General features: G+C 68.2%; 108 protein-coding genes and 1 tRNA gene (2 of these 109 only partly in view). 39 read left to right on the top strand and 70 right to left on the bottom strand.

Annotated features, from left to right (window positions below; all coding sequences use genetic code 11):
• Nucleotides 1–370, bottom strand: partial view of a CGNR zinc finger domain-containing protein gene (locus tag AB0L70_RS06255; RefSeq protein ID WP_363680606.1) — the 5' portion only. It extends 266 nt beyond the left edge of the window; only the first 370 of its 636 coding nucleotides appear in the window; its start codon is at nucleotides 368–370; the stop codon falls past the left edge of the window.
• A 74-nt stretch (nucleotides 371–444) separates the two neighbouring features.
• Here AB0L70_RS06255 and AB0L70_RS06260 point away from each other — a divergent pair, with 74 nt between their 5' ends.
• From AB0L70_RS06260 to AB0L70_RS06270, 3 genes are read left to right on the top strand one after another with little or no spacing between them, the layout of a single operon-like run.
• Nucleotides 445–1,662, top strand: a complete 1,218-nt coding sequence (locus tag AB0L70_RS06260; protein WP_363680608.1) for an MFS transporter — start codon at nucleotides 445–447, stop codon at nucleotides 1,660–1,662.
• Nucleotides 1,622–2,395, top strand: a complete 774-nt coding sequence (locus AB0L70_RS06265) for a fructosamine kinase family protein (RefSeq protein WP_363680610.1) — start codon at nucleotides 1,622–1,624, stop codon at nucleotides 2,393–2,395. Before AB0L70_RS06260 ends, AB0L70_RS06265 begins: the two co-directional genes overlap by 41 nt.
• Entirely contained in the window at nucleotides 2,388–3,896 is a 1,509-nt protein-coding gene (locus AB0L70_RS06270) for a beta-N-acetylhexosaminidase (RefSeq protein ID WP_363680612.1), read from the top strand. Before AB0L70_RS06265 ends, AB0L70_RS06270 begins: the two co-directional genes overlap by 8 nt.
• On the opposite strand, the gene AB0L70_RS06275 is transcribed toward AB0L70_RS06270, so the two are convergent.
• Complete coding sequence (locus AB0L70_RS06275) at nucleotides 3,893–4,168, bottom strand: protealysin inhibitor emfourin (RefSeq protein ID WP_363680614.1); 276 nt, start codon at nucleotides 4,166–4,168, stop codon at nucleotides 3,893–3,895. The genes AB0L70_RS06270 and AB0L70_RS06275 overlap by 4 nt on opposite strands.
• Nucleotides 4,169–4,606: 438 nt before the next feature.
• On the opposite strand from AB0L70_RS06275, the gene AB0L70_RS06280 reads away from it, so the two are divergent.
• A complete protein-coding gene (locus tag AB0L70_RS06280) occupies nucleotides 4,607–4,810 on the top strand; it encodes a cold-shock protein (RefSeq protein WP_012921273.1) in 204 nt (67 codons plus the stop codon).
• Nucleotides 4,811–4,883: 73 nt separating this feature from the next.
• On the opposite strand, the gene AB0L70_RS06285 is transcribed toward AB0L70_RS06280, so the two are convergent.
• The gene (locus AB0L70_RS06285) at nucleotides 4,884–5,738 is read right to left on the bottom strand and encodes an LLM class flavin-dependent oxidoreductase (protein WP_363680616.1); all 855 of its coding nucleotides are present in this window, start codon (nucleotides 5,736–5,738) and stop codon (nucleotides 4,884–4,886) included.
• Between the two features lie 126 nt (nucleotides 5,739–5,864).
• On the opposite strand from AB0L70_RS06285, the gene AB0L70_RS06290 reads away from it, so the two are divergent.
• The gene (locus AB0L70_RS06290; RefSeq protein WP_363680618.1) at nucleotides 5,865–7,589 is read left to right on the top strand and encodes a BCCT family transporter; all 1,725 of its coding nucleotides are present in this window, start codon (nucleotides 5,865–5,867) and stop codon (nucleotides 7,587–7,589) included.
• On the opposite strand, the gene AB0L70_RS06295 is transcribed toward AB0L70_RS06290, so the two are convergent.
• The 8 genes from AB0L70_RS06295 to whiA form a co-directional block, all read right to left on the bottom strand.
• Nucleotides 7,570–8,559 (bottom strand): SMP-30/gluconolactonase/LRE family protein, encoded by a 990-nt coding sequence (locus AB0L70_RS06295; RefSeq protein WP_363680620.1) that lies wholly within the window; start codon nucleotides 8,557–8,559, stop codon nucleotides 7,570–7,572. The genes AB0L70_RS06290 and AB0L70_RS06295 overlap by 20 nt on opposite strands.
• A gap of 91 nt (nucleotides 8,560–8,650) precedes the next feature.
• Complete coding sequence (locus tag AB0L70_RS06300; RefSeq protein WP_131356954.1) at nucleotides 8,651–9,010, bottom strand: RNA polymerase-binding protein RbpA; 360 nt, start codon at nucleotides 9,008–9,010, stop codon at nucleotides 8,651–8,653.
• Nucleotides 9,011–9,025: 15 nt separating this feature from the next.
• Entirely contained in the window at nucleotides 9,026–9,259 is a 234-nt protein-coding gene (gene secG / locus AB0L70_RS06305; protein WP_363680623.1) for a preprotein translocase subunit SecG, read from the bottom strand.
• Entirely contained in the window at nucleotides 9,256–10,068 is an 813-nt protein-coding gene (gene tpiA / locus AB0L70_RS06310; protein WP_363680625.1) for a triose-phosphate isomerase, read from the bottom strand. Before tpiA ends, secG begins: the two co-directional genes overlap by 4 nt.
• A gap of 2 nt (nucleotides 10,069–10,070) precedes the next feature.
• Nucleotides 10,071–11,273: a phosphoglycerate kinase gene (locus AB0L70_RS06315; protein WP_363680627.1), complete on the bottom strand. Its 1,203-nt coding sequence runs from the start codon at nucleotides 11,271–11,273 to the stop codon at nucleotides 10,071–10,073.
• Between the two features lie 88 nt (nucleotides 11,274–11,361).
• Nucleotides 11,362–12,369 (bottom strand): type I glyceraldehyde-3-phosphate dehydrogenase, encoded by a 1,008-nt coding sequence (gene gap, locus AB0L70_RS06320; RefSeq protein WP_363680629.1) that lies wholly within the window; start codon nucleotides 12,367–12,369, stop codon nucleotides 11,362–11,364.
• 204 nt (nucleotides 12,370–12,573) lie between these two features.
• Complete coding sequence (locus AB0L70_RS06325) at nucleotides 12,574–12,954, bottom strand: hypothetical protein (RefSeq protein ID WP_363680631.1); 381 nt, start codon at nucleotides 12,952–12,954, stop codon at nucleotides 12,574–12,576.
• Nucleotides 12,955–13,046: 92 nt separating this feature from the next.
• The gene (gene whiA / locus AB0L70_RS06330) at nucleotides 13,047–14,030 is read right to left on the bottom strand and encodes a DNA-binding protein WhiA (RefSeq protein WP_132403991.1); all 984 of its coding nucleotides are present in this window, start codon (nucleotides 14,028–14,030) and stop codon (nucleotides 13,047–13,049) included.
• Nucleotides 14,031–14,179: 149 nt separating this feature from the next.
• Here whiA and AB0L70_RS06335 point away from each other — a divergent pair, with 149 nt between their 5' ends.
• Complete coding sequence (locus AB0L70_RS06335; RefSeq protein WP_363680634.1) at nucleotides 14,180–14,686, top strand: SigE family RNA polymerase sigma factor; 507 nt, start codon at nucleotides 14,180–14,182, stop codon at nucleotides 14,684–14,686.
• Nucleotides 14,683–16,134 (top strand): hypothetical protein, encoded by a 1,452-nt coding sequence (locus AB0L70_RS06340; RefSeq protein ID WP_363680636.1) that lies wholly within the window; start codon nucleotides 14,683–14,685, stop codon nucleotides 16,132–16,134. Before AB0L70_RS06335 ends, AB0L70_RS06340 begins: the two co-directional genes overlap by 4 nt.
• Before the next feature lie 3 nt (nucleotides 16,135–16,137).
• On the opposite strand, the gene yvcK is transcribed toward AB0L70_RS06340, so the two are convergent.
• The 3 genes from yvcK to uvrC are packed head-to-tail and all read right to left on the bottom strand — an operon-like array spanning nucleotide 16,138 to nucleotide 19,972.
• Nucleotides 16,138–17,079 carry a uridine diphosphate-N-acetylglucosamine-binding protein YvcK gene (gene yvcK / locus AB0L70_RS06345; RefSeq protein WP_363680638.1) on the bottom strand — a complete coding sequence of 314 codons (942 nt, stop codon included), beginning with the start codon at nucleotides 17,077–17,079 and terminating at the stop codon, nucleotides 16,138–16,140.
• The gene (gene rapZ / locus AB0L70_RS06350) at nucleotides 17,076–17,942 is read right to left on the bottom strand and encodes an RNase adapter RapZ (RefSeq protein WP_363680640.1); all 867 of its coding nucleotides are present in this window, start codon (nucleotides 17,940–17,942) and stop codon (nucleotides 17,076–17,078) included. Before rapZ ends, yvcK begins: the two co-directional genes overlap by 4 nt.
• Complete coding sequence (gene uvrC, locus AB0L70_RS06355; RefSeq protein ID WP_363680642.1) at nucleotides 17,942–19,972, bottom strand: excinuclease ABC subunit UvrC; 2,031 nt, start codon at nucleotides 19,970–19,972, stop codon at nucleotides 17,942–17,944. The genes rapZ and uvrC overlap by 1 nt, the downstream gene beginning before the upstream one ends.
• Nucleotides 19,973–20,054: 82 nt before the next feature.
• Here uvrC and AB0L70_RS06360 point away from each other — a divergent pair, with 82 nt between their 5' ends.
• Nucleotides 20,055–20,510: a DUF6194 family protein gene (locus tag AB0L70_RS06360; protein WP_363680643.1), complete on the top strand. Its 456-nt coding sequence runs from the start codon at nucleotides 20,055–20,057 to the stop codon at nucleotides 20,508–20,510.
• A gap of 149 nt (nucleotides 20,511–20,659) precedes the next feature.
• Nucleotides 20,660–21,880: a S8 family peptidase gene (locus AB0L70_RS06365; protein WP_363680645.1), complete on the top strand. Its 1,221-nt coding sequence runs from the start codon at nucleotides 20,660–20,662 to the stop codon at nucleotides 21,878–21,880.
• Between the two features lie 48 nt (nucleotides 21,881–21,928).
• On the opposite strand, the gene AB0L70_RS06370 is transcribed toward AB0L70_RS06365, so the two are convergent.
• From AB0L70_RS06370 to eccCa, 6 genes are all read right to left on the bottom strand, one after another.
• Nucleotides 21,929–22,492 carry a Rieske (2Fe-2S) protein gene (locus AB0L70_RS06370; RefSeq protein WP_363680647.1) on the bottom strand — a complete coding sequence of 188 codons (564 nt, stop codon included), beginning with the start codon at nucleotides 22,490–22,492 and terminating at the stop codon, nucleotides 21,929–21,931.
• A 161-nt stretch (nucleotides 22,493–22,653) separates the two neighbouring features.
• Nucleotides 22,654–23,922 carry a hypothetical protein gene (locus tag AB0L70_RS06375; RefSeq protein WP_363680649.1) on the bottom strand — a complete coding sequence of 423 codons (1,269 nt, stop codon included), beginning with the start codon at nucleotides 23,920–23,922 and terminating at the stop codon, nucleotides 22,654–22,656.
• A gap of 9 nt (nucleotides 23,923–23,931) precedes the next feature.
• The gene (locus tag AB0L70_RS06380; protein ID WP_363680651.1) at nucleotides 23,932–25,254 is read right to left on the bottom strand and encodes an EsaB/YukD family protein; all 1,323 of its coding nucleotides are present in this window, start codon (nucleotides 25,252–25,254) and stop codon (nucleotides 23,932–23,934) included.
• Nucleotides 25,251–26,324, bottom strand: coding sequence for a DUF6177 family protein (locus AB0L70_RS06385; RefSeq protein WP_363680653.1), 1,074 nt, complete (start codon nucleotides 26,322–26,324; stop codon nucleotides 25,251–25,253). Before AB0L70_RS06385 ends, AB0L70_RS06380 begins: the two co-directional genes overlap by 4 nt.
• Entirely contained in the window at nucleotides 26,324–26,710 is a 387-nt protein-coding gene (locus tag AB0L70_RS06390) for a hypothetical protein (RefSeq protein WP_363680655.1), read from the bottom strand. Before AB0L70_RS06390 ends, AB0L70_RS06385 begins: the two co-directional genes overlap by 1 nt.
• Nucleotides 26,707–30,738, bottom strand: a complete 4,032-nt coding sequence (eccCa, locus tag AB0L70_RS06395) for a type VII secretion protein EccCa (protein WP_363680657.1) — start codon at nucleotides 30,736–30,738, stop codon at nucleotides 26,707–26,709. Before eccCa ends, AB0L70_RS06390 begins: the two co-directional genes overlap by 4 nt.
• A 94-nt stretch (nucleotides 30,739–30,832) precedes the next feature.
• Here eccCa and AB0L70_RS06400 point away from each other — a divergent pair, with 94 nt between their 5' ends.
• The gene (locus AB0L70_RS06400) at nucleotides 30,833–31,729 is read left to right on the top strand and encodes a hypothetical protein (protein WP_363680659.1); all 897 of its coding nucleotides are present in this window, start codon (nucleotides 30,833–30,835) and stop codon (nucleotides 31,727–31,729) included.
• Here the strand turns inward: AB0L70_RS06400 and AB0L70_RS06405 are convergent, their stop codons facing one another.
• The 8 genes from AB0L70_RS06405 to uvrA form a co-directional block, all read right to left on the bottom strand.
• Nucleotides 31,730–32,038 carry a hypothetical protein gene (locus tag AB0L70_RS06405; protein WP_363680661.1) on the bottom strand — a complete coding sequence of 103 codons (309 nt, stop codon included), beginning with the start codon at nucleotides 32,036–32,038 and terminating at the stop codon, nucleotides 31,730–31,732. It lies immediately after the preceding gene.
• Nucleotides 32,039–32,062: 24 nt separating this feature from the next.
• Complete coding sequence (locus AB0L70_RS06410; RefSeq protein WP_363680663.1) at nucleotides 32,063–32,536, bottom strand: hypothetical protein; 474 nt, start codon at nucleotides 32,534–32,536, stop codon at nucleotides 32,063–32,065.
• Nucleotides 32,536–39,654: a hypothetical protein gene (locus AB0L70_RS06415; RefSeq protein WP_363680665.1), complete on the bottom strand. Its 7,119-nt coding sequence runs from the start codon at nucleotides 39,652–39,654 to the stop codon at nucleotides 32,536–32,538. Before AB0L70_RS06415 ends, AB0L70_RS06410 begins: the two co-directional genes overlap by 1 nt.
• An 81-nt stretch (nucleotides 39,655–39,735) precedes the next feature.
• On the bottom strand, nucleotides 39,736–40,035 hold the full coding sequence (locus tag AB0L70_RS06420) for a hypothetical protein (protein ID WP_363680667.1): 300 nt from the start codon (nucleotides 40,033–40,035) through the stop codon (nucleotides 39,736–39,738).
• The gene (locus AB0L70_RS06425; RefSeq protein ID WP_363680669.1) at nucleotides 40,032–40,418 is read right to left on the bottom strand and encodes a DUF6507 family protein; all 387 of its coding nucleotides are present in this window, start codon (nucleotides 40,416–40,418) and stop codon (nucleotides 40,032–40,034) included. The genes AB0L70_RS06420 and AB0L70_RS06425 overlap by 4 nt, the downstream gene beginning before the upstream one ends.
• Nucleotide 40,419: 1 nt before the next feature.
• Entirely contained in the window at nucleotides 40,420–40,725 is a 306-nt protein-coding gene (locus tag AB0L70_RS06430) for a hypothetical protein (protein ID WP_363680671.1), read from the bottom strand.
• A 16-nt stretch (nucleotides 40,726–40,741) separates the two neighbouring features.
• Nucleotides 40,742–41,080, bottom strand: coding sequence for a hypothetical protein (locus AB0L70_RS06435; RefSeq protein ID WP_363680673.1), 339 nt, complete (start codon nucleotides 41,078–41,080; stop codon nucleotides 40,742–40,744).
• Nucleotides 41,081–41,333: 253 nt separating this feature from the next.
• Nucleotides 41,334–44,375, bottom strand: a complete 3,042-nt coding sequence (gene uvrA, locus AB0L70_RS06440) for an excinuclease ABC subunit UvrA (RefSeq protein WP_363680675.1) — start codon at nucleotides 44,373–44,375, stop codon at nucleotides 41,334–41,336.
• Between the two features lie 210 nt (nucleotides 44,376–44,585).
• Here uvrA and AB0L70_RS06445 point away from each other — a divergent pair, with 210 nt between their 5' ends.
• Nucleotides 44,586–45,245, top strand: coding sequence for an MBL fold metallo-hydrolase (locus tag AB0L70_RS06445; protein ID WP_363680677.1), 660 nt, complete (start codon nucleotides 44,586–44,588; stop codon nucleotides 45,243–45,245).
• A 4-nt stretch (nucleotides 45,246–45,249) separates the two neighbouring features.
• Here AB0L70_RS06445 and AB0L70_RS06450 read toward each other — a convergent pair whose 3' ends face one another.
• On the bottom strand, nucleotides 45,250–45,876 hold the full coding sequence (locus tag AB0L70_RS06450; RefSeq protein ID WP_363680679.1) for a tetratricopeptide repeat protein: 627 nt from the start codon (nucleotides 45,874–45,876) through the stop codon (nucleotides 45,250–45,252).
• A gap of 23 nt (nucleotides 45,877–45,899) precedes the next feature.
• Between AB0L70_RS06450 and AB0L70_RS06455 the strand changes: the two genes are divergently transcribed.
• A complete protein-coding gene (locus AB0L70_RS06455; protein ID WP_363680681.1) occupies nucleotides 45,900–46,436 on the top strand; it encodes a GNAT family N-acetyltransferase in 537 nt (178 codons plus the stop codon).
• Here AB0L70_RS06455 and AB0L70_RS06460 read toward each other — a convergent pair.
• Complete coding sequence (locus AB0L70_RS06460) at nucleotides 46,433–47,377, bottom strand: trypsin-like peptidase domain-containing protein (RefSeq protein WP_363680683.1); 945 nt, start codon at nucleotides 47,375–47,377, stop codon at nucleotides 46,433–46,435. The two genes, AB0L70_RS06455 and AB0L70_RS06460, sit on opposite strands and share 4 nt — an antisense overlap.
• A 117-nt stretch (nucleotides 47,378–47,494) precedes the next feature.
• Here AB0L70_RS06460 and AB0L70_RS06465 point away from each other — a divergent pair, with 117 nt between their 5' ends.
• Together AB0L70_RS06465 and AB0L70_RS06470 are read left to right on the top strand one after the other, a co-directional pair.
• Nucleotides 47,495–48,043, top strand: coding sequence for a helix-turn-helix domain-containing protein (locus AB0L70_RS06465; protein WP_363680685.1), 549 nt, complete (start codon nucleotides 47,495–47,497; stop codon nucleotides 48,041–48,043).
• Nucleotides 48,044–48,130: 87 nt separating this feature from the next.
• Complete coding sequence (locus AB0L70_RS06470; protein WP_363680687.1) at nucleotides 48,131–50,305, top strand: MMPL family transporter; 2,175 nt, start codon at nucleotides 48,131–48,133, stop codon at nucleotides 50,303–50,305.
• Nucleotides 50,306–50,344: 39 nt separating this feature from the next.
• Here the strand turns inward: AB0L70_RS06470 and AB0L70_RS06475 are convergent.
• The 7 genes from AB0L70_RS06475 to AB0L70_RS06505 all read right to left on the bottom strand — a co-directional run bounded on the left by AB0L70_RS06475 (nucleotide 50,345) and on the right by AB0L70_RS06505 (nucleotide 55,754).
• Nucleotides 50,345–50,421: transfer RNA gene (locus AB0L70_RS06475), tRNA-Pro, on the bottom strand.
• Between the two features lie 80 nt (nucleotides 50,422–50,501).
• Entirely contained in the window at nucleotides 50,502–51,881 is a 1,380-nt protein-coding gene (der, locus tag AB0L70_RS06480) for a ribosome biogenesis GTPase Der (RefSeq protein ID WP_363680689.1), read from the bottom strand.
• Nucleotides 51,874–52,602 (bottom strand): lysophospholipid acyltransferase family protein, encoded by a 729-nt coding sequence (locus AB0L70_RS06485; protein ID WP_363680691.1) that lies wholly within the window; start codon nucleotides 52,600–52,602, stop codon nucleotides 51,874–51,876. The genes der and AB0L70_RS06485 overlap by 8 nt, the downstream gene beginning before the upstream one ends.
• Nucleotides 52,599–53,285, bottom strand: coding sequence for a (d)CMP kinase (gene cmk / locus AB0L70_RS06490; RefSeq protein WP_363680693.1), 687 nt, complete (start codon nucleotides 53,283–53,285; stop codon nucleotides 52,599–52,601). Before cmk ends, AB0L70_RS06485 begins: the two co-directional genes overlap by 4 nt.
• Nucleotides 53,286–53,323: 38 nt before the next feature.
• Nucleotides 53,324–54,388 carry a prephenate dehydrogenase gene (locus AB0L70_RS06495; RefSeq protein WP_363680695.1) on the bottom strand — a complete coding sequence of 355 codons (1,065 nt, stop codon included), beginning with the start codon at nucleotides 54,386–54,388 and terminating at the stop codon, nucleotides 53,324–53,326.
• Nucleotides 54,389–54,417: 29 nt separating this feature from the next.
• Complete coding sequence (aroH, locus tag AB0L70_RS06500; RefSeq protein WP_363680697.1) at nucleotides 54,418–54,786, bottom strand: chorismate mutase; 369 nt, start codon at nucleotides 54,784–54,786, stop codon at nucleotides 54,418–54,420.
• A gap of 32 nt (nucleotides 54,787–54,818) precedes the next feature.
• Nucleotides 54,819–55,754, bottom strand: a complete 936-nt coding sequence (locus tag AB0L70_RS06505; RefSeq protein ID WP_363680699.1) for a helix-turn-helix domain-containing protein — start codon at nucleotides 55,752–55,754, stop codon at nucleotides 54,819–54,821.
• Between the two features lie 65 nt (nucleotides 55,755–55,819).
• Between AB0L70_RS06505 and AB0L70_RS06510 the strand changes: the two genes are divergently transcribed.
• Nucleotides 55,820–56,644, top strand: coding sequence for a phytanoyl-CoA dioxygenase family protein (locus AB0L70_RS06510; RefSeq protein WP_363680701.1), 825 nt, complete (start codon nucleotides 55,820–55,822; stop codon nucleotides 56,642–56,644).
• A 1-nt stretch (nucleotide 56,645) separates the two neighbouring features.
• Here the strand turns inward: AB0L70_RS06510 and AB0L70_RS06515 are convergent, their stop codons facing one another.
• From AB0L70_RS06515 to dop, 7 genes are all read right to left on the bottom strand, one after another.
• A complete protein-coding gene (locus AB0L70_RS06515) occupies nucleotides 56,646–57,491 on the bottom strand; it encodes a bifunctional 5,10-methylenetetrahydrofolate dehydrogenase/5,10-methenyltetrahydrofolate cyclohydrolase (protein ID WP_363680703.1) in 846 nt (281 codons plus the stop codon).
• Nucleotides 57,488–59,215 (bottom strand): beta-N-acetylglucosaminidase domain-containing protein, encoded by a 1,728-nt coding sequence (locus AB0L70_RS06520; RefSeq protein WP_363680705.1) that lies wholly within the window; start codon nucleotides 59,213–59,215, stop codon nucleotides 57,488–57,490. Before AB0L70_RS06520 ends, AB0L70_RS06515 begins: the two co-directional genes overlap by 4 nt.
• Nucleotides 59,216–59,227: 12 nt before the next feature.
• Entirely contained in the window at nucleotides 59,228–59,800 is a 573-nt protein-coding gene (locus AB0L70_RS06525) for an NUDIX hydrolase (RefSeq protein WP_363680707.1), read from the bottom strand.
• Nucleotides 59,797–60,657, bottom strand: a complete 861-nt coding sequence (prcA, locus tag AB0L70_RS06530) for a proteasome subunit alpha (RefSeq protein WP_363680709.1) — start codon at nucleotides 60,655–60,657, stop codon at nucleotides 59,797–59,799. The genes AB0L70_RS06525 and prcA overlap by 4 nt, the downstream gene beginning before the upstream one ends.
• Nucleotides 60,658–60,694: 37 nt before the next feature.
• Complete coding sequence (gene prcB / locus AB0L70_RS06535) at nucleotides 60,695–61,537, bottom strand: proteasome subunit beta (protein WP_363680711.1); 843 nt, start codon at nucleotides 61,535–61,537, stop codon at nucleotides 60,695–60,697.
• An 8-nt stretch (nucleotides 61,538–61,545) separates the two neighbouring features.
• Nucleotides 61,546–61,755 carry a ubiquitin-like protein Pup gene (locus tag AB0L70_RS06540; protein ID WP_130448384.1) on the bottom strand — a complete coding sequence of 70 codons (210 nt, stop codon included), beginning with the start codon at nucleotides 61,753–61,755 and terminating at the stop codon, nucleotides 61,546–61,548.
• Between the two features lie 76 nt (nucleotides 61,756–61,831).
• On the bottom strand, nucleotides 61,832–63,352 hold the full coding sequence (dop, locus tag AB0L70_RS06545) for a depupylase/deamidase Dop (RefSeq protein WP_363680713.1): 1,521 nt from the start codon (nucleotides 63,350–63,352) through the stop codon (nucleotides 61,832–61,834).
• A 73-nt stretch (nucleotides 63,353–63,425) separates the two neighbouring features.
• Between dop and AB0L70_RS06550 the strand changes: the two genes are divergently transcribed.
• The 3 genes from AB0L70_RS06550 to AB0L70_RS06560 all read left to right on the top strand — a co-directional run bounded on the left by AB0L70_RS06550 (nucleotide 63,426) and on the right by AB0L70_RS06560 (nucleotide 66,121).
• Complete coding sequence (locus AB0L70_RS06550; protein ID WP_363680715.1) at nucleotides 63,426–64,652, top strand: phosphotransferase; 1,227 nt, start codon at nucleotides 63,426–63,428, stop codon at nucleotides 64,650–64,652.
• A 72-nt stretch (nucleotides 64,653–64,724) separates the two neighbouring features.
• The gene (locus AB0L70_RS06555; RefSeq protein WP_363680717.1) at nucleotides 64,725–65,336 is read left to right on the top strand and encodes an RNA polymerase sigma factor; all 612 of its coding nucleotides are present in this window, start codon (nucleotides 64,725–64,727) and stop codon (nucleotides 65,334–65,336) included.
• Complete coding sequence (locus AB0L70_RS06560; protein WP_363680719.1) at nucleotides 65,333–66,121, top strand: hypothetical protein; 789 nt, start codon at nucleotides 65,333–65,335, stop codon at nucleotides 66,119–66,121. The genes AB0L70_RS06555 and AB0L70_RS06560 overlap by 4 nt, the downstream gene beginning before the upstream one ends.
• A gap of 6 nt (nucleotides 66,122–66,127) precedes the next feature.
• Here the strand turns inward: AB0L70_RS06560 and AB0L70_RS06565 are convergent, their stop codons facing one another.
• From AB0L70_RS06565 to AB0L70_RS06585, 5 genes are all read right to left on the bottom strand, one after another.
• Nucleotides 66,128–66,466: a hypothetical protein gene (locus AB0L70_RS06565; RefSeq protein WP_363680721.1), complete on the bottom strand. Its 339-nt coding sequence runs from the start codon at nucleotides 66,464–66,466 to the stop codon at nucleotides 66,128–66,130.
• Between the two features lie 139 nt (nucleotides 66,467–66,605).
• Nucleotides 66,606–68,351, bottom strand: a complete 1,746-nt coding sequence (arc, locus tag AB0L70_RS06570) for a proteasome ATPase (RefSeq protein WP_363680723.1) — start codon at nucleotides 68,349–68,351, stop codon at nucleotides 66,606–66,608.
• A 69-nt stretch (nucleotides 68,352–68,420) separates the two neighbouring features.
• Nucleotides 68,421–69,389, bottom strand: coding sequence for a tRNA (adenine-N1)-methyltransferase (locus AB0L70_RS06575; protein WP_363680725.1), 969 nt, complete (start codon nucleotides 69,387–69,389; stop codon nucleotides 68,421–68,423).
• Between the two features lie 41 nt (nucleotides 69,390–69,430).
• Nucleotides 69,431–70,585, bottom strand: coding sequence for a site-2 protease family protein (locus tag AB0L70_RS06580; RefSeq protein ID WP_363680727.1), 1,155 nt, complete (start codon nucleotides 70,583–70,585; stop codon nucleotides 69,431–69,433).
• 35 nt (nucleotides 70,586–70,620) lie between these two features.
• Nucleotides 70,621–71,445 (bottom strand): intradiol ring-cleavage dioxygenase, encoded by an 825-nt coding sequence (locus AB0L70_RS06585; protein WP_363680729.1) that lies wholly within the window; start codon nucleotides 71,443–71,445, stop codon nucleotides 70,621–70,623.
• A 128-nt stretch (nucleotides 71,446–71,573) separates the two neighbouring features.
• Between AB0L70_RS06585 and AB0L70_RS06590 the strand changes: the two genes are divergently transcribed.
• From AB0L70_RS06590 to AB0L70_RS06615, 6 genes are all read left to right on the top strand, one after another.
• Nucleotides 71,574–72,461: a PD-(D/E)XK nuclease family protein gene (locus tag AB0L70_RS06590; RefSeq protein ID WP_363680731.1), complete on the top strand. Its 888-nt coding sequence runs from the start codon at nucleotides 71,574–71,576 to the stop codon at nucleotides 72,459–72,461.
• Nucleotides 72,462–72,518: 57 nt separating this feature from the next.
• Nucleotides 72,519–73,268 (top strand): ABC transporter ATP-binding protein, encoded by a 750-nt coding sequence (locus tag AB0L70_RS06595; RefSeq protein ID WP_363680733.1) that lies wholly within the window; start codon nucleotides 72,519–72,521, stop codon nucleotides 73,266–73,268.
• Complete coding sequence (locus tag AB0L70_RS06600) at nucleotides 73,268–75,787, top strand: FtsX-like permease family protein (protein WP_363680735.1); 2,520 nt, start codon at nucleotides 73,268–73,270, stop codon at nucleotides 75,785–75,787. The genes AB0L70_RS06595 and AB0L70_RS06600 overlap by 1 nt, the downstream gene beginning before the upstream one ends.
• Nucleotides 75,788–75,832: 45 nt before the next feature.
• A complete protein-coding gene (locus AB0L70_RS06605; protein WP_363680737.1) occupies nucleotides 75,833–76,591 on the top strand; it encodes an IclR family transcriptional regulator in 759 nt (252 codons plus the stop codon).
• Nucleotides 76,592–76,612: 21 nt separating this feature from the next.
• Entirely contained in the window at nucleotides 76,613–78,130 is a 1,518-nt protein-coding gene (gene glpK, locus AB0L70_RS06610) for a glycerol kinase GlpK (protein ID WP_363680739.1), read from the top strand.
• Between the two features lie 118 nt (nucleotides 78,131–78,248).
• Nucleotides 78,249–78,617 (top strand): hypothetical protein, encoded by a 369-nt coding sequence (locus tag AB0L70_RS06615; RefSeq protein ID WP_363680741.1) that lies wholly within the window; start codon nucleotides 78,249–78,251, stop codon nucleotides 78,615–78,617.
• Between the two features lie 50 nt (nucleotides 78,618–78,667).
• On the opposite strand, the gene AB0L70_RS06620 is transcribed toward AB0L70_RS06615, so the two are convergent.
• The 3 genes from AB0L70_RS06620 to AB0L70_RS06630 are packed head-to-tail and all read right to left on the bottom strand — an operon-like array spanning nucleotide 78,668 to nucleotide 82,798.
• Nucleotides 78,668–80,380, bottom strand: a complete 1,713-nt coding sequence (locus tag AB0L70_RS06620; RefSeq protein ID WP_363680743.1) for a glycerol-3-phosphate dehydrogenase/oxidase — start codon at nucleotides 80,378–80,380, stop codon at nucleotides 78,668–78,670.
• A 36-nt stretch (nucleotides 80,381–80,416) separates the two neighbouring features.
• The gene (gene glpK, locus AB0L70_RS06625; RefSeq protein ID WP_363680745.1) at nucleotides 80,417–81,934 is read right to left on the bottom strand and encodes a glycerol kinase GlpK; all 1,518 of its coding nucleotides are present in this window, start codon (nucleotides 81,932–81,934) and stop codon (nucleotides 80,417–80,419) included.
• Nucleotides 81,935–81,964: 30 nt separating this feature from the next.
• Nucleotides 81,965–82,798 (bottom strand): MIP/aquaporin family protein, encoded by an 834-nt coding sequence (locus AB0L70_RS06630; protein WP_363680747.1) that lies wholly within the window; start codon nucleotides 82,796–82,798, stop codon nucleotides 81,965–81,967.
• Nucleotides 82,799–83,046: 248 nt separating this feature from the next.
• On the opposite strand from AB0L70_RS06630, the gene AB0L70_RS06635 reads away from it, so the two are divergent.
• A complete protein-coding gene (locus AB0L70_RS06635) occupies nucleotides 83,047–83,556 on the top strand; it encodes a SigE family RNA polymerase sigma factor (RefSeq protein ID WP_363680749.1) in 510 nt (169 codons plus the stop codon).
• Nucleotides 83,553–84,728, top strand: coding sequence for a hypothetical protein (locus AB0L70_RS06640; protein ID WP_363680751.1), 1,176 nt, complete (start codon nucleotides 83,553–83,555; stop codon nucleotides 84,726–84,728). Before AB0L70_RS06635 ends, AB0L70_RS06640 begins: the two co-directional genes overlap by 4 nt.
• Here the strand turns inward: AB0L70_RS06640 and AB0L70_RS06645 are convergent.
• The 7 genes from AB0L70_RS06645 to AB0L70_RS06675 all read right to left on the bottom strand — a co-directional run bounded on the left by AB0L70_RS06645 (nucleotide 84,721) and on the right by AB0L70_RS06675 (nucleotide 93,391).
• Nucleotides 84,721–85,734, bottom strand: a complete 1,014-nt coding sequence (locus AB0L70_RS06645) for a dipeptide ABC transporter ATP-binding protein (RefSeq protein WP_363680914.1) — start codon at nucleotides 85,732–85,734, stop codon at nucleotides 84,721–84,723. The genes AB0L70_RS06640 and AB0L70_RS06645 overlap by 8 nt on opposite strands.
• A gap of 68 nt (nucleotides 85,735–85,802) precedes the next feature.
• The gene (locus AB0L70_RS06650; RefSeq protein ID WP_363680916.1) at nucleotides 85,803–86,840 is read right to left on the bottom strand and encodes an ABC transporter ATP-binding protein; all 1,038 of its coding nucleotides are present in this window, start codon (nucleotides 86,838–86,840) and stop codon (nucleotides 85,803–85,805) included.
• A gap of 80 nt (nucleotides 86,841–86,920) precedes the next feature.
• Entirely contained in the window at nucleotides 86,921–87,934 is a 1,014-nt protein-coding gene (locus tag AB0L70_RS06655) for an ABC transporter permease (RefSeq protein ID WP_363680753.1), read from the bottom strand.
• Between the two features lie 94 nt (nucleotides 87,935–88,028).
• Nucleotides 88,029–89,807 (bottom strand): ABC transporter substrate-binding protein, encoded by a 1,779-nt coding sequence (locus AB0L70_RS06660; RefSeq protein WP_363680755.1) that lies wholly within the window; start codon nucleotides 89,805–89,807, stop codon nucleotides 88,029–88,031.
• Between the two features lie 53 nt (nucleotides 89,808–89,860).
• Nucleotides 89,861–90,853, bottom strand: a complete 993-nt coding sequence (locus AB0L70_RS06665; RefSeq protein WP_363680757.1) for an ABC transporter permease — start codon at nucleotides 90,851–90,853, stop codon at nucleotides 89,861–89,863.
• Between the two features lie 248 nt (nucleotides 90,854–91,101).
• On the bottom strand, nucleotides 91,102–92,670 hold the full coding sequence (locus tag AB0L70_RS06670; RefSeq protein ID WP_363680759.1) for an ABC transporter substrate-binding protein: 1,569 nt from the start codon (nucleotides 92,668–92,670) through the stop codon (nucleotides 91,102–91,104).
• Between the two features lie 67 nt (nucleotides 92,671–92,737).
• Nucleotides 92,738–93,391, bottom strand: a complete 654-nt coding sequence (locus tag AB0L70_RS06675; RefSeq protein ID WP_363680761.1) for an HAD family phosphatase — start codon at nucleotides 93,389–93,391, stop codon at nucleotides 92,738–92,740.
• A gap of 207 nt (nucleotides 93,392–93,598) precedes the next feature.
• Here AB0L70_RS06675 and AB0L70_RS06680 point away from each other — a divergent pair, with 207 nt between their 5' ends.
• On the top strand, nucleotides 93,599–94,447 hold the full coding sequence (locus AB0L70_RS06680; protein ID WP_363680763.1) for a PAC2 family protein: 849 nt from the start codon (nucleotides 93,599–93,601) through the stop codon (nucleotides 94,445–94,447).
• 59 nt (nucleotides 94,448–94,506) lie between these two features.
• Here the strand turns inward: AB0L70_RS06680 and AB0L70_RS06685 are convergent, their stop codons facing one another.
• Entirely contained in the window at nucleotides 94,507–94,869 is a 363-nt protein-coding gene (locus AB0L70_RS06685) for a MerR family transcriptional regulator (RefSeq protein ID WP_363680765.1), read from the bottom strand.
• Between the two features lie 56 nt (nucleotides 94,870–94,925).
• On the opposite strand from AB0L70_RS06685, the gene AB0L70_RS06690 reads away from it, so the two are divergent.
• The 3 genes from AB0L70_RS06690 to AB0L70_RS06700 all read left to right on the top strand — a co-directional run bounded on the left by AB0L70_RS06690 (nucleotide 94,926) and on the right by AB0L70_RS06700 (nucleotide 97,520).
• A complete protein-coding gene (locus AB0L70_RS06690; protein ID WP_363680767.1) occupies nucleotides 94,926–95,765 on the top strand; it encodes a polysaccharide deacetylase family protein in 840 nt (279 codons plus the stop codon).
• A gap of 72 nt (nucleotides 95,766–95,837) precedes the next feature.
• Nucleotides 95,838–96,608 (top strand): L,D-transpeptidase, encoded by a 771-nt coding sequence (locus tag AB0L70_RS06695; RefSeq protein ID WP_363680769.1) that lies wholly within the window; start codon nucleotides 95,838–95,840, stop codon nucleotides 96,606–96,608.
• Between the two features lie 18 nt (nucleotides 96,609–96,626).
• Nucleotides 96,627–97,520: a hypothetical protein gene (locus tag AB0L70_RS06700; RefSeq protein WP_363680771.1), complete on the top strand. Its 894-nt coding sequence runs from the start codon at nucleotides 96,627–96,629 to the stop codon at nucleotides 97,518–97,520.
• Here AB0L70_RS06700 and mshC read toward each other — a convergent pair whose 3' ends face one another.
• Complete coding sequence (gene mshC, locus AB0L70_RS06705) at nucleotides 97,521–98,741, bottom strand: cysteine--1-D-myo-inosityl 2-amino-2-deoxy-alpha-D-glucopyranoside ligase (RefSeq protein WP_363680773.1); 1,221 nt, start codon at nucleotides 98,739–98,741, stop codon at nucleotides 97,521–97,523.
• Nucleotides 98,742–98,842: 101 nt separating this feature from the next.
• On the opposite strand from mshC, the gene AB0L70_RS06710 reads away from it, so the two are divergent.
• Nucleotides 98,843–99,544: a DUF6882 domain-containing protein gene (locus tag AB0L70_RS06710; protein ID WP_363680775.1), complete on the top strand. Its 702-nt coding sequence runs from the start codon at nucleotides 98,843–98,845 to the stop codon at nucleotides 99,542–99,544.
• On the opposite strand, the gene AB0L70_RS06715 is transcribed toward AB0L70_RS06710, so the two are convergent.
• The 3 genes from AB0L70_RS06715 to AB0L70_RS06725 all read right to left on the bottom strand — a co-directional run bounded on the left by AB0L70_RS06715 (nucleotide 99,541) and on the right by AB0L70_RS06725 (nucleotide 101,778).
• Entirely contained in the window at nucleotides 99,541–100,332 is a 792-nt protein-coding gene (locus tag AB0L70_RS06715; RefSeq protein WP_363680777.1) for an SCO1664 family protein, read from the bottom strand. The genes AB0L70_RS06710 and AB0L70_RS06715 overlap by 4 nt on opposite strands.
• Nucleotides 100,329–100,904 carry a DUF3090 family protein gene (locus AB0L70_RS06720; protein WP_363680779.1) on the bottom strand — a complete coding sequence of 192 codons (576 nt, stop codon included), beginning with the start codon at nucleotides 100,902–100,904 and terminating at the stop codon, nucleotides 100,329–100,331. The genes AB0L70_RS06715 and AB0L70_RS06720 overlap by 4 nt, the downstream gene beginning before the upstream one ends.
• 178 nt (nucleotides 100,905–101,082) lie before the next feature.
• Entirely contained in the window at nucleotides 101,083–101,778 is a 696-nt protein-coding gene (locus tag AB0L70_RS06725; RefSeq protein WP_363680781.1) for a histidine phosphatase family protein, read from the bottom strand.
• Between the two features lie 59 nt (nucleotides 101,779–101,837).
• Between AB0L70_RS06725 and AB0L70_RS06730 the strand changes: the two genes are divergently transcribed.
• Complete coding sequence (locus tag AB0L70_RS06730; protein WP_363680783.1) at nucleotides 101,838–102,809, top strand: magnesium and cobalt transport protein CorA; 972 nt, start codon at nucleotides 101,838–101,840, stop codon at nucleotides 102,807–102,809.
• Here the strand turns inward: AB0L70_RS06730 and AB0L70_RS06735 are convergent.
• The gene (locus AB0L70_RS06735) at nucleotides 102,806–103,633 is read right to left on the bottom strand and encodes an undecaprenyl-diphosphate phosphatase (RefSeq protein WP_363680785.1); all 828 of its coding nucleotides are present in this window, start codon (nucleotides 103,631–103,633) and stop codon (nucleotides 102,806–102,808) included. The two genes, AB0L70_RS06730 and AB0L70_RS06735, sit on opposite strands and share 4 nt — an antisense overlap.
• Nucleotides 103,633–104,697 carry an LLM class F420-dependent oxidoreductase gene (locus AB0L70_RS06740; protein WP_363680787.1) on the bottom strand — a complete coding sequence of 355 codons (1,065 nt, stop codon included), beginning with the start codon at nucleotides 104,695–104,697 and terminating at the stop codon, nucleotides 103,633–103,635. Before AB0L70_RS06740 ends, AB0L70_RS06735 begins: the two co-directional genes overlap by 1 nt.
• A gap of 51 nt (nucleotides 104,698–104,748) precedes the next feature.
• Here AB0L70_RS06740 and AB0L70_RS06745 point away from each other — a divergent pair, with 51 nt between their 5' ends.
• The 5 genes from AB0L70_RS06745 (at nucleotide 104,749) to AB0L70_RS06765 (ending at nucleotide 108,043) form a co-directional block, all read left to right on the top strand.
• A complete protein-coding gene (locus AB0L70_RS06745; RefSeq protein WP_363680789.1) occupies nucleotides 104,749–105,690 on the top strand; it encodes an aldo/keto reductase in 942 nt (313 codons plus the stop codon).
• Between the two features lie 33 nt (nucleotides 105,691–105,723).
• On the top strand, nucleotides 105,724–105,909 hold the full coding sequence (locus tag AB0L70_RS06750) for a DUF5703 family protein (RefSeq protein WP_130448421.1): 186 nt from the start codon (nucleotides 105,724–105,726) through the stop codon (nucleotides 105,907–105,909).
• Between the two features lie 73 nt (nucleotides 105,910–105,982).
• Nucleotides 105,983–106,459, top strand: a complete 477-nt coding sequence (locus tag AB0L70_RS06755) for a MarR family transcriptional regulator (RefSeq protein ID WP_363680792.1) — start codon at nucleotides 105,983–105,985, stop codon at nucleotides 106,457–106,459.
• A complete protein-coding gene (locus AB0L70_RS06760) occupies nucleotides 106,456–107,265 on the top strand; it encodes an ATP-binding cassette domain-containing protein (protein WP_363680794.1) in 810 nt (269 codons plus the stop codon). Before AB0L70_RS06755 ends, AB0L70_RS06760 begins: the two co-directional genes overlap by 4 nt.
• Nucleotides 107,225–108,043 (top strand): ABC transporter permease, encoded by an 819-nt coding sequence (locus tag AB0L70_RS06765; RefSeq protein WP_363680796.1) that lies wholly within the window; start codon nucleotides 107,225–107,227, stop codon nucleotides 108,041–108,043. The genes AB0L70_RS06760 and AB0L70_RS06765 overlap by 41 nt, the downstream gene beginning before the upstream one ends.
• Here the strand turns inward: AB0L70_RS06765 and AB0L70_RS06770 are convergent.
• Together AB0L70_RS06770 and AB0L70_RS06775 are read right to left on the bottom strand one after the other, a co-directional pair.
• Nucleotides 108,040–108,780: an N-acetyltransferase gene (locus tag AB0L70_RS06770; protein ID WP_363680798.1), complete on the bottom strand. Its 741-nt coding sequence runs from the start codon at nucleotides 108,778–108,780 to the stop codon at nucleotides 108,040–108,042. The two genes, AB0L70_RS06765 and AB0L70_RS06770, sit on opposite strands and share 4 nt — an antisense overlap.
• A complete protein-coding gene (locus AB0L70_RS06775; RefSeq protein WP_363680800.1) occupies nucleotides 108,740–109,945 on the bottom strand; it encodes an MFS transporter in 1,206 nt (401 codons plus the stop codon). The genes AB0L70_RS06770 and AB0L70_RS06775 overlap by 41 nt, the downstream gene beginning before the upstream one ends.
• A 73-nt stretch (nucleotides 109,946–110,018) precedes the next feature.
• Between AB0L70_RS06775 and AB0L70_RS06780 the strand changes: the two genes are divergently transcribed.
• Together AB0L70_RS06780 and AB0L70_RS06785 are read left to right on the top strand one after the other, a co-directional pair.
• Complete coding sequence (locus tag AB0L70_RS06780; RefSeq protein ID WP_363680802.1) at nucleotides 110,019–110,879, top strand: LysR family transcriptional regulator; 861 nt, start codon at nucleotides 110,019–110,021, stop codon at nucleotides 110,877–110,879.
• Between the two features lie 41 nt (nucleotides 110,880–110,920).
• Nucleotides 110,921–111,577, top strand: a complete 657-nt coding sequence (locus AB0L70_RS06785) for a lysoplasmalogenase family protein (protein ID WP_363680804.1) — start codon at nucleotides 110,921–110,923, stop codon at nucleotides 111,575–111,577.
• On the opposite strand, the gene AB0L70_RS06790 is transcribed toward AB0L70_RS06785, so the two are convergent.
• Together AB0L70_RS06790 and AB0L70_RS06795 are read right to left on the bottom strand one after the other, a co-directional pair.
• On the bottom strand, nucleotides 111,519–112,835 hold the full coding sequence (locus AB0L70_RS06790) for a M20/M25/M40 family metallo-hydrolase (RefSeq protein ID WP_363680806.1): 1,317 nt from the start codon (nucleotides 112,833–112,835) through the stop codon (nucleotides 111,519–111,521). The two genes, AB0L70_RS06785 and AB0L70_RS06790, sit on opposite strands and share 59 nt — an antisense overlap.
• A 32-nt stretch (nucleotides 112,836–112,867) precedes the next feature.
• On the bottom strand, nucleotides 112,868–112,965 hold the 3' portion of the coding sequence (locus AB0L70_RS06795; RefSeq protein ID WP_363680808.1) for a Rieske (2Fe-2S) protein. The gene runs 301 nt beyond the window's last position; only the last 98 of its 399 coding nucleotides appear in the window; its start codon lies off the right edge, out of view; it ends in the stop codon at nucleotides 112,868–112,870.

Consider the following 112,965-nt stretch of genomic DNA (forward strand, 5'->3'; position numbering starts at 1 on the left):
GACCGTCGCCCTTCGCGACCAGCATCGACCGGGCCGCAGCAGCTGCCCAACGCAGCATCAGCCGTTCGTACGTTGACTCCTGCGCACCCTCACCGGCCAGTACGGCGTACGCCGCCGCCCGGATCTCGTCGGTCGCCCGCAGCGCCTTCTCGGCCAGATCCGGAGCGCCCTGCCAGACCGCCTCGATCGCCGCGCTCTCGGCCGCGTCGACGAGCTCGATCCGGCGGCTCCAGGCGAGCAGCTCGGCGGGCTGTCTCAGATAGTCGTAAACGTCGGGACGGCCGGGAATCCGGGGCGTTACGGTGTTCACAAGATCCAGGGCGGGATGCCCACCGACAATCCTGAGCTCGTCGCGAAAACTATCGGTCATGGGTGAGACGCTACCACCATACAGTCCTTTACTGGAATCCTTTGCTGGAACCACCGACTGACACAGGTGAGGTCATGCCCATCACGTCCCGCCGGGCCAACGCGGCCCTGCTCATGCTCGCGCTCAGCACGTTCTCCTATGTGACGATCGAGGTCCTCCCGATCGGTCTGCTCACCGTCGTCGCCGCGGACCTCGGCCGGACCCGCTCCGAGGTCGGCCTCCTGGTCACAGGGTACGCCGCGGTCGTCGTGCTCGCGTCGATCCCGCTGGCCCGGCTCACGCTCCGACTTCCCCGCCGACTTGTCCTCGGCAGCACGCTCGGCGTCCTGACCGTGTCCACGGCCCTGTCCGCCCTCGCACCGACGTACGAGCTGCTCTTTGCTGCCCGGCTGCTGACTGCGCTGTCACAGTCGCTCTTCTGGGCGATCGCGCCGCCGATCGCGACCAGTCTGTTCGCGCCGGAGGTGCGCGGACGGGTTGTGGCCCGACTCGCGATCGGAACGGCGCTTGCACCCGTTCTCGGCATCCCGCTGGGCACCTGGCTCGGCGAGCAGGCCGGCTGGCGGGTCCCCCTCGGTGTGATGGCCGGACTCGGCGCAGTGGCCTGTGCCGGCGCCCTGTGGCTGCTTCCAACCGTCGAGGTGCGTAACGGCGCCTCGAGTCGCGGCAGCGCGCCAGACGTCCGGCGGTACGTCGTTGTCCTTGCCAGCTCGGCGATCGGGGTGACTGGCTTCCTGACGTTCAACACCTATGTCACGCCGTTCCTGCTCGACATCACCGGCTTCTCCCGGGACGCGCTCGGCCCGATGCTGCTTGCGAGCGGACTGGGCGGCCTGACCGGCACGCTGGTCGTCGGGCGGCTTCTCGACCGGTACCCCTGGGGAGCAGTCGTTGTGTCGTATTCCGTCCTCAGCCTGGCCCTTGCGGGCCTCTACGCCTTCGGAAGCTACAAGGTCGCGACCGTCGCGCTGATCGCAGTGGTCGGCCTGGCCTTCAGCGGCATGGCGGTCGCCGTACAGAACCGGACGCTGCACGTCGCGCCGGGCAGCACCGACCTCGCCTCGGCCGGCACCAGCTCCGCCTTCAACGTGGGCATCGCAGCGGGTGCGTTCGTCGGTGGTGCGCTGATCGACAACACCGGTGTGCGCAGCGTGGCCATCGTCGGGTCCCTGCTCGCCGCTGCGGCCGTGCTGACACTCCTCAGCGAGCCGATGCTGGCTCGCCGTCGGGTCCGGGTGGCAGAGTGCGAACATGACCGACCTGGGCAACCGGTTCGTGAAGAGGCGGCCTGACGCGCCAACGGGGTTCTTCGAGGTTGAAGCGGCTGGGCTGCGCTGGCTCGCCGTCCCCGGTGGAGTGTCCGTCGCCGAGCCGCTCGACGTCTCCCCCGGCCGGCTGAGCACGGTCAAGCTGGAGATCGTGCCGCCGACCGGTGCGGCCGCGGACGAGTTCGGCCGGCGGTTGGCCGTGACGCATGACGCCGGCGCCCGGCATTACGGCGTACCGCCGGACGGGTGGGACGGCGACGGCTACATCGGCACGATCGGGCTGCCGCACGCGCAGGAGCCACTCAAGTCGTGGGGCGAGTTCTACGCGAACCTTCGACTCCGGCCGTACTTGCGGGCCGCCTACGACCAGTCCGCCATCGACGGGCACCAACTGCAGGTGTTCGAGCACGTGTGCACTCGGCTGGAGGACGGTGCGTACGACGACCCTTCGGACGAGCCGAGCCGGATCCACGGCGACCTGTGGTCGGGGAACGTGGTCTGGGCCTGGGACGGCGTACACCTGATCGACCCGGCCGCCCACGGCGGTCACCGGGAGACGGACCTCGCCATGCTCGGCCTCTTCGGCCTACCCCAGCTCGAACGGGTGCTCCGTGCGTACGACGAGGCGTATCCGCTCGCGGACGGGTGGCGGGACCGGGTCGGGCTGCACCGCCTGCACCCGCTGCTGACCCACGTGGTGATGTTCGGCGGGAGTTATGTGCCCCAGGCGATCGCCATGGCGCACAAGTATGGATGAGACTCTTCTTAAACAACTCACGCACCCACCGGAGCCCACCCTGATCCCGCAGCCTGTCACCCAAAGCGCCCTGCCCGACCAAACCTTCACCCTGCAGTCGTCGGCCACTGTCGGTGTCGTCACCCCGTCCGAAGCCCTTGACCGGATCGCGGACCAGCTCGTAACCCAGCTCCGTCGCTCCACCGGCTTCGCACTGCCAGTGGAACCGGGAACCGGCACGATCACGCTGTCCGCCGACGGACCGGACTCCCTCGGCGCGGAGGGCTACGAGCTCCGCGTGGAGAGCTCGACCGTCACTGTCACCGCGGCCACGGCCGAAGGGCTCTTCCGCGGCGTGACGACGCTGCGCCAGCTACTCCCCGCCAAGGCCGAGGCGGACACCGACCAGGCGGGTCCGTGGGAGATCGCCGGCACCGAGATCTCCGACGCGCCCCGCTACTCGTACCGCGGCGTCATGCTCGACGTGTCCCGGCACTTCTTCTCGGTCGCCGACGTCAAGCGGTTCATCGAGCTCGCGTCGCTGTACAAGCTGAACCGCCTGCACCTGCACCTGTCCGACGACCAGGGCTGGCGGATCCAGGTGGACTCCTGGCAGGAGCTCACCAAGCACGGCGGCAGCTCCGAGGTCGGCGGTGGACCGGCCGGGCACTACACGAAGGCGGACTACGCCGAGATCGTCATGTACGCCGCCGACCACTTCATGACCGTGGTCCCGGAGATCGACACCCCTGGTCACACCAACGCCGCGTTGTCGTCGTACGCCGAGCTCAACGCCGACGGCGAGGCTCCGCCGCTCTACACCGGCACCGAGGTCGGGTTCAGCTCGCTCACCGTGGCCAAGGACCTCACGTACGAGTTCCTGGACGACGTGTTCCGGGAGGTGGCCGAGCAGACCCCTGGGGACGTCATCCACCTCGGCGGGGACGAGGCACACGTGACGCCGCACTCGGACTACCTCACGTTCGTGCCGAAGGCAGCCGAGCTGGTGGTGAAGCACGGTAAGCGGGTGATGGGCTGGCACGAGATCGCCGATGCCGAGTTGCCGGCCGGGAGCATCGTCCAGTACTGGGGAAACGATCAGGCCAAGGACGAAGAACTGGCCCGCAAGGGGGTCCGCCAAGGGGCCGAACTGGTGATGTCACCGGCCAACCGCGCGTACCTGGACATGAAGTACGACGAGGACTCGCCGTACGGTCTCGCCTGGGCCGGGCTGATCAGCGTCGAGAAGGCCTACAGCTGGGATCCCGCGACGCTGATCCCGGACGTGCCCGAGAGCGCCGTGATCGGCGTGGAGGCGCCACTGTGGACGGAGACCCTCGACGATCTGGCGAAGGTCGAGTTCATGACCTTCCCCCGGCTGCCGGGGATCGCCGAGTTGGGTTGGTCGCCGGCGTCGGCGCTGGATTGGGAGACGTACAAGGACCGGCTCGCCGCGCAGGGGTCTCGTTGGGAGGCGCTCGGCGTGAACTTCTACCGGGCGCCGGAGATCCCCTGGCGCTAACGCTTCAGGATCCGGTCCAGTAGCCAGGCGGTCGTCTCGTTGACGTCCTGCTCGGCAACGGTGTGGTGGGTGGCGTCCGCGTCCGGGGCGTCACGCACCTCCACCTTGTAGACGTACCGGTCCGGCTGTGGACGGCCGGAGCCGAGGTCGGTGGCGTCGAGGGCCTGCACCGCGGCCTCGAGCTGTTCGGCGTCAGGTTCGGCGCTGGTGTCGAGCTCACCGTGCGCCATCAGGCCGGCGAAACCGCCGCTGCGCGTTACTTTGACGATCAATCAGGTCTCCTTTTCTTCACCATTGCGTCTCTTGCAACCAATGTCCACCGCCGCGCGACACGCCGAGAAAATCGATCCGAACCAGACGCCCATCACCCGGCGTACCGGTGCATTGTCCTTCGTTGCCATCCCGCCGGACCACGCTGCGAGCGCGAACCAGCAGGTCGGCGCGGGTTTTCCGGGTTCGGGCAGGCCCGGCCAGGCCCGAATTCGCTCTGTTACAGACTGTGGCGGGCGGCGACAATCAGCGACACGTGTTCTCGATCACCTCTTCCACGCGGCCGCAGATCGGCTACAGTTATCGCGTTGCACTTTTGGACTCCCACTGACTTTCGCTGTGCTGCATGGCCGGTTCTGTCTTCTGGGGCCTTTCGGCGACACGTGGCCCATGAGGTGTGGGTCGCGGTTTGTTACAAGCCATCAAGGAGATAGACACAAATGGCTGTCGGTACTGTCAAGTGGTTCAACGCTGACAAGGGCTTCGGCTTCATCACCCCGGATGACGGTGGCGCGGACGTGTTCGCGCACTACTCGGCCATCCAGACCTCGGGCTTCCGCTCGCTGGACGAGAACCAGCGCGTCGAGTTCGAGATCACCCAGGGCCAGAAGGGCCTGCAGGCGGAGAACATCCGCCCGATCTGATCTTTGGATCACCCTTCTCGAAACTGAAAACGAAGGGGCCGCACACCACCAGGTGTGCGGCCCTTTCGCTGCCCTATCGCAAGCGGGGAATGACGTCGGTGGCGATCTGCTCGAGGACGGCTTCGCTGCCGGCGTAGACGCCTTCCGCGCGGGGCCAGTGGCTGATCACGTCGGTGAAGCCCAAGGCCGCGGCGCGGCTGACAACGTCTTCGAAGGCGTCAGGGCTGGACAGCGAGTACCGGGCGGAGTCGAGCGCCAAGTAGCGATCGAAGGGCCGACCCTCCAGTACGTCGTCCAGCCGGTGGCTGAGGTCCGTGACGGCGGCGAACCAGGTCTCGAAGTCCGGGGACTTCGGACCGGTCGTGACCCAGCCGGCGCCGTACTGAACGGCAAGGCGGAGTGAACGCGGTCCGTTGGCGGCCATGATGAACGGCACCCGCGGCTGCTGCACACAACCGGGCAGCGTCCGGCCGTTGCGGGTCTCGAAGTACTCACCCTTGAAGTCGACGCCGTCGGTGGTCAGCAGCTTGTCGAGCAGTTCGACGAACTCCGCGAACCGATCCACCTTCTGCCGCGGGGTGAGATCCGGGCCGCCCTGGATCGTCGCGTCGAGGCTGCCGCCGGAGCCGATGCCGCAGAGGAACCGGCCGTCGGAGACGTCGTCGATCGCGAGGATGTCCCGGGTCAGCGCCAGCGGATGCCGGAAGTTCGGCGACGTCACGAACGTGCCGAGCTTGATCGTGGACGTGACCATCGCGGCCGCCGTCAACGTTGGCGTCGTACCGAACCAGGGCGAGTCCTGCAGACCGCTCCAGGTCAGATGGTCGTACGTCCACGCGTGGACGAAGCCGAGCTCCTCCGCCCGCCGCCACAACGGCGCCGCGTCCTTCCACCGGTACTCCGGCAGGATCGTGATCCCGAATCGCATGCCCGCCAGCGTAGTCCCGGGTCTCGATGTGGCCGAAACCACGATAGTTGCATTTTGCCACGATATTCGACACGGTCGTTAGGCAGTCCCCCAACTGAACAGAACGGAGGCGCGCCGAAGCGAGGCGTGACATCACCTGTGGCCATCGAACTCGAGAACGACCTCGACAGCCAGGCAGAGACCACCGACCACGCAGCACATCCCGCGATCGCACCACCCCCACCGCCCGGCAGCCGAAGTCGCGGTTCCGGGCTCGACCGCATCACCTTCGGTGTCACCGCGGTCATCGCCCTGGCCTTCGTTGCCTGGGGCATCGCCAGCGCATCCAGCCTCGGTACGGCGTCCACCTCGGCGCTCGGCTGGGTCGAGCAGAACACCGGCTGGCTGTTCGTCCTGCTGGCGTCGGGTTTCGTCGTGTACGTGATCTGGCTGGCCGCCGGCCGGTACGGGCGGATCCCGCTCGGCGCCGACGACGAGCAGCCGGAGTTCAAGACCGTGTCCTGGGTGGCGATGATGTTCAGCGCAGGCATGGGCATCGGCCTGATGTTCTTCGGCGTGAGCGAACCGCTCTCCCACTTCACCAGTCCCCCACCCGGCACGGTCGACGGCGGTACGTCGGAGGCGCTGCAGACGGCGATGGCGACGACGCTGTTCCACTGGACCCTGCACCCGTGGGCGATCTACGCGGTCGTCGGCCTGGCCATTGCCTACGGCACCTTTCGGCGGGGGCGGTCGCAGCTGATCAGCTCCGCGTTCGCCCCGTTGCTCGGCCGGCGGACCGAAGGCCCGGTCGGCAAGGTGATCGACGGGCTGGCGATCTTCGCGACGCTGTTCGGGTCCGCCGCGTCACTCGGGCTGGGCACGCTCCAGATCGGTTCCGGCGTACGGATCCTGGGCTGGCTGGACCAGACCGGCAACGGGGTGCTCGTCGGCATCATCGCCGTACTCACGGCCGCGTTCGTCGCGTCCGCGGTGTCCGGGGTGGCGAAGGGCATCCAGTGGCTGTCCAACATCAACATGGTGCTGGCCGTCGCGCTGGCCGTGTTCGTGTTCGTCGTCGGTCCGACCGTGCTCATCCTCAACCTGGTCCCGACCGCGATCGGCGACTACTTCCGCGACCTGGCCGCGATGGCCGCGCGGACCGAGGCGAGTGGCGGCGACGCGATGGCGAAGTGGCTGTCCGGCTGGACGGTCTTCTACTGGGCCTGGTGGATCTCGTGGACGCCGTTCGTCGGGATGTTCATCGCCCGGATCAGCCGCGGCCGGACGATCCGCCAGTTCGTCACCGGTGTACTGCTGGTGCCGTCCCTGGTCAGCCTGCTGTGGTTCTGCATCTTCGGCGGTACGGCGATCGACATCCAGCGCGGTGGTACGGACATCGCTGGTGAGTCGACCACCGAGGGGCAGCTGTTCGGCATGCTCGACCACCTCCCGCTGACGTCGGTCACCACGATCCTGGTCGTCGTACTGGTCGCGATCTTCTTCGTGTCCGGCGCGGACGCGGCGTCGATCGTGATGGGCACGCTGTCCGAACGCGGTGCGATCGAGCCGAAGAAGTCGCTCGTCGTGTTCTGGGGTGTGCTGACCGGCGCTGTGGCCGCGGTGATGCTGTTGGCCGGTGGCGGTGGTGCGGATGCCTTGCAGGGCCTGCAGAACCTCACGATTGTGGCGGCGTTGCCGTTCGCGGTGGTGATGGTCGGACTGGCGGTCGCGCTGGCCAAGGACCTGCGCACGGATCCCTTGATGTTGCGCAGCACGATCGGCTCGGAGGCGGTCGAGGCAGCGGTGATCGAGGGCGTGAGCAATCACGGCGAGGACTTCTCGCTGGTGGTCAAACCCCAGCAGGAGTAGGGGTCGGGAACGTGGCTAGGGAGCTGGTGCCGATGCTGCCTAGCCACACCTTCCCGTCCCGTTCGCGAACGCCGGTCGGCATGTGGAAGTTCGGGTGCTTGGCCCGGACGTCGTGGATCAGCCGGCCGGCTTCGTCGTACGCCTGGATCTCGATGATGTCGGCGGCCTTCGGCTTCAAGGCCTCGGGCAGAGCCCAGACCGCCTTGCGGAGGGCGGGATGCTTGGGCAGCAGGAGGTCGAGCAGGGCGTTGCGTGGTGAGCCGACGGCGACCCAGATCAAGCCATCGGAGCCGCGGGCGATGTTGTCCGGCAGTCCCGGGATCTCCGCCACGTGTACGGGCTCGGCGTTCTCGTCGGTCAGGTCGAGCTTGAAGAGGCCGTACGTCGCCGTCTCGGCCCAGAAGAGGGTACGACGATCCGCACTGAGCGCGACGCCGTTCGGGAAGGCCCGGCCGGTCGTCAATCGGGTGAGCTCGCCGTCCGGGGTCAGCCGGTACACGCTGCCGGTCGCGGAGTGCTCCAGCAGATCGGCCATCCACTCGTCGATGCCGAAGCGGGTGGACGAGTCGGTGAAGTAGATCGTGCCGTCCTCGGTCACGTCCGCGTTGTTGCAGAAGCGCATCGGCCGGCCCTCGACCTCGGACAGCAGCGTCGCGATCCGGCCGTCCTGGTCGAGGGTGAGCAGGCCTCGGTTCGCGTCGCAGACCAGGACCTTGCCGTCGGGCAGCCACTCCAGTCCGAGCGGCCGGCCGCCGGTGTCGGCCAAGGTGGAGATCGTCTTGCCGTCGGCACTCACGCGCAGGATGCGTCCGTCGTACAAGCCGGTGAGGACGCTGCCGTCGGTGTCGATCAACGTGTCCTCGGGCCCTGCGCCCGGCAACGCGACAACGTCCACGTCGATCGGCGACGGGTTTCGCGCCGGCGGCGTGGGCGGCGGAGTCCAGCGAACGGGCGCGATCGACGACTTCATGCCGTGACCTTAGCGCGGTGAAGCCAGGCGATCACAAAATGCCACAGCCCGGAGCGATCCGTGGATCGGTCCGGGCTGCGAACGTTCTGCTCTAGAAGATGACCTCGCCGCGGGCACGCCGGGCGCGGAGCTTCTCCAGGGCCTCCTCGAGGATCTCGGCCGCCTCCTGCTCGGAGCGCCGTTCCTTCACGTAGGCCAGGTGGGTCTTGTAGGGCTCGATCTTCGGCGGCGGAGGCGGGTTGTTCACATCGGTGCTGGTCGGCAGACCGCACCGTGGACAGTCCCACGCCTCCGGGATGGCCGCCTCGACCGCGAAGACCGTCGCGGTCTCGTGCCCGTTCGCACAGAAGAACACGATGCGCTGCCGGGGCGCGCTGTCGCCACGCTCCGCCTCGCCCATCGGTCCGGCACCGACCCGGCTGCCACGAATCGCACTGCCACCACCAGCCACGGGAACCTACTCCCCTCAGCCGAGCTTGTAGAGCAGGCCGAGCGCGACGATGGCTGCGAACCAGACCAGACCGATACCGATCGTGATCCGGTCCAGGTTTCGCTCGGCGACCGAGGAGCCGCCCAGGCTGGACGACACACCGCCACCGAACAGGTCCGACAGGCCGCCACCGCGGCCTTTGTGCAGCAGCACCAGCAGCGTGAGCATGAGGCTGCAGATGATCACGATGATCGAGAAAGCGAGAATCACGAGGAGTAGCCTAACTGAAGGTCCAGGTAACGGCAGATCCCGGCGAACTCGTCGGCCTGGAGGCTCGCGCCCCCGACCAAGCAGCCGTCGACATCTGGTTGGGCCATGATGCCACCTGCACTGGCCATCTTCACCGATCCGCCGTAAAGAATCCGTACCGAGTCGGCCACCGAGGGTGAGATCGTCTCTTCCAGTCTGGACCGGATCGCCGCGATGACCTCCTGCGCGTCCTCCGGGGTCGCCACCTCGCCGGTGCCGATCGCCCAGACCGGCTCGTACGCGATCACGAGCTTGCGCACGTCGTCCGGCTTCAGCCCGGCCAGCGAACCGTCGATCTGCTGCACGCAGTGGTCGACGTGGCCTTCGGCCTTGCGGACCTCGAGACCCTCGCCGACGCACACGATCGGAGTCAGACCGGCCTCGATCGCCTTGGCCGCCTTCGCGTTCACCACGGCGTCGTCCTCGTTGTGGTACTGACGCCGCTCGGAGTGCCCGACCAGCACGTAGGTGCAGCCGAGCTTGCTCAGCATGGCCGCCGAGATCTCGCCGGTGTAGGCGCCGGAGTCGTGCGTCGACAGGTCCTGCGCGCCGTACTTGATCTTCATCCGGTCACCGTCGACCAGCGTCTGCACGCTGCGCAGATCCGTGAACGGCGGCAGCACCGCCACCTCGACCCGCTCGTAGTCGTGCTTCTTGTCCTGCAGCGTCCACGAAAGCTTCTGCAGCAGGTGCACCGCCTCGACGTGGTTGAGGTTCATCTTCCAGTTGCCCGCCATCAACGGCGTACGGGCAGCTGTGCTGTCCACCATCGTCAGTCCTCTTCCAGTACAGCGAGACCCGGGAGCTCCTTGCCCTCCAGGTATTCGAGCGACGCCCCACCACCGGTGGAGATGTGCCCGAACGCGTCGTCCGCGAAGCCTAGCTGGCGTACGGCGGCCGCGGAGTCACCGCCACCGACCACACTCAGCCCGTCCACCTCCGTCAACGCCTGCGCGACGGCCTTCGTTCCGCCGGCGAACGCCGCCATCTCGAAGACACCCATCGGACCGTTCCAGAACACCGTCTTCGCGTCGGCGATCTCGGCCGCGAACGCCTTGCCGGAATCCGGGCCGATGTCCAGGCCGAGCTGGTCGGCCGGGATCGCGTCCGCGGCCACCACGGTGGCCGGCGAATCGGCCTTGAACTCGGGCGCGACAACGATGTCGGTCGGCAGCACGATCTCGACGCCCTTGGCCTTCGCGCTGTCCAGGTAGCCCTTGACCGTGTCCAGCTGGTCGTCCTCGAGCAGACTCTTGCCGACCTCGTGGCCCTGCGCCTTCAGGAACGTGAAGACCATGCCGCCACCGATCAGCAGCTTGTCGGCCTTGGCCAGCAGGTTGTCGATCACCGCGAGCTTGTCCGACACCTTGGCGCCACCGAGTACGACGACGTACGGACGGGCCGGCTCCTCGGTCAGCTTCTTCAGTACGTCGACCTCCGCGAGCACCAGCCCACCGGCGGCGTGCGGGAGCTTGCGGGCGACGTCGTACACGCTGGCCTGCTTGCGGTGCACGACACCGAAACCGTCGCTGACGAACACGTCGGCCAGCGCTGCGAGTTCTTCGGCCAGCGACTCACGCTGCGCCTCGTCCTTGCTCTCCTCGCGGGCGTCGTACCGCACGTTCTCGAGCAGCAGGACCTCACCCTCGTCCAGATCCTGTACGGCGGACTGCGCGCTGTCACCGGTGACATCGGCGGCGAAGTGCACCGTGATGCCCTCGGGCTGCAGCAGCTCGCCGAGCCGCTCGGCCACCGGGGCCAGCGTGAACTCCGGGTTCGGCTGCCCCTTCGGGCGGCCGAGGTGCGCGGTGACGATCACCTTCGCGCCGGCCTTGGCCAACTTCACCAGCGTCGGCACGGAGGCGCGGATGCGGCCGTCGTCGCCGATCACGTCGTTCTTGATCGGCACGTTCAGGTCGGAGCGGACCAGCACCCGCAGGCCGGCCAGGTCCCCGAGGTCTTCGATGGTCTTCACAGTTCAGCTTTCCTTCGCAACAACCGTTAACGTCCGGAGAACCGGCGGTCGAGGACCACGGTTCTCCGGACGCAACGTGAACGGAACGTCAGAGCGAGGCGCCGACGTGGTTGACCAGGTCGACGAGGCGGTTCGAGTAACCCCACTCGTTGTCGTACCAGCCGACGACCTTGACCTGGTTGCCGATCACCTTGGTCAGGCCCGCGTCGAAGATGCAGGAGGCCGGGTCGGTGACGATGTCGCTCGAGACGATCTCGTCCTCGGTGTAGGTCAGGTACCCCTTCAGGGTGCCCTCGGCGGCGGCCGCCTGATAGGCGTCCTTGACCTCGTCCACGGTGACCTCGCGGCCGACGGTGACGGTGAGGTCGGTGGCCGAGCCGGTCGGGACCGGAACGCGCAGCGCGTAGCCGTCCAGCTTGCCCTTGAGCTCCGGCAGCACCAGGCCGATCGCCTTCGCGGCACCGGTCGAGGTCGGCACGATGTTCAGCGCGGCGGCGCGGGCGCGGCGCAGGTCCTTGTGCGGACCGTCCTGCAGGTTCTGGTCCTGGGTGTACGCGTGGATCGTGGTCATCAGGCCACGCTCGATCGTGAACGCGTCGTGCAGGACCTTCGCCAGCGGGGCGATGCAGTTCGTGGTGCAGGACGCGTTCGAGATCACGGTGTGCTTCTCGGCGTCGTACAGCTCGTGGTTCACGCCCATCACCACGGTCAGGTCCTCGTTCTTCGCCGGGGCGGAGATGATGACCTTCTTGGCGCCGTTGTCGGCGTGGGTCTTGGCCTTGGTGGCGTCGGTGAAGAAGCCGGTCGACTCGATCACGACGTCGGCGCCGACGTCGGACCACTTCAGGTTCGCGGGGTCGCGCTCGGCGAACGCCTTGAAGCTGTGGCCGCTGACGGTGATGTCGTCGTCGGTGGCGGAGACCTCACCCGGGAAGCGGCCCAGGATCGAGTCGTACTTCAGCAGGTGAGCGAGGGTCTGGTTGTCGGTCAAGTCATTGACGGCGACGACCTCGATGTCGGCACCGGACGCCTGCACGGCGCGGAAGAAGTTACGGCCGATCCGGCCGAAGCCGTTGATACCTACGCGTACGGTCACGGGACTACGTCTCCTCAGATCTGGCGTTCGAGCACTGCCCTACAGCCCGAACATTAGCCCAACCGCCCACTCGACCAACTGGTAGCGTCCACCTGAGACCACCTTCACTGACCGGTAGTGTTCAGAGCAGACCACCCAGACGCACGACTGCCCCGGAAATCTTCCGGGGCAGTCTTTTGAATACCAGTTGTCCAGCTGGTGACGTCAGTACCCGAGCGCGGCACTCGTAGTACGTCCGCCGGTCACGCCACCGGTCTGCTCCTTGGCACCGTCGCCGCTGTGCTCCGGCACGGTGCTCCCGGCCGGTGCGTGCGCGCTGTTCAGCAGCTTGGCCGCCAGCGCCGCATCACCGGGTGCCCCGATCCCTAGCGCCGCCTTCACGCCGTCCAGCCGCCCGGGCGTCTCCTGGACACCATCGGCCGGCCAGCTGGCCACGGACGGATCGTCGGCAACCATCTTGTTCTGGTTCTGCTGCTCCTGGAGCTTCCGGAGCTCCTCCTGGCGCTGCATCTCCTTGATGGCGTTCTCGGTCCGGACACGCTCGAGCTCGGCCAGTGCCTTCGCTTCTTCTTCCTGGGTACCCATCAGTCCTCATCTGTTGGTCGGCTGGAAACCCCGTAGGGCAATCCAACCGACGCGACAAGGACGGGTGCAGGGGGTTGTTGATAACGATCCGGTCAGGCCGGGTCGAGCATCTCCGGGGTGAGGTTGGCCTCGGTGTTCGGGATGTTGAGGTCGGAGGCGCGCTTGTCGGCCATCGCGAGCAGGCGGCGGATCCGGCCGGCCACCGCGTCCTTGGTCAGCGCCGGCTCGTGCAGCTGCCCGAGCTCCTCGAGGCTGGCCTGCTTGTGCTCGAGCCGCAGCTTGCCCGCCACCTGCAGGTGATCGGGTACGTCGTCACCGAGAATCTCCAGCGCCCGTTCGACCCGCGCACCCGCCGCGACGGCGGCGCGCGCGGAGCGGCGCAGGTTGGCGTCGTCGAAGTTGGCCAGCCGGTTCGCGGTCGCGCGAACCTCGCGGCGCATCCGTCGCTCTTCCCAGGCCAGCACGGACTCGTGCGCACCGAGACGGGTCAGCAGGGCACCGATCGCGTCACCGTCGCGGATCACCACGCGGTCGACGTTGCGGACCTCGCGAGCCTTCGAGCCGATGCCGAGCCGGCGGGCCGCGCCGACCAGAGCAAGCGCCGCCTCCGGACCGGGGCAGGTGACTTCGAGCGACGACGACCGCCCCGGCTCGGTCAGCGAACCGTGGGCCAGGAACGCACCGCGCCAGGCCGCCACCGCATCACACGACGCACCCGAGACGACCGCCGGCGGAAGCCCACGGACAGGCCGGCCGCGGTTGTCGACGAGGCCGGTCTGGCGCGCCAGCGCATCGCCGTCGCGGACCACGCGTACGACGTACTTGGTCTGCTTCCGGATTCCGGACGGGGAGATCACGACGACGTCCGAGGGGTGGCCGAAGATCTCGGCGATGTCCTTGCGCAGGCGGCGGGCCGCGGCCCCGCTGTCGAGTTCGGCCTCCACGACGATCCGGCCGGACACCAAATGCAGACCGCCCGCGAACCGCAGCACGGAGGACACCTCGGCCTTGCGGCAACAGGGTTTCGTGACCTGAATACTGGTCAATTCGGACTTCACCTGTGCTGTCATCGCCATGAGTGCATCCTCCCACCGGTGTCAAAGACCCTCGCCCCCGGAACCACTGAAGCGACAGAGGGTCAACTGCTGTTCCAAGGATCTGTTACGGGCGGTGCAACCTTCCGCGACGCTGGCCGCGTTCCTTCGGCGACCTCGAGAGGAGGGGTATGAGAGCGCAGGACGAAACGGAGTTCACCGAGTTCGCGGCGATCACGATCCGCCGGCTGCGGCGTACGGCGTACCTGATGTGCGGGGACTGGCATCGCGCCGAGGACGCGGCGCAGGACGCATTGGTGAAGGTCTACCGGCGCTGGAACCGCATCCAGCGCGGCGAAGGGCTGAACAGCTACGCGCAACGCTGCGTGGTCACCGCTGTCTTCGACCAGTCCAGGAAACCATGGCGACGCGAGCACCTGGACGACACCGAGGAAGCACTCGTCATCACGCCTGATGCCGTCCGGCCGGTCGACGACCGGCTGCTGGTGACCGAAGCGCTCGCAGCGCTGGCACCCAGCCAACGGGCTTGTGTCGTCCTCCGGCACTACGCCGACCTCAGTGTCGAACAGACCGCCGACATCTTGCGCATCTCCCCCGGCGGCGTGAAGAGCCAGACCTCCCGCGGTCTGACCCGGCTCCGCGAACTACTCGACCACACCGAAAGGAGCGCCCCGTGAGCAACGACATCGAACGACTCCTGGCCGACGCCGCCGACGACTCCGACCAGCCGATGCACACCACCGTCGACGACCTCCTGATTCGCGCCCGGCGCTCCGTCCGCCACCGCCGGATCGCCACCGCCGCCACCGCCGCCCTGACCACCGCCGCCGTCATCGGCGGCATGGCCACCTGGTCCGCGACGCGATCGGAGAGCGAAGGGCCCGCCGGTACGCCGTCCGGCCAGACGATCACGATCGACGCCAAGACCGGCCGGATCGTCGACAACGAGACCGGCAAGACAGTCACTCCGGCGCCGCCGGTCAGCCCGTTGTCCGACGCCGAGGCGCTCGCGCGCTGCCGGCAGTACGACCGCGAGAACGTCGACTTCCTCCGCGAACACAAGGCGAACGTCTGGGACAAGGCCGGCCCGATCGACGCGCGCTGGAAGGTCGTCGTCAAGAGCGGCAACCAGAACGAACTGATCGCGATGTTCCTCGCGCCGGACAAGTCCCTGGTCGCGACGTGTGACATGGATGCTCCGAAGAAGCCACGCACCAACGGGCGCATCAGCACCGAGGTGGTCAAGCAACTCGACCCGGACAAGCCACAGGCCGTGGCGAACGGCCTCCGGGTCCCGGTCCCCGGTGTCGCCCGTGTACTCGTCGACCTGGAAGGCCAGAACAGCCCGCACGAGGCACTCGTCGGCACTGACGGGTTCTTCACGATCGGGTACCGCGGCGACGAGGACATGCGGCTGGTGCTGCGCCGGATCAGGGCGTACGACGCGAACGGCAAGAAGGTGTGGGAGCAGGTCACCCCACCGGTGACCTTCCCGTCGAGCACCGTGAAGCCGGTCGACCCGGCGGTGACCGTCAAGACCGCCGAGCCGATTCAGCCTGACGTCGTACTGACGAAGGACCCGGCGACCAGGAAGGCCCTCGCTCCCCCGCCGCCGGTCAGTCCGCTCACCGACGAGCAGATCACGACCCGGTGCCGCGGCGTCGACGACATCTACTTCAAGGACGCCGGCCGGGCACCCGGGAATCCGAACGACTCGGTGATCAAGGCCGCCGGCCCGGTCACCAAGGACTGGAAGGTCGCACTCAAGACCGGCACCGGTGACAAGCTCACCGCCATCCTGATCTCGCCGGACAAGCGGGTCTTCGCGTGGTGTCACATGCTCGGGACGACCGCCAAGGGCCCGTACGACTACACCCGGGGCGCCGTGCAGGCCGATGGCAAGTTCGCGGACCACTTCGAGTGGGCCATGGTTCCGGACGGCGTCGCCCAGATCGTCGTCGACCTGCCGAAGGGCCCGACCCGCGCCCTGGTGTCGAACGGCTTCTACATCTGGGGTCTCACCGGTGGGAACTCGGGCCTCAAGCAGGTGCGCGTCCGCGGCTTCGACGCGAAGGGCAAGCAGGTGTACGACGCGAAGAAGCAACTCGACGTCGACTTCGACTGAGTGTCAGGCGAAGATCTCGCGGTAGACCTTGGCGAGTTTGTCGGGGGCGTGGTGGAGGTGGCGGTCGTCGTCGGCGATGTCGGCGATGACCACCTCCGCTCCGAGCGATTCCGCCGTACGGCGCAGTGATTTCGGATCGGGCACGTGGTCGACGTCGGCGAGGACGACGTCGATGCGGAGATCGGGCGCGTGGGCGGCGAGCACCTCGAGGTGGGTCTCGGGTGAGAAGCCGTCGGTCTCGCCCTTCTGCTCCCCCAGGTTGAGCGTCAGCAACCGACGGGCGCTCGTCTGCTCGAGGGCGCGGGACAGCGCCGGCACGAGCAGGTTGGGAATCACCGAGGTGAACCACGAGCCCGGACCGACCACCACCCAGTCGGCCTCCGCGATGGCCACGAGCGCCTCGGGACAGGCCGGCGGGTCGACCGGATCGAGCGCGACGTCCACCACCTGGCCCTCGGTCGACGCGACCTCGGACTGCCCGCGGATCTCGGTGATCACCTCCGGATGCTCAGGATCCAACCCGAGCACCCGCGCCGTGATGTCCAGCGGTACGGCGGACATCGGTAGTACTCGTCCTTGCGCGCCAAGCAGCCGCCCGACCCAGTCGAGCCCGTCGACGGCCTCGCCGAGCAGCTCCCACAGGGCGACGATCAGCAGGTTCCCGACCGCGTGATCATGCAGCTCACCGTTGCTGCGGAAGCGATGCTGCAGTACGTCGGCCCACGTCCGGCCCCACTCGTCATCGCGGCAGAGGGCGGCCAACGCCATCCGCAGGTCACCCGGCGGCAGGACGCCGAGCTCCTTGCGCAAGCGTCCGGACGAACCGCCGTTGTCGGCGACCGTGACGACAGCGGTCAGCTGGTCGGTGACGTGACGAAGTGCGGAGAGGGAGGCGGCCAAGCCGTGTCCTCCACCCAGGGCTACGACCCGGGGTGCCCTCGTCACTCCCGCCCCAGATCCCGGTGTACGACCAACGTCGGTGAACCTTTCTCGCGCAGCCTCCGGGCGATCTCCTCGGCCATTGCGACGCTCCGGTGCTTTCCCCCAGTACACCCGATCGCGACGGTGACGAAGCGCTTGCCCTCGTTCAGGTAGCCGGTCCGCAGGGTGTCCAGCACGTCCACGTAGTTCTGCAGGAACTGCTGGGCCAGCGGATGGCTGAGCACGAAGTCTGACACAGGCTTGTCCTGCCCGGTCATCGGACGCAGATCGGGCTGCCAGTACGGGTTCGGGATGAACCGCATGTCGGCGACCACGTCCGCGTCCACCGGGATGCCGTACTTGAACCCGAACGACACCACGGTCGCGCGCAGCTCGGCGTTCTCCTCGTCGCCGAACGCGTTCACGATCTTCGCGGCGAGCTGGTGGATGTTCATGTTCGAGGTGTCGATGACCAGGTCGGCGCCGGCCCGGATGTCGCCGAGCAGCTCGCGTTCGCGCTGGATACCGGTCAGCAGCCGGCCGTCGCCCTGCAACGGGTGCGGCCGGCGAACGCTCTCCTGCCGGCGCACGATCACGTCGTCGGAGGCCTCGAGGAACAGCGTCAGCGGCTTGTACCCCTTCAGCCGCAGGTCGTGGATCGCCGAGCTCAGCTCGTCGAAGAACAACCCGGTCCGGACGTCGACGACGATCGCGAGCCGCGGTGACGCACCCGTGCCGACGACCTGCTCGACGATCGTGGTCAGGAACATCGGGGGCAGGTTGTCGACGACGAACCAGCCCAGGTCTTCCAGTACGTCGGCAACGGAGCTTCGTCCCGCGCCGGACATCCCGGACACGATGATGAGGTTGCCGCCCGTGTCGTCCATCAGCTCTCAGTTCTCCCTGGGTCCCCGTCGGCCGCCCCGGCCGGCGCCGGGACGTCGTCGCCCAGTATCTCGCCCGTGGCGGTATTCACCGATGGCGCGCGCCCGGTTTCCGCCTTCGTTGCGGCAGCGTTAACCGCCAGTACGACGGACTCGGCCAGCCGGCGCCCGAATCCGGGCAGGTCGGCCACCTCGTCGATGGTGGCCCCACGCAACTTCTTCAGCGACCCGAAGTGCCGCAGCAGCGTCTTCCGCCGGACCTCACCGAGCCCCGGAACCTCGTCGAGCACGCTCTCCACCATCGACTTCGACCGCCGGCTGCGGTGATGGGTGATGGCGAACCGGTGGGCCTCGTCGCGCAGCCGCTGGAGCAGATACAGCCCTTCGGACGTCCGGGAGAAGATGACCGGGTCCTCCTCGTCCGGCAGCCAGACCTCCTCGAGCCGCTTGGCCAGACCGCAGACCGGGATGTCGCCGAGGCCGAGCTCGTCCATCGCCTGCCGGGCGGCCGCGACCTGCGGCGGACCACCGTCGACGACGACCAGCCCCGGCGCGTACGAGAACTTGCGCGCGCGGCCGGTCTCCGGATCGATCAGCGAACCCGACGGGTCCTCGTCCTCCTTCAGCGTGGCCCGCTCGTCGAGCAGCCGCCGGAAGCGTCGGGTCAGCACCTCGGCGATCGAGGCGACGTCGTTCTGTCCGTCGACGCCCTTGATCACGAACCGGCGGTACTCGCTCTTGCGCGGCAGGCCGTCCTCGAAGACGACCATCGAGGCGACCACCTCCGTGCCCTGCAGGTTCGAGACGTCGTAGCACTCCAGCCGTAGCGGCGCCTCGGGCAGGTCGAGTGCGGCCTGGATCTCCTCGAGGGCCAGGTTGCGGGTGGTCAGATCGCTGGCCCGCTTGGTCTTGTGCATGGTGAGCGTCTGCAGCGCATTGCGCTCGACCGTCTCCATCAGGGCCTTCTTGTCACCGCGCTGCGGGACCCGGATCGACACCCGCGCGCCGCGGATCCGCTCGAGCCACTCGGTCAGCGCGTCGGCGTCGTCCGGCATCGTCGGGACCAGGATCTCCCGCGGGATCGCGTCGACCGAGTCATCGGCGTACATCTGCTGGATGAAGCGGGAGACGAGGTCGCCGGTGGTCGCCGTACCGTCGGCCTTGTCGGCGATCCAGCCGCGCTCACCGCGGATCCGGCCGCCGCGGACGTAGAAGATCTGGACGGCGACCTCGAGCGGGTCCTCGCTCAGCGCGATCACGTCGGTGTCGGTGCCGTCGCCGAGGACGACTGCGTTCTTGGCCAGCGCCTTCTCCAGGGCGGCCAGGTCGTCGCGGATCTTCGCGGCCCGCTCGTACTCGAGCTCGGCCGCGGCGGCGCGCATCTCCTTCTCCAGCCGGCGCACGTACGTCGCGGTCTGGCCGGAGAGGAACGCGGCGAAGTCGTCGACGATCTGGCGGTGCTCCTCCTGGCTGACCTGACCGGTGCAGGGGGCGGCGCACTTGCCGATGTAGCCGAGCAGGCAGGGCCGGCCGATCTGGCGGTGCCGGTTGAACACGCCCTTGCTGCAGGACCGCATCGGGAACACCCGCAGCAGCAGGTCGACGGTCTCCCGGATCGCCCAGGCGTGACTGTACGGACCGAAGTACTTGATGCCCTTCTTCTTCTGGCCCCGGCCGACCATCACCCGCGGGTAGTCCTCGTTGAGGGTGATGGCAAGCCACGGGTACGACTTGTCGTCGCGGTACTTCACGTTGAAGCGCGGGTCGTACTCCTTGATCCAGGAGTACTCCAGCTGCAGCGATTCGACCTCGCTGGCGACCACGGTCCACTCGACCTTCGAGGCCGTCGTCACCATCGCCTGGGTGCGCGGGTGCAGGTTGACCAGATCCTGGAAGTACGACGACAACCGGGCCCGCAGGTTCTTCGCCTTGCCGACGTAGATCACCCGCCCGGCGGAGTCGCTGAAGCGGTAGACACCAGGAGAGTCAGGAATCGACCCCGGCGCGGGACGATAGGAGGACGGATCAGCCACCCAACCACCCTAGTTCGGGACGCCGACAAATCCGGAATTCCGCCAAAGTTTCCACTGCGACTTCAATGACAGACTTGAAGGCATGACTGTTGAGGAGATGGATCGACTGATCCGCGCTTACGACGGACTCCGGGTACTCGAAGCCCAAGAGGATCTGTTCTACCTGTACGACCCGGCCGCCGACCTGCCGCCGGAGCGGCAGCAGCCGTTCGCCACCATCGTCACCGGCGACCACTACGAGCAGGTATCCCGGCTGGACGAGCCCGATGCCTGGCGGCTCAACATCGGGCTGACCAAGCCGACGTACGCGTCGTTGTTCGGGTCGGTGCCGACCGAGCGCGACGCAGACTGGGTGCTGGATTCCGGCCATGACTACTCCGAACGCGACAAGCTGATGCCACATCCGTTCTACGCCGCCCAGCACTGGGTGTGCATCATCTCCCCCACCGAGTTGGCGCCGCTCCAGCCGCTGCTCGACGAGGCGTACGAGTTCGCCGCCCGCAAGTATGCGAACCACCAGGCCCGGCAAACGTTGTGAACGTTGCGGTCGTGTTGCGGGTTCGCACATAAGGCAGGTCTGACCCCCGGTTGGGATGAGCGCGGAACCTAGCCTGTCACGCAGGGTAGATCGGCAGGACCATTGCGTGAGGCAACCGGGCCTTGCGCTGACTCGAGGGAGTTCCGCCCATGTCCCCGAAGATTCGTAGACCACGTGCCGTGCTGGGAGCGGTCGCCGCTTCGGCGCTCGCCGTCACCGGCATCGTCGCCACCGCGGCCGGCAGCGATGCGTCTGAGCCGGCCACCGTGTCGATCCGCGGCGCCGGCAGTTCGAACGCGATCCCCGGCAGCTACATCGTCGTACTCAGCGGCACCCGTTCGCAGGCCCAGACCCGGGCCACCAACGCGACCCTGGCGAGCAGCTACGACGTCAAGGTGCGCGATCAGTACGACGCCTCGATCAAGGGCTTCTCCGCGTCCATGAACGAGGACCAGGCCAAGAAGCTGGCCGGTGACAGCCGGGTCGCGTACGTCCAGCAGAACCAGAAGATCACCGTCGCCCAGGACGACCCGCCGTGGGGCCTGGACCGGGCCGACCAGCGTGACCTGCCGCTGGACAAGAAGTACGAGGCCGCCAGCACCGCCGAGAACGTGAACGTCTACGTGATCGACACCGGTATCTACGCCGCGCACAAGGACTTCGGCGACCGCGCCTCGGTCGGCACCGACACGGTCGGCGACGGCCAGAACGGTGTGGACTGCATGGGCCACGGGAGCCATGTGGCCGGCACGATCGCAGGCTCGACGTACGGTCTGGCCAAGGGCGCCAAGGTGTTCGGCGTCCGCGTGCTCGACTGCAAGGGTTCGGGTTCGACCGAGTCAGTGGTGGCCGGCATCGAGTGGGTGACCAAGAACGCGAAGAAGCCCGCGGTGGCGAACATGAGCCTGGGCGGCGGCGCGGACGACGCGCTGGACGCGGCCGTGAAGGCGTCGGTCGGCTCCGGTGTCACCTACGCCGTTGCTGCTGGCAACGAAAGCGCGGATGCCTGCCAGGGTTCGCCGGCCAAGGAGCCGTCGGCGATCACCGTCGGCGCGACCGACGACGCGGACCAGAAGGCGTCGTTCTCCAACTGGGGCAAGTGCGTCGACCTGTTCGCACCGGGCGTCGACATCACCTCGGTCGGCATCACCGACCCGGACGCGACCGCCAAGATGAGCGGTACCTCGATGGCGACTCCGCACGTCGCCGGTGGGGTCGCGCTGTACCTGGCCGACCACCCGGACGCGACGCCGGCCGATGTCGCGACCGCGCTCGTCGGCGCCTCGACACCGGGCAAGGTGGGCGAGCCCGGCGACGGTTCCCCCAACAAGCTGCTGTTCGTCGGCAAGGTCGACCCGGCGCAGAACTGAGCTGAAAGCTGAAGGGCCCGGCCAGTGTGCCGGGCCCTTCGGTTGTGTTCAGGCAGACTGCACGATGTTGCTGCCTTCGACCGCGACGCTGACCGCGGGCAGCGGTGCGGTCGCCGGGCCGTTGGCAACGCTGCCGTCGGCGATCTTGAAGCGGCTGCCGTGGAACGGGCAGACGATCTGGCCGTTCTCGACCGACCCGACCGGGTTGCCCTGGTGGGTGCAGATCGCGGAGAAGCCCTTGTACTGACCCGCGGTCGGCTGGGTCACGACGACCTTCGCGTCCGCGAACACCTTCCCGCCACCGACCGGTACGTCGGACACGGGACCGAGGACCGTGCCTCCGCCGGCCGGCGCGCTCGAGGACGGGGCGCTGGACGACGGCGCCGTACTGGTCGGGGCCGAGCTCGAGCCGGTCGCGGACGGCGCCGAGCTGGAGCCGGTGCTCCCGCCCGCGTCGTCGCTACCACCACAGGCAGCGAGGATCGGGGCGCTGGCACCCGCGAGGGCGGCGATCGCCGCGCAGCGGAGCACCGACCGCCGGTCACGCAGATTGTCGGGCGCCGGTTGCGGCGTCTGCTGCGGAGTGGTTGGTGCCATCGTGTCATCGCTCATGAATCTGGACCTCCAGGAGCCTGCGGGGGCAAGTAGTTGAACGCTCTGCAATCTTTGTAGCCGACCCCTCCAAAGCGGGCCGGTACCGGGTCAAACGACCGGATGACCGGTTCGGTTCAACGGTCGCCGGATTCAACCGCTGTTTGAGAGTTTGCTGGCAGTCAGCTGACAGCGCGGGTGACCGTCTCGACCACCCGGGCGGCCAGGTCCAGGACCGCGCGCCGCGTCTCGGCCTGCAACTGCTCGGAGTACAGCGGCCAGGACTGGGCGATGTGGGCGTCGTACGGCAGCAGCACCGGCTCGAGACCGCGCTGGCGGAACGCACTCGCCAGCCAGCCGACCGATCTCGGGTCGACGTTCTGGACCAGGCTGATCACGACCACGCCTCGGGACAGCAGGACGTCCTGACCGGCCTGAGTGAGCTGGTCGAGCTGTTGGAGGCAGTAGTTCGCGACATGGTCGACCGACGGGATCACGATCACCGCGCAATGCCCGGAGGACGCCATCGCACTGCTGATCGGATCGAACATCGTGTCCGGGCAGTCCACGACGGCAAGGCCGACGTTCCGGGTGCCCTCGAGCTGGGCCTGGGCGAGCGTGGACCGCAGCGAGTCGGGGTCGGGGTCGCTGCGGACCAGGCGGACGCCTTCGACCGGGCCTGACCCGACGGTCTGCTCGAGGCGGCGGGACAGCTCGGCACCATTCGGATCCACGTCGACGGCGACCACACCGTCGGAGCGCTGGGCGGCGAGCATGGTCGAGAGCAGTGCGGTGACTGTCGACGTACCGGCGTTGAGGACCGGGCTGAGGACGCCGATGCGGCGCATGATCGCGATCGGGCGGCGGATGGTGGCGATGTCGTCGACGTCGCGCTGCATCCGGCCGGACGCACCGACCAGGTACGCCGCCTCGGACGCGATCTTGCGGAACCGGCGGAAGACGGACTCGCCTTCTTGCTCGGGTGGGAGCGGCGTACCGATCTGGTCCGACTGTGGGGTCGGCGGCGGTCCCCAGGCGGCGTCGGGAGCCGGTGGATACTGCTGCTCGTACGGCGGGTACTGCTCGTACGGAGGCGGATATTGCTCGTACGGCGGAGGGGGTGGCGGCGGCGCGTACTGCTGGTCGTAGGGACCGGGCTGGTACGGAGGCGGCTGCTGCTGGTAGCCCTGCGGCGGGTAGTACTCCTGCGGCGGATACTCCTGCGGCGGGTACTGGTTCGGTGGGTACTGCTGCGGCGGTGGCTGCTGCTGATACGGCTGCTGCTCGTACTGCTGCGGCGGCGGAGGCTGCTGGGGCGGAGGCTGCTGGGGTGCCGGCTCAGCCTGCGGCTGGGCAGGTTGAGGTGATTCGGCGGGGTCGGGTTCTCCAGCGGGTGGTTGTTGCGCCTGCATCCGGCGCAACATGTCACCCTGCCAGTCAGATTCAGTCATTCCATCCGGTCAGAACTTGTGCAGCAGGTTGGTGTAGACGCCGAACACTCCCAGCGCCAGCGGCACCGTCACGATGATCGCGCCGACCTCAAGATAGTCCAGCAGTTGCGTCAGCCGCGCGCGGACATGCTCCGCCGGTGCGAAACCGAGACCGAACGCGCAGAACATCGCCACCAGCACGAGCAGGCCGAGCGCGATGAACGCACCGCCCTGACCGTTGATCGCCGCGATCAGCACGCAGCCCGACACGATCGTGAACGCGGCCGCGAACAGTACGGCAACCTCGCTCACCAACGGGTACAACCGCGACCGCGACGCCAGCAGGAACGCCAGCACCAGCGCCAGCGCGACCGCCCAGCCGCCACCGCCGCGCAGCAGCATGATCCCCGCCACCGCCGACGACACCGCGATCGGCACGGTCGCCAACGCCAGCCCCAGGTGTGCCGCGTTCAGCGCACTCTGTACGTCGCCACGCAAGATCTCCTGCCCCGCGGCACGCTTGTCGTCGAGGCCCGACAATCCCGACAACGCCAGCGCCATCCGCGGCAGCAACCCCAGCAACAACACCGCCAGCAGGGCAGCGAGCGCTCCCACCCGGTCGTCCGCCAGCCCTGTGCCGACGCCGACCATCCACACCGCGACGAACAGGATCGCCGTCGCCCCCGCGACCACCCCGCCGCCGGCGACCCCGGCCGCGGCATACAACAACGGCCCGAACGCCAGGCACAACGCCCCGACCGTGATCACCAGCCCGACATCCCACCCCCCGTCCAGCGCCCAGAATCCGATCGCCAGTGCCAGCAGCACCGTCGCGACGGTGACCAGCGGGATCGAGACCACCTTGTTGCCCGCCCGGCCGAGCGCGATCCCCACGAAGGAACAGATCGCGGCCACCACGAGCAGGATCGCCGCGGTCACCCCGTTCGGCGCGGCGACCAGCAGCGACACCGCGCCGGCAATGATCGAGAACACCAGGCCCGCTCCGGCGAGGACACGGCGATGTTGCGGCTTGAACGCCGTACCCCGGCGCTTGAGGTCCTCGACAGCTTCTTCCGTCACGTCGTACACGGTCGGTGGCGGCGGGAGCTCGCCTTCGGAGGCCAGCCGCAGGACCGTGCCGTCGATGATCTGCGCGGACGCAAGGGTGCCGTCGGGCGGGACCAGTACGCCGGTCGCGGTGGTGAGGAACCGCCGCTGCGGCGTCTGCTGCAACGGCTCGTCGAGCATCTTCAGCAGGTCGGGCAGCAGCGTGCCGAGCGGCTGATCGGTCGGCAGGACCGCGTCCAGGCGGCGACGTTGACCGACGACCGTCACCCGGCTGTAACCGCTCATTGCTCAGTGCCCCTGTTCGCGACGTGCTGCGGGTTCGATGCTTCGGACGGAACGAGTTTGTCCATCACCATTCGGTATTTCTCCCAGTCGTCGGGCTGATGCCCGTCGCCGAGCGGGTACCACAGTGCCGACGCCTGGGCCGGGCCGATGGCCAAAGCCTTCGGAACACCCTCGATCGTGAGCACGTCGGAGAGGTCGCGCCCGCGCCAGGCCTCATGACCCGCGGCGACGCCGATCGGAGCCGGCACTCCGACGAAACGCGGCGTGTACGTGCCGTCGGCAGCGCCGTAGGCTCCGATGGCCATCGCCGAGATCAACGTGAAGTCGTCGGCGACCGAGTCGATCAGCGTGCCCACCTCGGACGTGGACGGGAAGTCCCTCGCGGGCTGCGCAACGGACAGTGTGACGGTCTCGTCGACACCGGACTGGGTCCTGCGAATCTCGATCGTTCCCACCACCGGCTTGACGCCGTCACCCGCCGGCCCGGACACCACCAACCAGCTCGGCCGCGGTGCGCGGCCCCGGCAGAACTCCGTCACCGCCGCCCGGCTCCAGGGCTGCGTGACCGGCTCCGACGTCGACCAACCGCTCGGACCGCCACCGGAGGTCCCGGCGAACAGCTTCTCGACGACCTGCCCGAGCTCGAGCGACTCGGTGGCCTGGTGCCGCACCCGCACCGTCAACTGGAGGTGGGCGACCACCTCGTCCTCGCTCACGAAGGTCGTGTCGATCTCGGGCTGCTCCTGGCCGGCGTCTCCGGTCAGCGCCGTGACGAACTGGTCGCCGTTCCAGCGCAGCTTGGAGCCGTTCAGACCGTCGAAGTACTCGCCGTCGGCCGCGCTGACCACCCAGCGCGAGTACGTTCCCTGGAACAGCAGGGAACGCACCGGCCAGGTGAGTCGCGAGGCGACCGGCGTGACCAGTTGAACGTCCCGGGACGAGGCCGCGGCGGACGCCATCGTGTCCGAGAGCCAGGACGACATCCCGATCACCGGCCGGTCCTGCATCACCACGACGACCTGATCGGTGATCAGGTCGGCGCCGGGGCTGAAGATCAGTTCGTTGGGCATCAGTTCTCGCTCTTTCCTGCGACCGGGGTTTCGACACCGTTCGGGGTCCAGACTCTGCCGCCGAGCCGGGCCACCAGGCCGGCGGCATACTTCTCCGCCACCTCGCGGGCTCCGTCCACGGCGGCAGCGCGGATCTCGACCCACCAGGCGGGAGTCTCCACCACGCCGACCGACGGTCCGAGCATCCGCTCGACCTCGCCGGGTACCTGGATCAGCAGCGGGATCTCGATCGAGACCAGCGGCTCGCCGTTCTCGTCGCAGAGCTGGATGACCGCACCGCTGCTGACGGCGCGCACGCCCAGGTCCGGTCCGGCGGCCGCAAGGCCGGCCAGCAGGTCGTCGGTGGACGGGCGGTGGTCGAGAAGCGCAACCAGGTCGTACGTCATGTCGTGATCCCTCCACTGCTCTGCGGACTGCCCGGGCTCGCCGGCTGCGGCGTATCGGCGACGGCGGTCTGGATGAGCTCGGGCGCGTCACCCCGCCGGACGAACAGCCCACGGCCCGGCGGGTAGTCGCCGGGGTAGGCGCCGGTGAACAACTGGCCCTCGCTCCGGTCGCCGGACAACACCAGGCCGGCCGTGCCGGACTCGAGTACGGCGGCCAGGAACGGCTCGTACATCTGCCGCGACGCACCAGACGCCCGCCGGGTCACGACGAAGTGCAGCCTGATGTCCCGGCCGGACGCGATGTACGGCAGGAACGGGTCCATCGGGGACTGGCTGCCCGCGGTCAGCAGGTCGTAGTCGTCGGCCAGTACGACGATCCGCGGACCGCCCTGACCGGCCTGCGGGATCTGGCCGGAGTCGTCCGGCATCCGCTTCGCCAGCTCCTCCGAGACGCCGCCGGCGAGTCCGGCGGCGACCCGGCCGGTCGGTGCGTAGCCACCGACGTACTCCTGCGGGACGTAGTCGCGCAGCCCACGCCGCGGGTCCATCACGGCGAACACCAACTCGCCCGGCGTGTGCTGCTCGATCAGCTGCTGGACGATCAGCCGGACGACGTTCGTCTTGCCCGACGCACTGTCGCCGAAGACGACCAGGTTGCTGTCGCGGCCGGCAAGATCCAGGTACACCGGCGCCAGCGCCCGTTCGTCCACACCGATCGGAACGACGGCCTGCTGCCGGACGTCGTCGGCGACCTGGTTCCGCGGCAACTGCAGCGGCAGGATCCGGATCTGCGGCGCCTGCGGTCCCTGCCAGGTCGAGCGGGCCGCCAGCGCCTGGTCCTCGAGGACCTCGCTCAGTCGCGCGTCGGAGGCGACTCCGTCGACCCGCGGCAGGGCCAACTGGACGAACAGCTTGCTCCCCGGAACCAGCGTCCGTCCCGGACCGGTCTTCCGCAGTACCTCCTGCAGCCGCCGGTCGATGTTCGAGTCGGACGGGTCGTTCAGCCGCAGCTCGAGCATGGTGCCGAACAGCGCCTGGTTCTGCATCCGCACGTCGTTCCAGCGCATCATCGTCGCGACCACGTGTACGCCGTAGCTGCTGCCGCGCTGCAGAATGTCCGAGATCGGCTCGTCCAGCTCGTCGAAGGCGGTCCGGATCGCGCCGAAGTTGTCGATCACCAACACCACGTCCGCGGTCGGCAGCTCCTTGATCCGGCCGGCCGCGTGGTCCTCGCGCAACGCTTCCATCGTGTCGATGCCGTGATTGCGGAAAACGCGTTCGCGCTGGTCGATCATCGTCCGGATCTCTTCGACCGTCCGGCGGATCCGCTCCCGATCGGTCCGCAGCCCCACGCCACCGACGTGGGGCAGCTGAGCGAGCGCCTGCATGCCGCCACCGGCGAGGTCGAGGGCATAGATCGCCACCTCGGCCGGGGTGTGCGTGTGTGCCAGCGACATCACCAGGGTCCGGAGCGCGGTGGTCTTGCCGGACTGCGGCCCGCCGACGAACGCGACGTGACCGCCGGCCCGGGTCAGGTCGAGGCGGTACACCTCCTGGCGCTGGTTCCGTGGGTCGTCGATCACGCCGACCGGGGGCATCATCTGCGGCGACCGGACCGCCAGCTGCAGGCCGCGATTGTCGACGTAGTCGGTCCGGCCGCCGAGACCGTCCAGCGTGCAGGCGGCCGGGAGCGGCGGCAGCCAGATCTTCAGGACCGGCTTCGCCGCGGACCGTACCTGGTCCACGAACATGTTGAGCACGGTCGGACCCGTGGTCCGCTCGGTGGCCTTGGCCTCCGCCGGCGCACTCACGAGCTCCGCGGGATCCTGCTGGTACGTCGGTACCTCGATCGGGCGCAGCTCCTCGCTGTCGTCCGCGACGACGTCCGTCGCCGGAGCCACGTACGGGCCGGAGACGTAAGCCGCCTTGAACCGCTGGTAGACGCTCGTGTCTACCTTGAGGAAGCCGAACCCCGGCAGCGGTGGCAGGTGGAACGCGTCCGTCGTGTCGAGCACGGTGCGGCTCTCCTCCTCGGAGAACGTGCGCAGACCGAGCCGGTACGACAGGTAGGTGTCGAGACCGCGGAGCGCGCCGGACTCGATCCGCTGACTGGACAGCAGCAGGTGGACACCGATCGATCGGCCGATCCGGCCGATCGAGAGGAACAGGTCGATGAAGTCGGGTCGCTGGTTCAGCAGCTCACCGAACTCGTCGATGATCACGAACAGGTGCGGCAGCGGCGCCATCTCGGGTCGTTGCCGGCGGTACAGCCGGTAGTCGGTGATGTTGGCGACGTTGCCCGCCTCCTTCAGCACCTCCTGGCGGCGCTGCACCTCACCTGCGAGGCTCGCGTACGCACGCTCGATCATGCTCGCGTCGTCCTGCAGGTTCGTGATGATGCCGGCCACGTGCGGCACCCCCTCGAACGGTGCGAAGGTCGCGCCACCCTTGAAGTCCACCAGGACCAGCGCCAGGTCGTCCGGGGTGTGGGTGGAGAGCAGTGCCATCACCATCGTCCGCAGTACTTCGGACTTGCCGGAGCCGGTCGCACCGATGATCAGGCCGTGCGGTCCCATGCCCAGCTGGGCGGACTCCTTCAGGTCGACGAGCGTCGTACTGCCGTTGTCGTCGAGACCGATCGGGACCCGGAGGAAAGCTCGCTCGGCCCGCGGCTGCCAGAGCTTCCGGAAATCGAGTTTGGCGACATCGGTGATGTCGAGCAGGTCGAGGAAGTCGACGTTCTCGAGCTGGACGTCCTGCTCCTGCGACTCGGCAGACAGCCGCAGCGGCGCCAGTTCACGAGCGATGCCCTCGGTGAGGGCCGCGTCGATCTGGTCGACCTGGCCGGCGGCGGTCAGCGGGTACTGGCCCCGAAGGTCCTCCACCTGGACGTCGTCGCCGTACACCGTGATCCGTATCGTCACCGAGCTCGGTTCCTGGACCCGGTCGGACACCAGGTGCAGCACGGTGACCCCGAGCTCACCGGGCAGGATCGTGTCGTCGGCCTGCGGCCGGACTTCGGTCGCCACCTGGCCGTAGGTGTCGTGAAGAACCAGCAACCGCTGGGTGAGCCGGCGCCGGTCCTGGTAGTCGACGGAGCCGCGCCGCGACTCGGTGGCCCACTGCACCCGTTCGGTGAGATCGGCGGACAACAGTGCCGACAACTGGGCCGGGCCGCCGGCGATCCGCCGGAACGGCGCCGCGCCGAGCCTGCGCTCGTCGTCCTGCACGTGCGGAAGCCAGGTGAGCCATTGCCAGTCCGCCTGCGACTGCGGCGTGAAGGCCGCCGCCATGGCGACGTCATGAGGTGCATGCCAGACCGCGGACTGGACGAGCAGCGCCTGCGCGACCCGGACCACGCCCTCGCGGTCGCCGACGATGCTGACATTTCCGACATGGTCCAGCGGCACCGTCAGCGGCATCTCCGGGATCAGTGTGAAGCGCCGTACCAACGCGTTGGCCTCGGCCATCATGAACTGGTCCGGCGGTTCCATCGCCGAACCCGACTGGCCCACCACCGCCGGCACGACCGGTACCCGGCCGGTGCCACACCTCAGCTGCAGGAAGTCGCCGTCGGTCCGGCGCCGTTCCCACAGCCTCGAGACGTCGCTGACGCAGTCCAGCAGCGCGTCCGGCGGTGGATTCAGCTCCACCGCTTCGGCGCGGGCCCGGCGTTCCTCTACCGAGAACTCGTCCCGCAACCGTTCGAGGTAGTCCAGGTAGCGGGTTCGCTGGTTCTTGCGCTGCTTGCCACCGCTCCCCCGGCCGGCGAGCATCCCGCCGAACATCCCGAGCACGGTGACGACCGCCATGGCGATGCCTACCATCAGAATCGGCCCGGACCGCCCCATGGTCATCATCACCATCGAGCCGACACCGCCGATGGCCGGCATGACCTGCATCAGCGAGCTGCCACCGGACTTGCCGCCCGCGCCACCAAGCGTCGGCGCGGGCTCGATGACACGCTGTTGCTGGGCCGCGGGGGCTGACGTGCGACGCGCGGGGCGATGCACGATCCGGCTTGCCACTAGGGTTTCCTCCGCTGACTGCGCGCGATAGCGCGGGAACACGTACTCACTTGACGAACGTCCGAAAGACCATACCGGCGGGAGAGGCCAGAGGATGACCGACGCGACCGAAGGATCCGTTGTGGTACAGGCGATCGCGGAGCTGGCACCCCTCTGGCTACCGGGCTGCGAGGTCGACACCGAGGAACGCACGGTCGAGGTCGGCTGGGGCCACGGCGCCCTGCAGATGTCGGCTGTCGTCGGCCTCCGTGAGATCGTCGATCGTTGCCTTCAGCTACCACAGCAGCTCTGGGCCGATCAGATCGAGGCGTGGCTGCGCGCGGTCGTCGCGGAAGGCGAACTCGCCACCGAGGAACACCGGTTCGGCGACGTCGCCGAACGGCAGCGAGCGCTGCTGCTCCAGCGTGGCTGGTCCGCCCGGACGGCGGGGCCGGTCGCCGACGCTTTGATCCCGTTCGGCGATCACTTCGAGGTCGTGGTGTTCATCCGGACCGGGGCGGACCTGCGCCGGCTGACCGTCGTACGGCGTTCGATGCTGGGACTCGGGGATCCCGGCGTGCCGTCGCCGGTACAGCTGAGCTTCGACGAGATCGCGGACCTCCGCCCGGTCGAGCACGACGGCTTCTCGGTGCTCAGCCGGGACAACGATCCGCTGGTCTCGATGGCGCTGGTCGACCGGGAGAACCTGCTCCCGCTGGCAGCTGTCGGATCCGGCGTACTGGTCGGTGTGCCGAGGTTGAGCACGGTCGCCTACTGCCCGGCGGACGCCGGCCAGCCGACCGCCGACGAACTGGCCCGCTTCGTCGCCGACACCTACCGTGGCGCGTCGGACCAGTGCAGCCCGGACCTGTACTGGCTGCAAGGCGATCAGATGGTCCAGGTGCCCGTCACGCTCGCCACGCCGCCGACCGTCATGCTGCCGGCAGCCCTCAAGCCACAGCCGCGACGCACCTGGCTCCGTCATCTCTTCGGTCATGTCTTCGGTCGCTGACTATCGGCCGCTGGCCGAAGCGCTCGGCGACTGGCTCGTGGTGGAACTGCTCGGTGACGGCGCGACCGGTGCGGTGGTCTGGGCCGGCTGGTTCTTCTGGTTCTCCTTCGCCTGCGACGATTTGAAATAGGAGACACCGGCGCAGCCGGCGCACGCGACAGCGCCGATCAGCACGCTCGCGAAGAGCTTTCCGGTCTGCTCGTGCAGCGTGTTCCGGGCTCGCTCGGCCCCGAACAGCCAGGTCTCCCGCAGCCGCCGGCGGCGTACGGCGACGGACTCGATGACCTGAATGCCGTAGTTCCCCGACATCTCAGCCTTCCTTCTTCGCTTGCATCATGCTGATACCCAGTCACGCCAGAGGGCGGCGTCCGGCACGTCGATCGACGTACCCGGCGGGAACTCCTGAACCCCTCGGCCCGGACGGTACGCCGCGACCAAAGTGTCGATGTCGTGGCAGAGCAGCATCGCCACCTCCGGCCGGAGCTGGACCAACCGGTCGAAGACCAGCCGCGCCTCCTGCAGTTGCGCCGCGGCATCCTCGCCGAGCCAGATGTCGATCTCGACCGGATAGTCGTCGATCGCCTGGACGTCCTCCGGATCGGCGTCGGGCTCGACGTGGTGGTTCGGGCGGACGACATATCCGAGTACGCCGTCGACGGTCCGGGCCGGACCACGCAGACCGTACTCGTCCGGGCCGGCGCCGGACTGGTCCGGGATCGGCTCCAACCCGAGCAGGTCCCGCAGCAGCGTCGCCTCCGCTTGCGCAGTCGAACCCGACTGCAGGAAGAAGTTCTCTCGCGCCGCCATCAGTTCTCCTTAACAAACGTGACCATCCGGCCGTCGCCCAGGATCACGTGGACCTTGGCGGCAACCCTGGCGCCAGGCTGGCCGAGTGCGCGCCGGTAGGACGTCGCGGCGACGTCCTCGGTGAGCCCCACGCCCCGGCCGTCGATGACGATCTCACCGGCTTCCTCGACCTGGGTGCTGGCGTCGTTGATGTTCCGCTTGATCGCGTTGCCCAGGTTCTTGGCGCTCGTCGACGGCGTCTTGAACTCGGTCATCGCGCCCTCGTCGGACGGATCCTTACGCACCATCGCCTCGGGGTTCTTGAGGTGCTCCTTGGTGTGATCCTCCGGCCGTGCGTCGACCCGCCAGCCCTCGTCCGCCAGTCGAGCGGCGACCGCGGGCTCCCCGTGGATGAACACGTTGTCCGGGTCATGCACACCCGCCGCGAACGCATCCCCGAGCGGCCGGTGATGGAACGCCGGATCAAACCCACTCCTCCGGCTCACGCCGTACGCAGGATCCCCCGCCCGCCACCCCTGCCCCTGCGGCTGTCCCTGATGCGGCTGCCCCTGATGCGGCTGCCCCTGATGCGGCTGCCCTTGGTACGTCTGCCCTTGGTACGGCTGCTGCCCATGGGGCGGCTGACCTTGGTACGGCTGCCCCTGATGCGGCTGCCCTTGGTACGGCTGCTGGTGCGGTGGCTGTCCTTGGTACGGCTGCTGGTGTGGTGGCTGTCCTTGGTACGGCTGCTGGTGCGGTGCCTGTTGCCGTGGCTGCTGACCTGGGTGCGGAGGTTGCCCCTCGTAACGCTGCTGACCCGCATGCGGAGGACGACCTTGCACCGGCATCTGACCAGGGCGAGGCTGCTGCCCCTGATACGGCTGCTGCCCGGCATGCGGCCCTGGACCCTGCGGCGACTGACCGTACGGCGGCGCCTGCGGCTGCCGGTGCTCCGGATCCACATGCCCCGTCGGCCCGAACGACTCCGGCTGCTCGTGTCCACGACCCGGCTGAGCATGCGGCTGCTGACCCGTCGGCCCAAACGACTCCGGCTGGTACGGCTGGCGCCCATCCCCCGGATGCTGCGGCTGCCCGTAACCCGGCTGCCCCTGCGGCGCCCGATCACCCGACGGACCAAACGACCCCGGCTGCTCGTAACCCGGCTGCTGCGGCTGGTTGTAGTTGGGTTGCCCCTCCGGCGGCCGATGACCCGGCGGACCGAACGACCCCGGCTGCTCGTAGCGCGGCTGCTGCGGCTGGTTGTAGTTGGGTTGCCGCGGCTCGTTGTAGTGCGGCTGGTTGTAGTTGGGTTGGTGTGGGCGGGGTGCCGGCTGTTGGTGGTTGTCGGGTGCGGAGGCGGGTGGTTGCTCGGGCCGGGCGGGTTCTGGCGCCTTCGGCTCGTTGAGGTGCGGCGGCTCGGCGTACCTCATGTGGTCGGCTTCGTCGACCAGCCACCGGACATCGGCGGCCGGCAGATGCGCTCCACCGCCGTGCTTCTCCATCCGCGCACCGACGATCCGGTACAGCGCCTTCGCGTCGTCGTTCGCGAAACCGTCGATCGGAAGTCCCCGCTCACGCGCGGTCCGCAGCGCCGCATGGGCAGCAGCGATTCCCGCCCCTGGTGCACCGCGACCGCCGCTCACATCGTGCGCCGTCCCGAGCAGCCTCATGTACAGGTTGTTCTTGTCGAACGAGAAGTCCGCGGCGGCCAGCAGTCTGCCGTCGCGCATGCTGACCGCGATCCGGCGTTCGGCCCCACTCGGAGCATCACCGTCGAAGACCTGCTCGAGGTACTTCCGCCCGCGGGTGACCTTCGGGTTCCGGCTTCTCTCCTGCTGTGCGATCGCCCGGGCCTGCTCCTTCAGATCCCGGATCAGGTCACCGTCGACCGAGGGATCGAGGATGCGCACCTCACCACCTGCTTCGTCGAAGCGACGCAGGAAGTTCGAGACCGCCTGCGGAGCGCGGTCCGGCACAGTCACGTGCCGGAGCCCGGGCACCCGGCCTTCGTCGGTGAGCTCGATGTGCCAGGTGTCCGTCTCGGCGTCGAACCACTTCCGCTCGACCCGGACGTGGTTCCCCGGCGGATGGACGATCTTGTCGTGGTGGTTGGTGAAGGAGATGTCCTTGCCGTGCTTCGACGTCATGTGGAACTGGACGTTGCCGGCCTGCTCGTGGGTCTTGTTCCAGGTCGTGAAGCCGCGATCCGGGATCGTCCGGCCGGGTTCGTAGCGCTTGAGGAAGTTGTCCAGGTCGCCGGGATCGACGTACTCGCCGCGCTTGACCGCTCCATGGAAGTCAGGCAGCTTGTTCAGACCCGAGGCCGCGTGCCGGATCTCGAGCTCCATGTCCGCCAGCTCGCTCGCGTCGCGTCGGGCCAGCGCCTCGTTGACGTCTGTATGGCGATAGCCGTCGGACACCCGGTCGATCGCTCGCATCTCCGGATCCGAGACGTTGCGGGCGTCCGGCCGCTCCTCCCGCCACCTTCTGAACGTCGTCCGCTCGTGCCCGCTGATCTTCGGCAGGTCGCGGAAGTCGTGTTCATGGCCGGCGACTCGGTAGTCCGGGTCGCCGATCTCGTGGCTGAACTTGCGCAGCGCTTCGGCATGTCCCGATGCGAGCTCACTGCGAGACCGCGACGGAGTCGGATCCGGCGCAGAAGGCCGCTCACCGGTGGGCATCGCGTCCCGTGGGATCCGCTGAGTCGCATCCGGATCAGGCCACTCATGCCGCGGCTGCCCATGCCCTTCCCGCCCCCGAGGCCCAAACGCCTCCTGAGGCTGCCGCGGACGCTGGGCATACGGATCCTGCGGACGCTGCGGATGCGGTTGCTGCGGCGGACGCTGGGCGTACGGATCCTGCGGACGCTGCGGGTGCGGCGGCTGCTGGGCGTACGGGTCCTGCGGACGCTGCGGATGTGGTTGCTGCGGACGCTGGGCGTACGGGTTCTGCGGACGCTGCGGGTGTGGCGGCTGGTGGGTGTGTGGGGGTTGAGGGTGAGGAGTCGGTGAACCGAGTGGGCGGGTGGGGTCTTCCTGCATCCATTCGGGGCGCCGGATTCCGTCCCCGGCAGCGCGATGCGACGGGCCGGACGGCCCGAACGGCTCCCGGCCGACAGCGTCCGGGACAGACTGCGAACCGTGCGGACCGAACGGGACCTCGGGATGTGAGCCGTGCGGGCCGAACGGCACCTGGGAACCGTGTGCCGCGCCGGACTCGTTCAGGAAGCGGGTCTGCGACGCCGGCAGGTCGGTAGGTAGACGCGCCGGGCCTTCCCAGACCCCACCGGGCTCGCGTACGGCGAAGTCGAGGTTCTGGATGTTGGACGCCAGCGGAACCCGGTCGCCGTCCTTGACCATGTCGCGCTGGATCGCCTCCAGCTGCTCCGGACTGCCCTCCGGCAACTCACGCGCGCGTGCCGACGGCTGCCCGTCGATCCACTTGAGCTTGCCGTCCAGGTCGACCACTGCGGCGAACCGGTGACCGCCGCCCCCGACGTACGAAACGCCGATGTTCGCGTGGGTGCCCACCGGCCTGCCCTGCAGGGCGTCACGGACCTTCTGGTACGCCTGCTGGTCGATCTCGAAGTCGCCGTCGCGACCCGGCGGCCGGGTGAACTTGCTCGCCTCCGGGAAGTCTCGCAGCCCCATCCACTCGAGAGTCGTGTCAGCGAACTCCCCGGTCGCGAACTTGTTGCCGCGGGCCAACCGCGGCGACTCGCCGTTGAAGATCTCGCAGAGGGCGCGGGTGACGTCCGGACAGTTCGTCATGTACACGCGCCCGAAGACGTTGTCGGGGTTCAGCTTGTGGATCCAGCGGAACAGGCTCTTCAGCGGATGTCCGCCGACAGCATCCTGCAGCTCGAACTTCGCCGGGTCCGTCTCGGGTACGTCGGTGTGCCCGGAGTCGACCAGGTGCCGGGGCTTGTTCGGGGCCGGCTGCAGGTGTTCCGGCTTCAGTGGGTCGATCTCCTGCTGACGCCTGAGCGGGTGGTCGTACTGCGGATCGTTCCCGGCGTCGTGCTGCTTTCCGGCAGCGGCGTCGTGCTGCTTTCCGGCAGCGGGGTCGCTCGGCTTCTTCGGGTCAGGCGTACGTGCGGGACTCTCCGAGCCGGAGTGGTGTCCGGGCGCCGATCCCGTCGGGCCGAACTCGTGCTCGGGAGAATCGGTCCGGTCGACGGTGTGCGGGTCGTGCGGCGCCGGCCGGCTCGGGTCGTAGTTCGGGTCGTGCCACGACGGGGTCGTGCCTTCGGGCGTCCGCTCCCGCGCGGGCACCGGCGCATCCGGCCGGTCGCCATCGCCGCGCTGATTCGCACCCGGCTCCTCACCACGCTCGCGAGCAGCCGGACGTTCCGGGGTGCGCTCACCGCGGGGTTCACCGTGGGATTCACGCACACGCGGGTCACCCTCACGGGGCTCACCATCACGGGGTTCACGCGTTCGCGGGTCACCCTCGCGGGGCTCACGCGGGTCACCCTCGTGGGGTTGAGGTGCACGCGGATCTGCCTCGTGGGGTTCACGTGCACGCGGGTCGCCTTCGCGGGGCTCGTGACCTTCGTGTGGGCGCGGCTCGGACGAGCCGTCACGCGTGTGTGGTTCGGCACCGTCGAGGCGCTCGCGAATGGACGGCTCCTTGCCCGCCAGCCGATCCGGAATGGATTGCCTTCGCGGAAGTACCGGCGGCTCGCCGTTGAGCCGCTCCGGGATCGACGGCTCCTTGCCGTCGAGCCGATCGGCGATCGGTCGGCGTGGCGCTCGTTCTCCCGCCGGGCGGTCACCGGTCGGACGGTCCCCTGGCGGGGTCTCCCCCGCTGGGCGCCGCGGTCCGTCTCCTGTGTGCGGGACGTGCGTACCGCCGTGCACCGGAGTCATCGGCTGCATCGGCATGACTGGCGGCACGGGCGGTTCGTCGACGTGCGGTGTCGACGGCTGAACCGGCCCGTCCTCCGGCTGCTGCGACCGGCCCGGTTCCTGACCTGTCTTCTCGGGCTCGGTCGGGCGATCCGTCGTCGACCTGCCGGGCTCCGTGCGCTCGCGCTCCGTCGTGCTGGACTCGGTGCGCCGCTCAGTCGTACGCCCGGGATGCTGGGTGGCAGTTTCGGTCGTCGTCTCGGGGCGGGTCCGACCGTCGGAGGTCGGCCTGCCTTCCTCGTGCCCCGATTCGGTCCCGTGCTCAGGTCGACGCCCCGCCGGCTCGGTGTGGGACTCCCTCGCGGTCGACCCACCCGATTCGGTCCGGCCACTCGGCGTCTGCGCCCCCGGGTCCGTCCGGCCGGCCGTCCCCGGATCGGTCCGCCCACTCGGGACCGTCGTACCGGGATCGGTCCGACCGTTCGGCACCGTAGTACCGGGATCGGTCCGACCACTCGGCACCGTAGTACCCGGATCCGTCCGACCACTCGGCACCGTCGTACCCGGATCCGTCCGACCACTCGGCACCGTAGTACCCGGATCCGTCCGACCACTCGGCGTCGTCGTGCCCGGTTCGGTGCGACCGACCGGCGTGACCGGTGGTGGCGTGTGCGGGCTCGGAATCTGCGTGACCGGCGGTACCAAGGGTTCCGGAGAGTTCGGATGCGTCGACCCGGGCGTCGTCGTGATCGGGTCCGCCGGCGAACCTGGATCGGTGTGCGCAACCGGCGCGTGCGGCGTCGTCAGATCGCCCGGCCCGGTGGGTGTCACCACCGGATCGACGGTCGGTGTGTGAGTCGTCGGTACCGAGGTGTGCCCGGTCGGCACCTCGATCCCCGGCTGCACCGGCCCGTCCCCGGTCCCGTGCACCGCCGGTACGTCGACCTTCGGCACACCCTCCATCTTGAACGTGTGACCGACGATCGGGATCTTCGAGAGCCCCTCGACCACGGAGCTCACCTTCGGGATCTTCATCACGAGTCCGAGCGCCCCGTCGTGCATGGCGACCCGGGTGGTGCGCAGGGCGTTGACCGCGCTGATTCCCTTCTCCACCAGCGGGGCGGCTTTGCCGAACTTCGCCGCCATGGCCGCGCCCTTGGCCTCGCCGATCACACCGCCGCTCGCGACCGTGGTCACCACGTTGGTGAGCACCGTCCCGAACGCCTTGCCGGGATTCTCGCTCCACTCGTCCCAGGCGGCGAAACCCTTCAGCGTCGCCACTCCGGTTTCCCCGAGGTCCTTCACCCAGTCCGGCCGGGTGTCCTTCCCGGAGACCATGTCGTAACCCCACCAGCCGAGCAGCACCGGCGCCGCGACGATCGTGGCCCCGAGCTTCGCTACGCCCTTCCATCCGTCGGCCGAGTCCTTGAAGGTCGGCATCTTCCACCCGAGGGTGTGGTCCGCCCAGTCCCGGACGCCCGGGATCTCCGCGATCAACGGGAGGACCGGAACTAGGGTCAGAAGCCCTCCTACGGTCTCGGTGATCGCGACAGCAATCCCCTCGAGTGCGCCCCCGAGGAAGTTGCCCACATCCTGGTACCACGGGTAGTCCCGCTCCTCAGGGCTTCCCCAGGGCGGAGGCGGCGGCTTCTTGCCGTTCAGCATGTCGATGACCATCTGGTCACGCTGTTCGTCTGTCATGGGGGGCGGCGGTGGCGGTGTCTCACCTTCGTGCAGACCGTTCGCCTGCCACCGGCGGCCCCCGTACAGCCCCGCGATCGCGTTGGCCGCGTTCAACGCCAACTCGGGAAGGCTCCCCGCGTCGCCGGCCCGTTTGAAGCCCTTGTAGTCACCGCCGCCGGCGTTGCCGGTCATGATCATCGAGACGTGGCCGACCAGCGTGTTGTTCTCGTCGATCACCCACTGGTCGTTCTGCCAGTCGGGGTTGCCGTTCTTCTTCGCCTGCAAGGTATAAGCCCGGGCGCGGAGGTCCCGCAGTTGCACCGCGAAGTCCCGAAGCCCCCCGGCGAGTCCGGACAGTACGTGCGCCACCTGCGGAAGCTTCGGTCCGAACTGGCCGAGATTGTCCTCGACCCGCTGGGTCGAATGCACCAACTGATCCCGCTCCGGCGCCTGGTAGCAATTGTTCAACTGCTTGAACGCACCGTTGACGTCGGCGCCTACCTGCGTGAACTTCGGGCCGAGCCCGTCCAGCGGTCCGAGGCTCTGCTCGATCAGGCCCGCCATTTGAAAGACCGCTTCAACGGGGATGCCTTCGGGTTGGATCATGCGACTAGTCCTTGATCAAGACGGCGACGTGGGCTCTGGACCGCGGGCGAGGGGAGGCGATGGACGACGGGACGGCGATGGTCAGCGCTGCGCTCGAGCGGCAGCCAGTACGTCGTCGAGTCGCTGCTGGCTGGGTGCGAACGAACTGATGCCGTGATCGGCGACCAGGAAGACCTGGTTGGCGTAACCCGGCGGGACGAACACGAGGAACTCCGCCCGCCGCTCGACCGACCAGGCCGCGAGTTCGTCGGCACTCACCGGGAACTCCGGATCCTGCCGACTCAGCCAGTCGGCCAACCGAGCACGGCCCGCGACACCCTCGGCCTCGGACACCGACTGTCCGTCGGTCCCTACGGCGTCCGTCGGCTGCTGCTCCGTCATTCGGCCCGGTTCCCGCCGTGATTGCGGCGCGCGGAGCCCGGCGGCGGTGGAATCTCGCCGTTGGCGGCCGCCCGCTGCGCGTTCTGCGCCATCTCGACCTGACCGTTCTGGTACGCCGTCGTCGCGTTGACGGCACCGGTCATCGAGGCGCCGATCTGCTTGATCGACGACTCGAGACTGGGCTGCCAATGCACGGCGAACTCGCCGAGCGAAGCGGCCACCAACTGCAGCGCCCCGAGATCCGCTGGCGGCTTGCCCAACCCCTGCATCAGGTCGTTCAAGGTCGTCCCGTAGTTCTTGACCAGGTCGTCCAGCGGCGTCGCCGCCGCCTCGGTCTTCTTCAGGACGGTGATCACGCCCTGCGGGTCGATGTCCCAGTCCACGTCAGCCGCCGATGTTGTCGACCGCCGACTGCGCCTTCTTCATCGTGGCGGCAGCGGTCACGTCGTTGGCAGCCATCGTCGACTCCAGCGCCGCGATGACGGACAGCGTCGAGTTGGCAGCCTTGTCGAATCGGCCCTCGACCGCTCGGTAGGCATCGGTCACGGCGCCCGCCGACGCGTCGGCCAGTGCCGCCTGCACATTTCGGCGGTGACCGGCGATGAGGGCCTCGATCTGCCCGGACAGTCGCTTGATGGTCGCCTGCACCTCGCCCGAGGCGCCGGTGTCGTAACTGTTGCGGTTCGCCATCGTCGGATCCTCTCTCTCAGCGCTTGCCGAACCGGGCGCCGTCGAAGTCGGCGGCTCCCTGGTTCTTCTTGGCGGTGTCGGCCATCTCGGTGTCACCACCGCGGAACGCGGTGTCCATGCCGGACTGGCCTTCGGTGATGCGGCCCATCCCGGCGTTCAGGTCGGCCGCGATGTTGTCGACATTCGCCTTGAAGGCGTCGAACATCTGCTTGCCGGCGCCATTCATCTTGCCTTCCAGCGGCTGCGCCGCGGCGACCAGTTGCTTGACCAGACCACCGAGGTCCTGGGTCCCGCTCGAGGTTTTCTTGGCCAGCTGGCTCAGGGTCTCCTGACCCATGTCCCAACGTCCGGTCACAACTCTCTCCTTCGCAATGGATTCACGCCGCAACACAACGATAGACGGATCTCCGGGTCACCTCGTTCCGCCTACAGGGCAGGCGAATCCCTACTCCAAAATGCTTGATATCGGCAAGCATTTCGATCCTGATGGAAACCTTGCCGTACCGGCAGGCCTGTGCCTTACCACTACCGCCGCCCAGACGCAGTGCGGGGCGCCGGCTGTTAGCCGACGCCCCGCACATCTCAATTCAGCTGTAATGCAACAGCATTCAGCTCGCGACGCGTTTGCGCGTTGATGTAGCTTTCTTGGCAGCGGTTTTCTTTGTCGCCGCAGTTGTCTTCTTGGCCGACGCCGCAGTCGTTTTCTTGGCTGCGGTCTTCTTGACCGCCGTCTTCTTCGCCGCTGCCTTCTTGGCCGGGGCTTGCTTCGCTGCCGCGGCCTGCTGCTTCGCGCTCGGCTTGGCGGCCCGGCCGGCAAGGATCTCCGCCAGGAACTCACCCGTGTACGACGCCGAGTTCGCCGCGACCTCTTCCGGCGTACCTTCCGCGACCAGCGTCCCGCCGCGGCGACCGCCGTCCGGCCCGAGGTCGATGATCCAGTCCGCGGTCTTGATGACGTCCAGGTTGTGCTCGATGACCAGCACCGAGTTGCCCTTGTCCACCAGGCCACTGAGGACACCGAGCAGCTTGCGGATGTCCTCGAAGTGCAGACCGGTCGTCGGCTCGTCCAGCACGTAGACCGTCCGCCCCGTCGAGCGCCGCTGCAGCTCGGAGGCCAGCTTCACGCGCTGCGCCTCACCACCGGACAGCGTCGGCGCGGGCTGCCCGAGCCGAACGTACCCGAGGCCGACCTCGACCAGGGTCTTGAGGTGCCGTGAGATCGCCGGGATCGCCGCGAAGAACTCCGCGGCCTCCTCGATCGGCATGTCCAGGATGTCCGCGACCGTCTTGCTCTTGTAGTGCACCTCGAGCGTCTCGCGGTTGTACCGGGCGCCGTGGCAGACCTCGCACGGCACGTAGACGTCGGGCAGGAAGTTCATCTCGATCTTGAGCGTGCCGTCGCCCGAGCAGGCCTCGCAGCGGCCGCCCTTGACGTTGAACGAGAACCGACCCTGCTGGTACCCGCGGACCTTCGCTTCCGGGGTGTCCGCGAACAGCTTGCGGACGTGGTCCCACACCCCGGTGTACGTCGCCGGGTTCGACCTCGGCGTACGTCCGATCGGCGACTGGTCGACGTGGATGACCTTGTCGACCAGCTCCATGCCGGAGATCTTCGTGTGCCGGCCCGGGACCGCGCGGGCGCCGTAGATCTGCCGGGCCAGCGACGTGTAGAGGATGTCGTTGACCAGCGTCGACTTGCCCGACCCTGAGACCCCGGTGACCGCGACGAACACGCCGAGCGGGATCGTCACGTCGATGTCGCGGAGGTTGTTCTGGCGGGCGCCGTACACGGTCAGCTCGCGGCCCTCGGTGAGCGGCCGCCGGACCGCCGGGATCGGGATCTCCCTGCGACCGGACACATACTGACCGGTGATCGAGTCCGGGTGGTTGCGCAGATCCTCGACCGTGCCGGAGACGACGACCTGACCGCCGTGCTCACCGGCACCCGGGCCGATGTCGACCACCCAGTCCGCGTGGTCGATGGTGTCCTCGTCGTGCTCGACGACGATCAGGGTGTTGCCCAGCTCCTTGAGCCGGACCAGGGTCTCGATCAGCCGCCGGTTGTCCCGCTGGTGCAGGCCGATCGACGGCTCGTCCAGGACATACAGCACGCCGACCAGGCCGGAACCGATCTGGGTCGCGAGCCGGATCCGCTGCGCCTCACCACCGGACAGCGAGCCCGCCGGCCGGCTCAGCGCCAGGTAGTCCAGACCGACGTCGAGCAGGAACCGCAGCCGCTCGCCGATCTCCTTGACCACCCGCTCCGCGATCTGCTTCTCCCGCGGCGACAGCTCCATCTGGACCAGGAAGTCGTGCACCTCGTCGATCGACATCGCGCTGATCTCGGCGATGTTCTTGCCGCCGAGCGTGACCGCGAGCGAGATCGGCTTCAGCCGCGCGCCGTTGCAGGCCAGGCACGGGACCTCGCGCATGTACTCCTCGAAGCGCTCCCGGCCGGTGTCGCTGGACGCCTCCGCGTGCCGGCGCTCGACGTACGGGATCACGCCCTCGAAGGTCGTGTAGTACGAGCGCTCACGGCCGTAGCGGTTCTGGTAGGAGACGTGGACCTGCTTGTCGTGGCCGGTCAGCAGCGACTTCTTCGCCTTCGCCGGCAGCTCGCCGAACGGCGTGCTGGTCTTGATCTTCAGGTCCTTCGCCAGCGCCCCGAGCAGGCGCTCGAAGTACTGCGAGACGTTCTGACCGGACCACGGCTGGATCGCGCCCTCGTCGAGTGACTTCGACGGATCCGGGATCAGCAGCTCCGGGTCGACCTCCATCCGGGTGCCGAGACCGGTGCAGACCGGGCAGGCGCCGTACGGCGAGTTGAACGAGAACGAGCGTGGTTCCAGCTCGTCGATCGCCAGGGGGTGATCGTTCGGGCAGGCGAGCTTCTCGGAGAACCGGCGCTCGCGGTGCGGGTCGTCGTCCGGCAGGTCGACGAAGTCCAGGACGAGCAGACCGCTGGCGAGACCGAGGGCGGTCTCGACCGAGTCGGTCAGCCGTCGCTTGGCAGACTCCTTCACCGCGAGCCGGTCGACGACCACGTCGATGTCGTGCTTCTTCTGCTTGTCGAGCTTGGGCGGATCGGTCAGCTGGATCGTCTCGCCGTCCACCCGGGCGCGGGACAGGCCCTGACCGCTCAGCTGGCGGAACAGGTCGAGATACTCCCCCTTGCGGCCGCGGACGACCGGCGCCAGGACCTGGAAGCGGGTGCCCTCCTCGAGCTCCAGCACGCGGTCGACGATCTGCTGCGGGGTCTGCCGCGCGATCGGCTCACCACACTCCGGGCAGTGCGGCCGGCCGGCGCGTGCATACAGCAGCCGGAGGTAGTCGTAGACCTCGGTGATCGTGCCGACGGTCGAGCGCGGGTTCCGCGAGGTGGACTTCTGGTCGATCGAGACGGCCGGGGACAGACCCTCGATGAAGTCGACGTCCGGCTTGTCCATCTGACCGAGGAACTGCCGTGCGTACGCCGAGAGTGACTCGACGTACCGCCGCTGGCCCTCGGCGAAGATCGTGTCGAAGGCCAGGCTGGACTTGCCGGACCCGGACAGGCCGGTGAAGACGATCATGGCGTCCCGCGGCAGGTCGACCGAGACGTCTTTCAGGTTGTGCTCACGCGCTCCGCGCACGATCAGACGGTCAGACACAAGCTCACTCTCAGCCGTTCTCGAGGGGTATGCGGGACATGCCCGGTCATGCTAACGAGGCCCACCGACAAAAACTTCCGCTGCCGGTTCCTGCGCTCACTTCGAAAGTATATTCGATCGTGCACCCCGGGTTTGGCAAACCCGGCCGGATGTGACCTGACGTGTCCGGAGTGCAAGGATCGGCGGTAACACCGACAGCTGGGAGGGCTCATGGCGGAGTACCACGGGAACGTCAAGGTCGGCGGTCCGGCGCAGACACACGAGTTGGCGCAGTTGATGATCACCAAGGTCGCGGTCGGGCCGATGGACAACAACGCCTACCTGCTGCGCTGCCGGCAGACCGACGAACAGGTCCTGATCGACGCGGCCAACGACGCGGACACGCTGCTCGCCGTGATCGGCGACGGCGGACTCGCCCGCATCATCACCACGCACCGCCACCAGGACCACTGGGAGGCTCTCGCCGAGGTCGTCGCCCGGACCAGCGCCCCCACGGTCGCCGGCCGGCACGACGCCGAGGGCATCGGCGTACCGACCGATCAGTACGTCGACGACGGCGACCACATCTCCGTGGGCAACAGCAGCCTGCGCGTCATCCACCTGGTCGGCCACACGCCTGGCTCCATCGCTCTCGTGTACGACGACCCGGACGGGCCGCCGCACGTGTTCACGGGCGACTCCCTGTTCCCCGGCGGCGTCGGCAACACCCAGGGTGACGCAGAGCGCTTCACGTCCCTCGTCAACGACGTCGAGACCAAACTCTTCGGCACCCTCCCCGACGAAACCTGGGTCTACCCCGGCCACGGCTCCGACACCACCATCGGCACCGAACGCCCCCACCTCCCCGAATGGCGCGAACGCGGCTGGTAACTCGTCAGATCTGGGCGCGGGCCGTTTCGATGTCCTCGCTGACCTTCGTGGCGCCGACTGAGGCCGCGAGCCCGGCTGCCTCGTCGGCGAGTTTGTGGGCGTCGTCGGGGCGGGACTGGGCCATGGCCAGGTAGATGAGGCCTACCAGGTTGGCGGCGACGCCGGCGGTGAAGCCGAGAGCGCGGCGGAGTTCTGTGGACTCCTCGAGTAGGGCCTTGGCGGTGTCGAGGTCGCCGGCGGAGTGAGCGGCGATGCCCAGGTGGCGGAGGGCGTAGGAGAGGGTCAGGTCGTCGCCGGTCTCGCGGGCCAGGTCGGCTGCGGTGGTGAAGTGGCGGACGGCGGTCGGGGTGTCGCCGCGGATGACGTGATGGAAGCAGCCGATCCAGAACTGGGCCTCACCCTCGCCCCGCTGGTCGCCCACCCCGCGGTAGAGCTCGGCCGCCCGCTCGAAGGCCGGCAGCTCGTCGGGGTTCTCCACCCGGTCCTCGAAGAAGCGGCAGTGCATGATGCGGCCGCGTTGCACCAGGAGGTCCGCCTCGACCGCGTCCAAAGCACGGTCGGCTTCGGTCAGGCCGTCGTACTCGCCGTTGAAGATCGCCCGCTCGTACAGCTCCTGCACCCTGTTCTCCACCCGGTTGATCCTAGGGTGTGGTGGTGACCAACTTCGCGGACTACCAGCCGGACGTCGAACGGCAGGAACTGGGTACGCCGGTCGAGATCCGGCCCGCGCGGGATGAGGATCTAGACGCCTGCGCAGCGCTGATCGTCACCCGCACGGGTGGGCCGGCGGCTGACCGCAGGAAACTGCTCGTCGCCGACCTCGCGAACCCGGACCGGCACACGGTCGTCGCCTGCGTCGACGGCGAGGTCATCGGGTACGCCGCAGTGATCCGCCACCAGGTCTCCCCCACCGACCCGCCGACCACCGCGCCGTCCGGCTACTACCTCATCGGCCTGATCGTCGCCCCCGAGTGGCGTCGCCACGGCATCGGCGACCTGCTCACCCAGGCGCGGATGCGATGGACCGCGACCCGCGCCGACCACATCTACTACTTCGCGAACCTCGCCAACGCCCCAACCCTCGACCTCCACGTGAGGTTCGGGTTCAGCGAGGTAACCCGCAACTTCACCTTCCCCAAAGCCCCACTCCAACCAGGCTCCGGAGTACTCCTGCGAGCCGCGCTGACCTAGCGGTCGGTCAGCTCGGTCGGATGCGCGATGACGTCCACGAGCGCGTTGTTGCGGATGGCCGTGATCTCGGTCCGACGGCCGATCGCCTCGGTGAAGAGCTGACGCTGCAACGACTGGGCATCCCGCAGCGGAGTGCCGTCAACGGCCAGGACCAGGTCCCCCTGACGAAGGCCGGCCTCAGCCGCCGGACTGCCGGCGATCACCTCCACGACCCGGAGCGCGGTCCGCTGATCGAAGCGCTCAGCCAACGCCGGCCGGAGCGGAGCGGGTGTCGTCACCAGACCCAGGTACGCGCGGCGCACGCGGCCGTCATGCAGCAGCGAGTAGATGATCCGCCGCGTGGTCGGATTGATCGGGACAGCCAATCCAAGCCCGATCCCAGCGACCGCGGTAGCGATCCCGATCACCCGCCCGTTGCCGTCGGCAAGCGCACCACCGGAGTTCCCCGGATTCAAGGCCGCGTCGGTCTGAATCACGTCCTCGATGATCCGCTGCGCCTGCCCACTCCGCACCGGCAACGACCGCCCGAGGGCACTCACGACCCCAGCCGTCACACTCCCGGCCAGCCCCAACGGGTTGCCGACAGCAACCACCAGGTTCCCGACCTTCAGCTGATCCGCATCTCCGTACTCCGGCGGATCCGGGATCGCCCGATCGGCCCGCAGTACGGCGAGATCCGACAGCCGGTCGACCCCCACCACCCGGGCCTGTGCCGCCGTACCGTCCGCGAACTCGGCGGCCGCCTCCTCGCCGTCACCGACCACATGCGCGTTTGTCAGCAGGTGCCCATCACCGGTCAGCACCACCGCCGACCCGGACGAGTCACCGTGCCGGCTGTGGATCCGCAGGCTCGCCACCCGCGGGATCAAGTGTTCCGCCACTCCCGAGACCACTCGGGAGTAGGCATCCAGCACGTCGTCTCCCGCAACCTCATCAGCCATCGCAAGCCTCCCGATTACAGGATTACACCGCAAGCAAATGTCGGCCAGACAGTGAGGCGAGCCACAATCCTGACCGATCGGTTGAAAACTGGCCGATCGGTCAGGATGATGGCTGACATGGCCCTCACCACCCCCGCCCGGGAGCGCACCCGGCACGAGATCGTGCGGCAGGCGAACGACCTGTTCCAGGTCAAGGGGTACAACGCGACGTCGCTGCAGGACATCGCGACCGCGGCCGGCTGCTCCAAGGCGACCGTGCTCTACCACTTCAGCGGCAAGCCGGCCGTCCTGGCCGCCGTCCTCGACCCAGCCTCGGTCGACCTGGCCGGCATCGTCGCCCGAGGCAGCGCGATGGACCGGGCCGAGGCGCAGGAGTTCGCCATCCAGGCGTTCATCGACCTCGCGGTCGTGCACCGCGGCGTCACCGACGTACTGCAGGACATCATCCCGGTGATCGAGGAGATGCCCGAGGTCGCCGCTCTGGTCGCGAACGGCATGCGGTTGATCGATCTGATGGCCGGCTCGGACGACCCGCTCGAGCACGACCTGGCCAAGTTCGCCGTCAACGGCCTGCTCGGCGAGTGCCGGCATCCCGGCGAACGCACCGACGAAGAACTCCGAAGACTCTGCGACATCGCCCTCCGGCGACTGCTCGGCCGCGACTGACCTGACCGACCTCCGGCCACCGGCACTGATCGCCGGCGGACGGTTCACGCTGCCCGAAAGCCGTACCCACCGAAACGGACTTCCCAGATGGCCACACTGCTGTACCGGCTCGGCCGGTTCTCCTACCAACGCCGGCGCCTCGTCGCCGCCGTCTGGGTGCTGTTCCTGGTCCTGCTCGGCGTCGGTGCGCTGACGCTCGGAGGCAAGACCGCGAACACGTTCTCGATCCCGGGCACCGAGTCGCAGCGCGCTCTGGACGCCCTCAAGCAGGAGCTGCCCGCCGCGAGCGGCGCCTCCGCGACGGTCGTCGTGAAGGCACCCGACGGCAAGACGCTCGCCGACCCGACCGTGAAGGCCGCGGTAGGCGCGACCGTCGCCAAGGTCGCGAAGGTGCCCGAGGTGATCGGCGCGATCGATCCCTTCACCAGCAAGGCGATCAGCCCGGACGGTACGACGGGGCTGATCAGCGTCCAGTTCGACAAACCGGCCGACGAACTCACCAAGGACAGCACCGAGGCGTACGACGGTCTGAGCGGACTCAGCACCGGTGATCTCAAGGTCGTCCCCGGCGGCCAGGTGGTCGGCGGCGTACCCGAGATCGGTGCCACCGAGGTGCTCGGTGTCGCGGTCGCGGCCGTCGTACTGGTCGTCACGTTCGGGTCGCTCGTCGCGGCCGGGATGACGTTGCTGACCGCGCTGCTCGGCGTACTGGCCGGGATGGCTGGACTGTTCATCGTCACCGCGTTCACGGATGTGTCGTCGACCGCTCCGATCCTGGCTTTGATGCTGGGGCTCGCGGTCGGTATCGACTATGCGCTGTTCATCAGTTCACGGCACCGGACCCAGCTTGCCGCCGGCATGGATCCGGAGGAGTCCGTTGGCCGCGCGACCGCGACGGCGGGTTCGGCGGTGTTGTTCGCGGGTGCGACGGTCGTGATCGCGTTGGCCGGGCTGAGCGTTGTCGGCGTACCGTTCCTGACCGCGATGGGCTTCGCTGCGGCCGCCACTGTCCTCACTGCTGTGCTGGTCGCGCTCACGTTGCTACCGGCCATGCTCGGGTTCGTCGGCAACCGGATCCTCCCCCGCAAGATCCGCAAGGCTCCGGCGCACGTAGCGCCGGCGGAAGGATTCGGGTTCCGCTGGGGCCGGTTCGTGACCCGCTTGCGCGTGCCGATCGTTGCCGTCGGCATCATCGGGCTCGGCTTCCTGGCGATCCCGGTCAAGGACATGCAACTCGCGCTTCCAGATGGCGCCTCGGCCGCGGCTGGTACGAACCAGCGGGTGGCGTACGACCTCACCGCCAGCGCGTTCGGGCCTGGCGCCAACGGTCCGCTCATCGTTGTGGTGAAGACCGACAATGCGGCGACGTCCGACGCGCTGGTCAAGCAGGTACTGGCGAAGTCGCAAGGCATCCCGGATGTCGTAGCGGCCCAGCCCGCGGCGGCGAGCCAGGACGGGGCGACCCGGTTGGTACAGGTGATCCCAAAGAGCGGGCCGGCCAGTGAAGAGACCTCGGAGCTGGTCAAGAACCTGCGCTCCGCGATCCAGCCGCTCGCCACCGGCGACGCGAGCATCTCGGTGACGGGTAACACCGCGGTCGGTGTCGACGTGTCGAACAAGCTGTCCGACGCGCTTCCCACGTACCTGCTGGTGGTCATCGGACTGTCGTTCTTGCTGTTGCTGTTGGCGTTCCGGTCGCTGCTCGTGCCGTTGAAGGCGACGCTCGGGTTCGTGCTGACGGTCGGTGCGACGTTCGGCATCACGGTCGCGGTGTTCCAGCTCGGCTGGGGCGCATCGCTGCTCGGGGTGGACTCACCGGGCCCGCTGGTCAGCTTCCTGCCGATCATCATGCTCGGCGTGCTGTTCGGGCTGGCGATGGACTACGAAGTGTTCATCGTGTCCCGGGTCCGCGAGGAGTTCGTCCACGGCAAGCAGGCGACCGAAGCGACGATCGAGGGCCTCGGTCACGGCGCCCGGGTGGTGACGGCGGCCGCGCTGATCATGGCGTCGGTGTTCGCGGGCTTCATCATGGTCCACGACCCGATCATCAAGGCCATCGGCTTCGGCCTCACCATCGGCGTCCTGATCGACGCCTTCGTCGTCCGGATGACCCTGGTCCCCGCGGTCCTGTCCCTCCTCGGCAACCGAGCCTGGTACTTCCCCCAGTGGCTCGACCGCATCACCCCGAAGGTAGACATCGAAGGCGAGAGCCTGCACGTCGACGAAGAGCCCGAAGAGAAGCAACTAGCAGACGTCCACTGAACGCGACGAGGGGCATCGGTTCACACCGATGCCCCTCAGTGGTCGGGCTGCCGAGATTTGAACTCGGGATCTCCTGTCCCCCAGACAGGCGCCTTACCCGGCTAGGCCACAGCCCGTTGTCCGGCTCCGGAGAGGCGAACGGGTAAACCCTACCCCATCCCGGCCAATGGTTCTGACCGGGTCGCGGGGTGTTCGGTCAGCGTTTCTTGTTCTTCTGGCGGGCCCGGATCTGGACATGGATGGGGCTGCCGACGAAGCCGAAGTCTTCGCGCAGGCGGCGTTCGATGAAGCGCTGGTACGACGCCTCGATCTGGCCGGAGGTGAAGATCGCGAAGGTGGGGGGCATCGTGGTGGCCTGGGTGCCGAAGAGGATCTTGGGCTGCTTGCCGGACCGGACCGGGTGCGGGTGGGCGGCGACGAGCCGGCCCAGGAACGCGTTCAGCTGGCCGGTCGGGACACGGGTCTGCCAGCCGTCCAGCGCGGCCTCGATCGCGGGAACCAGCTTCTCCATGTGGCGCCCGGTCAGGGCAGAGATGTTGACCCGCGGTGCCCAGCGGAACTGGACCAGGTCGCGGTCGATCTCCTTCTCCAGGTAGTACCGGCGGTCCTCGTCGACCAGGTCCCACTTGTTGTACGCGATCACGAGCGCCTTGCCGGCTTCCTCGACCGAGTTCATGATCCGTAGATCCTGCTCGGTCATCGGCCCGGACGCGTCGATCACGACCACCACGACCTCGGCCCGCTCGATCGCCGCGTTGGTCCGCAGGGAGGCGTAGTACTCGTGGCCCTGGGAGTTCTTCACCTTGCGCCGGATGCCGGCGGTGTCGATGAACCGCCACTCCTGGCCGCCGAGCGTGATCAGCTCGTCCACCGGGTCGACCGTCGTACCGGCGACGTCGCTGACGACGACGCGGTCCTCCTTGGCGACCTTGTTCAGCAGGGAGGACTTGCCCACGTTCGGCTTGCCGACGATCGCGACCCGGCGCGGTCCTCCGGTCTCGGGGTCGCGCTCCGGCGGCGCCTCGGGCAGCGCGGCCAGTACGGCGTCCAGCATGTCGCCGGTGCCGCGGCCGTGCATCGCGGAGACCGGGAACGGCTCACCGATCCCCAGGCTCCACAGGTTCATCGCCTCGGCCTCGACCCGCTGGTCGTCGACCTTGTTCGCCGCGAGGACGACGGGTTTGCCGGACTTCCGCAGTACGCGGACGACGGCCTCGTCCGCATCCGTGATCCCGACGGTCGCGTCGACCACGAACAGGACCGCGTCGGCCGCGTTGATCGCCACCTCGGCCTGACCGGCGACCAGGGCCGCCATGCCGACCGCGTCCGGGTCCCAGCCGCCGGTGTCGACGACGGTGAAGCCACGGCCGGACCAGTTGGCGTCGTACGAAACCCGGTCCCGGGTCACGCCCGGGGTGTCCTCGACGACGGCCTCGCGGCGGCCGATGATGCGGTTCACCAGCGTGGACTTGCCCACATTCGGCCGGCCGACGATCGCGAGCACGGGCAGCGGCCCGGTGTCTTCACGGTCGTGCGTAGGCTCGGCGAAGTCGTAGCCGGTGGGCAGGTCACTCATCAGGGTCCTTCTTGTCTGGCACGCCCGGGAGGGGGTGGCCGGTGGCTTCGACGGCCGCCCTCAGGTGGGCTCTCAGCACGTCGCCGATCTGGTCGGCAACCGCTCGTACGTCGGAATGCCTCCTGGGAAAGGGTACGCGGTCAACCGTGAAGGTCTCGCCATAGACCACGTCGATCCGGCTCCCGGCGGGCGGAAAGCCCTCCACATCCCCCTCCGGCAGCCTGGTCCCGAGCAGGACGACCGGCAGGATCGGCGCGCCGGTCACCATGGCCAGATACGCCGCCCCGAGCCGGATCCGGGCGAAGTCGCCCGGACCGCGGGTCCCCTCCGGGTAGATGTTCAGCACCCGGCCGTCGCGCAGCACCTTGATCGACTGCCGGATCGCGAGCGGGTCGTACGAGCGCCGGTCGATCGGGATCTGCCCGAACCGGCGCAGCAACCAGCCCTGCAGACCGCCGAACGCCTCGATCTTGCCGAGTTGGTGCAACATCCGGGGCGAGATCGCGCCCAGCAGCGGCCCGTCCAGCAGGCTCAGGTGGTTCGGCGTCATCAGCACCGGACCTGAGCGCGGGAACAGCTCCTCGTGATGCACGGTCAATCGGTAGCGCCGACGGAAGTAAGGCTTGGCGACCTTCCGCGCCGGCAGCGCGAACCGATACGGCAGCCGGGGCAGGTCATCGGTGCGGGGCAGCTCGGCCCGCCCGGTCAGCTCAGCCGTCATGACTCCTGGGCGCGCGGGGCCGCCTCGGCCTCCTTCGCGAGTCTGCTGATCACGTCGATGACCTCCTCCAGGGACAGATGGGTCGAGTCGATGGTGACTGCGCCGTCGGACGCGACCAGGAACTCCGACACCGTCGAGTCGTCGGCGTCCCGGCGGACGATCTGATCGCGGAGCTGCTCCTGGGTGACCGAGCCGGCCGCCAACTCGGCGCCGCGGCGGGCCATCCGCGCCTCCTGATCGGCAGTGAGATGCACCTTCAGCTCCGCGTCGGTGGCGACCACGGTCGCGATGTCGCGACCCTCGACCACGATCCCGCCGCTCGGCTGCGCGTCGTCGATGATCTCGCGCTGGCGCCGGATCAGCTCCTTGCGGACGTCCAGGTTGGTGGCGATCTTGGAAACCGTCTCACTGATCCCCGGCTCCCGGATCGCGACCGTCACATCGGTGCCGTCGGCGATGACGAACTGCTGGACCGGGTCGGTGCTGACCTCGAGCCGCAGCTCGCGGGCCCGCTGCGCGACGGCGGCGGTGTCGTCGAGATCGAGGCCGTGCTGGATCGCCGACCAGGTCACCGCGCGGTACGTCGCCCCCGTATCCAGGAAGCGCAGGCCGAGCCGACTGGCGACGCCTCGTGCGGTGCTCGACTTGCCGGAGCCGCTCGGGCCGTCCACAGCGATGATCATGCCCTGAGATTACCTGCGGGCAGGGACAAAGCAGGAACCTACCGGTGCACGACCCAACCGCGCTCGGTGAGTACGTCGACCAGCTGATCGACGGAACCCGGTTTCACCGCGAGCTCGACCTCACCGACCGGCCGGCCCGGACTGTGATCGATCCGCAGATCCTCGACGTTCGCACCGGACTCGGCCGCGTCCGCGAACAACCGGGCCAACTGCCCCGGCCGGTCGGGGATCGTGACCAGAACGGTGACCAGATCGATGTGCGGCGCACCGTGCTTACCCGGCACCCGGACCGCACCCGAGACGCCCTGCCCGAGGATCGAGGTGAGTTCGTCGGCCGCCTCTTCCTTGCCTAGGGCAACGAGTAGCCGGTCGAGCTCGCCGCGGATCTGCTCGAGCAGGCCGGTCAGCGCGGTCGAGTTCGCGGACACGATCTGGGTCCACAGCTTCGGGTCGCCGGCCGCGATCCGGGTGACGTCGCGGACACCCTGGCCGGACAGCTGCAGGTGCGAGCTCGGCGCATCGGCCAGCGTGCCCGCTGCGAGCGCCGACATCAGATGCGGCAGGTGGGAGACCCGGGCGACGCCGAGATCATGGTCCTCGACCGACAGCTCGACGGTCCGCGCGCCGGCCGCCTCGGCCAGTCGCCGAACCAGCTCGACGGCCTCCGGATCGCTGGTTTCGTGCGGCGTGATCGCCCAGGTCGCGCCGTCGAACAGGTCGGCGCGGGCGGCGAGTGGCCCGTTCCGCTCGGAGCCTGCCATCGGGTGGCCCCCGACGTACCGGCTGACGTCGCCGCTCAGGCGGCGCGCGTCCGTGAGCGGCTTCGACTTCACACTCGCGGCGTCCGTGACGACCGCGTCGGTCTGCTCGAGCTGCTCGGCGATCACCGTGCCGACATGGTCCGGCGGTACGGCGACCACGACCAGCTGCGGCTCGATCTGGACCAGCCGCGACCCGGCGCCGATCCGCTCGGCCATCAGCGCGTTGTCCGGGTCGGCGTCGACGAGCTCGACCACGACGCCCAACCGGGCCAGCGCCAGGCCGATCGACGTACCGATCAGGCCGGTGCCGACGATCCGGACCGGGCCGCGCAGCTCACTCACTGCGCCATCCCCGGGACATCACTGGGACATCACTGGGCGCCGGTCAGATCCGGACGGAGCGCAACGGCCCCATGCAGATAGACGTGCTGGATCTTCTCGCGGGACCGCACGGTCTCGGTGTGCACCATCAGCCGGACCACCCGCGGCAGCGCGTGCGGTACGGCGATCTCCTGCATGCACATCAGCGGTACGTCGGTCAGCCCGATCTGACGGCCCGCGACCGCGGGAAACTCCGAATGCAGGTCCGGCGTGACGGTGAACAGGATGCTGATCAGATCCTCGTTCTCCAGATCGTTCGCCTCCAGGACCGCCCGCACCAGCTCCGCGGACCGCTCGAGCAGGTGCTCGCGCTCGTCCCGGTCGAGCTGGGTGGCACCCCGGATCGCCCGTACCGCCACGTGCCCGCCTCCTTAGATCGTCTCCCCCAACCCTAGGCCAAAGTAGTCAAGGAGTGGACAGCCGTCTCGGATTGTGCCGCGAGCAGCCGCCGGGCCACCGGCAGCAGACCCGCGGCCCGGACCGGCGCGAGCGGGTCGGACAGTTGCCGTCGCCGCCGGAACGTTCCCGGCGGTTCGCCGTACGCCTGGGAGAAACGGCGGGAGAAGTGGTACGGATTGCTGTAGCCGCAGTCGGACGCGACCTCGGCGATCGTCGCGTTGGTGCGCAGCAACGCACTGGCCGCGCAGACCAGCCGGACCAGATCCAGCGCGTACGCCGGTCCGCATCCGTACCGCTCACGGAAGATCCGGTGCAGGTGTCCCGCCGACAGGCTCGCAGCCGTGGCCAGCTCCGGGACCGGGATGATCCGTGGTCCGCTCTCGGCCCACGCTGCCGCCACATGATCGACCAGACGCTGGACACCATCCGGCAGCTCCGCCCGCGCCGGATCCGCCGGTGCGCTCACGAAGACCTCCAGCATCGTCGCCACGAGCCTGTCGCTATGCCCCCGGACCGACGACGACGGTACGTCGGCCAGATCCAGCAAGTAGGTGCACAGCTCATCGAGCAGGCCCGGATCGGACATCGCCCGGACCGAGGGCCAATTCGACGGCTCGCCCAGTACGCCGAAGTCCTCGATCTGGAAGTGGACGTAGGCGTGCCGCGTCCGGCGATCACAGTCCCAGATATACGAGTCCCGATTCCCTCGCCTGGCCAACGCCACCGTGCCCGGGCGCAACGTCTCCTCGACCGTCGCCCGGTGGACGCCGGCGTCGTCGTACACCTCGGTCCGCCACTGCGCCGAACCGTGGAGGATCCACAGCAGCTCGTAGTTCACCAGCGTCCGCGGTCCGTAGGTTGCACCGGGCGCATAATCGGCGACCTGGACCACGGAGTTCACGCTCATCACCGGCGGTCGGGATGTCACAAACAGATAGTAGAGCGCTTGCCCGCGACATTGGCCGGCTCGATCTGCCTTGAGAGGGTGGCCAGATGATCGAGTCGTACCAGCGAGACGGCTTCCTCGTCCTCGACCAGGCGCTGCCACCCGAGCAGGTCACCGCGCTGCGCACCGCGGCCGAGCAACTCTGCCGTGGTGATCTCGGCCCCGTCGAAGGCGGTCCGGCTGAGCCTGCCGATGACGTGTTGCGCCAGTACCTGTGTATCCATCAGCCGCACAAGGTGTCCGACGAGGCCCTCGCCGCCCTGCACGCGCCCCGGATCGTCGACGCCCTGACCGCGATCATCGGGCCCAATGTCAAAGCCATGCAGTCGATGCTGTTCATCAAGTCCGAGGGCAAGCCGGGTCAGGCCTGGCACCAGGACGAGTTCTTCATCCCGACCAGGGACCGGTCACTGACCGCGGTGTGGATCGCGCTCGACGACGCCACCATCGAGAACGGCTGCCTCTGGGTCCTGCCGGGCTCCCATCGCCGCGGCGTCCTCTATCCCGACCGGGAGCAGGACGATCCCCGCTTCGACTGCACGGTCGAGCTGTTCGACTTCCCGTACTCCGACGACGACGCCGTCCCGGTCGAGGTACCAGCCGGGTCGGCGGTGATCTTCAACGGCTATCTCCTGCACCGATCGCTGCCGAACACCACCCGGCGCGGACTCCGCCGCGCCCTTGCCAACCACTACATGAGCGCCGAGTCGCTGCTCCCCTGGCAGACCGTGCCGTCCGGTGTCCATGTCGGCAAGCACGACTACCGCGACATCGTGATGGTGGCCGGCACCGATCCCTATGCCTACAAGGGCCTCGACGATCTGGCCCGGCCGCACTCCCGCCGGGACAAGGACGGCGGGTGCGACCGCTGACTCAGAGCGTCTGCGCCTCGGCCGCGTCGACGGTCTGCTCCAGCAACAGCGAGATCGTCATCGGTCCGACCCCGCCCGGGACCGGCGTGATCAGCCGGGCGACCTGCGCCGCCTCCTCGAAGTGGACGTCGCCGACGTTGCCCTCGTTGTAGCCGGCGTCGACCACGACCGCGCCCGGCTTGAGCCAGTCGCCGCGGACGAAGTTCGCCTTGCCAACTGCGGCCACCACAATGTCCGCGGTCCGCACGATCGCGGGCAGGTCGACGGTCCGGGAGTGGGTGTAGGTGACGGTCGCGTTCGATGCCAGCAGCAACATGCCGACCGGCTTGCCGAGGATCGGGCTGCGACCGATCACGACCGCGTGCGCGCCGGCGATCGGTACGTCGTACGCCTCCAGCAGCCGCATGATCCCGCCCGGCGTCGCGGATCGGAACCCCGGGTCACCGAAGGCCATCGCTGCGAACGACCGCATGGTCACACCGTCGACGTCCTTGGCCGGATCGATCGCCTCGAACGCGGCCCGCTCGTCGATCTGCGCCGGCACCGGGTGCTGCAGCAGGATCCCGTGCACCGCCGGATCCTCCGACAACCTGGTCAGCTCCGCCACCAGCTCCTCGGTGGTCGTCTCGGCGGGCAGTACGACGCTCTGCGAGCCGATACCGGCCTTCTTCGACCGGTTCTGCTTCATCCGGACGTACGTCGCCGACGCCGGGTCATCCCCGACGAGCACAGTCGCCAGGCACGGCTGCACGCCCGTCTTCTCCTGCAAGGTCTTCGCTCGGTCGGCCGCCTTCGCCACCATCTCGGCGGCGAGGTCGGTCCCGATCATCAGTTCAGCTGTCGTCATGCGGTCTCGATGGCCTGTTTCAGGAAGGCATCGACGACACCGTCGCCGATGCGCGGGTGGGTGGTGGAGTGCGGCAGTCGGGTGTCGCGGATCGACTCGGCCTGGGTGACCAGGTGGTTGATCTGGTCGCGGGTGGTGGCCACGTCCGAGCTGTTGCCTTCGGCTACCGCTTCGAGGAGGCGGAGCGACGTGCGCAACGCCTGGGCCCAGAGGAAGGACGCATCGAGCCAGGCCCCGGCCTCATCGGCGAAGGACGGGTCGGAGACGCCGTCGCGGATCGTTGCCGGAGCGTTCTCGATCGCCTCGAAGTACGGCTCGAGGTCGGCGATGGCACCGGCCAGATCACCCGCCCGCCAGGTCTCCCAGAAGGCGGCCGTCTTCGCGGCCAGTACCGGCGCGTTGACCAGGTGCAGCTTGCCGTCGTACGTCGTCAGGTCCGCGAAGACCTCGAGCGCCGCGATGGTCTCCGCGTCTCCCCCGGCCCGCTCGGCGATCGCACGATGCCAGGACGCATCCTCGTCGTACGTCGCCGGATTCCAGCCGAACTCGGCGAACGAGTACAGCGCGAGCTTGCTGACGCCGGCCTGGTTCATCGGGTTCGAGATCACGCCGACGACCTGGTCGGCGAGGCCCGGCTCGCGGCCGCTGTACGGCGCGAGCAGGATCCGCGCGTGTGCGTAGTCGTTGACCGGATAGTTGTCCCAGATCAGGATGTCGTGCCCGAACACGGCCTTCGCCTCGGCCGCTTGTGCGCTCGTGATCTGCTCCGGTACGACGCCGATCCCGGTCCAGTGCACGACCACCGCACTGTCCATCTGCTCGCGCAACGCCTGTTTGTACGGCGTCTCGTCCACGTTGTAGTACTCGGTCGGGACCATCTGCAGCGGCGCGAGATCCGGCTTGGTCGCGACCCACTCCCGCTGGATCCGGTTCAGCAGGTCGCTCTGCGCGTGCCCCGCCCCGCCTCCGCCGGGACCGTACTTCTCCTCGTCCTCGCTCGAGTGCCACTTCTCGTACTCGATGTCGTCGAGCGCGACGTTGAAGGCCCGCGCACCCAGCGCGTACAGGGCCTCGAACTTCGCCAGCAGCGCCTGGAAGTCGCCGTCGTCGGTGTAGCGGATCGAGAGGCCGGGCGACAGCGCGAAGGTGAAGTCGACCTTGTTCCGCAGGGATCTCTCGATCAGCTCACCGAGCTCGGCCAGCTTGTCGGCCGGGTACGGGTCGCGCCACTGCTCGCGGTGGTACGGGTCGTCCTTCGGCGCGTACTCGTAGGTGTTCATCCGGTGCGTGCCGAGGTAGTCGAGGTGATCGAGGCGGTCGGCATGCGACCACGGCGTACCGTAGAAGCCTTCGATCGAGCCGCGGTACCGCATCGTCGGCCAGTCACGGATCTCGACGCCGTCCACATGGTTGCCCTGGACAAGCTGTGCGAGCGTCTGCGCGGCGTAGAACGTCCCGCGCGGATCGGCACCGGCCAAGACGATCTGGTTGTCGCCGACGGAAACGACGTACCCCTCGGCCGGCAGCCCGTCAGCATCGGCACCGAGTCGCACGGTCACGGCGGCCTCGCCGTCCACGATCGTCTGTACGCCGGCCGCCGTCAGCGTCTCGCGGACGACGCGCTCGGCGTCCGGGTCGGTGGCCGGACCGTGCACCAGCCCGACTGTGTCGCCGAGGTCGACGCCATCGTCGCGACGGGTGATCTCCTGAGGCTCAGGCGTCATGGCAACTCTCTCCTAGAGAAGCCCTGCGTGATCGAGGGCCAGGTATGCAGCATCGATGCCGGTCATGGCACCGGGGGTCCGGAGTTCGGTGCGGAACGCGTCGACGGTGAGCTCGACCGGGACGCAGTCCTCGGTCTCGTCGAGCGATTGCTTCCCGTCCGGGCGACAGCCGCGCGCGATCGCGACGTACTTGCGGAACGTCGAGGACGCGGACGACCACTGCCAGCCGACGAGATCGAGCGACTCGCAGGTGTAGCCGGTCTCTTCCTCGAGCTCACGCACCCCGGCGAGTGCGGGCTCCTCCCCCGGCTCGACCAGACCACCGGGCAGGTTGGTGACGATCCGGTCCGGACCGGCTCGGAACATGCGGACGGTGACGATCCGGCCCTCCGGGGTCAGCGGCAGCACCGTGACTCCTGCGGTGATGCCGTCCTCGGACTCCGGGCCGAACACGTCCCATTCGACCTCGCGACCGTCCGGCAACCGGTACCGCCGCAGCTTGACGGTGAGGAACCGTTTGAAACCCGGTTCCTCACCCAGGAGCTGCCACGGCACCGGGTCACCGGGCCGCACCTCCGCGCTCACAGTGGCCGGTCGTCCTCGGGGTTCTCCGGCGGGGCGATCGGTGCATCGTCCGCCGGCGGCGCGACCGGGGCGTCGTCGGCCGGCGTTGCCGCCGAGCCGTCCTCGGCCTTGGCGTCACCGTCGGTCGACTCGGCGGTCGCGGTGGCCTCCTCGGCCGGCTTCGACTCGGACAGGATGCGCGTCAGGGTCTCCTCGGAGATCCGCTTGAACTTGCGCATCTGGGTCCGGGTCCGGTCCAGTACGGCGACCTCGATCTGGTCCGAGGTCAGCTCCCGGACCTCGGTGCCGTCGTGGCCGAGGGCATCGACGGCCAGGCGCAGTGCGCCGGACAGCGAGATGCCCTCCTGGAAGTGCTCACCGACGTACTCCGCGACCTGCTCGGCCGGTCCACCCATCACGGCGTACCCGCGGACGTCCGCGATCGAGCCGTCGTAGGTGAGCCGGTAGATCTGGTCGTCGGCCGTGCCGGCACCGACCTCGGCGACCAGGATCTCCACCTCGAGCGGCTTCTCACCGCCGGAGGAGAAGATCGCGCCGAGCGTCTGCGCGTACGCGTTGGCCAGGGCCCGGCCGGTGACATCACGCCGGTCGTAGGAGTACCCCCGCATATCGGCCAGCCGGACGCCGGCGATCCGCAGGTTCTCGAACTCGTTGTACCGGCCGACGGCGGCGAACGCCATCCGGTCGTAGATCTCGGCCACCTTGTGCAACGCGGGCGAGCGGTTCTCCGCGACGAACAGGATGCCGTCGGCATACTGCAGTGCGATCGCACTGCGGCCCTTGGAGATGCCCTTGCGGGCGAAGTCGGCCCGGTCCCGCATCAGCTGCTCGGGCGAGACGTAGAACGGAACGCTCATCGAAGGTGTCGTCCTCTAATCAGTCGGTCGATCGGGATCAGGTCAGTTTCGCGGCGGCCGGGCCGTCGGGCCGGTGGTGCCGCTCGGCCCAGGCCGCGTCGACGATCGTGGCGACCTCGTCCTCGGGCAGGCGCTGGTACCCGTCGGCGGTGACCACACCGACGACCGGGAAGATCCGCCGCAACATGTCCGGACCACCGGTCGCCGAGTCGTCGTCGGCGGCGTCGATCAGAGACTGGATCACCGCGGTGACGCAGTCCGTCACGGACAGGTCGTCGCGGTAGAGCTTCTTCAGCGCGCCGCGGGCGAACACCGAACCCGAGCCGACACTGTGGAAGTGGTGCTCCTCGTACCGACCGCCGGTCGGGTCGTAGGAGAAGATCCGGCCGCCCTTGATGTCGGGGTCGTAGCCCGCGAACAACGGCACCACCGCGAGGCCCTGCATGGCCATCGCCAGGTTGCCGCGGATCAGCGCGCTGAGCCGGTTGGCCTTGCCGTCGAGGCTGAGCGTGGCGCCCTCGAGCTTCTCGTAGTGCTCCAGCTCGACCTGGAACAGCCGCACCATCTCGATCCCGAAGCCGGCCGTGCCCGCGAACGCGACCGCGGAGTACTCGTCGGCGGGGAACACCTTCTCGATGTCACGCTGGGCGATCACGTTGCCCATGGTGGCGCGCCGGTCGCCGGCCATCACGACGCCACCGGGGAAGGTGGCGGCGACGATCGTCGTACCGTGCGGGACGTCGGCGGAGAAGTCGGCCTGCCCCAGGCTGCGCCGTCCCGGCAACAGGTCGGGCGCGTGCCCGGCCAGGAAGTCCATGAACGACGAGCCACCTGGGGTCAGGAAGGCTTCCGGCAACCGGCCGGAGGCATCGAAAGTCATCTAGCGGTTCACTCTCCACCCTTTTGCACGAATCCGCGGACGAACTCCTCGGCGTTCTCCTCGAGGACCTCGTCGATCTCGTCGAGGATCGAGTCGACGTCCTCGTCGAGCCGTTCCTTGCGCTCCTGGACGTCCTCGGACGCCTCGACCTGCTCGACCTCTTCCTCGGTCGACGAACGCTTCGGCTGCTTGTGTTGCTGACCGCCGTCCTTCGCCATGACACACCTCCTAGAACCGCCGCCTCTGCGATGCGGTCGCCCAACCGACCCTCGCAGTAACACTCATATGGCGACCCTACCCGGCGGCGCCCCCAGTGATGGTGCGAACCAGGTCACTCGCGGTGTCGCATTGGTCAAGAAGTGCCCCGACATGCGCCTTCGTGCCCCGCAACGGGTCCAGAGTCGGGATCCGTTGCAGTGACTCCTTACCGGGCAGATCGAAGATCACCGAGTCCCAGGAGGCGGCCGCGACCTGCGGTGCGTACTGCTGCATGCAACGGCCCCGGAAGTACGCGCGGGTGTCCACCGGCGGGTGTGAGACCGCCATCCGGATCTCCTCGTCGCTGACGATCCGCTGCATCCGGCCGGACTTCACCAACTTGTAGTAAAGACCCTTGTCCGGACGAAGGTCGGCGTACTGCAGGTCGACCAGGTGGAGCTTGGAGTCGTCCCAGTCCAGACCGTCACGATCACGGTACGACTGGAGCAGTTTGTACTTCGCCACCCAGTCGAGCTGGTCCGACAGCTTCATCGGGTCGATGGCGAGCTGGTCGAGCACCTGCTCCCAGCGGTGCAGCACGTCCTTGGTCTGCCGGTCCGCGTCGTCGCCGTACTTGTCCTCGACGTACTTGCGGGCCTGCTCCAGGTACTCCGTCTGCAACTGGACCGCGGTCAGCTTACGACCGTCCTTGAGCGTCATCAGGTGCGTACAGGTCGGGTCGTGGCTGACCTCGTGCAGCGTGGTGACCGGGCGGTCAACGCCGAGGTCGTCGGTCAGCCAGCCGTCCTCGATCATCGCCAGCACGAGTGACGTCGTACCGACCTTCAGGTACGTCGAGATCTCGGACAGGTTCGCGTCACCGATGATCACGTGCAGGCGGCGGTACCGGTCCGGGTTCGCGTGCGGCTCGTCGCGGGTGTTGATGATCGGCCGCTTCAGCGTCGTCTCCAGGCCGACCTCGACCTCGAAGTAGTCGGCCCGCTGGCTGACCTGGAAGCCGTGCGCGTTGCCGTCCTGGCCGATACCGACCCGGCCGGCGCCGGTGACCACCTGACGGCTCACGAAGAACGGCGTCAGGTGCCGCACGATCGACGCGAACGGGGTCGACCGGCGCATCAGGTAGTTCTCGTGCGAGCCGTACGACGCGCCCTTGTTGTCGGTGTTGTTCTTGTACAGGTTCAGCATCGGGGCGCCGGGGATCTGGCGGGCCTGCCGGGCCCCCTCCATGATCACCAGCTCGCCGGCCTTGTCCCACACCACCGCGTCCCGCGGGTTCGTCGTCTCGGGCGCCGAATACTCCGGGTGGGCGTGGTCGACATACAGCCGGGCGCCGTTGGTGAGGATGACATTGGCCAGCCCGGTCTCCTCGTCGGTGAGCTGGCTGGAGTCCGCCACCTCCCGGCTCAGGTCGAAGCCGCGCGCGTCCCGCAGCGGGTGCTCCTCGTCGAAGTCCCACCTGGTCTTGCGCGCGAGTGGCTGCGTCTGGGCGTAGCCGTTCACCACCTGGCTGGAGGTCAGCATCGGGTTGGCCCCGGGCTGTCCTGGAACCGAGATGCCGAACTCGGTCTCGGTCCCCATGATCCGCCGAACACTCATGCGAACGAGCCTACGCGGTACTGCCAGCTAAAGGGCTTGCTGTGTCCACAGGGTTACGTGTGAAACTGCCCGCGTGGACGAATTGGTGGCGATTCTGGACGAAGACAACCATGTCACCGGATCCGTACCACGCTCGGTGATGCGCCGCGACAACCTCCGGCACATGGCCACCGGGGTCGTCGTCCGGAATCCGGCCGGCGACATCTACGTGCATCGCCGTACGCCGATCAAGGACGTCTACCCAGGCCGGTACGACTTCACCGCCGGCGGGGTCGTCGTGGCCGGTGAGGTCCCGTACGACGCGGTGGTCCGGGAGTTGGACGAGGAGCTCGGGATCTCCGGGGTCGAGCTGATCCGGTTGCCGGAGGGCGACTACGCCGACGACAACACGAGGTACCACGCGTATCTCTACACCTGCGTCTGGGACGGCCCGGTGAAGCACCAGCCGGAGGAGGTGGAGTGGGGAGACTGGATGTCCCCCGCCGAACTCGTCGCCAAGCTGGACGAGTGGTCCTTCATGCCGGACGCGGTCGGCCTGCTCGGCTCGTACATCCGCAACCTCACCATCAACGAGGGCTGGGACAGCGAGGCCTGGTACGACGGTCCCTGGATCTACCGCAAACCACGCCGGCCTGAGGTCCGGCCTCGCCTTCTCGCCGAGACCACACTGCTCCCCTGGCTCGCCCCACAGCTCCCGTTGCCGGTCCCCGCTCCGGAGAGGACTACGGACGGCGTACGGCACTTGATGCTGCCCGGCTCACCTTTCACGGACGGCGGTACGGCGATCGGCCGCCAGCTCGGCGCCTTCCTCATGGCACTGCACGCCGTGGACCCATCCGAGGCGGTCGCTCACGGCGCGCAGGACGCCGAAACAGCGTTCGTGGCGAAGACCAGGACCCTGGACGAGTTCAGGGCGCAGGTGGTGCCGCTGCTGCCCACCGACGTCCACGCTGAGGCGAGCGCGCTGCTCGACCGCGTGGCCCGCGTCCGCACCTCGCTGATCCACTGCGACTTCGGACCCGATCACATCCTGATGACCGGCGACCGGGTAACCGGAATCATCGACTGGTCGGACGCAGAGGTCGGTGACCCCGCACTGGACCTCTGCTGGGTCCTCAACGGCGCACCAGCCGCCGTCGCGGCCGGTGTGACCGAGGTGTACGAGCCCTCCCCCGAACTCGTCGGGCGTGCGAAGGACTGGGCGAGGCTGTCGCCCTGGTACGGCGTCCACCGCGGCCTCCTGCTCGATCGTCCGGACGATGTCGACACCGGGCTCGGCGAGATTCTGACCCAGCTCTGATGCAACCATCGGGACCGTGGCTGGTCACTACCCGATGTGAACATCATCCTGACTGACGATACGGAGCCTGCCATGGCTACGGGATCCGGACCGCCGACCGAGCCCGACCCGGGCTCCGACCTGGACCTTTGGGAGCGTCTACGCGTCGGCGACCACTTCGCGCTGGGCGAGCTGTTCGACCGGTACGCCGACGACGTACGCGCCTTCGCATTCCGGCGCACCGCCTCCTGGAGTACCGCGGACGACGTCGTCCAGGCGACGTTCCTCAACACCTGGCGGCGCTTCCAGCGCAACCCGCCCGGCCCGCTGACCGGGCCAACTGCGCGCGGCTGGCTGTTGAAGGTGGCCGCCAACGAGAGCCGGAGTCTGTTCCGGACAGCGAACCGGTTGCGCAACCTGCTGGATCGCCTGCCCGACCCAGCGCCGGATCGCGATCACGCCGCCGACGTAGCCCGCCGGCTCGACGACGAACGCCGCATGTCGGCGATTCGTCGGGCCGTCGCCAAACTTCCCCGGCACGAGCGCGAGACCCTCGAGCTCGTCGTCTGGTCCGGCCTCACCATCGCCGAAGCCGCGGACGCCCTCGGCGTACCGGTCGGGACCGTCAAGGCCCGGCTGCACCGCACCCGTCGTCGTTTCCCCGACCTGCTCACCCGGGTCGCCCTCACCGAGGAGTTGTCATGACCACCCGACTCGACCCGCCGACCGTGCCCCCGCTGACCACCGCCGAGCGCTCCCGCCTCCGCAACCAGGTGATGGACAGAACACGCCCCACCACACACCGCCCGGCCACTCGCTGGATCGCTCCGATGGTAGGTGTCGGTGCCGTAGCCGCTGTCGCGGCCGGCACGCTCGTCGTCACCAACCGGCCGCCTGCCGACCCCGGGGTCGCCGGACCGGCTACGGCGGCAACGCCCACCGCTGCCCGCAGCAGCCTCGAAGTTGTGCCCGATGCCGAGGCGGCCGCCGCCTACGAGAAGTCGTGTGAGGACCGGATGCACCGGGTGCTCGAGCGGCCGCTCACGATTCGCTGGGCGCGACGGGTGCCAGGCCAGAAGGGCACCAACATCCTGATGATCGTCAAGGGGTCCGGAAAGTCCGGTATCGCGTCATGCCTGGCCCCCGGCGGAGGCGGCGTCTACCAGCAGGATGCGTTGGCGGGTCGGTGGAACAATCCACCGACGCAGAAAGAAGGTCTCGCGGGACTGACCTCCGGCAACTCGTCGGAAGAGGCGCCCAAGCCGGCGTCCCGGATGTGGACGCTCTACCGAGCTCGTCCGGAGATCGCACGGATCGAGTCGCGCATGGTCTGGAACGGCATCGCGAGTCCCTGGCAACGAGGCTACGTCGACAGCGGCTATGCCTACGCGGACAACCGGGTCGATGCGGTCGCCAATGCCCGCACCGTGCGTCAGGAGGTGCGGGCGTACGACGCTCAGGACCGGCTGCTCCCGATCCAGCCGAAGTAGCGCGGGTCAGCGGCGGCGGCCGGCGGCGCGGGCGATGTTGATCATGACGAGCCCGGCCCAGCTGATCACGACACCGAACGGGCCGATCATGTCCGCCGAGATCGCGGTGATCGGGATGGCCGCGACGACCGAGATGATCGCCAGGGCGAGCCCACCCGGGTCCTGCTCGCGGCTCGGGTGCGCCGGACGGACCGGCTCCGGCAGTACGCCGGGGTGCCGGTAGGCGTCCCGCTCGTCGAGCTTCGCCAGGAAGCTGTCGATGATCTCAGCCTCGTACTCCGGTCCCAGCTCCTGCCGTGCAGCCACAGCCGCCCGCAGATCCTTGCGCACCTCATCCGTCGCCATACCTGCAAGGTACGGCCGCCACCCGGCCGTACCAATCGGGGAAACCCCCCTATCGCACCGGGGGTTTTGTCTACCCCTCAGGGACAACGCAACCGCCCCTGGACACAAGGTCCAGGGGCGGTGCGTCGTACGACGTTTCCTACAGGTACTGACCTGTGTTCGTGGCCGTGTCGATGGAGCGGCCGGGCTCGGTGCCCTGCTTGCCGGAGATGAGCGTCCGGATGTAGACGATCCGCTCGCCCTTCTTGCCGGAGATGCGAGCCCAGTCGTCCGGGTTGGTCGTGTTCGGGAGGTCTTCGTTCTCCTTGAACTCGTCCACGCACGCCTGCAGCAGGTGCTGCACCCGCAGACCCTTCTGGTTCTCGTCCAGGTAGGCCTTGATCGCCATCTTCTTGGCCCGGTCGACGATGTTCTGGATCATCGCGCCCGAGTTGAAGTCCTTGAAGTACAGGACCTCCTTGTCGCCGTTGGCGTAGGTGACCTCGAGGAACCGGTTCTCGTCGGCCTCGGTGTACATCCGCTCGACGGTGCGCTGGATCATCCCGTTCACGCACTCCGCCTTGTCGCCGCCGAACTCGTTCAGGTCGTCGGTGTGCAGGGGCAGCGTGGTGGTCAGGTACTTCGAGAAGATGTCGCGGGCGGACTCGGCGTCCGGCCGCTCGATCTTGATCTTCACGTCCAGACGGCCGGGCCGCAGGATCGCCGGGTCGATCATGTCCTCACGGTTCGAGGCACCGATGACCAGGACGTTCTCCAGTCCTTCGACACCGTCGATCTCGCTCAGCAGCTGCGGGACGATGGTGTTCTCGACATCGGAGGAGACACCGGATCCGCGGGTGCGGAACAGGGAATCCATCTCGTCGAAGAACACGATCACCGGCATGCCCTCGGAAGCCTTCTCCCGGGCCCGCTGGAAGACCAGCCGAATGTGCCGCTCGGTCTCGCCGACGTACTTGTTCAGCAGCTCCGGACCCTTGATGTTGAGGAAGAAGGATTTCTGCCCTTCCACTCCGGTCCGCTCGGCGACCTTCTTGGCCAGCGAGTTCGCCACCGCTTTCGCGATCAGCGTCTTGCCACAGCCAGGTGGGCCGTAGAGCAGCACGCCCTTCGGCGGCTTGAGCTCGTGCTCCAGGAACAGGTCCTTGTGCAGGTACGGCAGCTCGACCGCGTCCCGGATCTGCTCGATCTGGCCGGACAGGCCACCGATCTGGGTGTAGTCGATGTCCGGGACCTCTTCGAGGATCAGCTCCTCGACCTCGGACTTCGGGATCTTCTCGTAGACATAGCCGGAGCGTGGCTCCAGCAGCAGCGAGTCGCCGGCCCGCAGGGCCTGGTCGAGCAGCGGCGAGGCGAGCCGGACGACCCGTTCCTCGTCGGCCTGCGCGATCACCAGTGCCCGCTCGCCGTCGGCCAGCAGCTCCTTCAGCATCACCACGTCGCCGACGACCTCGAAGTCACAGGCCTCGACCACGTTGAGTGCTTCGTTGAGCATCAGTTCCTGGCCGAGCTTGAGCCCGTCCAGGTCGATCGACGGGCTGGCCGCCACCCGGAGCTTGCGGCCCCCGGTGAACACGTCCAGCGTGTCGTCGTCGTTGCGTCCGAGGAAGGTGCCGAATCCGGAGGGCGGTTGAGCCAGCCGGTCGACCTCCTCCTTCAGGGCGATGATCTTCTCTCGCGCCTCCCGCAGCGTGTCCGCCAGCCGCTCGTTCTGAGCGGTGACACTCGCCAAGGAGGCCTGGGTTTCGGACAGCCTGCTTTCGAGCGACCGGCTGTCTGCCGGGTGCTCGAGTAGCCGACGTCGCAACGCCGCGACTTCGGCTTCCAGGTACCGGACCTGGTTACGCAGCTCTGCCGCGGTAGGACTCTCGTCTCCAGCCACGATCATCACCTCACCATGTGGGGCTCGACCCTATGGACCTTACCCAGAAAACCTCGCCGGGCAAGCTGAATCCCATCACGTGTCGGTTGCGGATGAACCTGTTGCCTTCGGCACATCCTCGGACGTGTCGGCTCGATCTGTCGCACGACGGGGCCCCTGGTAGTCGTCGCCGTACGCACCGGGCGCAGGTCGGCGCTTCTTCCGGGGGGCCTGGACTCCGTGCGCCATCCGACGCGCCGTCACCAGGAACGCGGTGTGACCCTGCATGCGGTGACCTGGCCGAACGGCCAGGCCTTCTACATGCCAGTCTCGCACGAGTGACTCCCACGCGCGCGGCTCGGTGAACTCGCCGTGTGCCCTCAGCGTCTCCACAAACCGGCTCAGCTGCGTCGTAGTGGCCACGTAGGCACAGAACACACCACCGGGTGAAAGAGCCGCAGCGACGGCGTCAACGCATTCCCACGGCGCCAGCATGTCGAGTACGACGCGATCCACATCCTGCTCGTCCAGCTTCTCGACCAGGTCGCCGACCTCGAGCCGCCAGGCCGGGTGTTCGCCGCCGAAGAAACCTTCCACGTTCTTGCGCGCGACCTGGGCGAAGTCGTCCCGGCGCTCGAACGAGATCACCTGGCCGTGGACCCCGACCGCGCGCAGCAGGGCCGTGGTCAGGGCACCTGACCCGGCGCCGGCCTCGACCACCTTCGCACCCGGGAAGATGTCGGCCATCGTGACGATCTGGGCGGTGTCCTTCGGATAGATGACCGCGGCACCCCGCGGCATGCTGACCGAGTAGTCAGCCATCAGCGGCCGCAGGGCGAGGTACTCGACGCCGCCCTTGGACTTGATCACCACCGCGTCCGGCCCGTCGATCAGGTCGTCGTGCGCGATCCCGCCCTTGGTGGTGTGGAAGATCTTCCCGCGCTCCAGGAACACCGAGTGCCGCCGGCCCTTGGAGTCCTGGAGGGTGATCCACTCCCCCGCTTGCAAGGTGCCGTGATGCACCCCGGAGTACGCCTGGTCAGGAAAGTCACGCAAGTCAGCCATAAGGCGCTCACCTTAACTTTGCGGGCCTACCGACCTGTAATTCAGCGCCCGCGGAAGGCTCGTTCGATGTCCGCAGTGGCGAGTACGCCGTAGACCGCGCCGGCGGCGTCGAGGACCAGGTACTCGGACGCGGGGTGTTCGCGGAGGGTGGCGAGGATCTCTTCGCCGGTGTCGTTGACGCCGATGATGTGGCCCGCGCCGATGCGGGTCGCGACCTCGCTCACGGTGGTCCACGGCCGCTGGTTCGGCGCGACCGCGGCGACCGCGGACTCGGACACGAGCGCGTGTGGTTTGCCTTCGCCGTCAATGACTACGACCGCGCCGGCATGGGCCTCAGCGGCCAGCCGGACCGCTTCGGAGATCGGCGTACCGGAGTGCACCGCGATCGCGCGGCGCGCCATGGTCCGGACCTGTAGCGCGGGCAGCTTGTTCCGGAGCCGGCCCTGCATCAGGGACGCGGTGGAACCCATCCACAGGAACCAGCCGACCAGCGCCGCGATGATGAAGTCGACGAAGCTCGCTTGCCGGTTCCAGACCTCTTCGAGCAGGACGGGCGCGGCCAGCACCACCAGCGCGAGCACCCGACCGGCCCAGGCGGCCACGATCGTGCCGGTGTGCATGTTGCCGGTGAACTTCCAGACCACGGCCCGCAGGACCCAACCGCCGTCCAGCGGAAGGCCGGGGAGGAGGTTGGTGACGCCAACGATCAGGTTGGCGACCCCGAGCTCCCACAGCGCGACGTACCCGACGCCCTCGTCGACCGCGCGGGAGCCGAAGTACGCGAGCCCGCCGACGATCAGGGACGCGACCGGGCCGACCACCGAGACGGCGAATTCCTCGAGCGGTGACTTCCGCTCGCCCTCGATGTGGGTGCCGGCCGCGAAGAAGCCGAGGTTGATCTCCGAGACCGGGATGCCGAACCGCATCGCCATCAGCGCGTGGGCCAGTTCGTGCACCAGGATCGACAGCGTGAACGCGATGACGAACGCGAACGCGGCCAGGTAGCGCCAACTGCCGAGGTCGGGGAACTGCTGCCCGATGATCGCGGCGAACCCGATCGCCAGCAGCATCGCCACCGGTAACCAGGTGAAACGCATGGTCAGCCGGATGCCGCGGATACGACCGAGAACCCAGGTCCCGGGCGGCGGTGGACCGGCCGGCTGGGCGGGGTTCTGAGGATCACGCGGTTCTGGCATCAGCCCAACGCTACTGGCAGTGCGGTAACACCGTGCTACACACCCACCGTCAAAGTGGCAACGTATCCCTGAGTTACGCCTCCGGTGACCGTCGCGAGCTGATGTACGCCGTCGTCGTCGCCGAACACGTTGTCATCTTCCAGGGAGGTACGGCGCAGGTTCTCGGCGCTGCCGTCGTACCCATCGGTGGCGTAAACGGCGTTGGAGGCGTTCTCGGGGAGGGCTAGTTGGGAGGTCCGGGTGATCTTGCCGGCGGCTGTTGCCTCGTCGAGGCCGGCGTAGACCTCGAAGTGGATGTGCGGCCAGCGGCCTTGGTACGCCGCCGGGTAGATCGTGGTGAAGGTGACCTTGCCGGTGGCGTCTGCGGCTTGGACGCCGCGGAGGTAGTTCTCGTCGGTCGCGCCGTCTGAGTAAAGGGAGTAGCGGCCCTGGGCGTCGCAGTGCCAGAGGTAGACGGCCGCACCTTCCAATGGGGTGTCGTTGTCGGCCTTGAGGACAGTGAGCTCAACCGTGAGTGGTACGCCGGACGCCGTGCCCGAGGCCGAGCCGAAGGATTTGGTGAGGTCGCGGCGGACGATGCCGGACTCGGTCAGCACATTCGGTCCGTTGGAACCGTCCCCCGGGAACGGGCCGCCGGTCTCCTCCGGAATCTGGTCGACGTCCGTCGAGCTGGTGGAAGGAGAAGCGCCCGTGGAAGCGGGAGAGCTGGGGTCGGTGGTGACCGAGTCGGCCTCGTCGGGCGAGCACCCAGCCACTGCGGCCAGCGCGCCTACCGCGAAGACGCCGAGGAACCGGCGGCGGCGCAGAGTGCCAAGGTCGTACTCCAGGCCGAGGTCGTGTTCACGCGGTGGCTTCGTCATGCGTCGAGTCTGGCAAGCCGAACCGATGGTCTGCCGAAAGTGGGCTGGGAGTTTGCTGGCAGGAGGTTTTCCACAGGTTGTGGGTGGTGCGTGCACGAAGTGTCGGCGCGAGCGCCTAGGGTTTTGGCATGAGCGTTGCGGTGGAAGTCGAAGTGCACGAGCATCCGCGTGCGGCCTTGTCGCCGTCCCGGGCCGCCGACTTCATGAGCTGCCCGCTGAAGTATCGCTTCCGCGTCATCGACCGACTGCCCGAGAAGCCTTCGTCGGCCGCCGTCCGCGGCACGGTCGTGCACGGCGTGCTGGAGCGTTTGTTCGACCTGCCGCGCGGTCAGCGGACGCTGGAGCACGCGGCCGAGATGCTCGAGCCGCAGTGGCAACACGTCCTCGAAGAGGAACCCGAGGTCGCCGAGCTGTTCGCGGAGGACGCGAGCGGCGAAGAGCTGGCCAAGTGGCTTGCCGAGGCGCACCAACTCCTCGGCAAGTACTTCACCCTCGAAGACCCGAACGCCCTCGAGCCGGCCGAGCGCGAGCTGTATGTCGAGACCGAGCTCGAGTCAGGCCTGGTCCTGCGGGGGTACGTCGATCGCCTCGACGTCGCGCCCACCGGTGAGATCCGCGTGGTCGACTACAAGACCGGTCGTTCGCCCTCGGAGTTCTTCGAGGCCAAGGCCCTGTTCCAGATGAAGTTCTATGCGCTGGTGCTCTGGCGGCTGCGCGGCGTCGTACCGGCGATGCTTCAGCTCGTCTATCTCGGCAACGGCGAGATCGTCCGGTACATCCCCGACGAGGCCGACCTGCGCGCCTGCGAGCGCAAGGTGTCGGCGCTGTGGACCGCGATCACCCGCGCGCTCGAGTCCGGTGACTGGCGGCCCAGCCCCGGCCCGCTCTGCGACTGGTGCGACCACAAGGCGATCTGCCCGGCCTGGGGCGGCACACCTCCCCCGCTGCCGACGCGTTCGGTGGAGGAAGTAGCCGCCGAATCCGCAGGTGTGGACCTGGTCGGCGTCGACGGCTGACGCCGTGAGGGCCAGCCACCGGCCGCGGAGGAACCCTCGGTGGATAGCGTTCGTCGCATGAGCGTGGGCGAATCGGCTGCGGTGCGAGCGGTTGCGGTGTGGAAGCGGTACGGCGGCGGTCAGACGCAGGTCGACGCCCTCGCCGACGTGAGTGCTGACTTCGGTAAGGGCCGCTTCACCGCGATCATGGGTCCCTCGGGCTCCGGGAAGTCGACCCTGCTGCACTGTCTGGCCGGGCTGGACAAGCCCACCGACGGGCAGGTCTTCCTCGGCGAGGTCGATCTGACCAAGCTGCCCGAGAAGCAGCTCACGCACCTGCGCCGGGACCGGATCGGGTTCGTCTTCCAAGCGTTCAACCTGGTGCCGACCCTGACCGCGCTGGAGAACATCACGCTCCCCGTCGACCTGGCCGGCCGCAAGCCCGACCAGGACTGGCTGACCACCGTCGTCGAGACGATCGGCCTCGCCGACCGTCTGGGCCACAAACCCTCCGAGCTGTCCGGCGGCCAGCAGCAGCGGGTGGCCTGCGCCCGTGCGCTGATCTCCCGGCCGGACGTGGTGTTCGCCGACGAGCCCACCGGCAACCTGGATTCGCGGTCGTCGGCCGACGTACTCGGGTTTCTGCATCGCTCAGTCCGCGAGTTCGGTCAGACCGTGGTCATGGTCACGCATGACCCGACCGCGGCGTCGTACGCCGATCGCGTCTTGTTCCTCGCCGACGGTGAACTGCAGTCCGAGCTGCTCGATCCGACCGCCGAGAGCGTGCTCGACACGATGAAGCAGCTCGACCCTGCCGTGGCCGGCTGATGTTCAAGCTCGGCCTCCGCTCGGTCCTCGCGCACCGGCTCCGCTTCGTGCTGTGCACGGTCGCGGTGCTGCTCGGCATCTCGTTCGCCGCCGGCGCGATGGTCTTCACCGACACCCTCTCCACTGCGCTCAAGAAGAACTTCAGCACCAGTACGGCGGACATCACCGTCACGCCGGCCAGCCCGATCGAGGCCCAGAGCAACCGTCCCCCGACCTTCCAGTCCGAACTGGTCGACCGCGTCGCCGCCGTTCCTGGCGTCGCCAGTGCGAACCCGCAGCTGCTGGTCAGCGACGTACAGATCCTCGATCCGGACGGCAAACCGATCGAGACCTACGGCCTGACCAGCTTCGGGTCGTCCTGGCCACGGGACGCGCGGACCGCGCCGTTCAAGCTGATCGACGGCACGCCGCCCTGGGGTACGACGCAGCTCGGCCTCGACCAGTCGACCGTCGGCCGCGAGGGCTACACGATCGGCGACGAGGTCCGGATCGTCACTCCGACCAGGGCCGTCACCGCCACCCTCACCGCGGTCACCACCCCTGGCCTGGCCGGGGTCTCGGCCGGCGCGCCACTGGTCACCTTCGACGCCACGACCGCGCAACTGCTCCTGCTCGGCAAGACCGGCTGGACCTCGATCAGCGTGGCCGTCAAACCCGGCAACGATCCGGAGACCGTCACCAAGGCGATCAAGAAGACCGTCGGCGCCTCGGTTCAGGTTCGCACCGCGGCCGAGGTCACGGCCGACGGGGAACACGACCTCGACAACACCTTCGGCGGCTTCAGCACCGTACTGGCGATGTTCGCCGGCCTGGCCTTGTTCGTCGGCACGTTCCTGATCGTCAACACCTTCGCGATGCTGGTCGCGCAGCGATCCCGCGAGCTCGCGATGCTCCGGGCGATCGGCGCCTCCCGCGGCCAGGTCACCAGCACGGTCATCGCCGAGGCGCTCGTGATCGGCGTGATCGGGTCCACCCTCGGCCTGTTGTTCGGTGTCGGCGTGGCCGCCGGGATCCGATTCTTCTACCAGCACCTCCATCTCCAGATCCCCACCACCTCGCTGCAGATCAACCCCTCCACGATCATCACCTGCTACCTGCTGGGGATCGGGGTCACGCTGGTGTCGGCGTACCCGGCGGCGCGGCGGGCCGGCAAACTCCCGCCGGTGGCCGCGATGCGGGACGACGTGACGATCCCGGAGCGTTCGCTGCTCGTCCGACTCCTGATCGGCATCTTCGTCCTGCTGATGGCGGCCCTGCTGTACGTACTCGGCGTGACCGCCGGCGACCTCCCGGGTGCCGTCCTGATCGGGCTCGGCGCCGCCCTCACCACCCTCGGCGTCGTGATGATCAGTCCGGTCATCAGCCGGTACGCCGTTCGCGCGCTGATGTGGCCGTTCGGCCGCAAGGCGCCGGTGACGCTCGGCCGGCGGAACGCCGAGCGGAATCCCCGGCGCACCTCGGCCACGGCGTCCGCGCTGATGATCTCGGTCGCGTTGGTCAGCGGTCTGCTCGTGATCGCCGCGACTGCGAAGGCCTCGATCGACAAGAGCATCACCGACGCGCTCGGCACCTCCGAACTCGTCATCACCTCCGACGGCCCGGACAGCTTCAGCACCCAGGTCGCCGACCGGGTCACGAAGGTCTCGGGCGTCGATGCGGTGCACCAGGTCCGGCAGCAGGAGGGCCAGGTCGGCAGCACCGGGGTGCGGATCAGCGGCGTCAGCGACGGCACCCTGGACGGGCCGATCATCGCGGACTTCGACGCCGGCTCGGCGGCGGCTCTGCGCGACGGCCAGGCCCTCCTCCCCCGCAACCTGGCCAAGTCGCTCGGGGTCGGCATCGGCAAGACGTTCGACCTGACCATGACAACGGGCAAGCACAAGCTCACCGTCGGCGGCATCCTGGCCCCGAACCGCCAGCTGAACACGATCGTGGTCTCGCTCCCGACGTACGAGGCCGTCGGCGGCGCGGCCACCGACTCGGTCCTGTACGTCGAAGTTGCCAAGGGCACCCAACCGGCGCAGGTCGGGACCGCCATCAGCGGGCAGCTCAAGGACTACCCGTCGATCCAGGTCCGGAACCAGTCCGAGTACGCCGCCGGCGCGCGGTCCCCGGTCAACCAGGCGAGCGCCGGAATCGGGATGCTGCTCGCCTTGGCGATCCTGATCGCGATCCTCGGCATCATCAACACGCTCGCCCTCGGGGTGATCGAGCGGACCCGCGAGATCGGCCTGCTGCGAGCGATCGGGATGGACCGCCCGCAGCTCAGCCGGATGCTGCAGGTCGAGTCGATCGCGATCTCGCTGCTCGGTTCGCTGTTCGGGCTCGCGATCGGGGTGCTGTTCGCGGCCTCGATCCAGTCCGCGATGGTCGACAGCGGTCTCGGCGTCCTCGACATCCCCGTGCTCCAGCTCGTCATCGCCGTACTGGCGTCCGCGCTCGTCGGCGTACTCGCTGCGGTCTGGCCATCACGCCGTGCAGCACGTTTGGACGTCCTCAGAGCGATCGCCACCGAGTGAGCACGACCTAAAGCCACACAGGGGAATCGCAGGTAGCCTGCGGTTGTGCCGGGCACTGTGCAGTCGATCGAGCGGGCTGCGGCCGTGCTGCGACTGCTGGCCGCCGCACCCGACGGACTTGGGGTCGCCGACCTGGGCAATGCGCTCGGCCTGGCCAAGCCGACCGTGCACGGCATTCTCCGCACGTTGCACCAGGTCGGGTTCGTCGAGCAGGACCACAGTGGTGCGCACTATCACCTGAGCGACGCCTTCGGTCGGCTCGGCGAGACCTACCTCGATCCGAACGAACTGCGCAGCCGCGCCATCAACTGGGCCGACTCCCTGGCCTCCCGCAGCGGCGAAGTGGTCCGCGTCGGCCGCCTGGTCGAAGGCAAGGTCGTGGTCGTCCACCACGTCTTCCGGCCGGACGACAGCGACCAGGACCTCGACGTCGGTACGACGCTCCCGCCGCACGCCACTGCCCTCGGCAAAGCCGTGCTGGCCTTCGACACCAGCGGCGCCGCCCGCCCGCGCAAGCTCGAGGCGTACACGACCCGGACCATCACCGACCCGGCCAAGCTCGCCGACGAACTGGCCGCCGTTCGCGCGCGCGGCTGGGCCGGCGAGTTCGAGGAACACACGGTGGAGCTGGCCAGCATCGCGGCCCCGATCCGTGGGCTCGGCGGCCTGGTCGTCGGGGCGGTCGGGATGGCCGGCCGGATCGAGCGGCTCTGCGACAGCCGGCTGCGGCACCGGTCCGATCTGGTCAGCATGGTGCGTGCTACCGCCGAAGCCATCGGCCGTGATCTCCGGGAGGACACCTGATGGTTCGTCGGGGGCAGCGCGATGGCTGAGCAGTATGTGGCGGCCGTGGACCAGGGGACGAATTCGACCCGATGCATTCTGTTCGACCGGCGCGGGCGGCTGGTGTCGGTGGCACAACGCGAGCATCACCAGCTCTTCCCGCGGCCGGGCTGGGTCGAGCACGACGCCGGCGAGATCTGGAACAACGTGACCCGGGTGGTGCCGGCCGCGATCAAGCAGATCGGTGCCGCACCGTCCCAGATCGTTGCCATCGGCATCGCCAACCAGCGTGAGACCAGCCTGCTCTGGGACCGGCTGACCGGCCGGCCGATCGGGCACGCGGTGACTTGGCAGGACACCCGGACGGACCGGCTCGTGACCGAGCTGGCCGGCAGCGAAGGCCCGGACCGGTTCGCGGAGCTGTGCGGCCTCCCGTTGACGACGTACTTCTCGGCGCCGCGGATCAAGTGGATGCTCGACCACACACCCGGCCTGCGGCAACGCGCGGAGCGTGGCGAGGTCCTGTTCGGCACGATGGAGAGCTGGCTGATCTGGAACTTCACCGGCGGCGCGAGCGGCGGCCTGCACGCCACGGACGTGACGAACGCCAGCCGGACGATGCTGATGAACATCGAGACACTCGAGTGGGACGACACCCTGCTGGAGGCGTTCGACGTACCGCGGGCGATCCTGCCGGAGATCCGGCCGTCGTCCGGGGTGTTCGCGACCGCGACCGAGGTCCTGCCCGGCGTTCGGATCGGCGCAGCGCTCGGAGATCAGCAGGCCGCGCTGTTCGGGCAAACCTGCTTCAGCGCCGGTGAGGCCAAGTGCACGTACGGCACTGGGTCGTTCCTGCTGCTGCACACCGGGCAGGAGATCGTTCGGTCGAAGCACGGCATGCTCACGACGGTCGCCTACCAGATCGGTCATCACCCGGCGTCGTACGCGCTGGAAGGGTCGATGGCGGTGACCGGCTCGCTGGTGCAGTGGTTCCGGGACGGGCTCGGCATGATCCACACCGCGGCCGAGATCGAGACACTCGCGCGCACGGTTGAGGACAACGGTGGCGCGTACATCGTGCCGGCGTTCTCCGGACTGTTCGCACCGCACTGGCGCAGCGAGGCGCGGGGCGTGATCGCCGGGCTCACCGGCTACATCACCAAGGGGCATCTGGCCCGCGCGGTGCTGGAGGCGACCGGGTTCCAGACGCTCGAGGTGGTCGACGCGATGAACGCCGACTCCGGGATCGCGCTGACCGCCTTGAAGGTCGACGGCGGAATGACGGCGAACAATCTGCTCATGCAATTCCTGGCCGATCTGCTCGACGTACCCGTGGTGCGACCGATGGTCACCGAGACCGTTTCGCTCGGGGCGGCGTACGCGGCCGGTCTGGCGGTTGGCTACTGGCCCGATCTCGAGGGATTACGCAGCAATTGGCATCGCGCCGGTCAGTGGTTGCCGCACATGGATCCGCGCCGCCGCGAGACCGAGTACACGAACTGGAAATCCGCCGTACAGCGCACTTTCAACTGGATCCGGCCCGAGGACCAGAGCCTTTAGCAAGCCTTTCGGGGAGATTCGAAGAGCGTCAACCGTGATGTGGTTGTCAAACGCTTGATACAGCGGCTGCCTAACGTCCTGAGCTCGTAGGAACACCTACTCGGGAGGAAAAAGGCTCATGTTTTCAACTGGAAAATTGCTCGCGGCCATGGCGCTGGGGACGGCGAGCGTGGCGGTCGCCCCGCTGACCGCGAACGCACAGACGCTGCAGATCACCCACATCACCTGCAGCGAGCAGGAGGACAACACCGGCGCCGACGACATCTACCTACAGGTGGACGGCAGCACCGTGATGGAGCCGATCCAGTTCGTCAAGGGCGACAGCAAGGACATCTCCGGCGTCGGCGTCGACGTGGGCAAGGTGCTGGTGATGCGGGAAGGTGACTTCCCGGACGACGACGACAACCTCGGCCAGAAGAAGATCACCGGTCCGGGCAACTACTCGTTCACCGACGACGGTGCCAACTACACGGTGACAGTGGGCTGACAGGGGGCTGACAGACCGCGGTGGGGAGGCCGAGCCTCCCCACCGACCGGTCAGGCCGGGGACACGATGTCCGGCGCACCCAGGCGGACCTTGTCGGCCGACTCGTCGTCGGGCTGGTCCTGGGAGTCGCGCTCGGACTGGACCCGCTGCACGTAGAACGAGACCTCGCGCTCGATCGTCGCCTCGTCCCAGCCGAGGATCGGGGCGACGAGCCGGGCTGCTGCCTCGGCGGCGCCGACACCACGGTCCCAGGCCTCGATCGAGATCCGGGTTCGGCGGGCGAGGATGTCGTCGAGATGCCGAGCACCTTCGGCCTTGGCGCCGTACACGATCTCGGCCTTCAGGTAGTCCTGCGTGCCAGGCAGTTGCTCACCGAGCGACGGGTCCTCCTCGACCAATGCGAGGACCTCGTCGACCAGAGCGCCGTACCGGTTCAGCAGGTGCTCGATCCGGGCCACGTGCAGGCCGGAGCGCTGGGCGATCAGGTGCCGCTGGTTCCACAGGGCGTGGTAGCCGTCGGCGCCGACCAGCGGGATGTTCTTGGTGACGCTCTTCGGCACCCGGCCGTCGAGCGCGTTCGCGGCCGCGTCGACGGCGTCCTTGGCCATCACCCGGTACGTCGTGTACTTGCCACCGGCAACGACTACGAGACCCGGCGCGGCGTGCGCGACGACGTGCTCACGGGACAGCTTGGACGTGCTCTCGGACTCACCGGCGAGGAGCGGACGCAGACCGGCGTACACACCCTCGACGTCCTCGCGGGTCAGCGGTGTCGTCAGTACCGCGTTGACGTGGTCGAGCAGGTACTCGATGTCCTTGCTGGTCGCGGCCGGGTGGGCCTTGTCCAGGTGCCAGTCGGTGTCCGTCGTACCGATCAGCCAGTGCCGGCCCCACGGGATGATGAACAGCACGGACTTCTCGGTCCGCAGGATCATCCCGGTGCTGGACTGGATCCGGTCCTTCGGGACGACCAGGTGGATACCCTTCGAGGCGCGGACGTGGTACTGGCCGCGCTCCCCCACCATCGCCTGGGTGTCGTCGGTCCAGACACCCGTCGCGTTCACGACCTGCTTGGCCCGGACCTCGAACTCGCGGCCGCTCTCCAGGTCCTTCGCCTGGACACCGGTGACCCGCTCGCCCTGACGCAGGAAACCGGTGACCTTCACCCGGTTCGCCACGTGAGCGCCGTACGACGCCGCCGTACGCGCGAGCTCCATCGTGTGCCGGGCGTCGTCGACCTGGGCGTCGTAGTACTGCAGTGCGCCGATCAGCGCCGACTTCTTCAGTGACGGGGCCAGCCGCATCGCGCCCCGGCGGGTCAGGTGCCGGTGGATCGGCAGTCCGGCGCCGAGACCCGAGCTGACCGCCATACCGTCGTACAGCGCGACGCCGGCGCCGGCATAGAACCGCTCCCACCAGCGGTGCTGGAGCGGGTAGAGGAACGGCACCGGCTTGACCAGGTGCGGTGCCAGGCGTTGCAGGAGCAGACCGCGCTCCTGCAACGCCTCGTGTACGAGTCGGAAGTCGAGCATCTCCAGATAGCGCAGCCCACCGTGGACCAGCTTGCTGGACCGGCTGGACGTACCGCTGGCGAAGTCACGCGCCTCCAGCAGTCCGGTGGTGAGGCCACGGGTCGCGGCGTCCAGGGCCGACCCCGCGCCGACCACCCCGCCACCGATCACCAGGACGTCCAGTTCCCGTCCGTCGGCCATCGCGTCGATCGCTTCGGCCCTCGCCTGCGGTGACAGTGCCACTACGCCCACTGTGGTGTTCCTTCCGAATTCGTAGGTACTACGAGGTCAGTCGACGTCTACCCAGTCAAGGGTGCGCTGGACTGCCTTCTGCCAACCGGCGTACCCCTTGGCACGCTGTTCGTCCGTCCACTGCGGCTCCCACCGCTTGTCCTCGTTCCAGTTCTGCACCAGCTCGTCGGTGTTCTTCCAGAACCCGACCGCGAGACCGGCCGCGTACGCCGCGCCGAGTGCCGTGGTCTCCGCGACGACCGGCTTGCTCACCGGTACGCCGAGGATGTCGGCCTGCATCTGCATGGCCAGCTCGTTGGCGGTCACACCGCCGTCCACCTTCAGTACGTCGAGCGTCACGCCGGAGTCCTTCTCCATCGCGTCGGAGACGTCCTTGCTCTGGTAGCAGATCGCTTCCAGTGTTGCGCGCGCCAGGTGAGCGTTGGTGTTGAAGCGGGACAACCCGACGATCGCACCGCGCGCGTCGGACCGCCAGTACGGCGCGAACAGACCGGAGAACGCGGGGACGAAGTACACGCCACCGTTGTCCTCGACCTGCCGGGCCAGCGTCTCGGTCTCACTCGCACCGGAGATGATTCCGAGCTGGTCCCGCAGCCACTGGACCGCGGAACCCGTCACCGCGATGGAACCCTCCAGCGCGTAGACCGGTGCCTCGTCGCCGAACTTGTAGCACATCGTGCTGAGCAGACCGGCCTTCGACCGGACCAGCTCGGTGCCGGTGTTCAGCAGCATGAAGTTGCCGGTCCCGTAGGTGTTCTTCGCCTCGCCCGGGTTGAAGCAGACCTGACCGACGGTCGCCGCCTGCTGGTCACCGAGGTCGCCGGTCAGCGGCAGCACGCCGCCCACCGGGCCGTTCGCCAGCGTCTCGCCGTACGCGTTCGGGTCCGACGACGGCCGGATCTCCGGCAGCATCTGCCGCGGGATGTTGAAGAACGAGATCAGCTCGTCGTCCCAGTCGAGCGTCTCGAGGTTCATCAGCATGGTCCGGCTGGCGTTCGTCACGTCGGTGATGTGTACGCCGCCGTCCGTCCCGCCGGTGAGGTTCCACAGCAGCCAGGTGTCGGTGTTGCCGAACACGGCGTCACCGGCCTCGGCGGCCGCCCGGACCCCGTCGACGTTCTCGAGGATCCACTGCACCTTGCCGGCCGAGAAGTACGTCGCCGGCGGCAGGCCGGCCTTCTGCCGGATCACGTCGCCCTTGCCCTCGCGGTCGAGGGCCGAGGCGATCCGGTCGGTCCGGGTGTCCTGCCAGACGATCGCGTTGTAGTACGGCCGCCCGGTCTTGCGGTTCCAGACCACCGCGGTCTCGCGCTGGTTGGTGATGCCGAGCGCCGCCAGGTCGCTGGCCTGCAGGTTGTTCGCGTTCAGGGCGGTCCGGATCACCGAACTGGTCCGCTCCCAGATCTCCACCGGGTTGTGCTCGACCCAGCCGGCCTGCGGCAGGATCTGCTCGTGCTCCAGCTGGTGTTTGCCCACCTCGTTGCCGGAGTGGTCGAAGATCATGAACCGGGTACTCGTCGTGCCCTGGTCCACGGCACCGACGAAGTCAGCCATGGAAAGTCCTTTCCTCACACTCGGTCGAACTCATACGGTCTTTTCCTCGGGAATCCGGCCGGGCTCTTCTTCCTCGTCCGAGATCGGCAGGTTGCGGCCGACGAGCAGGTCGTACAGGAACGCGCCGACCAGGGCGCCGATGATCGGTGCCACGATCGGCACCCAGAAATAGATGTCCCCGAACTGATCCTTGAAGGCTCCGCCGTACCCGGTGAAGAACGACGCCAGCCGGGGGCCGAAGTCACGGGCCGGGTTGATCGCGTAGCCGGCGTTGGTGCCCCACGCCATGCCGATGCCGACCACGAGCAGGCCGACGATGAGCGGCGCCAGGTTCGCGGCCGGCGAGGTGTTGCGCAGGTCGGTGATGGCCAGGATCACCATCATCAGGATCGCCGTACCGATGATCTGGTCGCGGAAGCCGCCCCACATGTGGACGCCGAGGTCGAGGCTGCCGTTACCGGGCAGCGTGGAGAAGATGCCCTGGCTCTTGATCGTGTGCCCGGGGTCGAACTTGCCGATCGCCTCGGTGTAGTTCCAGCGAACTACGAGCGCCGCCAGGAACGCCCCGAGGAACTGGGCCACCGAGTACGGCAGCACCTTGCGCCAGCTGAAACCGCGGAACGCCGCCAACGCGATCGTCACCGCCGGGTTGAGATGCGCACCGGTCATCCGGCCCGCAACGTAGATACCCAGCGTCACACCGAGCCCCCACGCCCAGGAGATCGAGTCGTGATCTCCGATCCCGCCTGCCACCACCTGCGCCACCACACCGACGCCGAACAGGATCAGGATGAACGTTCCCGCGAGCTCCGCGGAACACTCCCCCAGAAGGGTTTTCGCTTTGACCGCTTCGGTCGTAGCCATGCCGAGCCTCCCTTCCACGCCGTGACGACCACGGCTGGCTGGAATCTAAGAGCGATCGCGAGGCGGCACAACGCTCACCGTTCGACATTGTCGAACGACCTCCTCCGCACCGTCGGCTGCGACACCCGCTGTGATCTCACCGCAGCAACCAGGTACCTGCCGGCCGTCCGAACACAGCTGGGTGCAACAACCCAACCATTTGGCGGCGTCGTTACATCAAGGTGGGTAGATCGAGATGAGGGGGTCAGATGGCCGACGGGTTCGCCGAGTTCGCTACCAGCCGGCACGGGGCGCTCTATCGGTACGCCTACCTGTTGGCCGGTGAGCGGGGTCTGGCGGAGGACCTGGTCCAGGAAGCCCTGGTCAAGACGTACGTCGCTTGGCGTCGCCTACGGGATCCCAACAACGCCGAGGCCTACACCCGTCGGGTGATCACGACGACCGCGATCTCCTGGTGGCGGCGTAAGTCGTGGCGGGCCGAGCGCCCGAATGACGACGTACCCGATCGGCCGGCGGACGCGGATGACGCGACCGCGCGGATCTGGTTGTGGCACGAGCTTCAGCAACTGCCGCCGCGGCAACGCGCGGCGCTGGTGCTGCGGTACTACGAGGACATGACCGAGCCACAGACCGCCGAGGTCCTCGGCTGCAGTGTCGGGACCGTGAAGAGCCAGGTCTCGGATGCTCTGAAGAAACTGCGCGCACGGCTGGGTGACGACGTCGTACTGATCGTCGGGAAGGCAGGGATGACGGAATGAATGACTTGCTCAAGGACACGCTCACCGAGCGCGCGGACGGCGCCGAACCGCCTGCCCTCGATCTGGACGGAATCGTCTCGGCAGGCGATCGTCGGATCGGCCGTCGCCGTGTCACCGCGATCCTCGGCGGTGCCGTGGTCACCGCGGCGGGCATCACGGGCGGACTCTCGATCGCCCGGCGGGTCGACGATCGCCCGGCCCCGGCGACCCCACTTCCCTTCACCGAACGCCGGGCCACGTACGCCATCGGCGGCGAGATCCACTTCGGGCCCGACATCATCTCCGTGGCGCCGCACAAGGTCGGTGCCTTCGTCCAGACCGATGCGGGATTCGTCTTCCTCACCGAGGACCAGAACGAGATCTACGTGGCGGACCGGTCGGGCGTCCGTCCGCTCGGCAAGAGCGCGTGGCGCCTGACGGCCGGCAATCACGGCAATCTGGTCGCCTGGGTCGAGGACGGCACGAAGGAGAGTCAGTCGGTCGTCTACGACGTAGCCGCCGGCCGCGAGGTCGTCCGTACGGCGCTCGGCAACAAGCGTGGACCGATGCTCGACCTGGTGATGGGTCCGCGGATCCCCGCCATCGACGGCGACGCCGTCTATCTGGGCGCCATCAACGGCCTCTACCGCTGGGATACCAGCACCGGGAAGAACACCTTCATCGCCGCCGAAGGGCTTCCCAACGCAGTGCGGGGAGTCTCGTCCGGTCAGTACCTCTACGTGGATCCCGCGCAGCATCCACAAAAGGTCACCAGGCTGCTGCTCGGGCCGTCCCCGAAAGACACCGCCGGCCGCGCGTTCCCGGGCCGGCAGGGCTACCTCTCACCCAGCGGCGGCTACGTGGTCGCGGGTCCCGCCGACAACATGTACGGCGAGCCCGGGGCCGCCGCGCTCGACCTGTACGCCGCGAAGACAGGCGCCAGGCTCGCGTTGCGGCACCCCGACCATCCACGCCTGATCTTCAGCCAGTGGCTCAACGACACCACCTTCACGGCGGTCGGGCTCCGACCCGGCAAGAACTCGCCGGTCGACCTGCTCACCTGCTCGGCCACGGCCCTGACCTGCGAGGTCAGTGCCGAGGCCTTCTCCACCTACACGTTCGACAAGACCCCGCCGATCACGACGCCGTTCGCCGTACCGCTGGGAACGCCGATCATTCAGTACTTCAACTGAGAACGGCCTCGGAGGGCTTGCCGCCAGGCTGGTTCTCTGGGAAGTGGCAGGCGGTCTGGTGACCAGGGGCGAGCTCGACCAGCGGCGGCTCGGTGGTCTTGCAGATGTCCTGAGCCTTCCAGCACCGGGTGTGGAAGCGACACGCGGGCGGCGGGTTGATCGGGCTCGGGACGTCGCCCTGCAGCCGGATCCGCTCCTGCTTGCCCTTGCGCTTGGTGTCCGGCACCGGGACCGCCGACAGCAACGCGACCGTGTACGGGTGCATCGGCGTCTCGTAGAGATCGACGCGGTTGGCCAGCTCGACGATCTTGCCCAGGTACATCACGGCGACCCGGTCCGAGACATGCCGTACGACGGACAGGTCGTGCGCGATCATCACGTACGTCAGGTCGAACTCGCTCTGGAGGTCCTCCAGCAGGTTCACGACCTGGGCCTGGATCGACACGTCCAGCGCCGACACCGGCTCGTCGGCGACGATCAGCTTCGGCCGCAGTGCGAGCGTACGGGCGATGCCGATGCGCTGCCGCTGTCCGCCGGAGAACTCGTGCGGGTAGCGGTTGTAGTGCTCCGGGCTCAGGCCGACCAGCTCGAGCAACTCCTGCACAGCCTTCTTCACGCCGTGCTCGGTCTTCACGTTCTGCAGCTTGAACGGCGCGCCGACGATCTTGCCGACCGTGTGCCGCGGGTTCAGCGAACCGTACGGGTCCTGGAAGATCATCTGTACGTCGCGACGCAACGGGCGCATCTGGCCCTCGCGCAGGTGGCTGATGTCGCGGCCCTCGAACTGGATCGTGCCGGACGTGGGCTCGAGCAGCCGGGTCAGCAGCCGGCCGGTCGTGGTCTTGCCGCAGCCTGACTCACCGACCAGCGACAACGTCTCGCCGCGGGTCACGTTGAAGGTCAGGCCGTCGACCGCCTGTACCGCGCCGACCTGGCGCTGCATGACGCCCTTGCGAATCGGGAAGTGTTTGACGAGTCCGTCGACCGACAGGATCTCCTCGCCCAGCTTCGGGACGACAGGCGTCGGTTCGGTGTCAGCGGTGGTCCCTGGAGTTGTCACTGGCGTCGTCCCGTTCACAGCTTCGGCTTGATGTCGGTCTCCCACGCGTGCTGGCGATCCTGCGGGGAGAGATGGCAGGCGACCATGTGGCCGTTCCCGGTGTCGAGCAGCTCCGGCCGATCCGTCTCGCTGGCGCCGCCGTTCAGGTGCGCGTAGTTGCAGCGCGGGTTGAACGCACAGCCGTTCGGGACGTTGATCAGGCTCGGCGGGGTGCCCTTGATCGGGATCAGCCGCTCGCTGCGCTCACGGTCGATCCGCGGCATCGAGCCGAGCAGACCCCAGGTGTACGGGTGCTGCGGGTCGTCGAAGATCTCCTCCGCGGTGCCGTACTCGGCCGCGCGGCCGGCGTACATCACCTGGATGTCGTCGGCGAGCTCGGCGACCACGCCGAGGTCGTGGGTGATGATGATGACGGCGGAGTTGAACTCGCGCTGCAGGTCCCGGATCAGGTCCAGGATCTGCGCCTGCACGGTCACGTCGAGCGCGGTCGTCGGCTCGTCCGCGATCAGCAGGTCGGGGTCACACGACAGCGCCATCGCGATCATCGCGCGCTGCCGCATACCGCCGGAGAACTGGTGCGGGTAGGCGTCCACCCGCCGGTCGGGCTGCGGGATGCCGACCCGGTCGAGCATCTCGATCGCGTGCTTGCGCGCGACCTGCTTGCTGACCTGGTTGTGCACCCGGTACGCCTCGATGATCTGGTGCCCGACCGTGTAGAACGGGTGCATCGCCGACAGCGGGTCCTGGAAGATCATCGCCATCCGCTTGCCGCGCAGCAACCGGACCTCTTCGCGCGACGACGAGACCAGGTCCTGTCCGTCCAGGAAGATCTCGCCACTGATCCGGGCGACACCCGGCGGGTGCAGGCCCATGATCGACAGGCTCGTCACGCTCTTGCCCGAGCCCGACTCCCCCACGATGCCGAGGGTCTTGCCGCGCTCGAGCTTGAACGAGATCCCGTCGACGGACTTCACCACACCGTCGTCGGTCGGGAAGTGCACGCGCAGGTCGCGGACGTCGAGGAACGCCTCGCCGCGGGGAACCCGCTGCACGGTCTCCCGTTGCGCGGGGTCCCGCTGAACGGTGTCCTCCTGCACGGTGTCCTGCGGCAGGCTCAGGTCTTCAGACTCGGTCACGAGATCCGCACTCTCGGGTCGACGACGGCGTACAAGAGATCGACGATCAGGTTCGCGAACACGATGAAGAACGCGGCTACCAGCGTCACGCCGAGCACCTTCGGCAGGTCGTTGGCCCGCAGCGCGATGACGGCGTACTGACCGATGCCCGGTAGCGAGAACGTCGTTTCGGTGAGGATCGCGCCACCCATCAGCAGACCGAGGTCGAGGCCGAAGATCGTCAGGATCGGCGTCAGCGCGGACCGCAGCCCGTGCTTGATCACCACGTCCCGCTCGGTCAGGCCCTTGGCCCGCGCGGTCCGGACGTAGTCCTCGTTCATGGTTTCGAGCATGCCGGCCCGGGTGAGTCGCGCGTACGCCGCGGCGTACAGGAAGGCCAGCGTGATCCAGGGCAGCAGCAGGTCGTAGGCCCACCACACCGGGTTGGTCTCGTCGAGCGGATTGATACCGCCCTGCTGGGTCCAACCGAGTCCGTAACTGAAGATCGACAGCGACAACAGACCGGTGAAGAAGATCGGCAGCGAGACACCGGCCAGCGCCACCGACATGAGTGATCGGTCCAGGACCGACCCACGTCTCAGCGCCGAGACGACGCCGGTGCCGACGCCCGTGATGAGCCAGATGAAGGCCGCACCGCCCGCCAACGAGGCGGTCACCGGTATTCGCGAGACCAGATCCGGCCACACCGGCTGCTGGGTCAGGAACGAGTAGCCGAAACACGGCGCCGGGCAGTGTTCGACCCCGCTGCCGTAGTTGTATTCCTCGCCGGCCACGAGGCCTTTCACGAATCGGCCGTACTGCACATACAGAGGGTCGGTGAAGCCGAGCCGGACCGCCGTGTTGTGGATCTGCTCCTGCCCGGCGCTCTTGCCGACGTAACGGCCGGCCAGGTCGTCGGCGGTCGCGCCACCGAGTCTCGGTACCAGGAAGAAGATCGAGAACGTGACGGCCGTGACGATGAAGAGCAGGATCACTGCCCCGATCACCCGGCGGATCAGATATGCGAGCACCGTGCGCGGCTTGGTGGCCGGTGATCATCGCTGATCACCGGCCACCGTCAGCCTTCACCTACCTCTGCTGGCGATTGTTGGAGACGACAGGCAACTACTTCTGCGCGAGCCCGATGCTCGCGTAGTCGTACATGTTCTGACCGTCGTTGCTGAACACATTGGCCAGCGTGTCCGGCCGGTACAGCAGGCCCTTGGCCCAGACGCCCGGCAGTACGCCTGCCTGCTCCATGACCTTCTTGTCGACGTCGACCCAGACCTGGTTGCGGGCGGCGTCGTCGGTCGTCGTCAGTGCCTTGTCGATCAGCGAGTCGACCTCCGGGATCCGGATGCCCAGGTTGGTGTTACCACCGGCCGGGCGGATCACGCGGCTGTCGACGATCTGGCTGAGGAAGCCGAAGCCGTCCGGCCAGTCCGCACCCCAGCTGTAGACGATCAGGCCGAGGTTGTTCGCCTTGGCGTAGTCCGGCTTACCGGCGTACAGCTTGGTGTAGTCACCGGTCGGGAAGCCCTTCGGCGTCACCTTGATGCCGACCTTGGCCAGCGACTGCTGCAGCGACTCCGCGACCGCCTTCTCCTTGGCGCGGTCCGCACGGTAGGCGACGTTGATGTTGAAGCCGTTCGGCATGCCGCACGCCGTCAGCGACTTCTTCGCCTCGTCCGGGTTGCCGTTCTTGTCCTTCTCGAAGTTGTAGTCGTCGAACTTCTGCGCGCCCACGACCGACGGCGGCATCAGGTTCGTCGCGATGTCACCGCCGACCGGACCACCGTACGCACGCTGGTAGCCCTCGTGGTCCGCGGCGTACAGGATCGCCTTGCGGCAGTCCAGGTTGTCCAGCGGCTTCACCTGGGTGTTCAGTACGGTGAAGTTCAGCCGCGTGGACAGCACGCTGTCGGCGTGCGCCTTCAGGTCCGCGTTCCCCAGGATCTTGGCCTGGGTCTCGGCCAGCACACCGGTACCGGCGATGTCGACGTCGAGGTCGCCGGCCTGCAGCCGGTTGTCGATGTCGGCGCCGTTCACGTTGTACGCGACGGTGATCTTGTCCGGCAGCGCCTTGCGGCCCGAGTCCGGGTCAGTCGCCGGGTCGTACTGGTCGTTGCGGATCAGCGCGAAGCCCTTGTTCGGGTCGTTGCTCTCGAACTTGTAGGGGCCCGACGAGATCGGGTGCAGCTGGTACTTCGTCCCGGTGTCCTTGGCCTGCGGGACGCCGGCCGTCGACGGCAGCTGGGCGAAGTAGTCGAAGCCCGCGAACGGCTTGTTCAGGTGGAAGACGATGGTGTAGTCGTCCGGCGTGGTCATTGCCTTGGCCAACGTCTTCAGCTGCGGGTCCTTGGCGACCGTGAAGTCCTTCGGGACGTCCAGCAGGAAGTCGTTGAAGTACGTCGGGCCCTGCGTCAGCAGGTTCTTGTCCAGGGAGCGGGCGACGCCGTACATGACGTCCTTGGCCTTGACCTCGGTCCCGTCCTCGTACTTGACGCCCTTGCGCAGGTGGTAGGTCCAGGTCTTGGCACCGTCGCTGGGCTCGCCCGGCTTCTCCGCGAGGTCCGGAACGACCTTGCCGCCCTCGGCACCCGGGGCCGACTTGAACGTCATCAGCGGGCGGACGTAGTTGCGGATCAGGTTCCACGACAGGCCGTAGTAGGTGTCACCGGGATCCGTGGAGTCCCACTTCTCGGTGATCGCCATCCGGAGCGTGCCGCCCTTTTTGTCGCTCGGGTTGAAGACCTTGCCGACGGCCGCGTTGTACTCGGCCTTCGTCGCGTCTCCACTGCCGCCCGTCCCGCCCGACGACGCCTTCGGTCCCCCGCAGGCCACCAGGCTCAAGGCGACGGCCGCACTGACGGCGGTTGCCGTCGTGATGCGATTCCATCTCATCTGTTGTTGCACCCCTTTATTCGTGAGAGCCAGGCTCCCTGGTTGATGCGTACCTATCGGGACCGTGGATCGAGTGCGTCGCGCAGCCCGTCACCGAACAGGTTGAACGCGAGCACGGTCACGAAGATCGCCAGGCCGGGCGGTGCCAGGTACATCGGGTCGACCTGGTACCAGTTGGCCGCGGTGGAAAGCATGTCGCCCCAGCTGGCCGTCGGCGGCCGGACCCCGACGCCGAGGTAGGACAGGGCCGCCTCGAACAGCACGTTGGTCGGGATCAGCAGCGTCGCGTAGACCAGGATCGGCGCGATCAGGTTCGGCAGCAGTTCGGTGAACAGGATGTACGGGCGCCGTGCACCGAGGCTCCGGGCCGCGTCGACGAACTCACGCTCGCGCAGCGACAACGTCTGGCCGCGGATGATCCGGCCGATGTAGGGCCAGCTGAAGAAGCCGATGATGAACACGATCAGCGCCACCCGGAGCGCGTCACCCTGCAGTCCGAGCATCTTGTCCGGGATCGCGCCGACGAGAGCCAGCGCGAACAGCACCAGTGGGAACGCCAGGAAGATGTCCATCAGCCGGCTGATCAACGTGTCGACCCAGCCGCCGAAGTACCCCGCGACGATGCCGAGCACGACACCGATCACCACCGACAGCATCGTCGCCAGGAACGCGATCAGCAGCGAGATCCGGGCGCCGTACACGATCCGGGCGAAGATGTCGCGGCCGTTCACCGGCTCGATCCCGAACGGGTGGTCCCAGCTGATGCCGCCGAGCTTGCCGATCGGCGTCTGCAGCGACGCGTCGACCAGGTCCTGGTGGAAGTCGTTCGGCGTGACGCCGACCAGCTTGCAGATCAACGGCGCGAAGACCGCGACCAGAATCAGTACGGCGACGACGACGCCACCGGCGATCGCGACCTTGTCCCGCTTCAGCCGCGTCCACGAGATCTGCCACAGAGAGCGACCCTCGATCTTGCCGGCGCCCTGGAGAATTGCTTCGGGGTTGGCCGCCGACGCTCCGGGCTCGACCTCGAGTGGCGTGCTCACGCGATGTGTTCCCCTGCCTCGTGCGAATGAACCGGCCAGAAATCCGGTATGGCTGCCGCCTTAACCTGCCGCCATTACTGGCTGGAGTCAAACGCGGAAAGTGCTGCGTTGCCCGATCGTGATCGGGTGGAAATCGTCCCGTATCGTGGACAATCCGCAGTAAACCACGGGGTCGTACCCACGGTCGCCGCAACCTCGCGAACCGTTACTGTCATGGCATCTTTGTGTCATAGCCGAAGGTAAAGATGTCACCGTCGGAGTGCGGACAGATGCAGAAATGACAGCGGGTCGACGGCGGCCGGAATGTTCTCCACATCCTTGCCCGCGACTACTGTGAGTCGCCCCTGCCAGACCGGGATGACCGGCGCTTCCTTGGCCAGCACCCCCTGGAGCTGCCCGACCAGGTCGTCACGCTTCAGGCCGTTCTGCTCGGTGGTCTCCTGCTGCAGCAGCTTCGAGGCCGCTGCCGAACGGTAGCCGTACTGCAACGCTCCGTTGGTGGCGACGAACGGAGCCAGGTAGTCGTCCGCATCCGGGTACTCCGGGATCCAGCCGCCCTGGGACATGTCGTAGGCCCCGGCCCGGGTCGCCTGCTGGTACTGCGGCCACTCCGCGCTTCGCAACGTGACCTTGAACAGCCCGGACGCCTCGAGCTGCCGCTTGAGCTCGAGCACCTCCGCCTTGGCGCCCACGCCGTACTGCGTCGGCGTCCAACCGACCGTCAACGGGACCGGCACGACGATGCCTGCCTCCTTGAGGATGGTCGTCGCGGCGGCCTTGCTCGGCTGCTTGTACTCGGTCTTGAACGCGTCGACCTGCCCACCGAACGCCGGCGGTACGACGGAGTACAGCGGCGTCACGTGGTCGCCGTACGCCACCTTCGCGATCGCCGCGCGGTCGATCAGCTGCGCGACCGCGCGCCGTACGGCCGGCTTGCGGGCGATCAGCGACTTCATCTGGAAGGCGAAGAACCGGATCTCGGCATAGTCGGACTCGTTCACCTGGACCTGGTCCGATTTGCGCAGCTTGTCCAGCAGGCTCGGGCCGAAGCCGTGGAAGGCCAGGTCGGCCTTGCCGGTGGTGATGGTCTGGTAGAGCGCGGTGGAGTCCCGGACCAGGCTGATCTCGACACCGTCGTTCTGGGCGCCCCGCGAGCCGCGGTACTTCGGGAACTTGGCGAGCGTGATCTCGTTGCCCGGCTTGTACGACGACAACTGGTACGGCCCGCTGCCGATCGCCTTGGCCTCGAGCAGCTTGTTCGCCGGGTACGACTCCTCGTCAACGATCGACGTCGGCGTCGTGGTCAGCAGGTACGGGAGCCGGGCGTCCGGGGTCTTGAGGTTGAAGACCGCGGTCAGCTCGTCCGGCGTACTCACCGACTTCAACGGGGAGAACAGTGCGGCCAGCCCGCCCGGGGTCTTCAGCCGGAGCATGCGCTCGAAGCTGAACTTCACGTCCGACGACGTCAGCTCGTGCCCGTTCGGGAACTTCAGCCCTTCCTTCAAACTGCACGTGTACGTCGTGGGTGAGTCGAACTGGCAGTCCGCCGCGTCGGGCACAGGCGTCGGCTTGCCCGGCAGAATCGTCAGCAGGGTCTGGTACAGATTCGCCTGCACGGTCCGCGAACCGACGTCGTACGGGCCGGCCGGGTCGAGCGACGTGATCGGATCCGTGGTCGCGAGCCGCAGCATCATCAGCTTCGGGCTCGGGTCCCCCTGGTGCGGTGCGTTGTCGTCCGGCTCGCCGCAGGAGACCAGCGCAACACCCAACGCGCCCGCCGCTGCGGCCGCCGAAACCCGGCGCACCCACTCGATCACGTTCTCACCCTTCCCCAGCCCGTTACTCCATCAACGCCCCCCAGGGGGTCCAAGTGACGGTAGCTCGTCAATGGAGCAGGGCGCGCAGGGACTCCGGGGTGAGCGGCTCGAGCGACTTGACCACGAGCCTGCGTGGGGCCTCGGGAATCGTCACCCATTGAGGTACGGCGACGACGTACGCACCGGCCGCCGTACCGGCCTGGGTGCCGGTGATCGAGTCCTCGATCACGACGCACTGCGCCGGGTCCACACCGAGCTTCGCCGCGGCGGTCAGGTACGGCTCCGGGTTCGGTTTGCCGAGGGTCACCTCGTCGCCGGCCACGATCACGTCGAACGGATCGGGCGGCAGATGGCCGAGCACGGCGTCGATCATCACCCGGTACGACGCCGACACCAGCGCGCACGGGATGTCTTCCTTGCGCAGCGCCAGCAGTAGCTCGAGAGCACCCGGCTGGAAGTTCACTTGCTTGCGCAACGACTCGATGACCTCGGAGAACATCCGCTCGGCCAGTTCCTCGGCGGTGATCACCCCGGCCGGGATTCGCGACATCCAGACCTGCACCGCATCGCGCAGATCACTCCCGATCAGCCCGACGCAGTCCGCCGACGTCCAGGTCGCGCCGAGCTCGGCCATCAGCCGCAGCTGCACCTGCTCCCACACGATCTCGGAGTCGACCAGCGTCCCGTCCATGTCCCACAGCACTGCTTGCAGGGGTGGCAACTCCAGCTCCTCTGTGTCTCCGGCGCCGATCGCGCCGATGGCGTTACCTATTTTCCCGTGTCTTCCGAAGTCCGGACAAAGTGGGTCTCACCGACACGTTCCGCTCGGCGTGAAACGCGGCACGGGTCGCCGTCCGACCACGTAGGCTGGCAGTCCGGTTTCCGGCGACCGCGCCGGGATGGCTACGAGACGACAGGGGGCCTGCGAGTGGTTGACCTCGCGAACCTGAGGGACCCGGTCGTGATCGCCGCGTTCGAAGGCTGGAACGACGCGGCCGAGGCGGCCACCGGGGCGGTCGACCACCTGATCGACGAGTGGGACGCCGAACTCGTCACGGAGATCGACCCCGAGGACTACTACGACTTCCAGGTGAACCGGCCGACGGTCGGCTTCGACGAGGACGGCGTACGGCAGCTGACCTGGCCGACCACCCGGGTGTACGTCGCCCGTCCCGAGGACAGCGACCGGGACGTGCTGCTGATCCGCGGCATCGAGCCGAACATGCGCTGGCGCGGCTTCTGCCAGGAGCTCCTCGAGGTCGTCGACGAGTCCAACGCACAGATCGTCGTCGTACTGGGCGCGTTGCTCGCGGACTCACCGCACACCCGCCCGATCCCGGTCTCGGCCAGCTCGTCGGACCCGGAGCTCACCGCCTCCTGGAGCCTCGAGCCGTCGACGTACGAAGGCCCCACCGGCATCACCGGCGTCTTCGCCGACCTCTGCGGCAGCCTCGGCGTACCGTCGGTCTCGATCTGGTCCGCCATCCCCCACTACATCGCCGGCACCCCCTGCCCGAAGGCGTCGCTCGCGTTGCTCGGCAAGGTAGAGGCGCTGCTCGACCTTCCCATTCCCGACGGCGAACTCCCCGAGTTGGCCCGGGCCTGGCAGCGCGGAGCCGATGAGCTCAGCGAGGAGGACCCGGAGGTCGCGGAGTACGTCCACTCGTTGGAGGAACAGCGCGACACCGCGGACCTTCCGGAGGCGACCGGCGAGGCGATCGCGGCAGAGTTCGAGCGCTACCTGCGACGCCGCAACAAGAACCACCCCAGCGACTGACGGCACGGGGTGATCGGGGAGGATCCTGCGCCCGATTCGCGCCGAAATCCTCCCCACACCTACAGCTCCCGGGCCGCCGTGGTGATCACGTCGTCGAGGACGGCTCGGGAGGTGGACAGGTCGGCGATCAGCCGGTCGATCCGGTCGCGTTCGGCCGTCAGGTCGGTGACCAGCTGCGGGGTGGCGCGTTCGTTGGGACCGCCGTCGGGGTCGCGCATGCACGGGAGGAGCTCGGCGATCTTCTTGCTGTGTAATCCGGCCGCGAACAGTTCCTGGATGAGGATCACGCGGTCGACGGCGCGTTCGGCGTACTCGCGTTGCCCGCCGGGGCTCCGGTCCGAGACCAGGAGGCCCTGCTGCTCGTAGTACCGCAGGGATCGCTCGCTCACCCCGGTCCGACGGGCCAGTTCACCGATGCGCATTCGATCTCCCGCGAGGACTTGAACCTGACACTGATGTCAGATTTTACCGTGCCGGTATGACGCTCTTCGACTACAGCCCGATCACCGAACGCCCGACGCTCAACTGGCCCGACGGCAAGCGGGTCGCCTTCTACGTCGGCCTCAACCTCGAGTACTTCGTCCCGAACGAACCGTCCACCAGCATCTGGCCGCTCGACCTCACGCCGGACCCGCTCAACCACGGCTGGCGTGACTACGGCGCCCGGGTCGGTGTCTGGCGCACGATCGACATCCTCGACCGGCACGGAATCCGGGCCAGCGCACTCACCAACTCGATGGTTGCCGAGCACAACCCTCAGATCATCAAGGCCGGTGTCGAACGCGACTGGGCCTGGCTCGCGCACGGTTCGACCAACTCGATCCTCCACACCGGCTACGAACCCGAGGAAGAACGCAAGATCCTCACCGACATCACCACCACGATCGAGACCGCCACCGGCAAGCACCCGAAGGGCTGGATGGGCCCCGCCCTGACCGAGACCGACCACACGCCCGAACTGCTCTCCGAGCTCGGCTACCAGTACGTCCTCGACTGGACCAACGACGACCAGCCCTACCGCCTGAACGTCCCCGGCATGCTCAGCGTCCCGTACACCGTCGAGCTCAACGACCTGGGCCTCTTCCTCCGCGGCCTCACCGGCCCCGACTTCCTCCAGATGGTCAAGGACCAGTACGACGTACTCCGCGCAGACTCGGAGCACTCCGGCCGGGTGATGGCGCTGGCCCTCCATCCCTTCGTCATCGGGCAGCCCTTCCGGGCGAAGTACCTGGACCTCGCCCTCGAGTACATTGCCGCGCAGCCCGACGTCTGGCTGACGACGAGTGACGACATCGCCGGTCACTATCTGACGACGTAACCAGCACCGGGTGTGGCGCGTTGTTACTTGCGGGTTTATTCTCGTGCGGTCGAGGACCTGGGGAGCAGACAGATGCGCAATGAGCGGGGCGGGGGCTCGATCCCGGCGTTGGCTGTGCTCGTGCTACTCGGGATCGTCGCGGTGGTCGGCATCTTCGGCAACAAGGACAAGCGCGAGACCGTCGACCTGACCACGCTCACCGCGTCCACGACGGCGACCACGATCACCACCGCCCCGCTCGACACCACCCCGTACGCCGGCACCGCCGGGCTGGTCGTCCACCCGAGAGCCGAGACCGCGCTCTACAGCGCGCCCGACGCGGACGCCTTCGGCAAGATCGGGCCGACCCAGTTCGGCCCGACCTGGCTGCCCGTGGTCGAGCAGACCGACGGGTGGGTCCGCGTGCTGTTGCCGTCGAAGCCGAACCGGTCGACCGGCTGGATCCCGGACGATGACGTCGATCGCGCGACGTCGTCGTACCTGATCCGCGTGCACACCAGCTCGCGCACGATCGAGCTGTTCCTGAAGGGCAAGAGCCTCGGCGTCTGGAAGGCCGGGGTCGGCGCGAAGAAGACGCCGACGCCGCCCGGCCGGACGTTCTTGCTCGGTTCCATCATCGACAACAAGCGGTCGGCCTCCCCCATCGTGCTGCCGTTGGGTGCGCACAGTCCCACTCTGGACACGTTCGGTGGCGGACCTGGTACGGTCGCGATCCATGGCTGGCCCCGCCCCGACGTGTTCGGCGCCGCCATCAGCGCCGGGTGCGTCCGGGTGCCGAAGACCGCCCTTGCCCACCTGCAGAAGGTCCCGCTCGGGACGCTCGTCCTGATCGACAGCAAATAGAGAATTGAGGACAACGTGATGCGACCAGACCTCGCGCGGACCGTCACCACGGTCGCGGCCGTCGGCGGCGTCGTGGCGTTCACCCTGGTCGCGAGCGCGCCGGTGGGCAACGCGGCGGCCCGGCCGTCCTCGGCGTACGCCGTCAGCGCGGACGGGCAGTTCCCGATCGCCAAGACGCCGTACGCCGAATCCCTCGACGGGAAGCGGCAGACCACGTCGGCCCTCGAGCTCCCGAAGAACCCGCTGCTCTCGGTCCGCGCCGGTACGGCGACGGCCGGGAACAACTCGGCCTCGGTCGAGCTCTTCGACGTGGTCGTCGGACCGGACATCCTCAGCCAGGTGAAGCTCCCGCCCGAGCTGAAGCAGCAGTGCGCGAACCTGCCGTCGACCGGCGCCGACCAGCTGCCGATCCCCGACCTCCCGCTCCCCGATCTCGGCCTGCCGCTGCCGTCGCTGAGCACAGGTGACCTGCCGGTCAAGAACCTGCCCGACCTGTGCAACTTGCTGCTCACGCCGCCGAGCTCGCTGCTCGCGATCGACGCCGTCAACGTCTGGTGCTCGGGCAACGAGGGCGGTGTCGACATCGGCGCGCTGACGTTGCTCGGCCAGAAGCTCGCGGTCCCGCCGACCAAGCAGGGCGCCACGATCCCGGCCGCGCCGCTCGCGACGATCAAGGTCAACGAGCAGGTCAAGCACTCCGACGGCTCGTTCACGATCACCGGCCTGAGCATCGACCTCGGCGGCGGCACGCAGGTGATCCGGCTCGCCTCGGCGACCTGCGCCAAGCCCGCGGCGAAGCCGAAGCCCACCCCGAAGCCGACGCACCCGCAGCTCCCGGTGCCGGGCCTCGACCAGCCGCCGAACGCGCCGGCCCCGGTCCCGGTCAAGACCCACCAACCGGTGACCGGCTAGCTAGAGCCTCACTCCGAGGAGAGCGTCGACGGCCTGGGCAACCAGGCCCGGCGCCTCCTGGTCATCACCGTTGGTCGTCGCCCAGGTGTCCACGGCCGACAACGCGGCGACTGTGTCCAGGTCGTTCGTCAGCGCCGCGCGTACGGCGTCAACCGTCGCGGCACCGTCGGGACCAGACCCCCGGCCGATCGCGCCGCGCCAGACATCCAGGCGCTCCTGGCCGTCGAGCAGGTCCGACGACGTCCAGAACCAGTCGGTCCGGTAGTGATGCATGAGCAGCGCGAGCCGGATCGCCATCGGGTCGGCGCCGGCCTCGCGTTCCTTCGACACCAGGACCAGGTTGCCCTTGGACTTGGACATCTTCTCGCCGTCCAGCCCGACCATCGCCTGGTGCACGTACGCCCGGGCGAACGGGTGCTGCCCGGTCGCCACCTGTGCGCCACTCGCCGACATCTCGTGGTGCGGAAAGATCAGGTCCGACCCACCGCCCTGGACGTCGAACGTCATGCCCAGGTACTCCAGTGCGATCGCCGAGCACTCGACGTGCCAGCCCGGCCGGCCGCGGCCCACCGGTGAATCCCACGCGGGCTCACCCGGCCGCTCTTGCCGCCACAACAGGCTGTCCAGCGGGTCGCGCTTGCCGTCGCGGTCGGGGTCGCCACCACGTTCGGCGAAGAGCTCACGCATCGCATCCCGGTCGAGCCCGGACACGCCACCGAACGCCGGGTCGGCCTTCACCGCGAAGTACAGATCGCCGTCGACCGAGTAGACCGCACCGGCCCGCTGCAGCTCCTCGACCGCGCGGGCGACCAGGTCGACCGACTCGACCACGCCGATGTAGTGCTGCGGCGGGATCACCCGCAACGCGGTCATGTCGTCCCGGAACAGCTGGATCTCGCGGTACGCCAGGTCGGTCCAGTCGATGCCGGTCTCGGCCGCGCGCTCGAGCAGCGGGTCGTCGACGTCGGTGATGTTCTGCGTGTAGTGCACGTCGTACCCGGCGTCGCGCCAGAGGCGGTTGACCAGGTCGAAGGTCAGGTACGTCGCCGCGTGGCCCATGTGGGTGGCGTCGTACGGTGTGATGCCGCACACATACATCCTGGCCGTCCCGCCATCGGCCGGTGGGACCTCGACCAGGCCGCCGGACGCGGTGTCGTGGAGGCGCAGCCGCCGGGCCGGACCCGGCACGACCGGGATGTCTGGTTTTGTCCACGCCTGCATGTGTCGGAGCTTATGCCAGTCCGGTTTTCAACGACGCGACACGGTTCCATTCCCTGGGCGGCGGTTTGCGTGCACCCTCGCTGCGACTAGCCTCGCGATTGATGAACGCTCCAGCAGATTTCAGCCCCGAGTTCCAGGCGTACGGCGGGTGGGTCGCGGCCGCCGCGATCCAGCAGCAGGACCTCTTCAACGAGGTCGTCGGCCCGGACTCGCTGCAGGTCGACCTCGACAAGCGGACGTTGACCGGTGAGCGCGGCGTCCTCGGCGGCGTCTCGCTGCTCGGCAGCTTCTCGCACCTCGACAACACCTGGTTGTGGGGCTGGTCCAACCCCGGCTTCGGACCGGAGGCGCCGGCCGTGGCGGGGACGTTGCCGATCCGCGAGTTCGGTGCGAAGCACGGGATCGACGAGTTCACCACCGAGAGCCCCGACCTCAGTGGCTTCGCGGAACCGGCGTACGGCGCGATCACGCTAGCGATCACCGCCGGCACCGTCATCGGTGGCCGAGGCGTCTGGTCCACCGCGATCAACGAGGGCCGAGGGCACGTGTACCTCCACGTCGCCGACGACCAGCTCCCCCAGGCCGCCTTCGACCCGATCGCGACCCCACGCCTCCTGATGACCGCGGTCAGCGTCTTCCCCTCGGACCACCGCCGCATCGTCCACGGCTACCTGAAGCACTTCGGCCTGCAGTACGCCGAATCCGCCGAAGCCATCCGCAGCACCATCCCGGACGGCTCCACCTTGACCACCACCTTCGACGAGCACGGCCGCCTGGCCAACGTCAGCGTGAACCCGGCTTAGAACGCGGGCCAGGGGATTGCGGGCCAGTCGTCGCTCGGCGTCGGGTAGACGCCCGTCTTGAGGAGGGTCGAGCAGCGCTCTCGGGTTGCGGTCAGTTCTACCGCGGTGATGAGGGTGCACAGTTCCTGGCCGAGGCCCCCGGCCAGCTGATCGGCCAGACGGCGTACGTCGTCCAGTAGGTCGGCGGGAATCGGGTCACCGGCCCAACCCCACAAGACCGTGCGGAGTTTGTCGTCGGCGTTGAAGGTGACGCCGTGGTCCACGCCGTACACGCGGCCGTCGCCCGGGTTCAGCACGTGGCCGCCCTTGCGGTCGGCATTGTTGACCACGGCATCGAATACCGCCATCCGCCGCAACGCGTCGTTGTCCGCGTGCACCAGCGTCACCGGGTTGTGCCGTCCGTCCAGCGCATCGAGTACGCCGACCCATCCGGCCGGCACCCGTCCTTGCGGGACGATGTCGACCAGCTCCGTCTCCCCCGCATCGAGCTCGGCCTCGTCGATCCACAGCTGCACCATGCCCTCGCCGAGCGGACCGTCCCGCAGCAGCGTCGGCGGCACGACGGACCACCCGAGCGCTTCGGAGACGACGTACGCCGCGAACTCCCGCTGGGCCAGCGTCCCGTCGGGGAAGTCCCACAACGGCCGCTCCCCCTGCACCGGCTTGTAGACCACGGTCGCGGTCTCGTCGCCGCGGCTCACCGACCCCTGGAAGGTGCCGTTCGACGCGGCGACCAGGCGTCCGTGCAGTGACAGCTCCCCGGTGGCGAGGAGATCCGGGTCGATCATTCCGGCAGGTGCCTGCGGTAGCCGTTGGCGCGCGGGCAGATATGCCCCTCCGGGTCGATCGGCTGACCGCAGAACGGGCAGCTCGGCCGGCCGGACGCGACCAGCGCGACCGCCCGCCGGGCGAACGCGCGGGCCTGCTCCTCGGTGATCCGGACGATGAACACCTCGGCGTCCTCGGACTCCAGCGCGGCCGCGACCGGATCGGTCTCCTCGAGGTCGACCTGCTCGCCGGTGACGACCGCGAACACCTCGATCACCACCCGCTCGGCGTCGGCCTCCCAGGCCAGCGTCATCGTGCCGGCCCGGAACTCCTCCTCGATCGGCTGCTCCAGCGGATCGGTGTCGTCGACGCTGGTCAGCGTGACCGGATCCCGCTCGAACCGCCGGGCCACCTCGTCCAGCATCACGTCGAGCCGCTCCGCGAGCGCCATCACCTGTTCCTTCTCACAGGCCACCGACGTCAACCGGACCCCCGCCCGCGCCTGCAGGAAGAACGTCCTCGCACCCGGTTCCCCGACAGTGCCGGCGACGAACCGATCCGGGTCGTCGTAGGTATGAACAACTCGCGCCATGTCTAGACCCTAGAACATGCCCGGTCGTCCCGTGACGTAGCGAGCAGGCGCCCGGTGGTGTAGCTGGCTGTGCTGGGGGCGAGGTGTCGATGCGGAGCATCGTTGCCTTGCCACCAGTGCAGCCAGATGCGCCACCGGGGGCCGCGCAGTAGTCACGGGACGACCGGGCATGTTCTTGTTACCGTCCGCCGACGACCGCGTCCGAGGACTGCTTCTTGGTCCGGCCCTTGGCCGGGGGCTTCGGGATCAGGGAGGCGAGCTCGCTGCCGGAGTCGTTCAGGCGGACCAGGAACGGGCGGGTCGGCGTGTACGTGATGATCGTCGTCGACGCGGTGTCCACGACGATCCGCTGGAACGTGTCCAGATGCTGACCGAGCGCGTCGGCCACGATCGCCTTGATCACGTCCCCGTGCGACACCGCGACCCAGATCGCCCCGTCACCGTGGCTCTTGGCCAGCGCCGCGTCGTGCGCCCGGACGGCGTCGACCGCGCGCTGCTGCATCGCCCGCATCGATTCCCCGTTCGGGAACGTGACCCCGGATGGGTGCTGCTGGACCACCGCCCAGAGCGGATCCTTCGCCAGGGTGGCGATCTTCTGCCCGGTCCAGTCGCCGTACCCGCACTCCGTCAGCCGCCGATCCGTTGCCGGACGCAACCCTTCGTGGTGCTTTGCGATGGCGGCCGCGGTCTGCTTGCATCGCTCCAGGGGCGAGGTGACGATCGCGGCGAGCGGCAGGCCGGCGAGCCGCTGGGCGACCGCCTCGGCCTGCTTCACGCCGGTGTCGTCGAGCTTCACTCCCGGCGTCCGGCCGGCCAGCGTGCCGGACGTGTTCGCGGCACTGCGGCCGTGGCGGACCAGAATCACCGTGGGCATAGCCTGCACGTTATCCGGTCCCACAAGTCCGCGGCCGGGCCTGGTGCCATCATGGACACGTGATCGTCGACTGCGGTGTGTACGCCGAGGGCGAACGGCAGGATCTTCCCAAGGATCCCGAGACCGTTGCCCAGGCCATCGACGCCGACGGCGACACGTTCGGCTGGGTCGGTCTGCACGAGCCGACGGATGCGGAGATGCGGCGGGTTCAGCGGCTCTTCAACCTGCACGAGCTCGCCGTCGAGGACGCACTGCAGGCGCACCAGCGGCCAAAGGTGGAGAAGTTCGGCGAGGCATTGGTCGTCGTACTGCGCACGCTTTGGTACGTCGATGCCCTGGACGCGGTCGAGACCGGTCAGCTGAGTGTGTTCGTCGGGCCCCGGTACGTCGTTACTGTCCGGCACGGTGAAGGTGGTGAGCTGGCTACGGCTCGGCACCAGCTCGAGGAGCGTGCGTCGATCCTGGGTCACGGGCCGGCCGCGGTGTTGTGGGCGATCTGCGACTCGGTCGTGGACGACTACGAAACGGTGGCTGAGCAGGTCGAGCTCGATGTGGACGAGATCGAGACGTCGGTGTTCTCACCCGAGCGCACGAGCGACGCCGAGCGGATCTACAACCTCAAACGTGAGGTGCTGGAGATGCGGCGGGCGGTTGATCCGCTGCGTGATCCGATCGAGCAGTTCGCGCACGGGATCCCTGGGGTGAGCCCGAAGGCGGCGCCGTTCTTCCGGGACGTGGCCGATCACCTCAACCGGGTCTCCGACCAGACCGAGGCGATCGACACGCTGCTCAGCTCGGCCCTCAACGCACACCTGGCCCGCGTCTCGGTCCAGCAGAACGACGACATGCGCCGGATCTCGGCCTGGGTCGCCATCGCCGCAGTGCCGACCATGCTGGCCGGCATCTACGGCATGAACTTCGACAATATGCCCGAACTCCGCTGGCACTTCGGCTACTACGGCATCCTGCTCGTGATGGCCGCAGCCTGCACAACCATGTACCGCTTCTTCCGCAAGGCCGGCTGGCTCTAGGTCGGTGTGATCGTGCTGGTGGCCAGGAGGATGAGGATTACCAGACCGACCAGGATCCGGTAGAAGGCGAAGATCTCGGTGGTGTGTTTGGCTACGAAGCGGATCAGCCAGGCGACCGAGGCGTAGGCCACGATGAAGCTGACGACTGTGCCGACAATCAGCGGGACCGCGCCGACGTGACCGCCTACCGCGTCCGGGAGCTCGAAGATGGCGGCGCCGACCAGCGCGGGAATGCCTAGCAGGAAGGCCACCCGAGTTGAAGCCACGCGGTCCAGGCCACGGAAGAGACCCGCGGAGATCGTCGCGCCGGAGCGGGACACACCGGGGATCAGAGCGAGGCACTGCACGATGCCCATCACGATCGCGTCGAGCAGCGTGATCTTCTCGAGCGGCCGGCGCTTCGAGCCCAGGCGTTCGGCGGCGACCATGAAGAAGGACCAGACGATCAGGGAGCCGGCGACCCACCACAGGCTGCGGAGCGGTCCGGAAATGATGTCCTTGGCAACGTATCCGACGACGCAGATCGGCAGCGAGCCGACGATCACGTACCAGCCCATCCGGTGGTCGAACTCGCCGCGGTGCTCGGGCTTGGTGAGTCCCTTGAACCAGGCAACGGCGTACCGGCTGATGTCCTTCCACATGAACAGGACCACGGCCGCGATCGCGCCGAACTGGATCACCGCGGTGAACGCGGTCACCGACGGGTCGTCGATCGGCAGGCCGAGCGCCTTCGACGCGATGGTGAGGTGGCCGGTGCTGGAGACCGGGAGGAATTCGGTCAAACCCTCGACGATGCCGAGGATGATGGAGTCCCAGATCGTCATCAGTGCTGATCTCCGGTGCCGACTCCGGCGAGGTCGAGGGCCTCGGCGACCGTGCGCAGGTCGGCGATCCGCTGCTCCAGGGTCGACGCGAACGGGGTGACTGACACGGTTGTGGCCCCGGCCTCGGCGTACGCCGTCAGCTTCTCGGCCATCCGCTCCTTGCTGCCGAGCAGCGAGATCGAGTCGATGAAGCCGTACGGTACGGCGGCCATCGCCTCGCGGTGCTGCTTGGCCAGGTACAGGTCCTGGATAACCTTCGCCTCCGCTGTGTAACCCATCCGAACAGCAAGTGCGTTGTAGAAGTTCTTCTCCCGGCTCCCCATGCCGCCGATGTAGAGGGCGGCGTACCCCCGGATCGGGTCGGCCGCGGCCTGCAGGTCGTCGCCGGTCATCACCGGCACGGACGCGACGACGTCGAAGCCGTCGAGCCCCTCCTGACGAATCGCGCGACCGGTCTTGATGTGATTCAACTGCTCTCCCAGATAGGCGGGGTCGTTGAGGATACCGAGCCAGCCGTCCGCGATCTCACCGGCCAACTCGAGGTTCTTCGGGCCGACCGCCGCCAGGTAGATCGGTACGTGGTTGCGGAGCGGCCGGATGGACAGCTTCAGCGCCTTGCCCGGTCCGTCGGGCAGCGGCAGCGTGAAGTGCTTGCCCTCGTACGCGACGGTCTCGCGGCGGAGAGCGGAGTTCACGATGGCAACGTACTCACGCGTCCTGAGCAACGGCTGAGAGAACCGGACGCCGTGCCAGCCCTCCGACACCTGCGGCCCGGACACGCCGAGCCCGAGCCGGAACCGGCCGCCGGAGAGCTGGTCCAGCGTCGCCGCGGTCATCGCGGTCATGGCCGGCGTCCGCGCGGGAATCTGGAAGACGGCCGCACCGACGTCGATCGTCGTGGTCTGGGCGGCGATCCAGGTCAGCAGCGTGGCGGCGTCCGAGCCGTACGCCTCCGCGGCCCAGGTGACCGAGAATCCGAGCTGTTCGGCCTCCTTCACCAGCCGGAGATGATCCTGATGGTCGTCGCCACCGAAGACGAAGCCGATGTTGAGTCCGAGTCGCATGACTGGCGAGCCTAGCGAGCCGTTGTCGGTGGGCCGCAATAGGCTCGGGTCATGCAGCAGCGCTATCTCGGTCACAGTGGACTGGCGGTGAGCAGGCTCGGCCTGGGCACCATGTCCTGGGGGCGGGACACCGATGAGCACGAGGCGCGCGAGCAATTGGCCGCGTTCGTCGCCGCGGGTGGCACGCTGATCGACACGGCGGCGGCGTACGGCGATGGCGACAGTGAGCAACTGATCGGGTCCCTGCTCGGCGACGTGGTGGATCGTGACGATCTGGTGATCGCGACCAAGGCCGGGTTCAGCGTCCGCCGCGGTGAGCGGATCACCGACACCTCCCGGGGCGCCCTGCTGCGTGACCTCGAGGGCTCGCTGCGACGGCTCAACGTCGACCACATCGACCTGTGGCAGCTGCACACCTGGTCCGACGACGTACCGCTGGAGGAGACGCTGTCGGCGCTCGACCACGCGGTGAACTCGGGCAAGGTCCGCTACGTGGGCGTGTCGAACTACGCCGGCTGGAAGTCGGCCCGGGCCGTCACCTGGCAGCAGGCCTGGCCGGGGCGCGCGGTGCCGGTGTCCAACCAGGTGGAGTACTCGTTGCTCGCGCGAGACGCCGAGGCGGACGCGATCCGCGCGGCCGGCGGGCTCGGGATCGGCGTACTGGCCTGGTCGCCCCTTGGCCGCGGCGTGTTGACCGGGAAGTACCGGACCGGGATCCCGGCGGACTCACGGGCGGCGTCTCAGCATCTGTCCAGATTCGTCGACCCCTACCTCGACGGCCGCGGTTCGGGCATCGTGGAAGCGGTCGCGCGCGCCGCTGACGGGCTCGGCTGGACTCCGCTCGAGGTGGCACTCACCTGGGTGCGGGACCGGCCCGGTGTGTCGGCGGCGATCGTCGGGGCCCGAACTGCGATGCAATTGAAGTCGGGGCTCGGTGTGGAAGAGCTCACACTGCCGCCGGCGATCGTGGCGGCGTTGGAGGATGTGTCGTGAGGGCCTAGTCGTGGTGAGGGCTTGGAGGTGCGAATGGCCGAATACGAGTTACAGCAGTTCGAGGTGTCACGGACCGAGTCGCGAGGCGCGGTCCGCCGCTTGCTCACCGAGCACGCCGAGTACGGCGGCTGGGAGCTCGCCCGCCTCAGGCGCTACCCGGACGGCACTCGCCGCGTCTGGCTCCGCCGCCGCATCATCCGGGTGATGCGCACCCTCTGAGCACTCCCTCCGGGACAACTCCCGGTCGTCGCTCGCGGCGCAATATCTCTGCTACAGAGGTATCGTGGTGAGCGTGAACACCACCGAGGTTCTCGCCGAGGAGTTGCTGGCGGCACTCGGCCTGGTCCGCCGGCATCTGCGCCGCTCGGCCGGGAGGCCCCTGGCGTTGTCATCGTTGACCGGCTCACAGGCCGAGCTGATCCGCACCGTCCGCCGCAACCCCGGGATCTCCGTTGCCGAGGCGGCCGCCGAGTTGGGCCTGGTCGCCAACACGGTCTCGACGCTGGTCCGGCAGCTCACCGACCGCGGACTGCTGTTGCGGGAGCCGGACGAGTCCGACCGCCGGATCGCCCGGTTGACACTGACCGAGCCTGCCCGGGAGCAGGTCGAGGCCTGGCGCGATCGGCGTACGGCGTTGGTCACGCAGGCGCTCGACGGACTCGGGCCGGACGACCGGGACGCATTACGAGCAGCGCTGCCGGTTCTCGGCGTACTCGCTGAGCGGTTGCATCCCGAGCAGGACGCCACCTTCGAGAAGGAGCCTGTATGAGTGCCTCGCCGGCTGTAGAGATCACCGGGCTGAATCACCATTTCGGTGACCATCTCGCCGTCGACAGTCTGGACCTGACCGTCTCACCAGGTGAGTGCTTCGGCCTGCTCGGTCCGAACGGTGCCGGCAAGACGACCACGTTGCGTGTCCTGAACACGCTGTATCCGCCGCAGTCCGGCTCGGTCCGAGTGTTCGGGCTCGACGTACACCGCGACGCGATGGCCGTACGGCGGATGCTCGGTTACGTCCCGCAGCAGCTCTCGATCGAGGGCGCGCTCACGGGCCGGGAGAACGTGTCGTGGTTCGCGCGGTTGTTCGACGTACCGCGCCGGGAGCGGGCTGCCCGGGTGGCCGAGGTCCTTGAGATCGTCGACCTGACGGACTCGGCCGACCGGCTCGCGTCGAAGTACTCGGGTGGGATGGTGCGCCGGTTGGAGCTCGCCCAGGCGCTGGTGAATCGACCGGCGCTGCTCGTGCTGGACGAGCCGACGGTCGGCCTCGACCCGGTGGCTCGGGACTCGGTGTGGGCGCGGGTGCAGGACATGCAGGAGAAGTACGGGATGACCGTGCTGCTGACCACGCACTACATGGAAGAGGCCGATCTGCTCTGCGACCGGGTCGCCCTGATGCACCTGGGCAAGCTGCGCGCGGTCGGGAGTCCGGCCGATCTCAAGGCCGAGCTGGGCCCTGACGCCAGCCTCGAGGACGTGTTCCGCCATCACACCGGCGAGAGCCTCGCCGCTGCCGAGAAGGGAGGGCTCCGCAATGTCCGTGGCACCCGCCGCACCGCCCAGCGCCTGGGCTGAGACCAGGCTCCGGGCCACCACCCGGCTGTTCTCCCGGATCGGCACGTTCTGCCTGGTCGAGCTGCAGAAGCTGCGGCACGACCGGACCGAGCTGATCACCCGCGCGATCCAGCCGATCCTGTGGCTGGTCATCTTCGGCGAGACGTTCAGCCGGATCCGCGCGATCCCGACCGGCGACGTTCCGTACCTGGACTATCTCGCGCCGGGCATCATCGCGCAGTCCGCGTTGTTCGTCGCGATCTTCTACGGCATCCAGATCATCTGGGAGCGGGACGCGGGGATCCTGACCAAGCTCCTGGTCACGCCGAGTCCGCGCTCGGCATTGGTGGCGGGCAAGGCGTTCGCGGCCGGCGTACGGACGATCTCGCAGGCGATCGTCGTACTGATCGTGGCGGCGTTGCTCGGGGTGAGCCTGACCTGGAACCCGTTGAAGATCCTGGCCACGTTCGGGGTCGTCGTACTGGGAGCGGCCTTCTTCTCGTGTCTGTCGATGACGATCGCCGGGCTAGTGCTGCGGCGGGATCGGCTGATGGGGATCGGGCAGGCGATCACGATGCCGCTGTTCTTCGCGTCGAATGCGCTGTATCCGGTCAGCTTGATGCCGGACTGGCTGCGAGTGATCAGCCACGTCAATCCGCTCACCTATGAGGTCAGCGCGTTGCGCGGGTTGCTGATCGGTCAGCCGACCAATTACTGGCTGGACTTCGGCGTACTGATCGTGGCCGCGGTGTTGGGGATCTGTGCCGCTGCTTGGTTGCTGAGCCGGCTCGCCCGCTAGAGGTCGTGCCGGATCCAGACGTTGGGCTCGACGTACACGGCGTGGTCATGGGCGACGTCGACATGGACCGGTACGAGCGCCTTGGGCACGATCACGTCGCCCGTGGTGTCGAACGGCAGCCCGGTCCACTCGCGCCACTCGGCCAGTGACCCGGCGATCACCATCGAGCGCGGTGCGACCTGGACGATCGTGCCGCCCGCCTTCACGTGCACCCGCAGCCACGGATCGGTTGGTAGGCCGTCGTCCCTGACCTCCTTGATGTACGCCGTCATCGGCTGGTGCGCGTCGGTCTTACCGTTCGGCCGGACGGGCGCGTACAGGGTCTTGTGTCCCTTCGCCTTCACCGCGTGGCGCATCGCGGCGAGCATCTCGTGGGAGAGGCCGCGGCCGAGGTGGGACGGCCGGATCAGGATCTCCAGGGCGCTCGACACATTCGGCTCGCGGCCGGTGCGGAGATCGGTGTAACCCCAGTGCAGCACGCGGTCCCAGCCGCCGGTCGGCAGGTCTTTGCGGTTCTCGTCCGGGAACACGAACGGGATGCTGCGGCCGTGTGCGATCAGCTCGCCGTCCTCGGTCGCGACCAGGCACTGATCGGCGAAGTCCACCAGCACCCGGCCCATGAAGGCGTTGCCGATCGGATCGTTGTGCATGAACGCCGGCCAGGTGTCCGCGAAGTCGTAGATGTGCTCCAGGTACTCAGGCCGCTCGGCCAGCGTGGTGATCACGAGCTCGGACATGCTTCGCAGTGTGGCACTGCAGCAGCACCGCCAGCGACACCATTGATGTGATCACTCCGGCTCCGACCAGCGTGTGTTCCGCACCGAGGACGGCGATGATCGGACCGCCGGCCAGCATGCCCGCCGAACTGCTCGCGCTCACCACCACACTCTGCCCGGACAGCAGCGTCCGCCGCTCTGCCCCGGCCGACTCCCGCGTGATGATCACGGAGATCGCCGCGATGCCGACCACGACGGTCAGCCCGGACAGCGCACCGAACCCCGCCACGGCCGGTGGCGTCGACCAGACGCCCATGCCGATCCAGCACAAGCCCATGCAGGTCCACGCTGTAGCTGCCAACGGGACCGGCTTGGTACGTCGGACTATCGCCAGCGCGATCGTGGTTCCGATCACGGACCCCACGCCGTACCCGGTCATGCCGGCCGCCAGGTAGATCCCCGGCCGACCACGCTCCTCGCCGATCACGGACAGCCCGAGGGTGAACGCGAACCAGGTCACGCAGCCGGAGCCGCGGACGATCCAGCCGTAGAGGACGTCCCGGCGACCGGTCAGACTCCACCGGATCGACGGCGTCGTCGTACCCGCTGGTGCTCGCTCCGCCTGCACGGTGCACGCCAGCAGACCGGCTGCGAAGACCGTGACCGCCTCGATCCAGAGGAGGCCGTTGGTGAGGTCTGCCGACACGGCCAGCGCGCCGACGGCCGGTCCGAGCATCATGCCGATCCTCCGTAAACCGTCCTGCCAGGTCAGTAGTACGACGGCCTTGCCGACACCCCAGCGGTCTCCGGTGTCGGCCAGGAGGGCCGATCTCCCCGGGTTGGACAGGGCGTCTCCACATCCCAGGAGCAGTCCGCTGATCACGAGCAACTCCGGTGTGAGCAGTCGTAGACCGGCTGCCGCGGGCACGGACGCGAGTGCGATCGCGGAGATGGCTGCGACGACGGCGAGTCTTGGACCCGAGTCCACCCACTGCCGGGCCTTCCGCGCCCACCACGGCGAAAGCAGAACCGGTACGCCGGCCGCGCCGCCGACCAATCCGGTCGCCGCGATCGATCCCGTCTCGCGCAGGATCACCAAGGGCAGTGCGACCTGCGCGATCCGGAAGGCGAAGTCCGCCGCTCCCCCACCGGCCAGCAACGCCAGGGCCTCGGATCTCGCTCTCATGCCTTTGATTCTTTGAGTTGTCAGCCTGTTCAGGTAGCCGGAATGCCTTGCGTGGTTGCCATAGGCTGAACCTATGGCTTCATTACCAGCGGTCGAAGATCTGCGGCTGGTCCAGGCGATCATCCGCACCGGAGCCGTCGGCACCGCGGCCCGCGAACTGCGCATCTCGCAGCCGTCGGCATCCCAACGCCTGAGCCGGCTGGAACGCATGTGCGGCGTCAAGCTGTTCGAGCGCGACACCCGCGGCGCCCGCCCGACCCCTGCCGGTGCGGAGCTCGGCCGCCGGGCCGACCACATCCTCGGCCACCTCGAAGAGGTGTACGCCGCCACCCGCACGGCCGCCGCCGGAGAGCGTCTGGTGATCGGCACCTTCGCCAGTCTGGCGCCGATCCTGTTCCCGGTGCTCGATGCCGACCTGCCCGACCTGGAGATCCAGCAGCAGGTCGACCACGGCCAGTTCCTGGTCGAACGGGTCGCCGAAGGAACCATGGACGCCGCGTTCATCGCGATCGCCGAGCAGATGACACTTCCCCGCGGCACAGTCGCCCGCCGCGTCGGCCACGACGAACTCGTCCTGTTCGTCCCACCCGGCGCCCGTCCACCCGGTCGGGGCAAACAGCCGCTGAAGGACCGGCCCGTCGCGTTCTCGACGTACGACCGCGGGATCGAGGAGATCCACGCCCGCCTGATCGCCCTCGGTGCCATCCCGCGCCGCGGCGTCACCCTGAGCACCACCGTCGCCATGGCCCGCCGTCGCGCCCACCTCGCCTTGGTTCCCCGCAGCGCGCTCGCCACCGAACTCCGCCCTGGCGAACACCTCACCCCAGCCCCGTTCCGCTACCGCCTCACCCTCTCCGTCGTCACCACCCCCACCCCACCGCGCCCGTTGCTGCGCCACCTCCCCCAACTCCGCACGACGTTGAACTTGTCGTGAACAACGGCGTTTCGCGGCCGCCGTACGGCAGACTCGGGGCCATGAACCTGGGGCGGTTGGCGCGCGGGCGACGGCTGTTGACGGCGTTCTGGGGTACGACGGTCGTGCAGGTCGCGGCCGTCGCCTTCGACGTCAAGATCCTCAAGCAGGCCAGCAAGGTATCGATGATGCCCCTGCTCTGGTCCTGGTCACGAACCCACGACGCACCACCACTACTACAGGCGGCGCTCCTGGCATCGGCAGCCGGCGACCTGCTCCTGGAGACCGACCTCCAGCTCGCCGGCATCGCCGCCTTCGCCGCGGCCCACGCCTGCTACCTCGCCGTCTTCCTCGCCAATCCGGCCCAACGCTCCTGGCGCGTCCTCGCCGCGTACGCCGCTCTGTGGGCCGCGCTGATCGCGGTCCTGGCACCCGGTCTAGGTAGTCAGAAGATCCCGGTTGCCGCCTACGCCTTGTTGCTCACGGCAACCGCCATCGCGTCCCGCTGGCACAACCCGCGGAGCGGACTCGGGGGCGCGCTCTTCCTGATCTCCGACGCGCTCATCGCACTACGCCTGTCCGGGCGGGACTTCCCGCTCCGCGGTGCGCTCACGATGTCGACGTACGCGATCGGTCAGTATCTGCTGACCGACGGCGCGGTCAGACCTGGTCGAGGAACCGGTCCAGCACCCGCGAGCCGAACTCCAGCGCCGACATAGGCACACGCTCGTCGATGCCGTGGAACATGCCCATGAAGTCGAGGTCGGGCGGAAGCTGCAGCGGGACGAACCCGAAGCAGCGGACGCCGAGACGGCTCCAGGACTTGGCATCAGTGCCGCCGGACATCAGCAACGGTGCGGTCCGGCTCTGCGGGTCCTCGGCGGCGAGACACGCCTTCATCGCCTCGACCAGGTCGCCGCTGAACTCGGTCTCCAGCGCGATGTCCGTGACGACGGTCTCGCGCTGGACCTTGTCGCCGATCAGCTCGTCGATGGTCGCGTAGAACTCGTCCTCGTACCCGGGCAGGAAGCGGCCGTCGATGTGCGCCTCGGCGTCGCCCGGGATCACGTTCACCTTGTAACCGGCGTTCAGCATGGTCGGGTTCGACGAGTTGCGGATCGTCGCGCCGAACATCCGGCTGAAGCTGCCGAGCTTGAGCAGCGTCTCGGTCATGTCGTCCGGGTCGAGCTCGGTCCCGAGCACGTCCTCGAGCGTCTTCAGGAACTCGCGGACCGTCGGCGTGATCCGCAGCGGCCACTCGTGCCGGCCGATCCGCGTGACCGCCTCGACCAGGTTCGTGACCGCGTTGTCGGTGTTCACCATCGACCCGTGTCCCGCCGTACCGCGGGCCTTGAGCCGCATCCAGTTCATGCCCTTCTCGGCCGTCTCGATCAGGTACAGCCGCAGGTCGTCCTTGACCGTGATCGAGAACCCTCCGACCTCACCGATGCCTTCGGTGCAGTCGGCGACGGTGTCCGGGTGGTTGTTGATCAGCCACTGGGCGCCGTACACACCGCCGGCTTCCTCGTCGGCGGTGAAGACGAGCCGGACCGGACGCCGCGGCTTCACGCCGGCCCGCTGCCGGGCCCGGACCACCGACAGCACCATCGCGTCGAAGTCCTTCATGTCGACCGCGCCGCGACCCCAGACGCAGTCGTCGAAGATCTCACCGGCGAACGGATCGACCTTCCAGTCCTTCGGGTCGGCCGGTACGACGTCCAGGTGACCGTGCACGAGGAGCGGATCGGCCGACTGGTCCTCGCCCTCCCAGTGCGCGACCAGCGTCGCCCGGCCGGGCTCCGCCTCGTAGATCGTCGACTCGATCCCGACCTCGTCGAGCTTGGCCGCGACGTACTCGGCGGCCACCCGCTCACCGTTGCTCTTGCCGTTGCCGTAGTTCGTGGTGTCGATCTTGATGAGCTCGCTGCAGAGCTCCACTACCTCGGCGTCGGCGGCATAGGTTCGGTCGGCAGTCATGCCCTTATCCTCTACCATCCGCGCCGCCGGGGTCAGGTGAGGGTGATCGAGTCCCCGCTGACGGTGATCTGCTTCGGCGCGAGCGGTTGCGGGGCCGGCCCGTTCACGACCGACCCGTCGGCGACGGCGT

Origin of the sequence: Kribbella sp. NPDC051952 (assembly GCF_040680855.1) — a bacterium.
Classification (GTDB): Bacteria; Actinomycetota; Actinomycetes; order Propionibacteriales; family Kribbellaceae; genus Kribbella.

Coding starts and splice junctions, on each gene's coding strand:
- AB0L70_RS06410 (WP_363680663.1), bottom strand. CDS start 32,536: ATGGCGGCGCGAGAGAACTTCTTCCTGCAGTCGGGTTCGACTGCGCAA.
- AB0L70_RS06415 (WP_363680665.1), bottom strand. CDS start 39,654: ATGATCCAACCCGAAGGCATCCCCGTTGAAGCGGTCTTTCAAATGGCG.
- AB0L70_RS06265 (WP_363680610.1), top strand. CDS start 1,622: ATGACCGACCTGGGCAACCGGTTCGTGAAGAGGCGGCCTGACGCGCCA.
- AB0L70_RS06760 (WP_363680794.1), top strand. CDS start 106,456: ATGAGTGCCTCGCCGGCTGTAGAGATCACCGGGCTGAATCACCATTTC.
- AB0L70_RS06580 (WP_363680727.1), bottom strand. CDS start 70,585: ATGCCAGAACCGCGTGATCCTCAGAACCCCGCCCAGCCGGCCGGTCCA.
- prcB (WP_363680711.1), bottom strand. CDS start 61,537: ATGACTTTCGATGCCTCCGGCCGGTTGCCGGAAGCCTTCCTGACCCCA.
- whiA (WP_132403991.1), bottom strand. CDS start 14,030: ATGGCGATGACAGCACAGGTGAAGTCCGAATTGACCAGTATTCAGGTC.
- AB0L70_RS06280 (WP_012921273.1), top strand. CDS start 4,607: ATGGCTGTCGGTACTGTCAAGTGGTTCAACGCTGACAAGGGCTTCGGC.
- AB0L70_RS06365 (WP_363680645.1), top strand. CDS start 20,660: ATGTCCCCGAAGATTCGTAGACCACGTGCCGTGCTGGGAGCGGTCGCC.
- AB0L70_RS06360 (WP_363680643.1), top strand. CDS start 20,055: ATGACTGTTGAGGAGATGGATCGACTGATCCGCGCTTACGACGGACTC.
- AB0L70_RS06270 (WP_363680612.1), top strand. CDS start 2,388: ATGGATGAGACTCTTCTTAAACAACTCACGCACCCACCGGAGCCCACC.
- AB0L70_RS06430 (WP_363680671.1), bottom strand. CDS start 40,725: ATGGCGAACCGCAACAGTTACGACACCGGCGCCTCGGGCGAGGTGCAG.
- AB0L70_RS06615 (WP_363680741.1), top strand. CDS start 78,249: ATGTTTTCAACTGGAAAATTGCTCGCGGCCATGGCGCTGGGGACGGCG.
- AB0L70_RS06585 (WP_363680729.1), bottom strand. CDS start 71,445: ATGACGAAGCCACCGCGTGAACACGACCTCGGCCTGGAGTACGACCTT.
- AB0L70_RS06470 (WP_363680687.1), top strand. CDS start 48,131: ATGGCCACACTGCTGTACCGGCTCGGCCGGTTCTCCTACCAACGCCGG.
- AB0L70_RS06325 (WP_363680631.1), bottom strand. CDS start 12,954: ATGGGTACCCAGGAAGAAGAAGCGAAGGCACTGGCCGAGCTCGAGCGT.
- AB0L70_RS06370 (WP_363680647.1), bottom strand. CDS start 22,492: ATGAGCGATGACACGATGGCACCAACCACTCCGCAGCAGACGCCGCAA.
- AB0L70_RS06695 (WP_363680769.1), top strand. CDS start 95,838: ATGCGCAATGAGCGGGGCGGGGGCTCGATCCCGGCGTTGGCTGTGCTC.
- AB0L70_RS06740 (WP_363680787.1), bottom strand. CDS start 104,697: ATGCGACTCGGACTCAACATCGGCTTCGTCTTCGGTGGCGACGACCAT.
- AB0L70_RS06785 (WP_363680804.1), top strand. CDS start 110,921: ATGAACCTGGGGCGGTTGGCGCGCGGGCGACGGCTGTTGACGGCGTTC.
- der (WP_363680689.1), bottom strand. CDS start 51,881: ATGAGTGACCTGCCCACCGGCTACGACTTCGCCGAGCCTACGCACGAC.
- AB0L70_RS06335 (WP_363680634.1), top strand. CDS start 14,180: ATGAGAGCGCAGGACGAAACGGAGTTCACCGAGTTCGCGGCGATCACG.
- AB0L70_RS06445 (WP_363680677.1), top strand. CDS start 44,586: ATGGCGGAGTACCACGGGAACGTCAAGGTCGGCGGTCCGGCGCAGACA.
- AB0L70_RS06770 (WP_363680798.1), bottom strand. CDS start 108,780: ATGTCCGAGCTCGTGATCACCACGCTGGCCGAGCGGCCTGAGTACCTG.
- AB0L70_RS06660 (WP_363680755.1), bottom strand. CDS start 89,807: ATGAGATGGAATCGCATCACGACGGCAACCGCCGTCAGTGCGGCCGTC.
- AB0L70_RS06780 (WP_363680802.1), top strand. CDS start 110,019: ATGGCTTCATTACCAGCGGTCGAAGATCTGCGGCTGGTCCAGGCGATC.
- mshC (WP_363680773.1), bottom strand. CDS start 98,741: ATGCAGGCGTGGACAAAACCAGACATCCCGGTCGTGCCGGGTCCGGCC.
- AB0L70_RS06385 (WP_363680653.1), bottom strand. CDS start 26,324: ATGCCCAACGAACTGATCTTCAGCCCCGGCGCCGACCTGATCACCGAT.
- AB0L70_RS06590 (WP_363680731.1), top strand. CDS start 71,574: ATGAGCGTTGCGGTGGAAGTCGAAGTGCACGAGCATCCGCGTGCGGCC.
- AB0L70_RS06765 (WP_363680796.1), top strand. CDS start 107,225: ATGTCCGTGGCACCCGCCGCACCGCCCAGCGCCTGGGCTGAGACCAGG.
- AB0L70_RS06260 (WP_363680608.1), top strand. CDS start 445: ATGCCCATCACGTCCCGCCGGGCCAACGCGGCCCTGCTCATGCTCGCG.
- AB0L70_RS06515 (WP_363680703.1), bottom strand. CDS start 57,491: ATGACGACAGCTGAACTGATGATCGGGACCGACCTCGCCGCCGAGATG.
- tpiA (WP_363680625.1), bottom strand. CDS start 10,068: ATGGTGGACAGCACAGCTGCCCGTACGCCGTTGATGGCGGGCAACTGG.
- AB0L70_RS06375 (WP_363680649.1), bottom strand. CDS start 23,922: ATGACTGAATCTGACTGGCAGGGTGACATGTTGCGCCGGATGCAGGCG.
- AB0L70_RS06485 (WP_363680691.1), bottom strand. CDS start 52,602: ATGACGGCTGAGCTGACCGGGCGGGCCGAGCTGCCCCGCACCGATGAC.
- glpK (WP_363680745.1), bottom strand. CDS start 81,934: ATGGCTGACTTCGTCGGTGCCGTGGACCAGGGCACGACGAGTACCCGG.
- AB0L70_RS06420 (WP_363680667.1), bottom strand. CDS start 40,035: ATGACGGAGCAGCAGCCGACGGACGCCGTAGGGACCGACGGACAGTCG.
- AB0L70_RS06555 (WP_363680717.1), top strand. CDS start 64,725: ATGGCTACGGGATCCGGACCGCCGACCGAGCCCGACCCGGGCTCCGAC.
- AB0L70_RS06560 (WP_363680719.1), top strand. CDS start 65,333: ATGACCACCCGACTCGACCCGCCGACCGTGCCCCCGCTGACCACCGCC.
- AB0L70_RS06750 (WP_130448421.1), top strand. CDS start 105,724: ATGGCCGAATACGAGTTACAGCAGTTCGAGGTGTCACGGACCGAGTCG.
- AB0L70_RS06635 (WP_363680749.1), top strand. CDS start 83,047: ATGGCCGACGGGTTCGCCGAGTTCGCTACCAGCCGGCACGGGGCGCTC.
- arc (WP_363680723.1), bottom strand. CDS start 68,351: ATGATCGTGGCTGGAGACGAGAGTCCTACCGCGGCAGAGCTGCGTAAC.
- AB0L70_RS06380 (WP_363680651.1), bottom strand. CDS start 25,254: ATGAGCGGTTACAGCCGGGTGACGGTCGTCGGTCAACGTCGCCGCCTG.
- AB0L70_RS06400 (WP_363680659.1), top strand. CDS start 30,833: ATGACCGACGCGACCGAAGGATCCGTTGTGGTACAGGCGATCGCGGAG.
- AB0L70_RS06720 (WP_363680779.1), bottom strand. CDS start 100,904: ATGGCGCGAGTTGTTCATACCTACGACGACCCGGATCGGTTCGTCGCC.
- AB0L70_RS06520 (WP_363680705.1), bottom strand. CDS start 59,215: ATGACGCCTGAGCCTCAGGAGATCACCCGTCGCGACGATGGCGTCGAC.
- AB0L70_RS06735 (WP_363680785.1), bottom strand. CDS start 103,633: ATGACGATCTGGGACTCCATCATCCTCGGCATCGTCGAGGGTTTGACC.
- AB0L70_RS06390 (WP_363680655.1), bottom strand. CDS start 26,710: ATGACGTACGACCTGGTTGCGCTTCTCGACCACCGCCCGTCCACCGAC.
- AB0L70_RS06685 (WP_363680765.1), bottom strand. CDS start 94,869: ATGCGCATCGGTGAACTGGCCCGTCGGACCGGGGTGAGCGAGCGATCC.
- glpK (WP_363680739.1), top strand. CDS start 76,613: ATGGCTGAGCAGTATGTGGCGGCCGTGGACCAGGGGACGAATTCGACC.
- AB0L70_RS06700 (WP_363680771.1), top strand. CDS start 96,627: ATGCGACCAGACCTCGCGCGGACCGTCACCACGGTCGCGGCCGTCGGC.
- AB0L70_RS06510 (WP_363680701.1), top strand. CDS start 55,820: ATGATCGAGTCGTACCAGCGAGACGGCTTCCTCGTCCTCGACCAGGCG.
- AB0L70_RS06595 (WP_363680733.1), top strand. CDS start 72,519: ATGAGCGTGGGCGAATCGGCTGCGGTGCGAGCGGTTGCGGTGTGGAAG.
- AB0L70_RS06790 (WP_363680806.1), bottom strand. CDS start 112,835: ATGACTGCCGACCGAACCTATGCCGCCGACGCCGAGGTAGTGGAGCTC.
- AB0L70_RS06630 (WP_363680747.1), bottom strand. CDS start 82,798: ATGGCTACGACCGAAGCGGTCAAAGCGAAAACCCTTCTGGGGGAGTGT.
- AB0L70_RS06725 (WP_363680781.1), bottom strand. CDS start 101,778: ATGCCCACGGTGATTCTGGTCCGCCACGGCCGCAGTGCCGCGAACACG.
- AB0L70_RS06600 (WP_363680735.1), top strand. CDS start 73,268: ATGTTCAAGCTCGGCCTCCGCTCGGTCCTCGCGCACCGGCTCCGCTTC.
- prcA (WP_363680709.1), bottom strand. CDS start 60,657: ATGAGCGTTCCGTTCTACGTCTCGCCCGAGCAGCTGATGCGGGACCGG.
- AB0L70_RS06540 (WP_130448384.1), bottom strand. CDS start 61,755: ATGGCGAAGGACGGCGGTCAGCAACACAAGCAGCCGAAGCGTTCGTCG.
- AB0L70_RS06460 (WP_363680683.1), bottom strand. CDS start 47,377: ATGGCTGATGAGGTTGCGGGAGACGACGTGCTGGATGCCTACTCCCGA.
- AB0L70_RS06710 (WP_363680775.1), top strand. CDS start 98,843: ATGAACGCTCCAGCAGATTTCAGCCCCGAGTTCCAGGCGTACGGCGGG.
- AB0L70_RS06715 (WP_363680777.1), bottom strand. CDS start 100,332: ATGATCGACCCGGATCTCCTCGCCACCGGGGAGCTGTCACTGCACGGA.
- AB0L70_RS06565 (WP_363680721.1), bottom strand. CDS start 66,466: ATGGCGACGGATGAGGTGCGCAAGGATCTGCGGGCGGCTGTGGCTGCA.
- AB0L70_RS06690 (WP_363680767.1), top strand. CDS start 94,926: ATGACGCTCTTCGACTACAGCCCGATCACCGAACGCCCGACGCTCAAC.
- AB0L70_RS06775 (WP_363680800.1), bottom strand. CDS start 109,945: ATGAGAGCGAGATCCGAGGCCCTGGCGTTGCTGGCCGGTGGGGGAGCG.
- dop (WP_363680713.1), bottom strand. CDS start 63,352: ATGAGTGTTCGGCGGATCATGGGGACCGAGACCGAGTTCGGCATCTCG.
- AB0L70_RS06295 (WP_363680620.1), bottom strand. CDS start 8,559: ATGAAGTCGTCGATCGCGCCCGTTCGCTGGACTCCGCCGCCCACGCCG.
- AB0L70_RS06285 (WP_363680616.1), bottom strand. CDS start 5,738: ATGCGATTCGGGATCACGATCCTGCCGGAGTACCGGTGGAAGGACGCG.
- AB0L70_RS06640 (WP_363680751.1), top strand. CDS start 83,553: ATGAATGACTTGCTCAAGGACACGCTCACCGAGCGCGCGGACGGCGCC.
- AB0L70_RS06405 (WP_363680661.1), bottom strand. CDS start 32,038: ATGTCGGGGAACTACGGCATTCAGGTCATCGAGTCCGTCGCCGTACGC.
- AB0L70_RS06745 (WP_363680789.1), top strand. CDS start 104,749: ATGCAGCAGCGCTATCTCGGTCACAGTGGACTGGCGGTGAGCAGGCTC.
- rapZ (WP_363680640.1), bottom strand. CDS start 17,942: ATGGACGACACGGGCGGCAACCTCATCATCGTGTCCGGGATGTCCGGC.
- AB0L70_RS06465 (WP_363680685.1), top strand. CDS start 47,495: ATGGCCCTCACCACCCCCGCCCGGGAGCGCACCCGGCACGAGATCGTG.
- AB0L70_RS06575 (WP_363680725.1), bottom strand. CDS start 69,389: ATGGCTGACTTGCGTGACTTTCCTGACCAGGCGTACTCCGGGGTGCAT.
- cmk (WP_363680693.1), bottom strand. CDS start 53,285: ATGATCATCGCTGTGGACGGCCCGAGCGGCTCCGGCAAGTCGAGCACC.